The organism is Kitasatospora sp. MMS16-BH015 (assembly GCF_002943525.1).
Classification (GTDB): Bacteria; Actinomycetota; Actinomycetes; order Streptomycetales; family Streptomycetaceae; genus Kitasatospora.
Window position 1 is genome coordinate 8,654,851 of sequence record NZ_CP025394.1, and the last position, 115,343, is coordinate 8,770,193.

Annotated in this window: 86 protein-coding genes, 3 rRNA genes and 4 pseudogenes (2 of these 93 only partly in view); 52 read left to right on the top strand and 41 right to left on the bottom strand. The window is 72.4% G+C overall.

Annotated elements, in window-relative coordinates; genetic code table 11:
• A protein-coding gene (locus CFP65_RS37250; protein ID WP_104820311.1) for an extracellular solute-binding protein crosses the window boundary here: on the bottom strand, positions 1 to 161 show its 5' end (the start). 1,108 nt of this gene lie to the left of the window's left edge; 161 of the gene's 1,269 nt are visible here — the first part of the coding sequence; its start codon is at positions 159 to 161; its stop codon lies beyond the left edge, outside the window.
• A gap of 162 nt (positions 162 to 323) precedes the next feature.
• On the opposite strand from CFP65_RS37250, the gene CFP65_RS37255 reads away from it, so the two are divergent.
• On the top strand, positions 324 to 1,103 hold the full coding sequence (locus CFP65_RS37255; protein ID WP_371682506.1) for a DeoR/GlpR family DNA-binding transcription regulator: 780 nt from the start codon (positions 324 to 326) through the stop codon (positions 1,101 to 1,103).
• A 26-nt stretch (positions 1,104 to 1,129) separates the two neighbouring features.
• On the opposite strand, the gene CFP65_RS37260 is transcribed toward CFP65_RS37255, so the two are convergent.
• Positions 1,130 to 1,915, bottom strand: coding sequence for a DeoR/GlpR family DNA-binding transcription regulator (locus CFP65_RS37260; protein WP_104820313.1), 786 nt, complete (start codon positions 1,913 to 1,915; stop codon positions 1,130 to 1,132).
• Between the two features lie 291 nt (positions 1,916 to 2,206).
• On the opposite strand from CFP65_RS37260, the gene CFP65_RS37265 reads away from it, so the two are divergent.
• Positions 2,207 to 4,267, top strand: coding sequence for a phosphocholine-specific phospholipase C (locus tag CFP65_RS37265; RefSeq protein ID WP_104820314.1), 2,061 nt, complete (start codon positions 2,207 to 2,209; stop codon positions 4,265 to 4,267).
• 29 nt (positions 4,268 to 4,296) lie between these two features.
• Here the strand turns inward: CFP65_RS37265 and CFP65_RS37270 are convergent, their stop codons facing one another.
• The 8 genes from CFP65_RS37270 to CFP65_RS37305 all read right to left on the bottom strand — a co-directional run bounded on the left by CFP65_RS37270 (position 4,297) and on the right by CFP65_RS37305 (position 11,909).
• Entirely contained in the window at positions 4,297 to 5,004 is a 708-nt protein-coding gene (locus tag CFP65_RS37270) for a FadR/GntR family transcriptional regulator (RefSeq protein ID WP_104820315.1), read from the bottom strand.
• Between the two features lie 122 nt (positions 5,005 to 5,126).
• Positions 5,127 to 5,768, bottom strand: a complete 642-nt coding sequence (locus CFP65_RS37275; RefSeq protein ID WP_104820316.1) for a lactate utilization protein C — start codon at positions 5,766 to 5,768, stop codon at positions 5,127 to 5,129.
• Positions 5,765 to 7,210, bottom strand: a complete 1,446-nt coding sequence (locus tag CFP65_RS37280; protein WP_104820317.1) for a LutB/LldF family L-lactate oxidation iron-sulfur protein — start codon at positions 7,208 to 7,210, stop codon at positions 5,765 to 5,767. Before CFP65_RS37280 ends, CFP65_RS37275 begins: the two co-directional genes overlap by 4 nt.
• Positions 7,207 to 7,947 (bottom strand): (Fe-S)-binding protein, encoded by a 741-nt coding sequence (locus CFP65_RS37285; RefSeq protein ID WP_104820318.1) that lies wholly within the window; start codon positions 7,945 to 7,947, stop codon positions 7,207 to 7,209. Before CFP65_RS37285 ends, CFP65_RS37280 begins: the two co-directional genes overlap by 4 nt.
• The gene (locus CFP65_RS37290) at positions 7,947 to 8,939 is read right to left on the bottom strand and encodes an aldo/keto reductase (RefSeq protein WP_104820319.1); all 993 of its coding nucleotides are present in this window, start codon (positions 8,937 to 8,939) and stop codon (positions 7,947 to 7,949) included. Before CFP65_RS37290 ends, CFP65_RS37285 begins: the two co-directional genes overlap by 1 nt.
• The gene (locus CFP65_RS37295) at positions 8,936 to 9,715 is read right to left on the bottom strand and encodes an SDR family NAD(P)-dependent oxidoreductase (RefSeq protein ID WP_104820320.1); all 780 of its coding nucleotides are present in this window, start codon (positions 9,713 to 9,715) and stop codon (positions 8,936 to 8,938) included. The genes CFP65_RS37290 and CFP65_RS37295 overlap by 4 nt, the downstream gene beginning before the upstream one ends.
• Positions 9,712 to 11,046, bottom strand: a complete 1,335-nt coding sequence (locus CFP65_RS37300) for an L-fuconate dehydratase (RefSeq protein ID WP_104820321.1) — start codon at positions 11,044 to 11,046, stop codon at positions 9,712 to 9,714. The genes CFP65_RS37295 and CFP65_RS37300 overlap by 4 nt, the downstream gene beginning before the upstream one ends.
• A gap of 11 nt (positions 11,047 to 11,057) precedes the next feature.
• Complete coding sequence (locus tag CFP65_RS37305) at positions 11,058 to 11,909, bottom strand: fumarylacetoacetate hydrolase family protein (protein WP_104820322.1); 852 nt, start codon at positions 11,907 to 11,909, stop codon at positions 11,058 to 11,060.
• A 290-nt stretch (positions 11,910 to 12,199) separates the two neighbouring features.
• Between CFP65_RS37305 and CFP65_RS37310 the strand changes: the two genes are divergently transcribed.
• From CFP65_RS37310 to CFP65_RS37325, 4 genes are all read left to right on the top strand, one after another.
• Positions 12,200 to 13,243 (top strand): sugar ABC transporter substrate-binding protein, encoded by a 1,044-nt coding sequence (locus CFP65_RS37310; protein WP_104821404.1) that lies wholly within the window; start codon positions 12,200 to 12,202, stop codon positions 13,241 to 13,243.
• Positions 13,244 to 13,353: 110 nt separating this feature from the next.
• Positions 13,354 to 15,012 carry a sugar ABC transporter ATP-binding protein gene (locus CFP65_RS37315; RefSeq protein ID WP_104820323.1) on the top strand — a complete coding sequence of 553 codons (1,659 nt, stop codon included), beginning with the start codon at positions 13,354 to 13,356 and terminating at the stop codon, positions 15,010 to 15,012.
• Positions 14,996 to 16,024, top strand: a complete 1,029-nt coding sequence (locus tag CFP65_RS37320; protein ID WP_104820324.1) for an ABC transporter permease — start codon at positions 14,996 to 14,998, stop codon at positions 16,022 to 16,024. Before CFP65_RS37315 ends, CFP65_RS37320 begins: the two co-directional genes overlap by 17 nt.
• Before the next feature lie 87 nt (positions 16,025 to 16,111).
• The gene (locus tag CFP65_RS37325) at positions 16,112 to 18,943 is read left to right on the top strand and encodes a glycoside hydrolase N-terminal domain-containing protein (protein ID WP_217368228.1); all 2,832 of its coding nucleotides are present in this window, start codon (positions 16,112 to 16,114) and stop codon (positions 18,941 to 18,943) included.
• Positions 18,944 to 18,965: 22 nt separating this feature from the next.
• Here the strand turns inward: CFP65_RS37325 and CFP65_RS37330 are convergent, their stop codons facing one another.
• The 4 genes and pseudogenes from CFP65_RS37330 to CFP65_RS42700 form a co-directional block, all read right to left on the bottom strand.
• Complete coding sequence (locus CFP65_RS37330) at positions 18,966 to 19,865, bottom strand: NAD(+)/NADH kinase (protein WP_104820325.1); 900 nt, start codon at positions 19,863 to 19,865, stop codon at positions 18,966 to 18,968.
• Entirely contained in the window at positions 19,862 to 20,902 is a 1,041-nt protein-coding gene (locus CFP65_RS37335) for an SPFH domain-containing protein (protein WP_104820326.1), read from the bottom strand. Before CFP65_RS37335 ends, CFP65_RS37330 begins: the two co-directional genes overlap by 4 nt.
• 110 nt (positions 20,903 to 21,012) lie before the next feature.
• On the bottom strand, positions 21,013 to 23,070 hold the full coding sequence (locus CFP65_RS37340) for a phosphocholine-specific phospholipase C (RefSeq protein WP_104820327.1): 2,058 nt from the start codon (positions 23,068 to 23,070) through the stop codon (positions 21,013 to 21,015).
• Positions 23,071 to 23,702: 632 nt separating this feature from the next.
• Positions 23,703 to 24,755, bottom strand: a pseudogene (locus CFP65_RS42700) (peptidase S8); the annotation flags it as partial.
• A 918-nt stretch (positions 24,756 to 25,673) separates the two neighbouring features.
• Between CFP65_RS42700 and CFP65_RS37350 the strand changes: the two are divergent.
• The 5 genes and pseudogenes from CFP65_RS37350 to CFP65_RS41950 all read left to right on the top strand — a co-directional run bounded on the left by CFP65_RS37350 (position 25,674) and on the right by CFP65_RS41950 (position 32,751).
• Positions 25,674 to 27,518: a serine/threonine-protein kinase gene (locus CFP65_RS37350; RefSeq protein WP_254552768.1), complete on the top strand. Its 1,845-nt coding sequence runs from the start codon at positions 25,674 to 25,676 to the stop codon at positions 27,516 to 27,518.
• Between the two features lie 26 nt (positions 27,519 to 27,544).
• Positions 27,545 to 28,492 carry a hypothetical protein gene (locus CFP65_RS37355; protein WP_104820328.1) on the top strand — a complete coding sequence of 316 codons (948 nt, stop codon included), beginning with the start codon at positions 27,545 to 27,547 and terminating at the stop codon, positions 28,490 to 28,492.
• Between the two features lie 321 nt (positions 28,493 to 28,813).
• Complete coding sequence (locus CFP65_RS39515) at positions 28,814 to 29,620, top strand: hypothetical protein (protein WP_158702562.1); 807 nt, start codon at positions 28,814 to 28,816, stop codon at positions 29,618 to 29,620.
• 146 nt (positions 29,621 to 29,766) lie between these two features.
• Positions 29,767 to 30,219 (top strand): annotated as a pseudogene (locus CFP65_RS42705) (CHAP domain-containing protein); the annotation flags it as partial.
• Between the two features lie 1,206 nt (positions 30,220 to 31,425).
• Positions 31,426 to 32,751, top strand: a complete 1,326-nt coding sequence (locus CFP65_RS41950; RefSeq protein WP_104820331.1) for a transglycosylase family protein — start codon at positions 31,426 to 31,428, stop codon at positions 32,749 to 32,751.
• Between the two features lie 66 nt (positions 32,752 to 32,817).
• On the opposite strand, the gene CFP65_RS37375 is transcribed toward CFP65_RS41950, so the two are convergent.
• Positions 32,818 to 34,884 (bottom strand): phosphocholine-specific phospholipase C, encoded by a 2,067-nt coding sequence (locus CFP65_RS37375; protein WP_104820332.1) that lies wholly within the window; start codon positions 34,882 to 34,884, stop codon positions 32,818 to 32,820.
• Positions 34,885 to 35,025: 141 nt separating this feature from the next.
• Here CFP65_RS37375 and CFP65_RS37380 point away from each other — a divergent pair, with 141 nt between their 5' ends.
• The 5 genes from CFP65_RS37380 to CFP65_RS37400 all read left to right on the top strand — a co-directional run bounded on the left by CFP65_RS37380 (position 35,026) and on the right by CFP65_RS37400 (position 40,997).
• Positions 35,026 to 35,604 (top strand): TetR/AcrR family transcriptional regulator, encoded by a 579-nt coding sequence (locus CFP65_RS37380; protein ID WP_254552769.1) that lies wholly within the window; start codon positions 35,026 to 35,028, stop codon positions 35,602 to 35,604.
• Positions 35,605 to 35,786: 182 nt separating this feature from the next.
• Positions 35,787 to 36,692, top strand: coding sequence for an SDR family NAD(P)-dependent oxidoreductase (locus CFP65_RS37385; protein WP_104820334.1), 906 nt, complete (start codon positions 35,787 to 35,789; stop codon positions 36,690 to 36,692).
• A 90-nt stretch (positions 36,693 to 36,782) separates the two neighbouring features.
• The gene (locus CFP65_RS37390) at positions 36,783 to 38,201 is read left to right on the top strand and encodes an APC family permease (protein WP_104821407.1); all 1,419 of its coding nucleotides are present in this window, start codon (positions 36,783 to 36,785) and stop codon (positions 38,199 to 38,201) included.
• 120 nt (positions 38,202 to 38,321) lie between these two features.
• Positions 38,322 to 39,089, top strand: coding sequence for a thioesterase II family protein (locus CFP65_RS37395; RefSeq protein WP_104820335.1), 768 nt, complete (start codon positions 38,322 to 38,324; stop codon positions 39,087 to 39,089).
• Positions 39,090 to 39,164: 75 nt separating this feature from the next.
• Positions 39,165 to 40,997: an FAD-dependent oxidoreductase gene (locus CFP65_RS37400; protein ID WP_104820336.1), complete on the top strand. Its 1,833-nt coding sequence runs from the start codon at positions 39,165 to 39,167 to the stop codon at positions 40,995 to 40,997.
• A gap of 28 nt (positions 40,998 to 41,025) precedes the next feature.
• Here CFP65_RS37400 and CFP65_RS37405 read toward each other — a convergent pair whose 3' ends face one another.
• Positions 41,026 to 42,390: an aldehyde dehydrogenase family protein gene (locus CFP65_RS37405; protein ID WP_305778281.1), complete on the bottom strand. Its 1,365-nt coding sequence runs from the start codon at positions 42,388 to 42,390 to the stop codon at positions 41,026 to 41,028.
• A 78-nt stretch (positions 42,391 to 42,468) separates the two neighbouring features.
• On the opposite strand from CFP65_RS37405, the gene CFP65_RS37410 reads away from it, so the two are divergent.
• From CFP65_RS37410 to CFP65_RS37420, 3 genes are all read left to right on the top strand, one after another.
• The gene (locus tag CFP65_RS37410) at positions 42,469 to 42,915 is read left to right on the top strand and encodes a MarR family winged helix-turn-helix transcriptional regulator (RefSeq protein WP_104820338.1); all 447 of its coding nucleotides are present in this window, start codon (positions 42,469 to 42,471) and stop codon (positions 42,913 to 42,915) included.
• A gap of 474 nt (positions 42,916 to 43,389) precedes the next feature.
• Positions 43,390 to 44,079, top strand: a complete 690-nt coding sequence (locus CFP65_RS37415) for a hypothetical protein (protein ID WP_104820339.1) — start codon at positions 43,390 to 43,392, stop codon at positions 44,077 to 44,079.
• Between the two features lie 52 nt (positions 44,080 to 44,131).
• Positions 44,132 to 44,734, top strand: coding sequence for a class F sortase (locus tag CFP65_RS37420; RefSeq protein ID WP_254552770.1), 603 nt, complete (start codon positions 44,132 to 44,134; stop codon positions 44,732 to 44,734).
• Positions 44,735 to 44,810: 76 nt separating this feature from the next.
• On the opposite strand, the gene CFP65_RS37425 is transcribed toward CFP65_RS37420, so the two are convergent.
• The gene (locus CFP65_RS37425) at positions 44,811 to 47,015 is read right to left on the bottom strand and encodes an MMPL family transporter (protein WP_104820341.1); all 2,205 of its coding nucleotides are present in this window, start codon (positions 47,013 to 47,015) and stop codon (positions 44,811 to 44,813) included.
• A 173-nt stretch (positions 47,016 to 47,188) separates the two neighbouring features.
• Here CFP65_RS37425 and CFP65_RS37430 point away from each other — a divergent pair, with 173 nt between their 5' ends.
• A complete protein-coding gene (locus tag CFP65_RS37430; RefSeq protein WP_158702563.1) occupies positions 47,189 to 47,857 on the top strand; it encodes a TetR/AcrR family transcriptional regulator in 669 nt (222 codons plus the stop codon).
• 61 nt (positions 47,858 to 47,918) lie between these two features.
• On the opposite strand, the gene CFP65_RS37435 is transcribed toward CFP65_RS37430, so the two are convergent.
• Together CFP65_RS37435 and CFP65_RS39520 are read right to left on the bottom strand one after the other, a co-directional pair.
• The gene (locus CFP65_RS37435) at positions 47,919 to 49,010 is read right to left on the bottom strand and encodes a lipase (protein ID WP_254552771.1); all 1,092 of its coding nucleotides are present in this window, start codon (positions 49,008 to 49,010) and stop codon (positions 47,919 to 47,921) included.
• 283 nt (positions 49,011 to 49,293) lie between these two features.
• The gene (locus CFP65_RS39520; protein WP_254552772.1) at positions 49,294 to 49,869 is read right to left on the bottom strand and encodes a class F sortase; all 576 of its coding nucleotides are present in this window, start codon (positions 49,867 to 49,869) and stop codon (positions 49,294 to 49,296) included.
• Between the two features lie 1,392 nt (positions 49,870 to 51,261).
• On the opposite strand from CFP65_RS39520, the gene CFP65_RS37450 reads away from it, so the two are divergent.
• The 5 genes from CFP65_RS37450 to CFP65_RS37475 all read left to right on the top strand — a co-directional run bounded on the left by CFP65_RS37450 (position 51,262) and on the right by CFP65_RS37475 (position 58,055).
• Positions 51,262 to 52,783 (top strand): 16S ribosomal RNA (locus tag CFP65_RS37450).
• 281 nt (positions 52,784 to 53,064) lie between these two features.
• Positions 53,065 to 56,186, top strand: a 23S ribosomal RNA gene (locus CFP65_RS37455).
• A gap of 84 nt (positions 56,187 to 56,270) precedes the next feature.
• Positions 56,271 to 56,387 (top strand): 5S ribosomal RNA (gene rrf / locus CFP65_RS37460).
• Together the 16S, 23S and 5S rRNA genes form the textbook arrangement of a ribosomal RNA operon.
• 272 nt (positions 56,388 to 56,659) lie before the next feature.
• The gene (locus CFP65_RS37470; RefSeq protein WP_104820345.1) at positions 56,660 to 57,316 is read left to right on the top strand and encodes a TetR/AcrR family transcriptional regulator; all 657 of its coding nucleotides are present in this window, start codon (positions 56,660 to 56,662) and stop codon (positions 57,314 to 57,316) included.
• Between the two features lie 70 nt (positions 57,317 to 57,386).
• A complete protein-coding gene (locus CFP65_RS37475) occupies positions 57,387 to 58,055 on the top strand; it encodes a Type 1 glutamine amidotransferase-like domain-containing protein (protein ID WP_104821409.1) in 669 nt (222 codons plus the stop codon).
• A 13-nt stretch (positions 58,056 to 58,068) separates the two neighbouring features.
• On the opposite strand, the gene CFP65_RS37480 is transcribed toward CFP65_RS37475, so the two are convergent.
• A complete protein-coding gene (locus CFP65_RS37480; RefSeq protein ID WP_158702564.1) occupies positions 58,069 to 59,235 on the bottom strand; it encodes a tetratricopeptide repeat protein in 1,167 nt (388 codons plus the stop codon).
• A gap of 175 nt (positions 59,236 to 59,410) precedes the next feature.
• Between CFP65_RS37480 and CFP65_RS37485 the strand changes: the two genes are divergently transcribed.
• The 10 genes from CFP65_RS37485 to CFP65_RS37530 all read left to right on the top strand — a co-directional run bounded on the left by CFP65_RS37485 (position 59,411) and on the right by CFP65_RS37530 (position 70,111).
• Positions 59,411 to 60,640 (top strand): ROK family protein, encoded by a 1,230-nt coding sequence (locus CFP65_RS37485; protein WP_158702565.1) that lies wholly within the window; start codon positions 59,411 to 59,413, stop codon positions 60,638 to 60,640.
• Positions 60,641 to 60,920: 280 nt separating this feature from the next.
• Positions 60,921 to 61,943, top strand: a complete 1,023-nt coding sequence (locus CFP65_RS37490; protein ID WP_104820348.1) for an ABC transporter substrate-binding protein — start codon at positions 60,921 to 60,923, stop codon at positions 61,941 to 61,943.
• Between the two features lie 32 nt (positions 61,944 to 61,975).
• Entirely contained in the window at positions 61,976 to 62,938 is a 963-nt protein-coding gene (locus tag CFP65_RS37495) for a TauD/TfdA family dioxygenase (protein ID WP_104820349.1), read from the top strand.
• A gap of 47 nt (positions 62,939 to 62,985) precedes the next feature.
• Positions 62,986 to 63,870 (top strand): ABC transporter permease, encoded by an 885-nt coding sequence (locus CFP65_RS37500; RefSeq protein ID WP_104820350.1) that lies wholly within the window; start codon positions 62,986 to 62,988, stop codon positions 63,868 to 63,870.
• A 14-nt stretch (positions 63,871 to 63,884) separates the two neighbouring features.
• Entirely contained in the window at positions 63,885 to 64,622 is a 738-nt protein-coding gene (locus CFP65_RS37505) for an ABC transporter ATP-binding protein (protein WP_104820351.1), read from the top strand.
• A 45-nt stretch (positions 64,623 to 64,667) separates the two neighbouring features.
• Positions 64,668 to 66,014 carry an LLM class flavin-dependent oxidoreductase gene (locus CFP65_RS37510; protein ID WP_104820352.1) on the top strand — a complete coding sequence of 449 codons (1,347 nt, stop codon included), beginning with the start codon at positions 64,668 to 64,670 and terminating at the stop codon, positions 66,012 to 66,014.
• A gap of 98 nt (positions 66,015 to 66,112) precedes the next feature.
• Positions 66,113 to 67,051 (top strand): ABC transporter ATP-binding protein, encoded by a 939-nt coding sequence (locus CFP65_RS37515; RefSeq protein ID WP_104820353.1) that lies wholly within the window; start codon positions 66,113 to 66,115, stop codon positions 67,049 to 67,051.
• Positions 67,048 to 67,896, top strand: a complete 849-nt coding sequence (locus tag CFP65_RS37520) for a hypothetical protein (protein ID WP_104820354.1) — start codon at positions 67,048 to 67,050, stop codon at positions 67,894 to 67,896. The genes CFP65_RS37515 and CFP65_RS37520 overlap by 4 nt, the downstream gene beginning before the upstream one ends.
• 140 nt (positions 67,897 to 68,036) lie before the next feature.
• Positions 68,037 to 69,437: a sensor histidine kinase gene (locus CFP65_RS37525; protein ID WP_254552773.1), complete on the top strand. Its 1,401-nt coding sequence runs from the start codon at positions 68,037 to 68,039 to the stop codon at positions 69,435 to 69,437.
• Positions 69,434 to 70,111 (top strand): response regulator transcription factor, encoded by a 678-nt coding sequence (locus tag CFP65_RS37530; protein ID WP_104820355.1) that lies wholly within the window; start codon positions 69,434 to 69,436, stop codon positions 70,109 to 70,111. The genes CFP65_RS37525 and CFP65_RS37530 overlap by 4 nt, the downstream gene beginning before the upstream one ends.
• Positions 70,112 to 70,126: 15 nt before the next feature.
• Here the strand turns inward: CFP65_RS37530 and CFP65_RS37535 are convergent, their stop codons facing one another.
• The 5 genes from CFP65_RS37535 to CFP65_RS37555 all read right to left on the bottom strand — a co-directional run bounded on the left by CFP65_RS37535 (position 70,127) and on the right by CFP65_RS37555 (position 77,617).
• On the bottom strand, positions 70,127 to 72,517 hold the full coding sequence (locus CFP65_RS37535; protein WP_104820356.1) for a family 20 glycosylhydrolase: 2,391 nt from the start codon (positions 72,515 to 72,517) through the stop codon (positions 70,127 to 70,129).
• A gap of 81 nt (positions 72,518 to 72,598) precedes the next feature.
• A complete protein-coding gene (locus tag CFP65_RS37540; RefSeq protein WP_104820357.1) occupies positions 72,599 to 74,032 on the bottom strand; it encodes a cell wall metabolism sensor histidine kinase WalK in 1,434 nt (477 codons plus the stop codon).
• Positions 74,029 to 74,703 carry a response regulator transcription factor gene (locus CFP65_RS37545; RefSeq protein WP_104820358.1) on the bottom strand — a complete coding sequence of 225 codons (675 nt, stop codon included), beginning with the start codon at positions 74,701 to 74,703 and terminating at the stop codon, positions 74,029 to 74,031. The genes CFP65_RS37540 and CFP65_RS37545 overlap by 4 nt, the downstream gene beginning before the upstream one ends.
• 4 nt (positions 74,704 to 74,707) lie before the next feature.
• Positions 74,708 to 76,873: an MMPL family transporter gene (locus CFP65_RS37550; RefSeq protein ID WP_104820359.1), complete on the bottom strand. Its 2,166-nt coding sequence runs from the start codon at positions 76,871 to 76,873 to the stop codon at positions 74,708 to 74,710.
• 120 nt (positions 76,874 to 76,993) lie between these two features.
• Positions 76,994 to 77,617 (bottom strand): TetR/AcrR family transcriptional regulator, encoded by a 624-nt coding sequence (locus tag CFP65_RS37555; protein WP_104820360.1) that lies wholly within the window; start codon positions 77,615 to 77,617, stop codon positions 76,994 to 76,996.
• Between the two features lie 72 nt (positions 77,618 to 77,689).
• On the opposite strand from CFP65_RS37555, the pseudogene CFP65_RS41650 reads away from it, so the two are divergent.
• Positions 77,690 to 78,181, top strand: a pseudogene (locus CFP65_RS41650) (cupin domain-containing protein); the annotation flags it as partial.
• A gap of 18 nt (positions 78,182 to 78,199) precedes the next feature.
• Positions 78,200 to 79,021 carry an alpha/beta fold hydrolase gene (locus CFP65_RS37560; protein WP_256387316.1) on the top strand — a complete coding sequence of 274 codons (822 nt, stop codon included), beginning with the start codon at positions 78,200 to 78,202 and terminating at the stop codon, positions 79,019 to 79,021.
• 368 nt (positions 79,022 to 79,389) lie between these two features.
• On the opposite strand, the gene CFP65_RS37565 is transcribed toward CFP65_RS37560, so the two are convergent.
• On the bottom strand, positions 79,390 to 80,280 hold the full coding sequence (locus CFP65_RS37565) for a hypothetical protein (RefSeq protein WP_104820362.1): 891 nt from the start codon (positions 80,278 to 80,280) through the stop codon (positions 79,390 to 79,392).
• 264 nt (positions 80,281 to 80,544) lie between these two features.
• Between CFP65_RS37565 and CFP65_RS37570 the strand changes: the two genes are divergently transcribed.
• The gene (locus tag CFP65_RS37570; RefSeq protein ID WP_104820363.1) at positions 80,545 to 81,513 is read left to right on the top strand and encodes a helix-turn-helix transcriptional regulator; all 969 of its coding nucleotides are present in this window, start codon (positions 80,545 to 80,547) and stop codon (positions 81,511 to 81,513) included.
• A 37-nt stretch (positions 81,514 to 81,550) separates the two neighbouring features.
• On the opposite strand, the gene CFP65_RS40335 is transcribed toward CFP65_RS37570, so the two are convergent.
• Complete coding sequence (locus CFP65_RS40335; RefSeq protein WP_217368229.1) at positions 81,551 to 82,297, bottom strand: MarR family transcriptional regulator; 747 nt, start codon at positions 82,295 to 82,297, stop codon at positions 81,551 to 81,553.
• Between the two features lie 192 nt (positions 82,298 to 82,489).
• Here CFP65_RS40335 and CFP65_RS37580 point away from each other — a divergent pair.
• Positions 82,490 to 83,122 (top strand): annotated as a pseudogene (locus CFP65_RS37580) (type 1 glutamine amidotransferase domain-containing protein); the annotation flags it as partial.
• Between the two features lie 23 nt (positions 83,123 to 83,145).
• Positions 83,146 to 83,925: a group II truncated hemoglobin gene (locus CFP65_RS37585; protein WP_104820365.1), complete on the top strand. Its 780-nt coding sequence runs from the start codon at positions 83,146 to 83,148 to the stop codon at positions 83,923 to 83,925.
• A gap of 16 nt (positions 83,926 to 83,941) precedes the next feature.
• Here CFP65_RS37585 and CFP65_RS37590 read toward each other — a convergent pair whose 3' ends face one another.
• Both CFP65_RS37590 and CFP65_RS37595 read right to left on the bottom strand, forming a co-directional pair.
• Positions 83,942 to 84,856: a phosphotransferase family protein gene (locus CFP65_RS37590; RefSeq protein ID WP_104820366.1), complete on the bottom strand. Its 915-nt coding sequence runs from the start codon at positions 84,854 to 84,856 to the stop codon at positions 83,942 to 83,944.
• A complete protein-coding gene (locus CFP65_RS37595; protein ID WP_104820367.1) occupies positions 84,853 to 86,088 on the bottom strand; it encodes an MFS transporter in 1,236 nt (411 codons plus the stop codon). The genes CFP65_RS37590 and CFP65_RS37595 overlap by 4 nt, the downstream gene beginning before the upstream one ends.
• 75 nt (positions 86,089 to 86,163) lie before the next feature.
• Between CFP65_RS37595 and CFP65_RS37600 the strand changes: the two genes are divergently transcribed.
• Positions 86,164 to 86,733: a CGNR zinc finger domain-containing protein gene (locus tag CFP65_RS37600; protein WP_254552774.1), complete on the top strand. Its 570-nt coding sequence runs from the start codon at positions 86,164 to 86,166 to the stop codon at positions 86,731 to 86,733.
• Positions 86,734 to 86,894: 161 nt separating this feature from the next.
• Here the strand turns inward: CFP65_RS37600 and CFP65_RS37605 are convergent, their stop codons facing one another.
• Positions 86,895 to 87,683: a VOC family protein gene (locus CFP65_RS37605; RefSeq protein ID WP_104820369.1), complete on the bottom strand. Its 789-nt coding sequence runs from the start codon at positions 87,681 to 87,683 to the stop codon at positions 86,895 to 86,897.
• A gap of 374 nt (positions 87,684 to 88,057) precedes the next feature.
• Here CFP65_RS37605 and CFP65_RS37610 point away from each other — a divergent pair, with 374 nt between their 5' ends.
• The gene (locus CFP65_RS37610) at positions 88,058 to 90,001 is read left to right on the top strand and encodes a glycoside hydrolase family 5 protein (protein ID WP_104820370.1); all 1,944 of its coding nucleotides are present in this window, start codon (positions 88,058 to 88,060) and stop codon (positions 89,999 to 90,001) included.
• Positions 90,002 to 90,170: 169 nt separating this feature from the next.
• Positions 90,171 to 92,069, top strand: a complete 1,899-nt coding sequence (locus CFP65_RS37615; RefSeq protein WP_104820371.1) for a hypothetical protein — start codon at positions 90,171 to 90,173, stop codon at positions 92,067 to 92,069.
• Between the two features lie 24 nt (positions 92,070 to 92,093).
• Here the strand turns inward: CFP65_RS37615 and CFP65_RS37620 are convergent, their stop codons facing one another.
• Positions 92,094 to 93,173, bottom strand: coding sequence for a LacI family DNA-binding transcriptional regulator (locus CFP65_RS37620; RefSeq protein WP_104820372.1), 1,080 nt, complete (start codon positions 93,171 to 93,173; stop codon positions 92,094 to 92,096).
• Between the two features lie 173 nt (positions 93,174 to 93,346).
• On the opposite strand from CFP65_RS37620, the gene CFP65_RS37625 reads away from it, so the two are divergent.
• The 3 genes from CFP65_RS37625 to CFP65_RS37635 all read left to right on the top strand — a co-directional run bounded on the left by CFP65_RS37625 (position 93,347) and on the right by CFP65_RS37635 (position 96,505).
• On the top strand, positions 93,347 to 94,015 hold the full coding sequence (locus CFP65_RS37625) for a response regulator transcription factor (RefSeq protein WP_104820373.1): 669 nt from the start codon (positions 93,347 to 93,349) through the stop codon (positions 94,013 to 94,015).
• A 176-nt stretch (positions 94,016 to 94,191) separates the two neighbouring features.
• Complete coding sequence (locus CFP65_RS37630; protein WP_254552775.1) at positions 94,192 to 95,406, top strand: HAMP domain-containing sensor histidine kinase; 1,215 nt, start codon at positions 94,192 to 94,194, stop codon at positions 95,404 to 95,406.
• A gap of 49 nt (positions 95,407 to 95,455) precedes the next feature.
• The gene (locus CFP65_RS37635) at positions 95,456 to 96,505 is read left to right on the top strand and encodes a glycosyl hydrolase family 18 protein (protein WP_158702566.1); all 1,050 of its coding nucleotides are present in this window, start codon (positions 95,456 to 95,458) and stop codon (positions 96,503 to 96,505) included.
• 19 nt (positions 96,506 to 96,524) lie between these two features.
• On the opposite strand, the gene CFP65_RS37640 is transcribed toward CFP65_RS37635, so the two are convergent.
• Both CFP65_RS37640 and CFP65_RS37645 read right to left on the bottom strand, forming a co-directional pair.
• A complete protein-coding gene (locus tag CFP65_RS37640; protein WP_104820375.1) occupies positions 96,525 to 97,319 on the bottom strand; it encodes an aminotransferase class IV in 795 nt (264 codons plus the stop codon).
• A 23-nt stretch (positions 97,320 to 97,342) separates the two neighbouring features.
• Positions 97,343 to 98,308 carry an NADP-dependent oxidoreductase gene (locus CFP65_RS37645; RefSeq protein ID WP_104820376.1) on the bottom strand — a complete coding sequence of 322 codons (966 nt, stop codon included), beginning with the start codon at positions 98,306 to 98,308 and terminating at the stop codon, positions 97,343 to 97,345.
• A 141-nt stretch (positions 98,309 to 98,449) separates the two neighbouring features.
• Here CFP65_RS37645 and CFP65_RS37650 point away from each other — a divergent pair, with 141 nt between their 5' ends.
• On the top strand, positions 98,450 to 98,815 hold the full coding sequence (locus CFP65_RS37650; protein WP_104820377.1) for a helix-turn-helix domain-containing protein: 366 nt from the start codon (positions 98,450 to 98,452) through the stop codon (positions 98,813 to 98,815).
• Here CFP65_RS37650 and CFP65_RS42295 read toward each other — a convergent pair.
• A complete protein-coding gene (locus CFP65_RS42295) occupies positions 98,784 to 100,970 on the bottom strand; it encodes an MMPL family transporter (protein WP_104820378.1) in 2,187 nt (728 codons plus the stop codon). The genes CFP65_RS37650 and CFP65_RS42295 overlap by 32 nt on opposite strands.
• Positions 100,971 to 101,058: 88 nt before the next feature.
• Here CFP65_RS42295 and CFP65_RS37660 point away from each other — a divergent pair, with 88 nt between their 5' ends.
• Positions 101,059 to 101,697: a TetR/AcrR family transcriptional regulator gene (locus CFP65_RS37660; protein WP_254552776.1), complete on the top strand. Its 639-nt coding sequence runs from the start codon at positions 101,059 to 101,061 to the stop codon at positions 101,695 to 101,697.
• A 4-nt stretch (positions 101,698 to 101,701) separates the two neighbouring features.
• On the opposite strand, the gene CFP65_RS37665 is transcribed toward CFP65_RS37660, so the two are convergent.
• Positions 101,702 to 102,616 (bottom strand): LysR family transcriptional regulator, encoded by a 915-nt coding sequence (locus CFP65_RS37665; RefSeq protein ID WP_217368230.1) that lies wholly within the window; start codon positions 102,614 to 102,616, stop codon positions 101,702 to 101,704.
• A 132-nt stretch (positions 102,617 to 102,748) separates the two neighbouring features.
• Between CFP65_RS37665 and CFP65_RS37670 the strand changes: the two genes are divergently transcribed.
• The 3 genes from CFP65_RS37670 (at position 102,749) to CFP65_RS37680 (ending at position 107,846) form a co-directional block, all read left to right on the top strand.
• Positions 102,749 to 104,167: an MFS transporter gene (locus CFP65_RS37670; protein ID WP_158702567.1), complete on the top strand. Its 1,419-nt coding sequence runs from the start codon at positions 102,749 to 102,751 to the stop codon at positions 104,165 to 104,167.
• Positions 104,168 to 104,293: 126 nt separating this feature from the next.
• Positions 104,294 to 106,402 (top strand): DUF4132 domain-containing protein, encoded by a 2,109-nt coding sequence (locus CFP65_RS42300; protein WP_104820382.1) that lies wholly within the window; start codon positions 104,294 to 104,296, stop codon positions 106,400 to 106,402.
• A gap of 94 nt (positions 106,403 to 106,496) precedes the next feature.
• Complete coding sequence (locus tag CFP65_RS37680) at positions 106,497 to 107,846, top strand: sialidase family protein (RefSeq protein WP_158702568.1); 1,350 nt, start codon at positions 106,497 to 106,499, stop codon at positions 107,844 to 107,846.
• Between the two features lie 37 nt (positions 107,847 to 107,883).
• Here the strand turns inward: CFP65_RS37680 and CFP65_RS37685 are convergent, their stop codons facing one another.
• The 4 genes from CFP65_RS37685 to CFP65_RS37700 form a co-directional block, all read right to left on the bottom strand.
• On the bottom strand, positions 107,884 to 108,909 hold the full coding sequence (locus CFP65_RS37685; protein ID WP_158702569.1) for a hypothetical protein: 1,026 nt from the start codon (positions 108,907 to 108,909) through the stop codon (positions 107,884 to 107,886).
• A 102-nt stretch (positions 108,910 to 109,011) separates the two neighbouring features.
• A complete protein-coding gene (locus CFP65_RS41670) occupies positions 109,012 to 110,610 on the bottom strand; it encodes a ricin-type beta-trefoil lectin domain protein (RefSeq protein ID WP_104820385.1) in 1,599 nt (532 codons plus the stop codon).
• 99 nt (positions 110,611 to 110,709) lie between these two features.
• Positions 110,710 to 112,359 carry an NAD(P)/FAD-dependent oxidoreductase gene (locus CFP65_RS37695; protein WP_104820386.1) on the bottom strand — a complete coding sequence of 550 codons (1,650 nt, stop codon included), beginning with the start codon at positions 112,357 to 112,359 and terminating at the stop codon, positions 110,710 to 110,712.
• A gap of 63 nt (positions 112,360 to 112,422) precedes the next feature.
• Entirely contained in the window at positions 112,423 to 113,013 is a 591-nt protein-coding gene (locus CFP65_RS37700) for a cysteine hydrolase family protein (RefSeq protein ID WP_104820387.1), read from the bottom strand.
• A 126-nt stretch (positions 113,014 to 113,139) separates the two neighbouring features.
• Between CFP65_RS37700 and CFP65_RS37705 the strand changes: the two genes are divergently transcribed.
• Entirely contained in the window at positions 113,140 to 114,129 is a 990-nt protein-coding gene (locus CFP65_RS37705; RefSeq protein WP_104820388.1) for a GlxA family transcriptional regulator, read from the top strand.
• Positions 114,130 to 114,159: 30 nt separating this feature from the next.
• Here the strand turns inward: CFP65_RS37705 and CFP65_RS37710 are convergent, their stop codons facing one another.
• Together CFP65_RS37710 and CFP65_RS37715 are read right to left on the bottom strand one after the other, a co-directional pair.
• Positions 114,160 to 115,113, bottom strand: a complete 954-nt coding sequence (locus CFP65_RS37710; protein WP_104820389.1) for a hypothetical protein — start codon at positions 115,111 to 115,113, stop codon at positions 114,160 to 114,162.
• Between the two features lie 177 nt (positions 115,114 to 115,290).
• Positions 115,291 to 115,343 carry the 3' portion of a DUF4132 domain-containing protein gene (locus CFP65_RS37715; protein ID WP_158702570.1) on the bottom strand. The gene runs 3,193 nt beyond the window's last position, so only the last 53 of its 3,246 coding nucleotides appear in the window; its start codon lies off the right edge, out of view — the gene reads right to left on this strand; its stop codon occupies positions 115,291 to 115,293.

Consider the following 115,343-nt stretch of genomic DNA (forward strand, 5'->3'; position numbering starts at 1 on the left):
GCCTGGCTCGGGTTGGTGCCGCCGCTGCCGTAGTCGGCGGCGACCAGGGTGAGGGTGGCGTCCGGCAGCGGGTCGGCCTGCTGCTCGTGGTAGGCCCAGCCGGCCGCCACGAGCGCTGCGGCGACGGCCGCCGCCAGGGTGGTCAGCACACGTCTGTTCATGGGGATCCTCCTGACTCGGAGGCGCAGGGGTGAGTGAAGATGACTGATAGTGGCCACCTGCGCGCATGAAGGCGCATGCTGGTGCTGCACATATGGCACTGTCAAGCTGTTCCGTACGGCCGGAATGATGCAGAATCGGGCAGGCCGAGGAGAGGAGGACCGGTGAAGACCCAGGACCGATGGCTCAGGCTGATGGATCTGCTCGGTGACCGGGGCCGGATCGAAGTGGTCGAGGCGGCCCGGCTGTTGGGGGTCTCCGCGGCGACGGTGCGGCGGGACCTGGAGGAGCTGGCCGGGCAGCGGCTGCTCACCCGGACGCACGGCGGCGCGGTCCGGGCCGGGGTCAGCTACGACCTGCCGCTGCGGTACAAGGCGACCCGGCGGGCGGCGGAGAAGCTGCGGATCGCCAAGGCCGCCGCAGCGCTGGTGCTGCCGGGCTCGGTGGTGGGGCTCACCGGCGGGACGACCACCTCCGAGGTGGCGCGCGAGCTGGCCACCCGCCCTGACCTCGCCGAGGCGGACGGGGCGCTGACGGTGGTGACCAACGCGATCGACATCGCCGGCGAGCTGGCGGTGCGCACCCACATCAGGACGGTGATGACCGGCGGCGTCGCGCGGCCGGCCTCCTACGAGCTGACCGGCCCGCTGGCGGCGGCCGTGCTGGAGGGGCTCTGCCTGGACTACGCCGTGCTCGGGGTGAACGGGCTCGACCCGGTGGTCGGCGCCTCGGCCGTCTCCGAGGGCGAGGCCGGGATCAACCGGGCGATGGCGGTGCGGGCCGAGAAGGTGATCGTGGTGGCCGACTCGACCAAGCTCGGCCGCCGGGCCTTCGTCACGGTGAGCTTCCCGCGCGAGATCGACGTGCTGGTCACCGACACCGAGGCACCGCCGGAGCTGGTGGCGGCCCTGACCGAGCAGGGGGTCGAGGTGCTCTGCGTCTGAGGCCGCTCACCCGGGGGCGGTCCGGCTCAGGCGCAGATCACGTCCACGCCGCGGGCGGTGAACTGCTCCACGATCTCGTCCGGTGCGTTCTTGTCGGTGATCAGGGTGGAGATCGACTCGGTGGGGCAGACCTGGGCGAAGGCCCGCCGTCCCAGCTTGGTGGAGTCGGCCACCACGATCACCTGCTCGGCCCGCTCGGCGAGCGCGCGGTTGACCCCGGCCTCGCCCTCGTCGTGGGCGGCGGCGCCGTTCTTCGGCTCCACCGCGTTGACGCCCAGCACGGCGTAGTCGAGCGAGATCTCGTGCAGGATGGCGGTGGCCATCGGGCCGGTCAGCTCGAAGGAGTTGGGCCGCACCACGCCGCCGGTGACCACCGTCTTGATGTAGGAGCGGACGGCCAGCTCGTTGGCGATGTTGACGGCGTTGGTCACCACGGTCAGGGCCACCCCGTCGCCGTGCTCGGCCAGGTCGGGGCGGACGGCCAGCTCGTGCGCCACGGCCGTGGTGGTGGTGCCGCCGTTGAGGCCGACCACCGAGCCGGGCGGCAGCAGGCGGGCCGCGGCCTGCGCGATGTGGTGCTTCTCGTCCGTCTGGCGCGCGGTCTTGTAACGCAGCGGCAGGTCGTAGGAGACGCCGCTCAGCACGGCGCCGCCGCGGGTGCGGGTGAGCAGCTGCTGACGGGCGAGCTCGTCGAGGTCGCGGCGGACGGTCGCCGTGGACACCCCGAGCTGCTGGGCGGCCTCGGCCACGTCCAGGGCGCCCTGCTCGCCCAGGATCGCGAGCAGGCGGGTCCACCGATCGTGCATGCTCATGACTACTCCTTCGTCTCCGTCGCTGGTCAAACCTAGCGAATGCGGCACGGGCGGTGCTCGCCGACCCCGTGTTCCGCGCGCTTCGGCGCGCCTTCCGCGCAGCTTCCGCGCAGCTTTCGGGCAGCCTCCGAGCTGTCTCCGGCAGCCAGGTCCATGGCATTCCCACCGCGTCACGACCCTTGACTCCCGTCGCAACGGGCTGGCAGCTTTGCTTCAAGCTGCTCCAAAAGCGTCGAAGTGAGCAGCATGGATCAGACACTGCTCACCTTTTGGCAGACAAGGTCATCCCCCATGACAGAGCTGAACCGGCGTCGCTTCCTCCAACTGGCCGGCGCCACGGCCGCGTTCTCCACCCTCTCCACCAGCATCGCGCGCGCCGCCGCGATCGCCCCGCAGGGCACCACCGGCACCATCCAGGACGTCCAGCACATCGTGGTCCTGATGCAGGAGAACCGCTCCTTCGACCACTACTTCGGCTCCATGCGGGGGGTGCGCGGCTTCGGCGACCCCCGGCCGGTCACGCTGCCCAGCGGGAAGTCGGTCTGGCACCAGGTCGACAGCGGGAAGAAGGAGGTGCTGCCGTTCCGCCCGCAGGTCAACGACCTGGGCCTGCAGTTCATCCAGGACCTCAACCACGACTGGGGTGGCACCCACAAGGCCTTCGCCAACGGCAAGTACGACCAGTGGATACCGGCCAAGACCGCCACCTCGATGGCCTACCTGACCCGGGACGACATCCCGTTCCACTACGCGCTGGCCGACGCCTTCACCATCTGCGACGCCTACCACTGCTCGCTGCTCGGCCCGACCGACCCGAACCGCTACTACATGTGGACCGGCTACGTCGGCAACGACGGCACCGGCGGCGGCCCGGTGATCGACAACGCCGAGGCCGGCTACTCCTGGACCACCTACCCGGAGCGGCTGCAGGCCGCCGGCGTCTCCTGGAAGGTCTACCAGGACATCGGGGACGGGCTCGACGCGGCGCACGGCTGGGGCTGGATCAGCGACGCCTACCGCGGCACCTACGGCGACAACTCGCTGCTGTACTTCGACAACTACCGCAACGCCAAGCCCGGCGACCCGCTCTACGACCGGGCCCGCACCGGCACCGACGCGGCGGCCGGCCAGGGCTACTTCGACGTGCTGAAGGCGGACGTGGCGGCCGGCACGCTGCCGCAGGTCTCCTGGATCGTCGCCCCCGAGGCCTTCAGCGAGCACCCCAACTGGCCCGCCAACTACGGCGCTTGGTATGTCTCCCAGGTGCTGGACGCACTGACCGCCAACCCCGACGTGTGGGCGAAGACGGCGCTGTTCATCACCTACGACGAGAACGACGGCTTCTTCGACCACGTCGTCCCGCCGTTCCCGCCGTCCGGCGCCGCGCAGGGCAAGTCGACACTGCCGACCACCGCCGACTACTACCCGGGCAGCACCAGCTACGCCGCCGGGCCGTACGGCCTCGGGCCGCGGGTGCCGATGATCGTGGTCTCGCCGTGGAGCACCGGCGGCTTCACCTGCTCGGAGACCTTCGACCACACCTCGATCATCCGCTTCATGGAGCGCCGCTTCGGCGTGGGCGAGCCGAACATCTCGCCCTGGCGGCGGGCGGTCTGCGGCGACCTCACCTCGGCCTTCGACTTCACCAGCTCCGACGCCGGCAGCGTGACCCTGCCCGCCACTGCCGGGTACGCGCCCCCGGACCGGGGTCGGCACCCGGACTACGTGCCCGTGCCGCCCGCCACCGGCACGATGCCCAGGCAGGAGGCGGGCTGGAAGTACACCCGCCCGCTCAAGTACGCGCCGTACGTGGACGGTTCGGCGAACACCGGCACCGGCAGGTACACCCTCGCCTTCAGCGCGGGTGCGGCGGCCGGCGGCCAGTTCCTGGTCACCGCGCCCAACCGGACCGACGGGCCGTGGACGTACACCGCCGAGGCGGGCAAGAGCATCTCGGACTCCTGGAACTCCGGCTACTCCGCCCACGTCACCGACCTCACGGTGTACGGCCCCAACGGCTTCCTGCGCCGGTTCCGCAACCCCGGTACGACGGCCGGGCCCGAGCTGACCGCCCGGCACAACGCGGGGACGGGCGGCCTGGACCTGACCTTCACCAACCCGGCCGGGGCCACCGCCGTGCTCACCGTCACCGACTCCTACACCGGCACCTCGCAGAAGGTCACCGTCGGCCGGGGTGCCACCGTGCTCCGCAGTCTCGACCTGAGCGGCAGCGACAACTGGTACGACGTCACGGTCACCTCGAACCTGACCACCGACTTCGTCCGCCGGCTGGCCGGCCACGTCGAGACCGGCGCCACCGGTTACAGCGACCCGGGGATCGCCACCGCCTGACGCCGGGCCGATGCCGGGCTGACGCTCCGTCAGGACGCGGGCTCTGGGTCGGCGGTGAGGCCGGTGCCGAGGGTGGTGCGCAGCCACTGCTCGACGCCGGCCACGTGGACGGTGGCCCAGGACTGGGCGAGGTCGGGTCGGCGGGCCGCGATCGCGTCCAGGATGGCGCGGTGCTGCTCGCGGGTGCGCTCCACCGCGCCCTCCTCGGTGGCGCCGCGCCAGATCCGGGCCCGGGTGGTGGGGCCGGAGAGGCCGTCGATCAGGGAGCAGAGCACGGTGTTGCCGGAGCCGGCGGCGATCGCGCGGTGGAAGCGCAGGTCGTTGTCGATCAGCTCCGCCAGCGTGGCCTCGGCCGGCAGGCCGTCCAGCACCTCGCGCAGCTCCGCGATGGCCTCGTCGGTCATGGCGGTGGCCGCCATGGCGGCGGCGGCCGGCTCCAGGATGCGGCGGACCTCCAGGAACTCCAGGACGGTGTCGTCCCGGTGGAAGTCGATCACGAAGCCGAGGGTGTCAAGGAGCATGTCCGGACCCAGGCTGGTCACGTAGGTGCCGTCCCCCTGCCGCACGTCCAGCACCCGGATCAGCGAGAGCGCCTTGACCGCCTCGCGCAGCGAGTTGCGGGAGAGCCCGAGCCGCTCGGCGAGGTCGGCCTCCTTGGGCAGCCGGGCGCCCGGGGTGAGCTCGCCGCTGACGATCATGGCCTTGATCTTCTCGATCGCCTCGTCGGTGACCGGCACGCTGCGCCTCCAGGTTCGTGATCCGTGCAGCATAGCCCGGTGGGGGAGAGGGGATCCTCGAGGCCGTAGGCCCTGGTGGCGGTGGTGCGCGTCGGCGATCGGGCGGGGAGGGGGCGGAGCGGTCACGGCTGCTCCGGGGTGACGAGGACGACGTCCAGGGTGCGCGGGCCGTGGACGCCCTCGACGCGGTCGAGCTCGATGTCGCTGGTGGCGGAGGGGCCGGAGACGAAGGTGAGCGGGCGGGCGGGGTCGAGGCGGGCGAGGGCGTCGGGGAGGTCTTCGGCGATCTGCTCGGACCGGATCACGCACAGGTGGTAGTCCGGGACGAGGGTCAGCGCGCGGCGGCCCTGACCCGGGCCGGTGTCCAGGACAATGGTGCCGGTGACGGCGATGCCGACGGCCGCGAGGGTGATCGTGCCGTCCAGGCCGTCCAGGGCGGCGGTGTCCAGCGGTTCGGGGTGCCACTCCCAGGGGCCGGCCGGGAGGAGTTCGAGGGGGAAGCCGGCGGGCAGCGCGAGCCGCTCGGCGCCGCGGGCGGTGAGGCGGGCGGCGATCGTGGCGGGCAGGCCGGCGGGGTCGGTGCGGGTGACGGTGGCGCGGTAGTCGGCGACCCGTTCGGAGAAGACGGCGGTCCGGTCCTCGGCGGGGGCCAGGTGCGAGCGGCGGTACGCGCGGGGGACCGGTACGTCCTCGGGGGTCTCGTCGGCGGGCACGTCGGCCAGGGCCGAGCGGATGCGGGCCAGGATCGCCTCGCGGCTGCTCATCGGTCGTCCTCCTTGTTCTTGCGCCACCAGCTGCGGAAGGACTCGGCGGGCGGCGCGGGGGTGTCGCGGGTGTCGGACCAGCCGGCCGCCGGGCCCGGGAGCCGGCCGATCCTGCCCTTGCGGGCCAGGGCCTTGCCGCCGAGCGCGGCGGCCTTCTGGGCGGCGGCGAACAGGTGCGGGGAGTCGAGCACCTTGCCGGCGGCCTTCAACGCCAGGGCCTCGGCCGTCCGGCCGCCCTGGGCCTCGACCACCTCGGCCCGCAGGTGGGTTAGCACCCGGGGGATGTCGATCTTCACCGGGCAGGCCTCGTAACAGGCGCCGCAGAGGGTGGAGGCGAAGGGCAGCGAGGCGGCGTGCTCGGGGCCGACCAGCTGCGGGGTGAGGACGGCGCCGATCGGGCCCGGGTAGACCGAGCCGTACGCGTGGCCACCGGTGCGCTCGTACACCGGGCAGACGTTCAGGCAGGCCGAGCAGCGGATGCAGGCCAGCACCTGGCGGCCGACCCGGTCGGCCAGGGTGTCGGTGCGGCCGTTGTCGAGCAGCACGAGGTGGAAGGCGGACGGGCCGTCGCCCTCGGTGGTGCCGGTGAAGGTGGAGGTGTAGGGGTTCATCCGCTCGCCGGTGGAGGAGCGGGGGAGGAGTTGGAGGAAGACCTCCAGCTCGGACCAGCTGGGCAGCACCTTCTCGATGCCCATCACGGTGATCAGGGTCTCGGGCAGCGTCAGGCACATCCGGCCGTTGCCCTCGGATTCGACGATCACCACCGTGCCGGTGTCGGCGCAGGCGAAGTTGGCGCCCGAGACGGCCACCTTGGCGGTGAGGAACTTCTCCCGAAGGTGTCGCCGGGCAGCCTCGGCGAGTTCGCGCGGCGCGTCGGTCAGGCCCTCCGGGGCCGGGCGGCCCCAGTGGGCCATCTCGGCGGCGAAGAGGTCGCGGATCTCGGTGCGGTTCTTGTGGATGGCCGGCACCAGGATGTGCGAGGGGCGGTCGTCACCGAGCTGGACGATCAGCTCGGCCAGGTCGGTCTCGTAGGCGGTGATGCCGTGTACGGCGAGGTGCTCGTTGAGGCCGATCTCCTGGGTGGCCATGGACTTGATCTTCACCACCTCGGTCTCGCCGGTGGCGCGGACCAGCTCCGTGACGATCCGGTTGGCCTCGCCGGCGTCGGCGGCCCAGTGCACCGTGCCGCCCGCCGCCGTGACCGACTCCTCCAACTGGAGCAGGTAGCGGTCGAGATGGCGGGCGGTGCGCTTCTTGATCGCGGCGGCGGCGTCCCGGAGCGCCTCCCAGTCGTCGAGCTCGGCGGCCACCGCCAGCCGCTTGTCGCGGATCGTGGTGGTGGCGCGCTTGAGGTTGGCGCGCAGCTGGGGGTCGGCCAGCGCCTGCTTCGCCGCCACCGGGAAGGACGGGGCACCGAGCCAGACCACGCCGCGCCCGTTCATCGGGCACCTCCCTCGGTGGCGGCGAGGATCTCGGCCAGGTGCATGGTCCGCACCGGGCTGCCCTGGCGGGAGAGGCCGCCGCCGATGTGCAGCAGGCAGGAGTTGTCGGCGGCGCAGAGCACCTCGGCGCCGCTCGCCCGGACGGCGGCGGCCTTGTCGGCCAGCATGGCGGCGGAGGTGTCGGCGTTCTTGACCGCGAAGGTGCCGCCGAAGCCGCAGCAGGAGTCGGCGGCGGGCATGTCGACCAGCTCCAGGCCGGCCACCGCGCGCAGCAGCCGTTCGGGCCGGTCGCCCAGGTGCAGGCCGCGGAGCGAGTGGCAGGTGGGGTGGTAGGCCACGGTGTGCGGGAAGGAGGCGCCGACCTTGGTGACGCCCAGCACCTCGGTCAGGAATTCGGTGAACTCGTGCACCCGGGGCACGAGTTCGGCGACCCGGCGCTGGAGGTCGGCCGTGCCGTGGTCGGCGGCGAGCAGCGGGTGGCCCTCCCGCACCATCCCGGCGCAGGAGGCGGAGGGGGTGACCACGGCCTCGTAGCCGGCGAAGGCCCGGGTGAACCGGTCGACCAGCGGGAGGGCCTCGGGCCGGTAGCCGGTGTTGAAGTGCAGTTGCCCGCAGCAGGTCTGCTCCATCGGGAAGTCGACGGTGTGGCCGAGGCGTTCGAGGACCTCGACCACGGCCTTGCCGGTACCGGGGAACATCGTGTCATTGAAACAGGTGATGAACAGGGCGACCCGCATCAGTCGGCCTCCTTCGGAGTGGGGACCTGATCGGGGAGCAACTTACGCTCCTTCAGGTCGGCCCACAGTGCGTCGGGGACGGGTAGGTCGATCATGTCACCCGCGTCGGCGGCCTCCGCCGGGCTGCGGGCGCCGACCAGCACGGCGGCCACCGCCGGGTGGCCGAACGGGAAGCGGAGCGCGGCCGCGCGCAGCGGCACGCCGTGCGCTGCGCAGACCCGCTGCAACTCCCGTGCACGAGCGAGGAGTTCGGCGGGAGCGGTGGTGTAGTCGAAGGTGGCCTCGGGGCGGGGGTCGGCGAGCAGGCCGGAGTTGAAGACCCCGCCGATCACCACGGAGACACCCCGCTCGGCCGCCAGTGGCAGCAGTTCGGCCAGCCCGCGCTGGTCGAGCAGGCTGTAGCGGCCGGCCAGCAGGACCACGTCCAGGTCGGTCTCCCGGACGAACCGGGCCGGCAGTTCGGCCTGGTTCATGCCGATCCCGATCGCCCCGAGCACGCCCTCCGCCCGCAGCCGCTCCAGTGCGGGGTAGGCGGCGGTGAGGGCCTGCTCGGCGTGGTCGTCCGGGTCGTGCAGGTAGGCGAGGTCGATCCGGTCCAGGCCGAGCCGCTCCAGGCTGGCCTCGATCGAGCGGAGCACGCCGTCGGCGGAGAAGTCCCAGCGCCGCCGGTGGGTGGCCGGGACGGCGAAGCCGTCGGCCAGGTCGTCGCCCCGCACCCGGGGGAGCGGTTCGAGCAGGCGGCCGACCTTGGTGGAGAGCACGTACTCCGCCCGGGGCAGCTCGCGGAGGGCGGCCCCGAGCCGCCGCTCGGAGAGGCCCAGGCCGTAGTGCGGGGCGGTGTCGAAGTGCCGGACGCCCGCCGCCCAGGCGGCGTGCACCGTCTGGGCGGCCCGGGTGTCGTCGACCGGGGTGAAGAGGTTGCCGAGCGGGGCGGCGCCGAGGGCGAGCGGACCGACCCGTACCGTGCTGCGCCCCAGCCGGCGGGTGGTCACGAGGCGCCGGCCGGACGGAGACGGAGGCCGGCCATGCCGCCGTCCACGGCGAGGGCGGTGCCGGTGACGCTCGCGGCGGCGGGGGAGGCGAGGTAGGCGATCGCGGCGGCCACCTCCTCGGCGGTGACCAGCCGGCCGGTGGGCTGGCGGGCGTTCAACGCGGCGCGCTCGGCCGCCGGGTCCTCGGCCGCGTCGAGCAGTCGGCCGACCCACGGGGTGTCCACCGTACCGGGGTTGACGCAGTTGACCCGGATGCCCTCGCGGACGTGGTCGGCGGCCATGGCCAGGGTGAGGGCGAGCAGCGCGCCCTTGCTCGCCGAGTAGAGGGCGCGCTGGGGCAGGCCGGTGGTGGCGGCGATCGAGCAGGTGTTGACGATCGCCGCGGTTCGCCCCGGACGGGACAGCACGGAGCGCCGCAGGTGGGGCAGGGCGGCGCGGGTGGCGCGGACGGTGCCCAGGAGGTTGACGTCCAGCACGGCGTGCCACTGGGCGTCGGGGTTGTCCTCGACCGTGCCGGTGGCGCCGATGCCGGCGTTGTTGACCAGGATGTCAAGGCCGCCGAGGGCCTCGGCGGCGGCCGTCACGGCCGCGCGGACGGCGGCGTCATCGGTGAGGTCGACGGTGAACCCCCTGATGGGGGCGGGCACTTGGGGAGCGAGGTCGAGCACGGCGACCCGGGCGCCGCGCTCGGCGAGCAGCAGGGCGGTGGCCAGGCCGATGCCGGAGGCGCCGCCGGTGACCAGGGCGGTGCGGCCGTCGAACTCCCTGCCGGTCATGCGGGCTGCTCCGTCCTGGCCAGGTCGGCTGCCCAGAAGGAGCCGTCGGGGTAACGGTACGTGTCGATGGTGGACCGGTGGATCTCGGCGGAGAAGCCGGGCCGGGTGGGCGCCCGGTAGTGGCCGGCCTCGACCACCACGGGGTCGAGGAAGTGCTCGTGCAGGTGGTCGACGTACTCGATCATCCGGTCCTCGGTGGAGCCGGAGAGCGCGAGGAAGTCGAACATCGAGAGGTGCTGGACGAGTTCGCAGAGACCGACCCCGCCGGCGTGCGGGCAGACGGGCACGCCGAACTTGGCGGCCAGCAGCAGGACGGCGAGGTTCTCGTTGACCCCGCCGACCCGGGCGGCGTCCAGCTGGAGGATGTCGATGGCCCCGGCCTGGAGCAGCTGCTTGAAGACGATGCGGTTCTGCACGTGCTCGCCGGTGGCCACCTTGACCGGGCCCACGCCGGCCCGGATGGCGGCGTGGCCAAGGACGTCGTCCGGGCTGGTGGGCTCCTCGATCCAGTACGGGTCGAACTCGGCCAGCGCGTTGGTCCACTCGATCGCCTGGGCCACGTCCCAGCGCTGGTTGGCGTCCACCGCCAGCCGGATGCCCGGCCCGACGGCCGCCCGGGCGGCCCGGCAGCGGCGGAGGTCGTCCGCCAGGTCGGCGCCGACCTTGAGCTTGATCTGGGTGAAGCCGTCGGCCACGGCCTGCACGGCCAGGCGGGTGAGCTTCTCGTCCGAGTAGCCGAGCCAGCCGGGGGAGGTGGTGTACGCGGGGTAGCCCCGGCGCAGCAGCTCGGCCGTGCGCTGCTCGGCCCCCCGTCTGCCCCGGGTGAGCAGGGCCAGCGCCTCCTCCGGGGTGAGCGCGTCGCTGAGGTAGCGGAAGTCGATCTGGGAGACCAGCCAGGCCGGATCGGCCTCGGCGAGCAGCTGCCAGAGCGGCCGGCCCGCGCGCTTGGCGGCCAGGTCCCAGACGGCGTTGACCACGGCGCCGACGGCCATGTGCAGCACGCCCTTCTCCGGGCCCAGCCAGCGCAGTTGGCTGTCGCCGATCAGGTCGCGGTAGAGCGAGCCCGGGTCGGCGCAGAGCCCGGCGACGGAGCGGCCGACCACGTGGGCGCGCAGGGTGTCGATCGCGGCGACCTGCACCTCGTTGCCACGACCGATGGTGAAGGTGAAGCCGTGGCCCTCGGGCCCGTCGTCCGAGGTGCGGAGCACCAGGTAGGCGGCGGAGTAGTCGGGGGAGGGGTTCATCGCGTCGGACCCGTCCAGCTCCCGCGAGGTGGGGAAGCGAAGGTCGTGGGTCTCGACGGCGGTGATCCGCGCGGTGGTTGCGGACAACTCGATGCCTTTCACGCGTCGACGAAGGTCTGGCGCTGGGTGCCGAGGCCGTCGACGGACAGCTCCACGGTGTCGCCCGCGCGCAGGTACGGGGTGCCGGGCAGGCCGAGGGCCACCCCGGCCGGGGTGCCGGTGTTGATCACGTCGCCGGGGTTGAGCACCATGTACGCGCTCAGGTAGCGGACGAGGTGGGTGACCTCGAAGAGCATGTTCGAGGTGGTGCCGTCCTGGCGCTTCTCGCCGTTGACGGACAGGCGCAGGCCGAGCCGCTGCGGGTCGCCGGCCTCCTCGGGGGTGACCAGCCAGGGGCCGAGCGGGTTGAAGGTCTCGCAGGACTTGCCGAGGTCCCACTGCGCCGAGTACTCCAGCTGGAACTCGCGCTCGGAGACGTCGTGGCTGATCGTGTAGCCGGCGATGCAGGCCAGCGCCTCCGCCTCCGTCTCCAGGTAGCGGGCCCGACGGCCGATCACCACGGCGAGTTCGACCTCCCAGTCGGTCTTCACCGAGCCCCGGGGGATCAGCACCTGGTCGTACGGGCCGACCACGGTGGCGGGGTCCTTGAGGAACACCACCGGCCGCTCCGGCACGGCGGCGCCGGTCTCGGCGGCGTGGTCGCGGTAGTTGAGGCCGATGCAGACGATCTTGCCCGGCCGGGCGATCGGCGGGCCGATCCGGTCCTGCGCCGCTTCCAGGCGAGGGAGGCGGCCCTCGGCGAGGGCGCGGCGGACGCGGTCGAGCCCGCCGGAGGCCAGGAACGGGCCGTCGATGTCGGGGGTGAGGGCGGTGAGGTCGTAGCTGGTCCCGTCCGCCGCGAGGAGGGCTGGTGTCTCCGCTCCGGGGGCTCCGATGCGCAGCAGCTTCACGTCTGGACTCCAGGTGCTCCGGGGCCGGACAGCTCACGGCCCTGCCTACTCATCGGATGAATCCGCGGTGGGCCGACCATACGAGCGGGGGTGGGCGGTCCGCAAGTATTCATCGGATGTCTGCGGCGATCGGATGCGTGATGGTGCGCGGAGATGGTGATCAGGGATCATCTCTGCGCGCATATGACGAGTGATCGAATGAAGTCATCCGAGGTTTCCTCTTGTGGGTGGGCCAGCCGACTCGTATGGTCCTGCCGGGCACCCCCAACCCACTCGAGGAGAGCCGCACCATGACGTCCCGCACCCCGAGAATCCTGGCCGCAGCCCTGGTGGTCGTCCTGGCGGGCGCCGCCACGGCCTGCAACCGCGGCAGCGGTGCGAGCGCCGCCGCCGGCGGCAAGCCCGCGATCGGCATCGACCTGCCCCGGGCGGACTCCGACTTCTGGAACTCCTACGCCCAGTACGTGAAGCAGCAGACGGCCACCCAGGGCCTGCACACCCTCCCGGTGAGCAACTCGCAGAACGACGTGACCAAGCTGGTGGCCAACGTCCAGGTCTTCCAGAACACCGGGGCCAAGGCCGTGGTGATAGCCCCGCAGGACACCGGCGCCATCGCCTCCACCCTCGACCAGCTCGCCGCCAAGAAGATCCCGGTGGTCACCGTGGACACCCGCCCCGACAAGGGCAGCGTCTTCATGGTGGTACGCGCCGACAACAAGGCGTACGGCACCAAGGCCTGCGAGTTCCTCGGCAGGCGGCTGGGCGGCAAGGGCAAGGTGGCCGAGCTGCAGGGCGCGCTGAGCTCGATCAACGGCCGCGACCGCTCCGAGGCCTTCGCCGCCTGCATGAAGGCGGAGTACCCCGGCATCGAGGTGATCGAGCTGGCCACGGACTGGAAGGGCGACGTGGCCTCCGCCAAGCTCCAGTCCACGCTGGCCGCCGCCCCCGACCTCGGCGGCGTCTACCTGCAGGCCGGCGGGGTCTTCCTCCAGCCCACCCTGGCCCTGCTCCAGCAGAAGGGCCTGCTCAAGCCGGCCGGGCAGCCCGGGCACATCGCGATCGTCTCCAACGACGGCATCCCGCAGGAGTTCGACGCGATCCGCAAGGGCGAGATCGACGCCACCGTCTCCCAGCCCGCCGACCTCTACGCCAAGTACGCCCTCTTCTACGCCGAGGCCGCCGCCGAGGGCAGGACCTTCCAGCCCGGCCCCACCGACCACGGTTCGACCGTCATCCAGCTCCCCAACGGCCTGGAGGACCAGCTCCCCGCGCCCCTGGTCACCAGGGAGAACGTGGACGACACGACCCTCTGGGGCAACAGCGTCGGCCACTAGGGCCCGTCTTCAAACCCCCGCCTGCGGGGCGCCGCCTCCGGGCGGACGACGGGGGCTTGAAGACGGGCCCTATGGCCCCTCGACCATCCAGCCGAAACGGAGGACCCGCCATGGCGGACCCCAGCCCCCTCGTCGAGGCCGAGGGGATCAGCAAGCGCTTCGGCGCCACCGTCGCCCTCAACGACGCCCGCATCTCGGTGGCCCCGGGCGAGTCGCACGCCCTGGTGGGGCGCAACGGCGCGGGCAAGTCCACCCTCGTCTCGATCCTCACCGGGCTGCAGCAGCCCGACACCGGCACCCTGCGCTTCGGCGGCGAGCCGGCCCCCGCCCCCGGCGACACCGCGGCCTGGCGAGCCCGGGTCGCCTGCGTCTACCAGCGCTCCACCGTCATCCCCGCCCTCAGCGTCGCCGAGAACCTGTTTTTGAACAGGCACAGCCTCGACCGCCAGAGCACCGGCCCGCTGCGCCCGATCGGCTGGAAGCAGCTGCGCCGCCGGGCCGGCGAGCTGCTCGCCGAGTACGGGGTGGAGGTCGACCCGGGGGCCCGGGCGGAGCGCCTGACGGTCGAACAGCGCCAGTTCGTGGAGATCGCCCGGGCGCTCTCCTTCGGGGCCCGGTTCATCATCCTGGACGAGCCCACCGCCAAGCTGGACGCCCGGGGCATCGGGCGGCTCTTCGACCGGCTGCGCGAGCTCCAACGGCAAGGCGTGGCCTTCCTCTTCATCTCGCACCACCTCCAGGAGGTCTACGAGCTCTGCGCCACCGTGACGGTCTACCGGGACGCCCGGCACGTGGTCACCGCACCGGTCGCCGAGCTCGACCAGCAGGCCCTGGTGGAGGCGATGACCGGGGAGGGCTCGGCCGGGCCCGCCCGGGCCGTGGCCGGCCGGGCCCCCGCCCGGGGCGCCGAGCTGCTGGCGGTGAGTGGGCTCGGCCTCGCCGGGGCCTTCACCGACTGCTCGCTCACCGCCCGGGCCGGCGAGGTGGTGGGCCTCGCCGGTTCGGCGGCCAGCGGCAACGTCCGGCTCGGCGAGACCCTGGCCGGGCTGCACCGGCCGCAGACCGGCACGGTCACCGTCGCCGGGCAGCCCGTCCGCACCGGCCGGGTGCCCGCGGCGCTGGCCGCCGGGATCGGGTTCGTGCCCGAGGACCGGCACCTCCAGGGCCTGGTCCCGCAGCGCAGCGTGGCCGAGAACGCCACCCTGACCGCCACCGACCAGCTCGGCCCGCTCGGGGTCGTGCTGCCCGCACGCACCAGGGCCTTCGCCCAGCGGATGATCACCGGGCTGGACATCAAGACCCCCGCGCCGAGCACCCCGGTCTCCGCGCTCTCCGGCGGCAACCAGCAGAAGGTGGTCATCGCCCGCGCACTGGCCACCGAGCCGCACGTGCTGGTCGCCATCCGTCCCACCAACGGCGTGGACGTCAAGTCCAAGGAGGCCCTGCTCGGCACCGTCCGCCAGGTCGCGGACGCCGGGCGTAGCGCGCTGATCGTCTCCGACGAGCTGGACGACCTGCGGGTCTGCGACCGGGTGCTGGCGATGTGCCACGGCCGGGTGGTCGCCGAGTTCGAAGCCGGCTGGAGCGACGAACAGCTGGTCGCGGCCATGGAGGGCATGGCCACCGGTACGCAGGGCCAGGCCGCCGTCATGGAGGGCAAGGCCACCGGTACGCAGGGCAAGGCCACCGGCACACACGGCCCGGTCTCGGCGGTTGCGGGCCCGACCGGCTCCACCGACACGAAGGAATCCGATGTCTCCCACCACTGAGCTGCGCGCCCCCGCGCCGCCGGCCCTCGCCGTGCCCGGCCGCCGCTTCGACCCGGCCCGCTACCGGGACCTGTCGCTGCTGCCCGTCCTGCTCGTCCTCGGGGTGATCGGCTTCGCCGTCTCGCCCGCCTTCCTCACCGCCGACAACCTGCTCGGCGTCGCCCAACAGGCCACCGAGCTCAGCCTGTTGGTGCTGGCGGAGGCGCTGATCCTGATCGCCGGCCGGATGGACCTCTCGCTGGAGTCCACCATCGGCGTCGCCCCCGTGCTCGCCGTCTGGCTGGTGCTGCCCGAGCACGGCGCCCGCTTCAACGGCCTCGGCCTGCTGCCCGGTTGGACGGCCGTGCCGCTCTGCCTGGCGATCGGCGCGCTGATCGGCGCCGTGAACGGCTTCCTGATCCTCAAGCTGCGCCTCAACGGCTTCATCGTCACCCTCGGCGCGCTGACCCTGCTGCGCGGGCTCCAAGTCGCCGTCTCCCAGGGGCAGTCGATCGTCAACCTGCCCACCTCCTTCACCTACCTCGGCCGCAGCAGCTGGCTCGGCGCACCGGCGGCGATCTGGATCTGCGCCCTGCTCTTCCTGGCCGGCGGCTCGGCGCTCGCCTGGCTGCGCCACGGCCGGGCGCTGTACGCGATCGGCGGCAACGCCGAGGCGGCCCGGGCAGCCGGGATCCGGGTGGACCGGATCACCTGGGCGGTGCTGGTGCTCGGCGGCCTGCTCGCCGCCTTCGCCGGGGTGCTCTACACCGGCCACTACGGCTCCATCTCGGCCGACCAGGGCAACGGCTGGATCTTCCAGGTGTTCGCCGCCACCGTGATCGGCGGCGTCAGCCTGAACGGTGGCCGGGGCACCCTGTTCGGCGCGCTGACCGGGGTGCTGACCCTCCAACTGGTGGTCAACGTGATGACCCTGGCCGGAGTGCCGCCGCTCTGGAACCAGTTCCTCAACGGCGCGATCATCATCCTCGCGCTGATCGTCTCCCGCTTCGCCTCCGGCGAGAAGCAGGAGTAGTACCCGGCCGTCCCGTACCCGCCCCGGCCATCCCGTACCCGCCCCGGCCGTCGAACCGGTCGGGGTGCCCCCCACGAAGGGACCCCCGTGAGCCACCTCCCCACCCCCGCCGGAGACGGCGCCTCGCGCCGCAGCGTCCTGGGCGCCGCGCTGTCGTTCGGCGCCGCGCTGGCCGCCTCCAGCCTCCCCGAGTTCACCCCGCGCGCCGAGGCCGTCGCCCGGCCGGCGCTCGCGTTGGTGCCCGAGGCCCAGGCGGTGGCGCTCTGGTACACCGCCCCCGGCACCGAGCCGGTCATCCTGCAGCAGGGCCTGCCGGTCGGCAACGGCCGCCTCGGCGCCCTGACCACCGGCGACCCGTCCCACGAGGCCCTCTACCTGGCCGACGCCACCCTGTGGACCGGCGGGCCGAACACCACCCTGGACTCCGGCGGCCAATTCCCCTACACCAGCAACGACTTCGGCACCTTCGGGCTGCTCGCCAAGGTCTACCTCGACCTGCCCGCCCACACCGCCGCGGCGATCAGCGGCTACCGGCGCAGCCTCGACCTGTCCAACGGCCTGGCCGTCACCAGCTACCAGGCGGGCGGGGCGAGTTACCGGCGCGAGGTGTTCGCCAGCCACCCGGACGACCTGCTGGTGATCAGGCTCAGCCAGACCGGCGGCGGCACCTTCACCGGCAGCCTCACCCTGACCGGCACCCGGGGCGAGACCGTCACGGCGGACGCGGCAAGTGCCTCGGTCTCCTTCTCTGCGGCCCTGGCCAACGGGCTGGCGTACGCCACCGTGCTCAAGGCCGTCGGCACCGGCGGCTCGGTCTCCGCCTCCTCCGCCGCCGGCGGCAAGGTGACCTTCAGCGGCTGCACCGAGGTGCTGCTGCTGATCAGCGGCGGCACCACGTACTCGGCCACGGCCACCGGGTACCAGGACCGCACCCGCGACCCGTTGGCCGTCGCGCGGGCCAGGGCCGGCTCGGCCGCCGCCGTGGCCGGCACCGCGCTGCTGGCCACCCACACCGCCGACCACCAGCGCCTCCAGCAGGCCATGACCGTCAACCTGGGTACCTCCACCGCCGCGCAGCGGGCGATGGACACCGCCTCCCGGCTGGCCGCCCGGGCCGTGGCCGGCGCCGCGCCCGACCCCGAACTGGAGGCCTGCTACCTGCAGTTCGGCCGGTACCTGACCATCGCCGGGTCACGCGGCAGCCTGCCCACCAACCTCCAGGGGCTCTGGCTCGACACCAACTCCCCCGACTGGATGGGCGATTACCACACCGACATCAACCTCCAGATGAACTACTGGCTGCCCGACCGGGCCGGCCTCGGCGAGTGCTTCACCGCCTTCGCCGACTACTGCGTCAGCCAGTACCCGGGCTGGCGGGACGCCACCCAGCGGCTCTTCCAGGACCCCCGCAACGGCTACCGCAACACATCCGGCACGGTGGCGGGTTGGACGGTGGGCATCTCCACCAACGTCTGGGGCGGCAGCGGTTGGGACTGGCACCCGGCCGGCAGCGCCTGGCTCTGCCGCTCCCTCTACGAGCACTACGAGTTCACCCAGGACGCGGCCTACCTGGCCCGGATCTACCCACTGCTCAAGGGGGCCTGCGAGTTCTGGCAGGCCCGGCTGGTCACCGTCACCGACCCCGCCACCGGCAGCCAGGTGCTGGTGGACGACCACGACTGGTCGCCCGAGCAGGGGCCGGGCGACGCCCGGGGCATCACCTACGCGCAGGAGCTGGTCCGGCAGCTCTTCCAGGACTACCGGGCCGCCGCGAGCACCCTCGGGCTCGACGCCGCCTTCGCCGCCACCGTGGCCGACCTGCAGGGCCGGCTCTACCTGCCGCGGGTCAGCGCCACCACCGGCTGGCTGGAGGAGTGGATGACGGACGCCAACCTCGGCGACACCACCCACCGCCACCTCTCCCCGCTGATCGGCCTCTTCCCCGGCGACCGCCTCGACCCCGACACCACGCCCACCGACCTGCTGGTCGGCGCCACCAAGCTGCTGACCGCGCGCGGGATGCAGAGCTTCGGCTGGGCCTGCGCCTGGCGGGCGCTCTGCTGGGCCCGGCTGCACAACGCCGACAAGGCGTACCAGCTGGTCACCACCGTGATGAAGCCCTCGGTCGACTTCAGTAACGGCACCGGGATCAACATGTTCGACATGTACGGCTTCGGCTCCCGGTCGACCTTCCAGATCGACGCCAACTACGGCACGCCGGCGGCGATGATCGAGATGCTGGTGCACTCCCGGCCCGGGCTGGTCGAGCTGCTGCCCGCCCTGCCCACCGCCTGGGCGGCGAGCGGCTCGGTCACGGGGGCCGGCGTGCGGGGCGGCTTCACCGTGGACTTCGCCTGGAGCGGCGGCCAGGTGACCAGCCTGACCCTGCACAGCATCGGCGGCACCGCCACCACCGTCCGGGTGGGCGCCTGGAGCCAGGGCGTCACGCTGGCCGCCGGCGGGTCCGTCACCCTCACCCCCGACCCGGTGGCCCTGCCCTCGGTGGTCCAGTTCGTCAACCGGCGCAGCGGCAAGGCGATCGACGACCCCGGCGCCTCGGCCGCCACCGGCACCGCCATGATCCAGTGGACGCCCTCGCAGGCGGCCAACCAGACGTGGCTGGCAGCGCCGATCGGCGGCGGTGCCTGGCAGTTCACCAACGGCTCCTCCCACTTGGCGCTGGACGTCCAGGGCGGCGGCACGGCGGGCGGCACCCCGATCATCCAGTGGACCCCGACCCAGGGCACCAACCAGCAGTGGCGCCTGGCCGACGCCGGGGGCGGCTACGTGACGATCGTCAGCGTCCGCAGCGGGCTGGTGCTCGGCGTCACCGGCGACTCCACCGCCGACGCGGCCGGGATCGAGCAGCAGGCCGACACCGGGAGCAGCAGCCAGCAGTGGCAGCTCCGCCGGGCCTGACGGTTCATCGCGGGCCGACCGTTCAGGCCAGCAGGCGCAGGCGGGTCGCGGCGACGCCGATCCGGATGCTCTGGCCCCAGGTGAGATTCAGGGCGTCCGTCTCGATGCCGTCGCCGAAGGCGACCAAGTGGTCGGACTCGACGGTCAGTCGGAGGGAGCCGGCGCTGTCGAGCAGGCCGTGCACCCGGGTGGTGGCGGTGGTGGGGGAGGGCCAGGCCTCGCGGACGAACCAGGCCAGGGCCGGGGCGCCCGGGGCCGGCAGGGTGAGCGGGCCGCCGCGCTCCAGCCAGGCGGACCGGCCCCAGCCGGTGGCGCCGGTGCCGGTGCTGACCAGGACGCCCGAGGAGGCCTGCGGTTCCGCCTCCGCGCTGTCCGCCGTGAGGCGGTAGCGGGCGGTCTGGTGGCCGGGCTGGCCGACGTACACCTCGTTGAGGGCCAGCAGGCGCTGGGTGTCGTCGGCGACGGCCTCGACCATGGTGCGCTCCTCGATCCGCCGGTCCGCGCCGCGCCCGACGGCGGCCGGCAGCAGGGCGGGGAGCGCGGTGGCGCCGTGGCGGACCAGGACGCCCAGGCCCCGGCCCGGGTCGGCGTCCACGCCGATCACCGGCTGGCCGGCCAGGTACTTGGCGACGTTGGCGACCAAGCCGTCCTGGCCGATCACCACCACCACGTCCTCCGGTTCGAAGAGGAACCGGGCGAGGTCGGCGCGCTCGACCCGGGTGCGCCGCCAGTCCAGCGGGACGGCCGCCGCGGCCCGGGTGAGGGCCTCGGCCTGGCGGTGGTGGCGCTGCTCGACCTCCTCGGCCGAGCGGCCCCGGGAGGAGAGGAAGAACGCGGCCTGGGCCGGCGTGCCGTGGTGGGCGATCAGGTCCTCGTACTCGGTGCGGCGGTGGACCAGCACGGCGCGCGGGGCCAGGGTCATGCGTCGGCCCCGCCGGCACCGAGCTTGGTGAGCAGGCCGCTGAGCAGGTCCGGGGTGAGGGTGACGCTGTCGATCCGGGGCAGGTGCTCGGCGAGCCGCATCAGGGCCAGCGCCCGCAGCACGGCGGGGTCGGCCTGCTGGTGGGCGGTGAGCCAGGCGGCCTCGGCGGCGGCCCGGGCCGTGCCGAGGCCGTGGGCGGCCTCCGCATCGGCGGCGGCCAGCCGGGTGCGGCGCTCGGCCTCGGCGGTGGCGCGCACCCGGTCGGCCTCCGCCTCGGCCTCGGTGCGGACGCGGTCGGCGGCCGCCTCCTCCTCGGCCCGGAGCCGGGCGTTGGCGCCCTGCTGGGCGAGCAACTGCTCCTCGCGGCGGGCGAGTTCGATCCGGTTGGTGAGCTCGTTCTCGGCGATGCCCCGCTCGTGCTCCACGGCCACGGCGCGCCGCTCGAAGGTGGCCCGGTCGGCCTCCTGCTGGACGAGTTCGCGGGCCGGCGTGCGCAGCGCCCGCTCCACCTCCGGTTCGGGGCGCAGCGCGACCACCCGGACCGCGATCACCTCGACCCCGGTCTCGGCGATCCGCGCCTCGCCGGCCAACCCGGCGGCCATCCGCTCGCGGACGGCGCTGACCCCGTCGGCCAGGGCGGTGGCGAGCGGGGTGCGGGCCAGCAGGCCGAGGGCGTGCTGCTGGGCGGTCTCGGTCAGCAGGGTGGCGAGCTGGTCGAGCGGGGCGGCGCGCCAGGCGCCGCTGTCCGGGTCGATCCCGAAGTCCACCCGGGTCGCGGCCAGCGCCGGGTCGGTGATCCGGTAGGTGAGGGTGGCCTGGACGGTGACGTCCTGGAAGTCCGAGGTGCGGGAGTGGAAGAGCATCGCGAGCTCGCGGTCGTCCACCGGCACCTCGGAGAGGGCGGCGCTGAGCGGACGGAACCAGAAGGCCAGACCGGTGCCCTCGTGGGCCAGTTGGCCCCGGTTCAGGTGGCGGATGTGGGAGGTGGGGGTCGCGCGCAGGTGGCGGAAGCCGAGGCGTGCGGTGATGTCGGCCATGGGGAGGCACCTCTTTTCGTCATGATGACGATATTGGCCTCCGGTGACTATCGTCAAGATGATGAAAAGGGGGAGGGCCGGGCTGGGTGAGCCCGACCCTCCAGGGCCGGTCAGTAGGTGAGGAGGCCCGGGTCGGAGAGTCCGGGGGCGCCCGTCTCCACGTGGCCGGCCAGGCGGCGGACGAAGTCGGTGGTCGCGCTGGAGGTGATGGTGAGGTCGTACCAGTGGCGGCAGGCGCTCAGGTCGACGGTGTGGGCGAGGGTGGTGCCCGGCTTGGCGGTGAGGGACTGCGGGGCGCCGCTGTAGGCGTTGGTCAGGGTGAGCACGACGGCGGTGCTGCCGGTGTTGGTGACGGTCAGGTCGAGGTTGCCGGTGCTCGCGTTGTGGCGGGCGGTGACCTCGGGGCCGGCGGTGGTGCCGGGGTTGCGAAAGCGGCGCAGGAAGCCGTTCGGGCCGTGCACGGTGAGGTCCGTGACGCCCTTGGAGTACTTGGTGTTCCAGCTGTCCGCGATGGTCTTGCCCGCCTCGGCGGTGTACGTCCACGGGCCGTCGGTGCGGTTGGCCGCGACCACCAGGAACTGGGCGCCGGCCGAGGCGCCGCCGCTGAAGGTGAGCTGGTAGGAGCTGCTGGTGAGGGCCGAACCGTCCACGTACGGCGCGTACTTGAGCGGACGGGTGGGCTTGGCGCCGGCCTCCTGCTTGGGCAGGGTGGCGGTGGCCGGCGGAGTGGGCACGTAGTCCGGGTGCCGGCCCCGGTCCGGCGGCAGGTAGGCGGCAGTGGAGGGCAGGGCGGCCGGCACCGCGTTCGAGGCGGTGAAGTCGAAGGCCGAGGTCAGGTCGCCGCAGATGGCCCGGCGCCAGGGCGAGATGTTGGGCTCCTTGACCCCGAAGCGGGTCTCCATGAACCGGATGATCGAGGTGTGGTCGAAGGTCTCCGAGCAGGTGTAGCCACCGGTGCTCCAGGGCGAGACGACCAGCATCGGCACCCGCTGGCCGAGGCCGTACGGCCCGGCGGCGTAGCTGGTGTTGCCCGCGAAGTAGTCGGCCGTGGTCGGCACCGTCGACTTGCCCTGCGCGGCGCCGGAGGGCGGGAACGGCGGGACGACGTGGTCGAAGAAGCCGTCGTTCTCGTCGTAGGTGATGAACAGCGCGGTCTTCGCCCAGACGGCCGGATTGGAGGTGAGCGCGTCGAGCACCTGGGAGACGTACCAAGCGCCGTAGTTGGCAGGCCAGTTCGGGTGCTCGGTGAAGGCCTCGGGGGCGGCGATCCAGGAGATCTGCGGCAGTGTGCCGGCCGCTACGTCGGCCTTGAGGATGTCGAACAGGCCCTGGCCGGCCGCCGCGTCGGTGCCGGTGCGGGCCCGGTCGTAGAGCGGGTCGCCGGGCTTGGCGTTGCGGTAGTTGTCGAAGTACAGCAGGGAGTTGTCGCCGTAGTTGCCCCGGTAGGCGTCGTTGATCCAGCCCCAGGAGCCGGCCGCGTTCAGGCCGTCGCCGATGTCCTGGTAGATCTTCCAGGAGACGCCGGCCTGCTGCAGCCGCTCGGGGTAGGTGGTCCAGCTGTACCCGGCCTCCTGGTTGCCCAGCACCGGGCCGCCGCCGGTGCCGTCGTTGCCCGTGTGGCCCGTCCACATGTAGTAGCGGTTCGGGTCGGTGGAGCCGATGAACGAGCAGTGGTAGGCGTCGCAGATGGTGAAGGCGTCGGCCAGGGCGTAGTGGAACGGGATGTCCTGGCGGGTCAGGTACGCCATCGTGGTGGCCGTCTTGGCCGGGATCCACTGGTCGTACTTGCCGTTGTTGAAGGCCTTGTGGCTGCCCGTCCAGTCGTGGTTGAGGTCTTGGACGAACTGCATGCCCAGGTCGCTGACCTGGGGGCGGAACGGCAGCACCACCTTCTTGGTGCTGTCCGTCTGGTACCAGACCGGCTTCCCGCTGGGCAGGGTCACCGGGCGGGGGTCGCCGAAGCCGCGCACGCCCTTCATCGAGCCGAAGTAGTGGTCGAACGAACGGTTCTCCTGCATCAGCACGACGATGTGCTCGACGTCCTGGACGGTGCCGGTGGTGCCGGCCGGTGCGATCGCGGCGGCTCGGGCGATGCTCTCGGACAGCGCCGAGAACGCGACGGTGGCGCCGGTCAGTTGCAGGAAACGGCGGCGGTTCAGTTCAGCCATGGGTGGACGACCTCGGGGTGTCGCGGGGCGGAGGGGTGGTCGCCCCCAGGACAGCGCCTGCGGGGTACCTCCCGGCGGACCGCTCATGACTGCCCGTTGGCCGTCAGGCGAACGCATCGAGTTGTACGAACACGTCGGCGGGTCGGGCGGCGGTCCGGGCATGCCGGGGGAAGCCGGGAACGGCCCGGGGGGAGGAGGGCCCCCGGGCCGTGGACTGTGGGTGCGGGGTGTCAGCCGATCAGGTCGAACTCCTCCCACGGGCCGATCGCGGTGCGGTTGGCGATCAGCGCGGAGGCACCCGCGTTCTCCGCGGTCACGTACTGGTTGTCGGCGGCGGCGAGGAGGCTGACGCTGCCGTCGGCGTTGGTGACCAGCTGGAAGGTCTCCCACTGGGCGATGGCGGTGCGGTTGGCGATCAGGGCGGCGGCACCGGCGTTCTCGGCCGTCACGTAGCGGTTGTCGGCGTGGGCGCGCAGGGCGACGTTCGTGCCGCCGAGCGGGATGAGGTCGAACTGCTCCCACTGGCCGATCGCGGTGCGGTTGGCGATCAGCGGCGAGGCGCCCGCGTTCTCGGCGGTGACGTAGTCGTTGTTCGCGTGGGCGCGCAGGCTGACCACCCGCTGGGCGGCGTTGGTGAAGCCGTTGGTCATGTCGGGGCTGCCCAGGCCGGTCGGGCCGTCGTAGCCGCTGCCGCCGCCGCACAGGTAGGCCGGCGAGCAGGAGCCGTTGCTGCCGCCCGACACGTCGTACAGCGCGTAGGTGCGGGCGTACGGGTAGGAGGACGGGTAGCTGCCGATGCCGGGGGTGCCGGCGTCCGCGTAGACGGCCGCGATCACCGGGGCGGCGACGCTGGTGCCGCCGAAGACCTGCCAGCCGGGGCTGCCGTAGGTGTCGTAGACCGCCACGCCGGTGGCCGGGTCGGCCACGGCCGAGACATCCGCGACGGTGCGGCGGGGGCAGCCGCCGTCGGTCTGCCAGCCGGGCTTGCCCTCGTAGGCCGAGCAGCCGGAGCCGGCGCCGCTCCAGGCGGATTCGGTCCAGCCCCGCGCGTTGGAGGCCCGGCTGAGCGAGGTGCCGCCGACCGCCGTCACGAACGGCGAGGCGGCCGGGTACTGCACGCCGTAGCCGGAGTCGCCGGAGGAGACCGTGACCACCACTCCAGGGTGGTTGAAGTAGGCGACGTCCCAGGCGGTCTGGGTGGCCGACTCGCCACCGCCGTAGCTGTTGGAGACGTACTTGGCGCCCTGGGCGACGGCCTGGTTGACCGAGGTGCCCAGGTCACCGATGGTCGCGGAGCCGGCCTCGACCAGCAGGATGTGGGCGTTGGGCGCGATCGCCGAGACCATGTCCAGGTCGAGCGAGATCTCGCTGCCCCAGCCGGTGTTGCCCGCCGGGTAGCTGGTGCCGCCGTTCTGGTTGATCTTCCGGAAGCAGCCGTTGGCCGTGGTGCAGGCCGGCAGGCCGTACTGCGCGCGGTAGACCGCGAGGTCGGCCTCGGCGTTCGGGTCGTCGTAGGCGTCGACGATGGCCACCGTGGTGCCCGCCCCGCCGCCGCCCGGCAGGGTGTAGGCGCTGAGCAGGTCGGCGGGCCCGTACCCCGCCGGGGTGGCCGTCGGGGAGACGGCGTGCAGCCGGAACTCCTGCGGCTGGGTCACGTCGGTGCGCCGCAGCGCGTGGCAGGCCATCACCCCCGGCGCGGTGGGCGCGGCGCAGGAGCGCTCGCTGGTGCGGCCGCCGCCGGTGGCGTGCGGGTCGGCGGCGCCGGCGGGGGCGGCCAGCGAGAGGCCGCCGGCCAGCAGGGCCGCGGCGCCGTAGGCGGCGACGGAGGTGCGGGGGCGGGTCCGGCCGGAGCGGCGCTCCGGGTGGTTCCCGGTGCGGTTACCGGCGCTGTTCTCAGTGCTGTTCTCGGGGCTGTTCTCGGGGCGGTGGACGACCAAGGCACTGCCTTTCCATCGGGGCGCACCGACGGACCCGAGCGGGGTCGGGGGTGCCGTGCGGGTGCGCGGGCATGGCGAAGGAGCTGTGCGGGGATGTGTCGGGGCAGGTCGTTCGCCACAGCTGACGGACCGTCACTTCACGTCCTCGTCAGTTGGCATGAGTACGATAGGCGCACCGGCGTGGCCACGACAATATGCCTGCGACATAACCGAGTTGGCGCCGAAAGGGGCTTGCTGCGCCGGCTGGTGCGGGGGTCGGTGCGCGGGTCGGGTGGTGCGGCTGAGGGGCCGGGGCGTCGCCCGGACGGTGCGCGTACCTCCGTCGCACACTGACGATGCCGACGGTGGAACGGCAGCGCCGAGGTGCGGGGCGGCCGTGGGCGGGGGAGGGTCCGAGGCTCGTCATACAATTCGCCGCCGGGTGGCTGCGAGGTCGGATGAGCGGCTCGGCGACGGGGCCGGTGCCGGGTGGCGGCGGGTCGGTCGTGGGAGTCGAATCGCCTGCGTGCGAAGGGTTTTGCGGGTGCGTGCGAAGCATCCGAATCGTGACCTGCGATCCGCTCCGGACGGGAACCCGGCGGCCCGGTGGGTACGTCGCCGACTACGCGGTGGCAGGTCGCGGCAGCGGCCCCCCGGGGCCAGGAGCGAGCAGGAGAGAGACCGAGGATGAACGGCCAGACCGAGGACGAGCCGGTGGCGCAGGACGGTTCGTGGACGCTGCCCGGCTACACCCACGAGCGCGAGCTCGGCGCCGGGGCGAGCGGGCGGGTTGTGCTGGCCCGGCACGAGGCCACCGGCACCCGGGTGGCCGTCAAGTACCTGAGCGCGGCCGTCGCCGACACCACGCCTTTCCGCAACGAGGCCGTGCTGCTCGGCGGCCTGCGCTCGCCGCAGGTGGCCGCGCTGTACGAGTACGTGGAGAGCGCCGAGGGCGCCGCGATCGTGATGGAGCTGGTGGACGGCGTCGCGCTGCGCCGGCTGCTGAGCCAGGAGGGCGCCACCTCGCCGGAGGCGGCGCTGGCCGTGCTCAAGGGCTCGCTGCTCGGCCTGGCCGCCGCGCACGCGGCCGGGGTGGTGCACCGGGACTACAAGCCGGAGAACGTGCTGGTCGCGGCCGACGGGTCCTCCAAGCTGGTGGACTTCGGGATCGCGGTGCGCAGCGGCGAACGGCCGGGCATCGCCGGCACCCCCGTCTACATGGCCCCCGAGCAGTGGGCGGGCGAGCCCGCCTCCCCCTCGGGCGACGTCTACGCGGCCACGGCCACCTTCTTCGAGTGCCTGACCGGGGCCAAGCCCTACAGCGGCATCACGCTGGCCGAACTGGCGGTCAAGCACACCGAGGCCCCGATACCCGACGGCCTGGCCCCCGAGGCGATCCGGCCGCTGATCCGTGCCGGGCTGGCCAAGACGCCCGAGGAGCGCCCGCAGAGCGCCGCCGCCCTGGTCGAGGAGCTCGAACGGGTGGCCTGCGCCGCGTACGGCGAGGACTGGGAGGAGCGCGGGCGCCGGGCGCTCGCCGCCCTGGTCGCGCTGCTGCCCCTGCTGCTGCCCTCCGGCGGCGGCGCGGCCGCAGGCACCACCTCGCTGGCCACCACCGTGCTGGGCGCCGGCGCGGACGCCGCCTCGCTCGGCGCTTCACTCGGCGTTCCGCTCGCCGCGGAGGCCGAGCCAGCGCGCCGTCCCCGGCTGAGCCGGAAGGCCCGCCTCACGGCGGGAGCGGCGGGTGTCACGCTCATCGCCGGGACGATGGCCGGCATCGCCGCCGCCAACAGCGTGGACGACCCTCACCTGACGACGGTGGCCGCACCGGCGCCCGAACTGACCACCTCGCTGGGGCCGTTGGCGCCGGGGGCGGGCACACCGTCCGCCGGCTCGTCCGGTTCGTCCGGCTCGTCGGCGAGCCCTTCCCCCTCCGCGGCCGCGCCTTCCTCGCCCTCCTCCTCGCCGTCGAGCGGCGCCACACCGGGCGGAACGGCCACGCCCACGGGCTCCACCACCCCGAGCCCGGCGGGCCCGCCCACGGCAGGCGCACCCGCCCCGGGCCACGGCCCGGTGACCGACCCGACGGCCACCGCCGCCGCGCCGACGACGCCGACCGCTCCCGCGAGCCCGTCCACCCCGGTCTCGACGCCCACCGCGGACCCCGCCCCGTCCACCTCCTCGCCCGCGCCGCCGCCCCCGGCGCCGCTGCGAGTCATCTCGCTCGCCATCTCCTCGTACGACTGCTACGGCAACTACGGCACCAAGGCCGAGGTCGACGTCACCACCGACGGCGCCAACTCGGGCACTCTGACGCTCAGTTGGATCGACAGTGACACCACCCGCAAGGTGGTCGCGACGCAGCGCATCACGCTCGCCCAGGGGCAGACCAAGGCGTCGTTCCCGGTCAACCACACCTTCGCGGACAGCGCGACCGCCTGGGGCCTCCAGGTCGACACCGACCCCGCCGCACTCCGGGGCCAGGGCAGCTACCGGCAGCTCTACGCCTTCCAGTGCAACCCGCCCCGCTGACCGCACCACCCGCCAGGAAGAGACGCATGAACGCACCCCAGGACCCCGACCGCACCCTGCACCTCGACGGCCGAACGCCGCCGCCCGACCCCGCCGCCGTCTCCACCGTCTCCACCGTGAAGCTGGGGCCGCCGGCCGGCACCGAGGCCGGGGCCATGGACGAGACGGTCCGCCTCGCGCCGGCCGAGGAGCGGGCGCTCGGGGAGACGGTGCGGCTGACGCCCGCAGAGGCACGGGCCCTCGGCGAGGCGGTACGGCTCGCCTCCGGCGGACAGCGGGCCGGCGGGCAGCGGGTCGGCGGAGACGAGGCCGAGAGCGCGACCCTGCTCGACGAGGAGGTCTGGGGTACCCCCGTCGTCCCGGTCGCCCCCGCTGCCACGGTCGAGCTGTCGGAGGCCACCGAGGCGACCAAGGCGCTCGTGACGCCGTCCACGGGTGATGCCCCGACCGACGGGCTGCGCCGGTTCGGCCCGGGGGTGCCGAGTGCTCCGGCGGAGGTGCCGGCGCTCGCCGCAGCCGTCTGGCACGGCACGGTCCGGCCGGGCGGGGAGGCGGGCGCGGTGGAGGCCGCCCGGCCGCGTCGGCGGCGGGCGGGGTGGCTGCTGCCGGTACTGGTGCTGCTCGTGGTGCTGGGCTACCTGTTCTGGCGGGGCTCGGCGCAGCCGCTCGCGGTGACCGGGGTCTCGGTGAGCACGGCGGACCCGGCCGGGCCGGGCTGCGACGGAACGGCGACGGTGACCGGCACGCTGCGCACCGAGGGCCGGGCCGGCACGGTCTCCTACCGCTGGCGGCGCAGCGACGGCACGGTCTCCGGCCAGCTCGCCCAGCCGGTGCCCGAGGGCAGCCACCAGACGGACGTGGTGCTCCGCTGGACCTTCGAGGGCAAGGGCACGATGACCGCCACCGCGACCCTGGAGGTGCTCTCCCCGGGCTCCCGGACCGCCGCCACCTCGTTCACCTACACCTGCCACTGAGCCGGGCCCCGGGCGGGTCTTGACCAAGGCGCGGGCACCGTCTCCGGACGGCGCCCGCGCCTTTCGGCGTTCCGGGGCGTGGGCCGCCCCGGGCTGGCTCTCTTGGCATGGGCATGACTTTACGTCGGAAGGGCACCAGGCGAGTTGGTGCCACTGGAACGATCTTCCGGGGAGCCGGTCCGACGGGGGAAGCTATTCATCGCCAGCAGGGAACGCCCAGCTGGAAGCGCCTGAGAGGGCCTCAATGCTTGGTCTTACCAAGTGAATTGACACCTCGCAGTGCTGCAGCCAACATCCAGCCCGCCGAGGAGTCGGTTCGTCATGCCCGCAGTCAAGTTGTTCGTACGAGGTACCCGTGGTGCCCGCCTGGCGACGGTGCTGGCGGCGGGCACCACCCTCGGGGCCGTCGCGCTGGGCGTGGCCGCCCTGGGCGACGGGGCCCACGCTTCGGCGACCGACCGGGCCGAGGCGGCCTCGGTCGCGGCCTCGGCCGCCATCGCACCGAGGACCGTTCCGGCTCCTTCCGCCTCGACCGTGACGGTGGCCCCGGCCACCCCGACTGCGGCTGCCGCGCCGCTCCCGGCCGGCGCTCCGGCCGCTCGCCCCACCCCGACCGCCACTGCGTCCACCACCCCCTCGGGAGTGCCGTCCGCCGAGGCGAAGGTCGTCAGCGGCCCGCTGGTCGCCCCCTCGGCCAGTGCCCCGGTCGGCCTGCCGGTCGGCATCCAACTCCAACTGCCGGCAGCGGGGTTGACGATCGGCGGCAGCCCGGTCGAGTTCTCGGTGCTGCTCACCAACCACACGGGTAAGGCGTACTCCTCGCTCAACCCGATGTTCCAGCTCGTCCCCGCCTCCGGGGTCGATCTCAAGGGCACCCTCCAGGAGTTCGACCCGGCGGCCCGGGCCTGGCGGACGGTCCCGCTCCCGGACATCGGCACCGCGCCGGTCGGGGCGGCCGGTGACACTCCGTTCACCCTCCCCGCCAACGGGTCCCTGACCATTCGCTACCGGCTCGGTCTCGCACCGAACCAGCAGGTCCAGCCGACCGACGCCCTGTTCTACGCGATCGGTGCCGACGGCCACCAACTCGGCTTCACCTCCGCTGCGGCCCGGCTCACGGCCGGCTGACCGCCGCACCCCACCGTACTTCGGGCCGCACCGCCTCCGGTCCAAGGCCCTTATCTCGCTTCGCAGTTCACCGAATCGCACTGCCGTCACCGCACTGCCGCAGAGCACTGCCGAAACAGCACTGCCGAAAACAGAAGGACACCTCCATGTTCGCTTCCCGTCAGCGCGCCACCGCCACCGGTGTCGCCGCCCTGCTGCTCAGCTCCGCCCTCGGCCTGCTGGCCACCCCGTCGGCCCAGGCCGCCACGCTGGGCGACTCGATCGTGAGCACCGCCACCGGCCAGCTCTCCAGCAACTACTGCGGCAACGGCGGTTCCGGCTACTACGCCCCGGGGACGGGCCAGTCCTCGAGTTGCTCCGGTGGCGGGCGGACCCACGCCTGGTGCGCGGACTTCGCGGGCTGGGTCTGGGCCCAGAACGGGGTGAAGAACCTCGACCCGCTCGACGACCTGGCCAACAGCTTCACCTCGTACGGCAACCTCTCCTCGACCCCGCACGTCGGTGACGCGGTCTTCTTCCACCCGAACAGCTACTCCGGCACCACCTGGGACCACGTCGCGATCGTGACGGCGGTGCACTCCGACGGCACCATCGACTGGATCGGTGGCAACCAGGACGGCACCACCCACGACGGCGGCATTGTCTCTCGCGACACCAACATGCCCGGCGCCGTCGGGGCGTACGAGTGGACCGCCGGCGGCTACAGCGTCAACCTCCAGGGCTTCGTCAGCCCGGTCGGTGGCGGTACGGTGACCCCGCCGCCGCCCGGCAACCCGCCGGCCAAGGTTTCGCCGGTGTCGATGAGTGCGGATGGTGCTCATGTGGCGTTCGTGGACGGGAACGGGAACCTGGCGAACGACTGGGTGTCGGGTGGGACGTGGCATGGTCCGTCGGGTCTGGGTGGCCAGGCGCGGGCTGATTCGCCGGTGGTCTTGGACGCTGCCGCGGACCACGCCTTCTTCATCGATGCGAACGGGAACGTGGCCAACGACTGGGTCTCGAACGGTGTTTGGCAGGGACCCTCGGGGACCGGTGGGCAGGCCCGGGCGGGCTCGCCGATCGTGACGAACACGGCGGGGACGATGGTGGCGTTCATCGACACCAGCGGCAATGTGGTGAACGACTGGGTCTCGGGCGGCACGTGGCACGGTCCGGCGGCTATGGGCGGTCAGGCGCGGACGGACTCCGGGCTGGCGCTGAACGCCAACGGTGACCACGTCTTCTTCGTCGACACCTACGGCAACATGGCCAACGACTGGGTCTCCAACGGCGTGTGGCAGGGCCCGTCGGGCACCGGTGGCCAGGCCCGGGCGGGCTCGGCGGTGGCGACCAACTCGGCGGGCAGCCTGGTGGCCTTCGTGGACAACAACGGGAACCTGGCCAACGACTGGGTGTCGAACGGTACTTGGCAGGGCCCGTCGGGTCTCGGCGGCCAGCCGCGCTCCGACTCGGGCCTGGCGTTCAACGCCAACGGCGACCACGTCTTCTTCGTGGACAAGAACGGAAACGTCGCCAACGACTGGGTGTCGGGCGGCGTGTGGCAGGGCCCGTCGGGGACCGGTGGTCAGGCCAGGGCCGGTTCCGGGATCAGCACCAACGGCAGCGGCTCCCTGGTCGCCTTCGTCGACAACAACGGCAACATGGCCAACGACTGGGTGTCGAACGGTGCTTGGCAGGGCCCGTCCGGTCTCGGTGGCTCCAGCCGCTGACGCCCCGCACCGATGAGCGACCCCGTGCCGGCCGCCCCTCACGGCGGCCGGCACGGCCTCCCCAACCCTCCCCGCACACCAGTCAAGGACCCCACGATGCCCAAGAAGACCTCCACCAAGCTGCTCGCCCTGGTCACCTCCGCCTCCGCCGTGCTCGCCTGCTCCCTCACCGCCGCCGGTACGGCGCATGCCGCCTCGGTCGCGGAGTGGGAGCGGGTCGCCCAGTGCGAGAGCAGCGGCAACTGGAGCATCAACACCGGCAACACCTACTACGGCGGCCTGCAGTTCGCCCAGAGCACCTGGGTAGCCTACGGCGGTACCGCGTACGCCCCTCGGGCCGACCTCGCCACCGAACAGCAGCAGATCCTGATCGCCGAGAAGGTGCTCCGCGCCGCCGGCCCGGGCCAGTGGGGCTGCGCGGCCACCGCCGGCCTGACCGACGACGGCGTGGACCCGTACCCTTCGACCCCCGTCACCCCGCCGCCCGCTGCGACTCGGGTGTCCCCGGTGTCGATGAGTGCGGATGGTGCTCATGTGGCGTTCGTGGACGGGAACGGGAACCTGGCGAACGACTGGGTGTCGGGTGGGACGTGGCATGGTCCGTCGGGTCTGGGTGGCCAGGCGCGGGCTGATTCGCCGGTGGTCTTGGACGCTGCCGCGGATCGCGCGTTCTTCATCGACGGCAATGGCAATGTCGCGAACGACTGGGTGTCGAACGGTGTTTGGCAGGGTCCGTCGGGGATCGGTGGGCAGGCTCGGGCGGGTTCGCCGATCGTGACGAACGCGGCGGGGACGATGGTGGCGTTCATCGACACCAGCGGCAATGTGGTGAACGACTGGGTGTCGGGCGGTACCTGGCACGGTCCGGCGGCTATGGGCGGTCAGGCGCGGACGGACTCCGGGCTGGCGCTGAACGCCAACGGTGACCACGTCTTCTTCGTCGACACCAATGGCAACGTGGCCAACGACTGGGTGTCGGGCGGCGTGTGGCAGGGTCCGTCGGGCACTGGCGGTCAGGCGCGGGCCGGTTCGGCGATCAGCACCAACGGCAGTGGCTCCCTGGTGGCGTTCGTGGACAACAACGGGAACCTGGCCAACGACTGGGTGTCGAACGGTGCTTGGCAGGGCCCGGCCGGCCTGGGTGGTCAGCCGCGCTCCGACTCGCCGCTGGCCCTCAACACCAACGGTGACCACGTCTTCTTCGTGGACAAGAACGGCAACGTGGCCAACGACTGGGTGTCGGGCGGCGTGTGGCAGGGTCCGTCGGGGACCGGTGGTCAGGCGCGGGCCGGCTCGGGGATCAGCACCAACGGCAGTGGCTCCCTGGTGGCGTTCGTGGACAACAACGGGAACCTGGCCAACGACTGGGTGTCGAACGGTGCTTGGCAGGGCCCGTCCGGTCTCGGTGGCTCCAGCCGCTGACACCTCGCACTGATGAACGGCCTGTGCCGACCGCGGTGAGCGGTCGGCACAGGCCGTTCGCGTTGCTCAGCCGCTGATGCTGGGGGCGCCGGTCTCCAGGTGGCCGATGGCGTGGCGGGACCAGGCGGGGTCGGTGTTGACGGTGACGGTGAAGTCGTACCAGCCGTTGGTGTAGGCGACGGCGTTGAAGTAGTCGGTGACGGTGGTGCCGGGGGCGACCTGGTAGGTCCAGGGGCCGTCGGTGCGGTAGGCGTTGGGGGTGATGGTGAAGGTGGCGGCGGTGGTGCCGGTGTTGGTCAGCTTGAACCAGACGGCGGGCTTGCCGGTGTCGGGGGCCGGGGCGTAGGAGGTGCTTGCCTCGACGGACTTGCCGGCCGTGGTGGCGTTGCCGGCGAAGCGGCGCAGGAAGCGGTTCGGGCCGAGGACGGTCAGGTCGTACTGGCCGTTGCCGAAGTTGGCGCCGATGTTGAAGAAATCGCTCGCGGTGCCGTCCGCGCCGGTCGCGGCGTTGTGGGGCGCGACGGTGTACTGCCAGGGCCCGCCGCTGCGGTAGGCGTTGGCGTAGATCGAGTAGTGGGCGTGGGCGGTGGCCTGCGGGCCCTGGTTGGCCAGGTCCACCCAGAGAAAGATCTGGTTGTTGGCGTCGTACTCGATCCGGTCCACCCAGGCGTTGGGCTGGTAGGGGAGGGCGCGGGCCGGCTTGGTGCCGCTCTCCTGGCCGGGCATGGAGTTGGTGGCGGGGGCCGGGTTGATCTGGGTGTTGGCGGTGGCCTGGCTGATGGTGGCGCTGGTGTCGGGCAGGCCGGGCAGGCCGTAGACCGGGTTGGCGAAGTCGAAGGCGCCGGTGAGGTCGCCGCAGACCTGGCGGCGCCAGGCGCTGATGTTCGGGCAGACCGCCGGGGTGCCGAGGGCGGCCGTCCAGGTCTCCAGGAAGCGGATCACGCTGGTGTGGTCGTAGACCCGGGAGTCCACGTAGCCGCCGCGGGTCCAGGGCGAGGCGATGATCATCGGCACCCGGAAGCCCAGGCCGATGTTGGTGCCGGAGTAGAACTCCCCGGCCGTCCCGGAGGGGGCCACCGGCGGCGGGACGTGGTCGAAGAAGCCGTCGTTCTCGTCGTAGTTGAGGAAGAGGACGGTCGAGTCGAAGGTCGCGGGGTCGGCCGCGAGCGCCTGCAGCACCAGGTTGACGAAGTGCGCGCCGTTCTCCGGCGGGCCGTCCGGGTGCTCGGAGAAGAGCTGGTTGGCGACCACCCAGGAGACCTGCGGCAGCCTGCCCGCCTTCGCGTCGGCCCTGATGGCGCCCGCGATGTCGTCCGGGGTCGAGCCGGTGCTCGGCACCGAGCCCATGCCGCGCTGGGCGAGCGGGCTCGAACTCGGGGCGCCGGTGAACTGGTTGAAGTACGCGAGGCCGTTGTCGCCGAAGTTGTCGGAGGCGTTCTGGTAGACCTTCCAGCTCACCCCGGCGTTCTGCAGCGCCTCGGCGTAGGTCTGCCAGTGCAGGCCGCTTTCGCTGCCGCCGTCGTAGGCCGCGCCGCCCGCCGTGGCGCCCGGGTCGATCATGCCGGACCAGAGGTAGGTGCGGTTGGGGCCGGTGGCCGAGAGGATCGAGCAGTGGTACGCGTCGCAGATGGTGTACGCGTCGGCCAGCGCGTAGTGGAACGGTATGTCCGAGCGGACCATGTACCCCATCGTCCGGTTGGAGCCCTTGGCGCTGATCCAGGAGTCCATCTTGCCGTTGTTCCAGGCCTGGTGCTGGGTCGACCACCCGTGGTCGAGCGAGCCGTCGCACTGGGCGAGCAGCTCGGGGCTGCTGCCCCACCACCAGGTCTTGGTGGCGCTCAGCTGCCACGGGTACTGCCGCCCGCTGCCGTCGGGCTGGTTGAAGACGCTGTTGCCGCCCGCGATCTGGACCGCCGACCGGTCGGCGAACCCGCGCACGCCCTTCAGCGCGCCGAAGTAGTGGTCGAAGCTGCGGTTCTCCTGCATCAGCACGACGACGTGCTTGACGTCGGCGATGGTCCCCGTGGTCGCGGCGGACGCGCGGGGCGCGACGCCGGGCAGGGAGTCCAGGCCGACGGCCGCCCCGAGGGCGGCGGCGGAGCCGAGGAACGTGCGACGAGTCACTGGCGACACGGGGAGCCTCCGAAAGGAATCTGTACAACTTCAGCGGAGAGACTCTGAGGCCGAAAGGGTTCAGAAGCAAGGTGTGTACATGGCGAAGAGATGAAACGCAGTGAACCATTGCACCCGCGGGCGGCACCTATGCTGGGGCGGGTGACGAGCAAGGGTGGTCAGGGAGGCGTGCTGCGGGCGGATGCCGCGCGGAACCGGGCGCTGCTGCTGCGGGCCGCGCGGGACCAACTGGCCGCCGGTGACGACTCGTTGCAGCTGAACGCGATCGCCCGGCTGGCCGGGGTGGGCGTGGGGACGGCCTACCGGCACTTCCCCACTCCGCACGCGCTGCGGGAGGCGCTGTCGGCGGACCGCTTCCGTGAGTTGGTGGCGGAGGCCGAGGCGGCGGCGGGCGAGGAAGACCCGGTCGCGGGCCTGCGGCGGGTGCTGCGCTTCGTGCTGGCGAGCACCCTGGCGGACGGCGGCTTCGCGGCGGTGCTGGTGGCTGCCGAGGACGCGGAGGCGGCGACCTCGGCGCTGAAGAAGGACCTGGACCTGGCCGTCGCCCACCTGCTGGACCGGGCCCGGGCGGCCGGCGCCGTCCGGCGGGACGTGGAGGCCGGAGACCTCCGCCGACTGCTCTGCGGGGTCGAGCACGCGCTGCGGGCGGGCGAGGCCGGTCCGGCGCGGACCGAGCTCTACCTGGCGGTACTGGTCGAGGGGTTGCGGCCGCCGCGCTGAACGCGGCGGGGACGCGGTAATCGGATAGCTATCCGTTTGTGCTACCGTGCGCCCATCAAACGGATAGCTATCCGTTTGATGGAGCGTTCGGACGAAAGGGCGGGGAAGTGGACCAAGGGGCAGTGGACCAAGGGGCAGCGGGTCGGGGAGCAGCGGGTCGGGGAGCAGCGGACCGACGGGCGGTGGTGACGGCGGGGACGGGCGGCATCGGGCTGGAGACCGCGAAGGGCCTGGCGGCGCGCGGTTATGCGGTGACCGTGGTGGGGCGGGATCCCGGGCGGGGCGCGCGGACGGTGGAGCAGCTGGCGGCGGTGGCGACGGCGGGCCGGCCCGGCTTCCTCGCGGCGGACCTCGCCTCGCTGGGCGAGGTGCGGGCGCTCGCGGCCCGGCTGGCGGCCGAGGGGCCGCTCGCGCTGCTGGTCAACAACGTGGGCGCGATGTTCGCGCGCCGCACCAGCACGGTGGACGGGATCGAGGCCTCATTCGCCGTCAACCACCTGTCCCCGTACCTGCTCACCGAGCTGCTGCTCGACCGGCTGCGGGCGGGCGGCCCGAGCCGGGTGGTGAACGTGACCTCCGGCGCGGTCGGGCTGGCCCGGCGGACCTTCCGGGAGGTCGAACCGCCGGGCGGGTACTACGGCTTCCACTGGTACGGGCGGGCCAAGCTGGCCAACCTCGCCTACACCCTGGACCTGGCCGAGCGGCTGCGCGGCAGCGGGGTGTCGGTGTTCGCGGCCGATCCGGGCGGCGCCGCCACGGAGATGACGAACGGCACCCTGGCCTCGCCCGCGATCGTCTCCCCGCCGCTGCGGCTGCTCTGGCCGCTGGTGCGCCGCAAGTTCGAACGCTCCACCGCCGGCCCGGCCTCCTCGGCCGCCCGGCCCTCCCTGGCCGCCGCGACCGACCCCGCGCTGGACGGGCGGACCGGCCTGCTGATCGGCCCGCAGGCGGGCGTCGTCCCGCCGTACCGGGGCAGCACCGATCCGCAGACGGTGGCCGACGTCCTGCGGCTCAGCCGCCGCCTGGCGCCGCTGGAGGCCGCAGCGGAGGCCGCGCGAGGCCTTGACGGCATAAGTAACGCTCCTTAACTTGGTCGCACATCCCCCGGTCGACTGGAGTGGCCCGTGTCCTCGGACTTCGCTCGGAGAATCGGCCTGTTCCAGGCCACCGCGATCAACATGAGTCAGATGTGCGGGATCGGACCGTTCGTCACCATCCCGCTGATGGTGGCCGCGTTCGGCGGGCCGCAGGCCGTGATCGGGTGGATCGCCGGGGCGGTGCTCGCGCTGGTGGACGGGCTGGTCTGGGCCGAGCTCGGGGCGGCGCTGCCCGGGGCCGGCGGCAGTTACGTGTACCTGCGGGAGGCGTTCCAGTACCGGACGGGGCGGTTGATGCCGTTCCTGTTCGTCTGGACGGCGATGCTCTTCATCCCGCTGATCATGTCGACCGGGGTGCAGGGGCTGGTGCAGTACCTCGCCTACCTGTGGCCGGACCTGACCACCGGCCAGGGCGACGCGGTGGGGGTCGCCGTGCTCGCGCTGGTGGTGCTGCTGCTCTGGCGGAAGGTGGAGAACGTCGGGCGGATCACCGTGGCGATGTGGGCGGTGATGATCCTCTCGGTCGGTCTGGTGATCCTGGCCTGCTGCACCGACTTCCACCCCGCCCGGGCCTTCGGCTGGCCCGCGCACGCCGTGGAGCTGACCCACGGGCAGTTCTGGACCGGCTTCGCGGCCGGGCTGACCATCGGCATCTACGACTACCTCGGCTACAACACCACCGCCTACCTGGGCGCCGAGGTCAAGGACCCGGGGCGGGTGCTGCCGCGCTCCATCCTGCTGTCGATCGTCGCGATCATGGGCATCTACCTGCTGATGCAGGTCGGCGTGCTGGGCGTGGTGCCCTGGCAGGACATGCTCGACCCGGGCAACGTGGCCTCGAAGTCGGTGGCCTCGGCCGTGCTGGAGCGGACCTGGGGCAAGGGGGCCGCCGACGTGGTCACCGGGCTGATCCTGATCACCGCCTTCGCCTCGGTCTACACCGGGCTGCTCGGCGGCTCCCGCGTCCCGCAGGACGCCGCCCGCGACGGCATGTTCTTCCGCTCCTTCGGCAGGCTGCACCCGAAGCACGGCTTCCCCGTGCTCGGGCTGGTCGCGATGGGGGTGATCACGGCCGGCGGCTTCCTGTTCGCCCGGCACATCGGCAGCTCCGCCGCGCACCCGCCGCTGACCGTCCTGATCACCCTGCTCACCAGCGTGATGGTGATCGTCCAGGCGCTGGCCCAGATCGCCGCCCTCACCGTGCTGCGCCGGCGCCAGCCCGGGCTGGCCCGCCCGTACCGGATGTGGCTCTACCCGCTGCCCAGCCTGCTGGCGGCGGTCGGCTGGCTGGTCATCTACGGCTACGGGGACCGGGCCAATCCCGGCGTGCACCCGATCGAGTGGTCGCTGGCCTGGGTCGGGCTCGGCTGCGCCGCGTACCTGGTCTGGTCGAAGAAGGAGGCGGCCTGGCCGTTCGGGCCGAGGGAGATCCGGGAGGAGTACCTGACGGCCCAGCAGGCCGCGCGGCAGCCCGCCCGGCCGGGCGGAGCGGGGGCCTGAGATCCTGGAGCGGTGGCGGACCGGGGCCCCCGGGGCCGACGTCCGCCAATCGCCACCCGCCGTCCGCATCCGCATCCGCTCCAGTTCCGCTCCCGGGAGGAACAGCAAGGACCAGTGCCCATGACCACCGCGCCCGTCACCCCCTGGCTGCAGATCCCCGTGCCCCGGCCCGGGGCGGGGCTGCGGCTGTACTGCCTGCCGCCGGCCGGGGCCGGCCCGTACTTCTACCGGAGCTGGGCCGCCGGGCTGCCGGCGGAGATCGAGCTGCGGGCCGTCCACCTGCCGGGCCGGGAGAACCGCTACGGCGAGCCGCGCCTGACGGACTACCAGGCGGCGCTGGCCGCGCTGTACGCGGCGATCCGGCCCGGGCTCGACGGGCCGTACGCGCTGTTCGGCCACAGCATGGGCGCGCTGTTCGCCCACGGCCTGGCCGTCACGGCCGCCCGGCTGGGCGACCCCGGCCCGGAGCACCTGCTGCTGAGCGGCTGCGGCGGCCCCGGCACCGTACCGGTGAAGCCGGGCCGGGCCGAGTGGAGCGACGAGGACTTCGTGGCGGACCTGCGGCGGATGGGCGGCACCTCCGAGGAGGTGCTGGCCGAGCCCGAGCTGCTCCAACTCGTGCTGCCGGTGCTGCGTGCCGACTACACCCTCTGCGACTCCTACCACCAGGACCCGCCCAGCGGCCCGCCGCTGACCTGCCCGCTCACCATCCTCGGCGGCGAGGATGACCACTACACCGCCGCCGACCTGGCCCGCTGGCGCGCCGTCACCACCGGCCCCGCCACCCAGCACGCCTTCCCCGGCGGGCACTTCTACCTCACCGGCGAATCCGCCGCGGCCACCCTGGCCACCGTCACCGCCGCCCTGGAGACCGCCGGCCCACGGTGACCGCGCCGGGCCCGGGTCGTTTGCAGACCGGGGCCGCCCCGCCCGGGGAGGGCGGCCGAACGGGCGGAGGTTCGGATGACGGCTGGAGAGACGCTGGGCAGGCGGACGCGGCGGCAGTTCCTCGCCCGGGCCGCCGCGCTGGGCGGGACTGCGCTGGGCGGGACTGCGCTCGGCGGCGCCGTGGTGGCCGCCGGACCAGCCGGGCGGGCCGGCGCGGCGGGACGGGGTGCGGCCGGGCGGACGGTGGCGGTGCTCGGCGGCGGGGTCTCCGGGCTGAGCGCGGCGCAGGAACTGGCCGAGCGCGGCTACCGGGTGACGGTGTACGAGTACTACCCCGTCCTGGGCGGCAAGGCCCGCAGCATGGACGTGCCCGGCAGCGCCACCGGCGGGCGCCGGGCCCTGCCGGGCGAGCACGGCTTCCGGTTCTTCCCCGGCTTCTACCGGAACCTGCCCGACACGCTGCGCCGGATCCCGTACCCCGGCAACCCCGGCGGCGTGCACGACAACCTGCGCGACTCCACCCAGGCGCTGCTCGCCTTCGACGCCCCGCGCCCCGGGCTGCTGGTCCCCTTCCAGACCCTCACCCGCCCGCTCGACCCGGGCGACCTCGCGCCGGAGGCGCTGCGCCGCACCCTGGCCGGGGCGCTGGACGAGGCGTTCCACCTGCCCGCCGAGGAGCTGGCCTACTTCGTGGAGCGGGTGCTGGTGCACCTGACCAGCTGCGACCTGCGCCGCGAGCAGCAGTGGGAGCGGGTGCCCTGGTGGGAGTTCATCCGGGCCGAGCGGATGTCGCACGACTACCAGCGCCTGCTCGGCGTGGGCCTGACCCGGGACATCGTGGCCACCAAGGCCGAGCAGGCCAGCACCCGCACGGTGGCCCGCACCATCGTCGAGGCCTTCCTGCTGAACGGCCTGCTCGGCCGCGGCGTGGACGGCGAGCCCGACCGGGTGCTGAACGGCCCCACCAGCGAGGCGTGGATCGACCCCTGGGTGGCCCATCTCACCGCGCTGGGCGTGGAGTTCAGGATCGGGACGGAGGTCAAGGAGGTCCGGTACGGCGGCGGCCTGGTCACCGGGGTCGAGGTGGCCCCGGCCGGCGGCGGCACCCCCGAGGCGGTGCGGGCCGACCACTACCTCAGCGCCCTGCCGGTGGAGCACGCCCGGGCCACCTGGGGCCCGGAGCTGCGCGCCGCCGACCCGCAGCTGGCGCGCTGCGACGCGATCGGCACCGACTGGATGACCGGCATCCAGTACTACCTGCGCCGCCCGGTGCGGCTGGTGCACGGCCACGCGGCCTGCCTGGACTCCCCGTGGTCGGTCACCACCGTCAACCAGGCGCAGTTCTGGAGCCGGGACTTCGCGGCCACCTACGGGGACGGGACGGTGCGGGACTGCCTCTCGGTCTGCATCTCGGAGTGGGACCGGCCCGGGATCCTGTACGGGAAGACGGCCAAGGAGTGCACCCGGGAGGAGGTGGCCCGGGAGGTCTGGGCCCAGTGCAAGCGCGGCTACAACCGCCCGGGCGCCCAGTGGCTGCGGGACGAGGACCTGCACTCCTGGTTCCTCGACCAGGCCGTCACCGGCCTGGGCGGCCCGACGCCCGCCAACCGCGAGCAGCTGCTGGTCCACCCGGCCGGCACCCTCCACCACCGCCCCTCGGCCGCCACGGCGGTGCCCAACTTCTTCCTGGCCGGCGACTACGTCCGCACCGAGGTCGACCTGGCCACCATGGAGGGCGCCAACGAATCCGCCCGCCGAGCCGTCAACGCCCTGCTGGACGCCGACGGCTCGACGGCCGAGCGCTGCCGGGTCTGGCCGCTCTTCCGCCCGCCCGAGCTGGAGCCGCTCAAGCTGGTCGACGAGGCCCGCTACGCGCTCGGCTTGCCCAACACCTTCGACCTGGGGTGAGGCGACCTGCCGGGCTCCGCTCAGCCGATCAGCCGAGCGGCTTGTCGAGCACCGCCTTGAGGTGGCTGAAGGTGTCGATCGAGTACTCGCCGTGGTAGCGGCCCATGCCGCTCTCGCCGACCCCGCCGAAGGGCAGCTCGGGCACGGCCAGGTGGGAGACCGGCAGGCCGAAGACCAGGGCGCCGGAGGAGGTCTCCTCGGCGAGCCGCTGCTTGGTCTGCTCGGACTCGGTGAAGGCGTAGAGCGCGAGGGGCTTCTCGCGCTCGTTGACGAAGGCGATCGCCGCGTCCAGGTCGGGCACGGCGAGGACGGGCAGGATCGGCCCGAAGATCTCCTCCTGCATCACGGGCGCCTCCGGCGACACGTCGGCCAGCACGGTGGGCGCCAGGTAGCGGCCGGCCCGGTCCTGCTCGCCGCCGGTGACCAGGCGCCCCTCGCCGAGCAGGCCGGTGAGCCGGTCGAAGTGGCGCTCGTTGACGATCCGCCCGTACTCCGGGTCGGCGGCCGGGTCCTCGCCGTGGGCCGCGCGGACGGCGGCGGCCAGCTCGGCCTCCAGCGCGGCGGCGGTGTCACCGACGGCCAGCACGTAGTCGGGGGCCACGCAGGTCTGGCCGGCGTTGAGGAACTTGCCCCGGACGATCCGCTGCGCGGTGACGGCCAGGTCAGCCCCGGGATCGACCAGCACTGGGCTCTTGCCGCCGAGCTCGAGGGTGACGGGGGTGAGGTGCTTGGCGGCGGCGGCCATCACGATCCGGCCGACCGCACCGTTGCCGGTGTAGAAGACGTGGTCGAAGCGCTGCGCCAGCAGCGCCGTGGTCTCCGGGACGGCGCCCTCGACCACCGCGACGGCCGCCGGGTCGAGGTAGCGGGGCAGCAGGCGGGCGATGGCCGCCGAGGTGGCGGGGGCGAGCTCGCTGGGCTTGACCACGGCCGCGTTGCCGGCGGCCAGGGCGCCCACCAGCGGGGCGAGGGCCAGCTGGAGCGGGTAGTTCCAGGGGGCGATGACCAGCACCACGCCGAGCGGGTCGCGGACCACCCGGGCCTCGGCGGGCCGGAAGGCCTCGGGCACCCCGGCCGGCTTCGGGCGCAACCACTCCTCGAGGTGCGCCAGGGTGTGGTCGATCTCGTTGACGGTGAAGGCCACCTCGGTGCGGTACGCCTCGGTGGGGCCCTTGCCCAGGTCGCTGTGGAGCGCGGCCAGGAACTCCTCGGACTGCTCGGTGAGCAGCGCGCGCAGCGCCCGCAGCTGGTCGAGCCGCCAGGCGAGCGGCTTGGTGCGGCCGGACCGGAAGGTGGTGCGCAGCCGGGCCACGAGGGCGGCGGCGTCGAGGGCGGCTTCGGCGACAGGGGCGGTGGTCATGGTGGTGCTCCAGAACGGGTTGAGAGCTTCGATGATTGATGACCTCAAGTAATTCTCGACGGTAGGCCGAGATCCTTGAGGTTGTCAACCAATGCTGCCTACACTCGACCCATGACCGGCCTCGCCCCGCCCACCGCACCCACCTCCGTCGACCTGATGGACCAACTCGCCCGGGCCGCCGCCGGGTACTACCGCAGCTTCGCCACCGTGGCGGCGGCGCGCGGCCTCACCCTGATGCAGGGCAAGGTGCTCAGCCTGCTCCGCACCCCCGTACCGATGCGCACCCTCGCCGAGCTGCTGGCCTGCGACGCGTCCAACGTCACCGGCATCGTCGACCGGCTGGAGGCGCACGGCCTGGCCCGCCGCGAGCCCGACCCCGCCGACCGGCGGGTCAAGCGGGTCGGCCTGACCGAGCAGGGCGAGCGGACCGTCCGGGAGATCCGGGCCGAGCTGCGCACCACCCTCAGCGGGCTGGACGGGCTGGCCGAGCCGGACCGGCAGACCCTGCACCAGTTGCTGAGCCGACTCTTCCCACCCGAGGCCGGTACCGGGCCCTGACCCCGGCGGCGGATGCGGCGAACTGATGCCGGCGCCCGGTCGACGGGAGCTGACGGAGCGCGGAGCTCGAGGCGGGCGCCGGGCTCCCGACCGCCCGCGCCCGGGCCGGCCGGACCACCGAGGCGTGGATCGCCGGCCCCGCGAGATGCCCTAGCCGGAGCTGTTCGCCCGCCTGCCGGCCCCGGCCTTCGCCCGCACGGCCGAGCACGTCCGCCTGGTGAGCCGCGTCTTCGCCGGGCACCCCTCGGAGGCCGGTGCCAGGCCGGCCGCCGCAGCCCGGGGCGTGCGGAGCCGCTGCGCGATACGCGACGTGAGCGACCCCGGACGGTCACGGAGTGTCAGGATGACTGGGCCGTCCGGGGGGTGTGCGGGCGCCCGCCAGGCGTGGCGCCCGGGCCCTGCGTGGGGCCGGTCTGACGGTGGCGGGACGGCCGCCCGGCTCGGCGGCGGCCCCGGAGACCGGAGCGGCCTGCTGTGCGTACCCCTTTCCTCGCGTCCTCCCCGGCCCGCCGCCGGGCGGTGACGGCGGCCGCAGCGGGCCTCGCGCTCGCGCTGGCCACCGGCCCGGTGGCCAGCGCCGCGCCCGGCGACAACGGCGACGTCAAGGTGCACGACAGCACCACGGCCTCGACCAGCCGGAACGACGACCCCAAGGCCTGCACGTTCTACCTGGACGCCTTCGCCTTCGACACCGTGCAGCTGGTCAGCTGGACGATCTCCCAGCAGCCGCCCACCGGCACCGCCCAGGTGCTGGCCGGGTCGATCGTGCTGACCACCGGCGCCGGTGCGACTCCGACGTACACCCTCCCGGACGGCCACTACAAGCTGGCGTGGACCTTCGTCGGGGAGAGCGGCGAGGCCAAGCAGAAGACCTTCCAGGTCGACTGCGCCGCAGGCAAGCCGACACCGACCCCCTCGGGCCCGCCCAAGCCCTCCGGCCCGCCCGCGCCTTCGCCCTCGCCCTCCTCGGGCGGGTCCACGGCGGCCGCGCCCGGCGGCTCGGCCCCCTCCGCCGGCCCGCACGGCGGCGTCGGCACCGGCGGCGGCGGTACCTCAGGGCCGGACACGGGTGAAGTGCTGGGCGGGGTCGGCCTGTTGGCGGGTGCGGTGGCCCTCGGGGTGCGGGCGCTGCGCCGCCGTCCCGGGCGCAGTGCCGCTTCCTGATCGCCGGGCCCGGGCTCGCCGCCGGGCGTTGCGCCGGTGGCGGGCCGGGGCCGTGGCACTCGCATTGGCGGCCGGCGGTGGCTGGCTGGTGCACGACGGGGTGGCCGGGCCCGGTGGCCCGCCGGCGGCCGCCGCGCCGCCCGCGCAGCAGGGCGACGGCCCCTCGGCCGCGTCGCCGGCGCCCACCGTGCCGCCGCTGCCGGCTGCTGCGCCGACCCGGATCCGGATCCCCGCGATCAGGGTGGACGCCCCGGTGAGCGCCCTCGGGCTCGGCGCCGCACGGCAGTTGGAAACCCCGCCGATGGAGCAGCGCAATCTGGCCGGCTGGTACCGGGAGGGCCCGGCACCCGGCGCGGCCGGCAACGCGATCCTGGTCGGCCACGCCGACAACCGCAGCGGCCCGGCCGTGTTCTACCGGCTCGGGCTGCTCCGGCCCGGCGACGCCGTGCAGGTGGCGCGCACCGACGGCCGTACGGCGGTGTTCACCGTGGACTCCGTCCGGGTGCTCCCGAAGAAGGACTTCCCGGACGGGCTGGTCTACGGCGCCACCGAGCGGGCCGAGCTGCGGATCATCACCTGCGGCGGCCGGTTCGACCGCCGCACGGGGTACGAGGCGAACACCGTGGTGTTCGCGCACCTGAGCTCGGCCCGTTGAGCGGGCGGGCCTTCGGGCTGCCGGGCGTTCGGGCTGCCGAGCGCTGGGGCCGTCGGGCTTCCCATCTGGGCGGGCCTCAGCCCACCGCGGCGGGGGAGCGGGGCTGCTCGGCGGCCGGGGGCCGGTAGTGCTCGGTGTGGCCCTCGACGTGGAGTTGGGGCAGGCGGCGGTCGAGCCAGGCCGGGAGCCACCAGTTGCCGTTGCCGAGCAGGTGCATCACGGCCGGCACCAGGAGCAGCCGGACGAGCGTGGCGTCGATCAGGATGGCCGAGCCCATGCCGACCCCGATCACCTTGATCGGGAGGTCGGGGGAGGGCACGAAGGCCGCGAAGACCGCGACCATGATGGCCGCCGCCGCCGTGATCACCCGGGCGGTGCCGGCCAGGCCGGTGACGATCGACTCGGCGTTGTCGCCCGAGCGCAGCCAGGCCTCGCGCATCCGGCTGACCAGGAACACCTCGTAGTCCATCGAGAGCCCGAAGAGCACCGCGAAGGTGAGCACCGGCACGAAGGCCGGCAGCGGGGTGGGGTTGTCGATCCCGATCAGCCGGCCCGCCGTACCGCCCTGGAGCACGAGGGCGACCACGCCGTAGGCGGCGCCGACCGAGAGCAGGTTCATCACGGCGGCCTTGAGCGCCACGGCCAGGCTGCGGAAGGCCACGATCAGCAGCAGCATCGAGACGGTGACCACGCCGCCGACCAGCAGCGGGATCCGGCGGGCGATGTTCTCGGTGGAGTCGATCGCGGCGGCCGTCGCCCCGCCGACGTGGACCCGCGCTCCGGGCCCGGCGGCGGTGGGCAGCACCTGCTCGCGCAGGGTGCGGACCAGCGTCTTGGTGGCGGTGTCCTGCGGCCCGGTGGCCGGGACGACGGTCAGCAGCTGCGACCGGCCGTCGGCGCTCGGCACCGGCGGGGTCACGGCCACCACCCCGGGCACGGCGCGCAGCGCGGCGGGCAGACCGGCCACCGAGCCCTTTCCGTTGGTGAGTTCGGCGACCAGCAGCAGCGGACCGTTGCTGCCGGGCCCGAAGCCGGCCGCCACGGTGTCGTACGCCTGCCGGTTGGAGCGCCCGGCCGGGTCGTTGCCCGCGTCGGGGAAGCCGAAGCGCACGCCGAGGAAGGGCGCGGCCAGGGCGAGCAGCAAGGCGGTGCCGATCAGGGCGCCGAGCAGGCGGTGGCGCTCGACCAGCCGGCTCCAGCGCAGCCAGCCCGCGCCCACGGTGTGTTCGGCGCCACGACGCCGGGGCAGTGGCAGCCGCAGGCGCTCGATGTGCCGGCCGAGGTAGCCGAGCAGGGCGGGGAAGAGCGTCGCGGAGGCGGCCAGCACCACCAGGACGGAGAGGATCGCGGCCACGGCCGCACCGCGCATGAAGGAGAGCCCCATCGCGAAGAGCCCCAGCATGCTGACCACCACGGTCAGCCCGGCCACCACCACGGCCCGCCCGGCGGTGTCCAGCGCGGCCACGGTGGCCCGCTCGGAGTCCAGCCCCTCGGCCCGCCACTCGCGGTAGCGGGTGACCAGCAGCAGCGCGTAGTCGATCCCGACGCCGATGCCCAGCATCGCGGCCAGCGAGGTCGACCAGTCGGGCACCGGCATGACCGCCGCCAGCACCGGCAGCAGCGTGCTGCTGACGGCCAGCCCGCCGAGCGCGGTGAGCAGCGGCAGCCCGGCCGCCACCACCGAGCCGAAGGTCAGCACCAGGATCAGCGCGGCCGCCGCCATCCCGATCCCCTCCGAGCCGATCGACCCCTGCTCGGCCTGCTGGACGGCCATCCCGCCGAGCCGCACCTGCACCCCGCCGCCGGTCGCCGCGGCGAGGTCGAGCAGCCGGTGGGTGTCCTCCTTCGGCATGTCGGGCGCGTTGGCCACGTCGAGGTGGATCTGCCCGAGGGCGGTGCGCCCGTCCGGCGAGACCCGGCCGCGCGGGCCGTACGGGTCGTCGATGCCGCCGACGTGCGGCACGGCGGCCAACTGCTTCAGCAGCGCCGCGACTTCGGACCGGACGGCCGGGGCGGTCACGGCGCCGTCGGCGTGCAGCACCAGGCTGATCTGGTCGCCGCCGAGACCCGGGAAGTCCCGGGCGAGCAACTGCTGGGCCTGCTTGGAGTCCGAGCCGGGCGCGCTGTAGTCGGCGCTGTACTTCGCGCCGAGCCCGACGGAGAGGCCGAAGGCCGCGCCGACGGCGAGCAGCCAGAGCAGCACCGTCCGCCCCCGGTGCCGGAAGCTCCACCCGGCTATACGGCCGAGCGGGCCGGGTCGAGCCTGTTGTCCCTCGGACATGGGGGCCTCCGTGCGTCGTGCGGGGCCTCCGCCCCGGGAAAGCGGCTCCGGGACGTGTCCCCGCGTCACCGGAAAGCGTTACGACTCGTAACGCAGTTATGAGGCGTAACGTATCCCTCGACGCGTACGGACTGTCAACGTCGTGCGCGCCACACCGAACCGATGGAGGCGCGATGACGGGTGGGACGACGGAGGCGGGCGCCGGCCCGACCCGGCGGGAGCGGCTGCGGGCCGGCACCCTCGAGGAGATCAAGCAGGCGGCCCTCGGCCTGATCGCCGAACACGGCAGCGCGAACCTGCGCTTCACCGACATCGCCCGCAGCCTCGGGATGACCCCGCCCGCGCTCTACCGCTACTACGCCGACCGCGACGAACTCCTCACCGCCCTGGTCGCCGACTCCTACGACAGCCTCTCGGACGCCCTCACCGCGACCCGCGACACCGTCGCCCCCGAGGACCTGGACGCCCGCTTCCTGGCCGCCTGCACCACCTACCGCAGCTGGGCCCAGCAGTACCCCGAGCGCTTCGCCCTCATCTTCGGCTCCCCGGTGCCCGGCTACGCCGCTCCCGAGGACGGCCCCACCGTGGTCGCCGCCCGCCGCGCCATGGAGCACATGGTTGAACTGGTCACCGCCACCGCCGAGTTCGGCCGCCTCGGCCGCCCCCTGGTGCCCGACGTCACCGAGGCCACCATGCTCGCCTGGGCCACCGTCCACGGCTTCGTCACCCTGGAGTCCTACGGCCACCTCGCCGCCCTCGACCAGCCCACCCGCGACCGCCTCTTCACCGCCCAGGCCGGCCTCGCCGCCCGCACCGCCGGCCTGGCCCCGCCCGAGACCTGAGCACACGGAGAGGGCCGGGCCCGTCTGCGACGGACCCGGCCCTCCGGTGTGCGCTCCCGCCTCAGCCGGCGATGTACCCGATCTCCGGGAAGCGCGGGGAAGCGCCCCAGAGCAGCTGCCCGGCCTCGCTGCGCCCGCGCAGCTGGAGGTCGAAGAAGGCCCGCACGGTCGCCCGGACGGCGGCCACCGCCCGGTCCGCCGGGATGGAGCCGGCCTGAAGCATCGGGCCGAGCGGAGCGGGCAGCTGCGGGGCGAGCGCCACGAGGTCGGTGAAGCTGTTGTGCGCGGCGTCGGCCAGCCGCAGGCAGCGGCGCCAGTCGGTCAGCTGCGCCCAGAAGGGCGGCCAGGTCGGATCCTGCTTCAGCCCGTCGTGGACGGCAGTGTCCATCAGCAGGAACGGCCGGTCGAGCCCGCTCCGCGCCACCGGCCCGAACACCGCGCCGTCCAGGTTGACCCCGGCCAGCACCCGCTCGTCCGCGTGCATCACCGCGGCCGCCGCGGCACCACCCCGCGAGTGCCCGAATACACCGACCCGCTCCAGGTCGAGCGCCCCGCACAGCCCGCGCGGGAGCCGGCGCCCGGCCGCATCGGGGTTGCCCCCGCGCGCCAGCACGCCCAACTGGTCCAGCACGAAACGCAGATCGGCCTCGCGCACCGCGACCCCGGCGGCCGAAGCCGCGTCACTCGCACCGTCCGGCCCGGTGACGACCACCCGGCCGTCCGGGAACTCCACCTCGCCCGAGTCATAGGGATGGTCGACCGCCACCACCACGTAACCCCAGGAGGCGAGGTCCTCGATCAGTAGGGTGTTGAAGGTACGGTCCGCCTGGTACCCCGGCGAGTGCAGCAGTACCGGCCGCCGCCCCGGCCGGACGGGCGCGCCGGCGGCACTGTGGGTCTGCGGCAGCGCATAGCCGTCCACCATCCCGCCGAAGCGGGCCTTGAGCGCCTGCCCGGCCCCGGCCGGCAGCCAGGGCAGGACGGCGCGGTCACGCGTCTCGGCGGCCGGGTACGTCACGGTCACCATCACCTCACGCGCCCGCCCCGACCAGGGGTCGGTCCGCGCGGCGTCGACGAGGTGCAGCTCCACCGCACCCACGGGCAGCGGCCCGCTCGGCCCGGCCAGCGTGATCGGCATTAGGTCGGCAGCCACCGCAGCGGGAGCGGACACCGCTATGGGGACAGCAGCCGCGGCGGCCACGGCCAGGCCACCGGCTATCAGGGAACGGCGATTCGGGCGTACGGGAGACAAAGCGCTCCTTCCGTGGCCGGAGCCGCGGCCGGAGCCGTTGGATGCGGCAGCGATCGCTGAAAGAACGCCAGATCCGGCCTGGTCGTCGTCAAGTCCCATGATCGTAATGGGCCATCAGTCGGGAGTCAGCCCATTTATCGGTACCCGCTGTCCCCTCTCCGCCGACCGGTGCTCGCCCACGGGCTCAGCCTGCGTGGATGAGGTGGGCGTACACGACGGTGTTGTCCTGGTAGCCACCGGCGGCGGGGTCGTAGCGGCCGCCGCAGGTGATGAGGCGGAGTTCGGGCCGGGCGGCGGAGGCGTAGACGCGGGTGCTGGGAAAGCCGGCCTTGGGAAGGCCCTCGACCGTGTCGACGGCGAAGACTGCGTCGTGGCCGTCGCGACGGGAGACCGCGATCAGCTGACCCGCAGTCAGCTCGGCCAGCCGGAAGAACACGGCGGGGCCCTGCTCGGTGTCCACGTGCCCGGTGACGACGGCCGTACCGCGCTCGCCCGGCGAGACGCCGGCCCCGTACCAGCCGGCCAGGTTGCGCTCCCGGGATGACGGCACCTGGAGGGCGCCGGTGGCGTCCAGACCGAGGGCGGTGAGGGGCGCGTCCACCTCGATCGCGGGGATGCGGATCCGCAGAGGCTCCGAGCGGGCCGCCGCGTCGCCCGCGCCGGCCACCGGCGCAGGCACCGGGGCATGACCGGCGGAGGCGACGGTCTGACCGGCCGTGAGCCGGTGGGGGAGCGGCGCCTCCGCCGTGGCCGTACTCACCGCTCCCGCCGCCAGCACCACTCCGACCACCACCAGTGCGGCGACAGTCCAACGCCGCTCGCGCCGGTCCGGCCCGTGGCTCAGCCGATGGGCGCCGGTGGAGACGTCAGTGGAGACGTCAGTGGGGGCGACGGTCGGTGCAGGCGGAGAGGCGCAGGGCCGGCGGTCCGCCGTTCCCTGCGCCTCCGGAGCCGATTCGGGCGTCAGCTGGAAGCCCGGTTCTTGCGCCGCAGCACGACCACCGCTGCGCCACCCGCCACCACGGCCCCACCGGCCAGGCCGGCCGCCGCACGGTGATCGACGATATGAGTGGCCGAGCCGGCTGCCACCGCGCCGGTGGGCTGAGCACCGGTGGCTGCGGTTCCACCAGTGGTGGAGGGGGTGGTCGTCGTGGCGGAGCCGCCACCCGCTGCGGTCGAGCCGCCTGCAGAGGGAGCGGTCGGCGTGACGGTGTTGCCGCTGGGCAGGCTCTCGCAGGCGATGCCGTTGCCGTTCTCGTCCAGCTTGTTCGGGTCGCTGGGGGGTCTGCGTCCAGGACGGCCTGGGCCTGCTGCTGAGTCGCGAAGTCCGAGCAGTTGTACACGTCGGCTCGAGGGTGGGCCTGGGCGGCCGAGGCGAACGGAAGGACGGTGGCAGCCGCGACCAAGGTGGCCGCTGCGGCAGCACTACGAACACGCATGGAGCTCTCCGGTAGCTAGGAGTGATCGAACTGTCACTCAATCTACGGAGGTCGACGGCGGGTGCCATCGGAGTGCGCCACCCGGGGATGGCGCCCTGAGCCTTTCCCACCAAGGGCCGATCGTATGGAGAGGAGCGTGAGCGGCGGCCGTTTGGTGCTGGGGGCGGAGGAGGGGTAGTGTTCTCTAGTCGCTCGGCAGGGAGCACCGGACACGCGGTCAGTGTGGACGGTCCCGGAGCGGCCAATCCTCCTGAACCACCACTTCTGCTCGGCGGAGTCGTGTCTTCTGACACGCCTCGGCTTGAATTGTCGTGTGCGTTTATCGGATTGCGGTCGGATTCGCTTTTCGGAGCGGGGATCGGCTAAGGTTTGAAACCTCGGACGGGCCGTCAGGTCGCAGACCGGCTGGGAAAATCGAGTGGAAAGCGAAGCGGAAATCATCTGCTAAGCTGGAAACACGAAAGAACGAAACGAACGAAGCCCGGAGAGCTTGCGAGAGCGGCTTGAAGGAAGCGTCCGTTCCTTGAGAACTCAACAGCGTGCCAAAAGTCAACGCCAGATATGTTGACATCCCCGGCCTTGGTCCTTCGGGATCGGGGTTGGAGATTCCTTTAGTAACAAAACACAGCGAGGACGCAGTGCGCGGGGCCACCCTATTCCGGTGGTTGCCGTGCCGCTCAACGCGAGTGTCACCCGGCTTGGTCCGGAAAACATTCACGGAGAGTTTGATCCTGGCTCAGGACGAACGCTGGCGGCGTGCTTAACACATGCAAGTCGAACGATGAAGCTCTTCGGAGTGGATTAGTGGCGAACGGGTGAGTAACACGTGGGAAATCTGCCCTGCACTCTGGGACAAGCCTTGGAAACGAGGTCTAATACCGGATATGACCTTCCTCCGCATGGGGGTTGGTGGAAAGCTCCGGCGGTGCAGGATGATCCCGCGGCCTATCAGCTTGTTGGTGGGGTAACGGCCCACCAAGGCGACGACGGGTAGCCGGCCTGAGAGGGCGACCGGCCACACTGGGACTGAGACACGGCCCAGACTCCTACGGGAGGCAGCAGTGGGGAATATTGCACAATGGGCGAAAGCCTGATGCAGCGACGCCGCGTGAGGGATGACGGCCTTCGGGTTGTAAACCTCTTTCAGCAGGGAAGAAGCGCAAGTGACGGTACCTGCAGAAGAAGCACCGGCTAACTACGTGCCAGCAGCCGCGGTAATACGTAGGGTGCGAGCGTTGTCCGGAATTATTGGGCGTAAAGAGCTCGTAGGCGGCCTGTCGCGTCGGATGTGAAAGCCCGGGGCTTAACCCCGGGTCTGCATTCGATACGGGCAGGCTAGAGTGTGGTAGGGGAGATCGGAATTCCTGGTGTAGCGGTGAAATGCGCAGATATCAGGAGGAACACCGGTGGCGAAGGCGGATCTCTGGGCCATTACTGACGCTGAGGAGCGAAAGCGTGGGGAGCGAACAGGATTAGATACCCTGGTAGTCCACGCCGTAAACGTTGGGAACTAGGTGTTGGCGACATTCCACGTCGTCGGTGCCGCAGCTAACGCATTAAGTTCCCCGCCTGGGGAGTACGGCCGCAAGGCTAAAACTCAAAGGAATTGACGGGGGCCCGCACAAGCAGCGGAGCATGTGGCTTAATTCGACGCAACGCGAAGAACCTTACCAAGGCTTGACATATACCGGAAACGGCTAGAGATAGTCGCCCCCTTGTGGTCGGTATACAGGTGGTGCATGGTTGTCGTCAGCTCGTGTCGTGAGATGTTGGGTTAAGTCCCGCAACGAGCGCAACCCTTGTTCTGTGTTGCCAGCATGCCTTTCGGGGTGATGGGGACTCACAGGAGACTGCCGGGGTCAACTCGGAGGAAGGTGGGGACGACGTCAAATCATCATGCCCCTTATGTCTTGGGCTGCACACGTGCTACAATGGTCGGTACAAAGGGCTGCGATGCCGCGAGGCGGAGCGAATCCCAAAAAGCCGGCCTCAGTTCGGATTGGGGTCTGCAACTCGACCCCATGAAGTTGGAGTTGCTAGTAATCGCAGATCAGCATGCTGCGGTGAATACGTTCCCGGGCCTTGTACACACCGCCCGTCACGTCACGAAAGTCGGTAACACCCGAAGCCGGTGGCCTAACCCTTGGGAGGGAGCCGTCGAAGGTGGGACCAGCGATTGGGACGAAGTCGTAACAAGGTAGCCGTACCGGAAGGTGCGGCTGGATCACCTCCTTTCTAAGGAGCACATAGCCGGTTGCGAGCGAATGTCTCGCACGGTTGCTCATGGGTGGAACGTTGACTATTCGGCACGATGAGGGTCACCTCTCCAAGTACTGCTTCGGCGTGGAACGGGTTGGTTGGTCTTGATCGTGTCGGGCACGTTGTTGGGTCCTGAGGGAACGGCTTGATGTCGTTGCTTCAGTGATCGCCGGTCTCACTTGAGAGCCGCCTTGTGCGGGTCGAGGGTGGGGGACTGGTCGTTGTTTGAGAACTGCACAGTGGACGCGAGCATCTGTGGCCAAGTTTTTAAGGGCGCACGGTGGATGCCTTGGCACCAGGAACCGATGAAGGACGTGGGAGGCCGCGATAGTCCCCGGGGAGTCGTCAACCAGGCTTTGATCCGGGGGTTTCCGAATGGGGGAACCCGGCAGTCGTCATGGGCTGTCACCCGCACCTGAACACATAGGGTGTGTGGAGGGAACGAGGGGAAGTGAAACATCTCAGTACCCTCAGGAAGAGAAAACAACCGTGATTCCGGGAGTAGTGGCGAGCGAAACCGGATGAGGCTAAACCTTGAGCGTGTGAGACCCGGCAGGGGTTGCGCTCAAGGGGTCGTGGGAAAGTTCTTCAGCTGTCTGCCGGCAGTTGGGCGAGTCAGAAACCGTATGGATAGTCGAAGGACATGCGAAAGGTCCGGCGTAGAGGGTAAGACCCCCGTAGACGAAATCTGTACGGCTCGCTTGAGCTTCTCCCAAGTAGCACGGGGCCCGAGAAATCCCGTGTGAATCTGGCGGGACCACCCGCTAAGCCTAAATATTCCCTGGTGACCGATAGCGGATAGTACCGTGAGGGAATGGTGAAAAGTACCGCGGGAGCGGAGTGAAATAGTACCTGAAACCGTGTGCCTACAAGCCGTGGGAGCGTCGGACATGCAGCTTGCTGTGTGTCTCGTGACTGCGTGCCTTTTGAAGAATGAGCCTGCGAGTTTGCGGTGTGTAGCGAGGTTAACCCGTGTGGGGTAGCCGTAGCGAAAGCGAGTCCGAATAGGGCGATTGAGTTGCACGCCCAAGACCCGAAGCGGAGTGATCTAGCCATGGGCAGGTTGAAGCGCGGGTAAGACCGTGTGGAGGACCGAACCCACCAGGGTTGAAAACCTGGGGGATGACCTGTGGTTAGGGGTGAAAGGCCAATCAAACTCCGTGATAGCTGGTTCTCCCCGAAATGCATTTAGGTGCAGCGTCACGTGTTTCTTGCCGGAGGTAGAGCACTGGATAGGCGATGGGCCTCACCGGGTTACTGACCTTAGCCAAACTCCGAATGCCGGTAAGTGAGAGCGTGGCAGTGAGACTGTGGGGGATAAGCTCCATGGTCGAGAGGGAAACAGCCCAGAACACCGACTAAGGTCCCTAAGCGTGTGCTAAGTGGGAAAGGATGTGGAGTCGCAGAGACAACCAGGAGGTTGGCTTAGAAGCAGCCACCCTTGAAAGAGTGCGTAATAGCTCACTGGTCAAGTGATTCCGCGCCGACAATGTAGCGGGGCTCAAGCACACCACCGAAGTCGTGTCATTGCAGCAATACCCCCAACGGGGGCTGTGATGGGTAGGGGAGCGTCGTGTGCCGGGTGAAGCAGCGGAGGAATCCAGTTGTGGACGGTTCACGAGTGAGAATGCAGGCATGAGTAGCGATACAAGAGTGGGAAACTCTTGCGCCGATTGACCAAGGGTTCCTGGGTCAAGCTGATCTGCCCAGGGTAAGTCGGGACCTAAGGCGAGGCCGACAGGCGTAGTCGATGGACAACGGGTTGATATTCCCGTACCCGCTTTGAAGCGCCAACGGCGAACCTCTGAATGCTAAAGCCGTGAAGCCGGCCCGGAGTCTTCGGACGAAGGGACGTGGTGGAGCCGCTGACCCAACAGGGTAGTAGCTGAGCGATGGGGTGACGCAGGAAGGTAGTCCAGCCCGGGCGGTGGTTGTCCCGGGGTAAGGGTGTAGGACGCAAGGTAGGCAAATCCGCCTTGCACATAGTCTGAGACCTGATGCCGAGCCGATTGTGGTGAAGTGGATGATCCTATGCTGTCGAGAAAAGCCTCTAGCGAGTTTCATGGCGGCCCGTACCCCAAACCGACTCAGGTGGTCAGGTAGAGAATACCGAGGCGTTCGGGTGAACTATGGTTAAGGAACTCGGCAAAATGCCCCCGTAACTTCGGGAGAAGGGGGGCCGGAGCTGGTGATCGGATTTACTCCGTGAGCTGGGGCCGGCCGCAGAGACCAGCGAGAAGCGACTGTTTACTAAAAACACAGGTCCGTGCGAAGCCGTAAGGCGATGTATACGGACTGACGCCTGCCCGGTGCTGGAACGTTAAGGGGACCGGTTAGTCAACTTTCGGGTTGGCGAAGCTGAGAACTTAAGCGCCAGTAAACGGCGGTGGTAACTATAACCATCCTAAGGTAGCGAAATTCCTTGTCGGGTAAGTTCCGACCTGCACGAATGGCGTAACGACTTCTCGACTGTCTCAACCATAGGCCCGGTGAAATTGCATTACGAGTAAAGATGCTCGTTTCGCGCAGCAGGACGGAAAGACCCCGGGACCTTTACTATAGCTTGATATTGGTGTTCGGTTCGGCTTGTGTAGGATAGGTGGGAGACTGTGAAGCCGTGACGCCAGTCATGGTGGAGTCATCGTTGAAATACCACTCTGGTCGTGCTGGATGTCTAACCTGGGTCCGTGATCCGGATCAGGGACAGTGTCTGGTGGGTAGTTTAACTGGGGCGGTTGCCTCCTAAAGAGTAACGGAGGCGCCCAAAGGTTCCCTCAGCCTGGTTGGCAATCAGGTGTTGAGTGTAAGTGCACAAGGGAGCTTGACTGTGAGACCGACGGGTCGAGCAGGTGCGAAAGCAGGGACTAGTGATCCGGCGGTGGCTTGTGGAAGCGCCGTCGCTCAACGGATAAAAGGTACCCCGGGGATAACAGGCTGATCTTCCCCAAGAGTCCATATCGACGGGATGGTTTGGCACCTCGATGTCGGCTCGTCGCATCCTGGGGCTGGAGTAGGTCCCAAGGGTTGGGCTGTTCGCCCATTAAAGCGGTACGCGAGCTGGGTTTAGAACGTCGTGAGACAGTTCGGTCCCTATCCGCTGTGCGCGTAGGAATATTGAGAAGGGCTGTCCCTAGTACGAGAGGACCGGGACGGACGAACCTCTGGTGTGCCAGTTGTCCTGCCAAGGGCATGGCTGGTTGGCTACGTTCGGGAGGGATAACCGCTGAAAGCATCTAAGCGGGAAGCCTGCTTCAAGATGAATGTTCCCACCTCCTTGAGAGGGTAAGGCTCCCAGTAGACGACTGGGTTGATAGGCCGGATGTGGAAGCCCAGTAATGGGTGGAGCTGACCGGTACTAATAGGCCGAGGGCTTGTCCTCAGTTGCTCGCGTCCACTGTGTTGTTCTGAAACAACGACCCCATGCTCATGGAGAGTGTGGTGCGGTCGGATAGTTTCATAGTGTTTCGGTGGTCATAGCGTGAGGGAAACGCCCGGTTACATTCCGAACCCGGAAGCTAAGCCTCACAGCGCCGATGGTACTGCAGGGGGGACCCTGTGGGAGAGTAGGACGCCGCCGAACAATCATTGTGGAGAAGCCCCATCCGGGAGACCGGATGGGGCTTCTCTGCGTTTCCGGAGTCAGCTCCGGTATTGCCGAGCCACTGCTGCGAAGGCGGACTGGGGTTCCCATTCCATGTCGGGGTAGGTCAGGCCCCGGCGTCCTTCGAGGAGCTTGACGATGCCCAGGCCGGCTCGGTCCAGACCGTCCCCGGTCTCTGGGGTCGAGGCTGGCAGAAATTTTGCGAGCCCGCAAATTTTCGCGCGCGCAGAAATCTGTGGCATGCTGAGGCCGTGACGACACCACCACCTGGGCTGCGGGAGCGGAAGAAGCAGGCCACGCGCGAGGCGCTGCGCGAGGCCGCGCTGCGGTTGGCCGTGGAGCGCGGACCGGAGAACGTGCGGGTCGAGGAGATCGCCGAGGCGGCCGGCGTCTCGCCGCGGACCTACAACAACTACTTCGCCAGCCGGGAGCAGGCGATCGTGGCCGCCGTCACCGCGGACCGGGAGACGCGGATTGCGGCGGCGGTCGCGGCCCGGCCCGCAGGCGTGCGGCTGGCTGACGCCGTCACCGAGGCGGTGGTGGAGCAGTACACGGACACTGGTGGGCGCGAACGCGAAGTACTGCTGCTGATCGCCGCCCGGGCCCCACTGCTGGATGCGTTCCTCGGCAGCACCGCCGACATCGAGCCCCCGCTCACGGCGGTGATCGCCGAGCGCCTCGGTGCGGCCGAAGCCCTCACGGCTCGGGTGCTCGCGGCGAGCACGGCCGTGGCGGTTCGCATCGCCCTGGAAGACTGGCTCCGGCCCGTCGGCCACTCGGCGCTCCCCGAGCGCCTCGGCACCGCAGGGCTGGTCGTGCCCTCCGGTTCACTGTCGGACCGCCTCCGGGAGGCACTGGCCCCGCTCGCGCCCGCGTTCGACGCGGCCGAGGGCCGCGCTCGGCAGTAGAGCCGACCGCGCCCCTGCGGATGACGCCGGGTCAGGTCGTGCATCACGATTCGAGTTCCAGGAAGGCATGATGAAGCTTCTCCTCACGTCCGGCGGTGTCAGCAATCCGAGCATCCGGGAGGCCCTCGTGGGCCTGCTGGGCAAACCGATCGAGGAGTCCACCGCCCTCTGCATCCCCACCGCGATGTACGGGATGCTGCCCGGGACGGCGGTCATGACCTGGCGGCAGATCGCCGGCCAGTCGCCCACGCCGCTGGTCGAGTTGGGGTGGAAGTCGGTCGGGATGCTGGAGTTGACGGCGCTGCCCAGCATCGAGGCGGCGAACTGGGTGCCGCTGGTGCGGGAGACCGATGCCCTGCTGGTGTGCGGTGGTGACGTGCTCTATCTGCACCACTGGATGCGGGAGTCGGGGCTGGCGGAGTTGTTCCCTTCGCTCGAGGAGACGGTCTACGTGGGGCTGAGCGCCGGCAGCATGGTGCTGGCCCCGCAGGTCGGGGAGGAGTTCGTGGGGTGGCGGCCGGCGGGTGGTGGGGACCGGGGGCTGGGTCTGGTCGGGTTCGGGGTGTTCCCGCATCTGGACAACGCCATGTGCCCGGAGAACACCATGGCCGATGCGGTCAGGTGGGCCGGGCGGGTGGCGGTGCCGGGGTACGCGATCGATGACGAGACGGCGATCACGGTGGTGGACGGTGTCGTTGAGGTGGTCTCGGAGGGGCACTGGAGGCTGTTCGAGCGTTAGGAAACAGGAAGGGTCAGAGGCCGCCGGGGCCGAGCAACTGCCGCAGGGCGGCGAGGCCGCGGCTGTCGTACGGGTCGCCGGGGTCGACGTGGAGCACGTGGTGCTCGCCGTCCCGGGTGTAGAGGTCGAGGTAGCCGCTGCCGTAGCGCGGGGGTCGGCCGTTCGCCCACTCGGCGTCCTCGATCTCGGCGGTGGTGAACCTGCGGCGGCCGATCTCGATGACACGGTCCGGCTGCTGGTATGAGGGGTCGAGGTCGAAGAGCAGGTCGCGGGCCCGGGTGGCCGTGCCGGTGTCGCCGGCGGCGGTGGCATCGGTGACGGCGCGGAGGTAGACCTCGCGGGCCTCGGCCAGGCGGCCGGAGTCGATCTCCAGGAGACGGCGGTGGGCCCGGGAGGCGGTGTCGCCGAGGAACGGCGGCTCCATGGCGCGGAGGAAGTGGCCGCAGGCCTCCGTGACCCGGCCCTGGTCGAGTGAGAGGTTGGCCAGGTTGAAGAGGGCCTTGCGGCTGTGCTCGGGGTGGCCGCCGGCGACGGCCAGTTCGTAGTAGTGGCGGGCCCTGGCCAGGTCTCCCAGGCGTTGCAGGAAGATGGCGAAGTTGAACATCGACTGGGGCGCGTGGTCCGGGTGCCCGGTGGCGATGGCCTCCTGGAACATCACGATGGCGGGCGCGATCCGCCCGGTCGAGGCTTCCAGGACGGCCAGGTTGGCCAGGGCCTTGGCGCTGATGTCCGGGCCGCCGGACACGGAGGCGCGGTAGAAGGCGCGTCGGGCCTTCTCGGCGTTGCCGGCGGCCCGCTCCCGGACTCCCCGGTCGAAGTCCTCCTCGGCGGTCACGTCCGGCCCCCGCTCCTCGATGAGGTTCCCCTCGTGGTCCCACGAGGTCTGGTGCAGGATCACGCCCTCCCCGGAGTGGACGGCGAGGTAGGAGAGTTGGCCGTTGGGGTACCAGCGGCGGAGTTCGCCCACGGTGATGCCCAGGTCGGCCGTCTCCTCCTGCTGCAGGACCCCGCCCGGGTACCAGTACCGCTGGAGGCCGTCCTTGACGCCCCGCACGTACGTGTTGACCGCGAGTACCTCGCCGTCGGCGTCGGTCCGCTCCACCTCCCCCGTGAACGGCTGCCCCTGGTGGAGCACACGGTCCTCGTCCCCCTGCTGCGTGTCCCGCTGGTTGATCCGCATCCTTACAGTCTCGGCCCGGCGCGCTGATCGGACAAGATCCGGACGGTCGGGGAGCACGCAACTGCCATCCAGCCGTAACGCGGGTCCATTGACCCGGTCCCAAGGGCCTTGCCACGATCGGGCGATGAGCCCCGCGCGCTGTCCGTGCCGCCGGGGCGGTACCCGAGGACTGCCGATGCCGCTCGCGCTTGTCGCCGATCCCGCCGCCACCCCGAGCGCCGAGCGGCCCGAGGGGGCCGCCGCGGTGCTGCGGGCCGCGCTGGAGCACGGGCCGGTGGGGCGGGGGGAGATCAGCCGGGCGACCAGGCTCAGTCCGGCCGCGGTCTCCCGGTACGCGGCCGAGCTGTTGGCGCTGGGGCTGGTGCGCGAGCCGGTGGTGGCCAACTCGGCACCGCGGCCGGGGCGGCCGAGCATTCCCTTGGAGATCGACACCGAGCGGCACCTGGTGGCGGGGGTGCACGTCGCGGTGCCGCAGATCACCCTGGCGCTGGCGGATCTGCGGGGCCGGGTGGTCGCGCGCCGGCAGGTGGCCCGGGAGCCGGGCGGGTTGGGCGCCGAGCGTGATCTGCGGGTGATCGCGGCCGAGTTGCCGGGATTCCTGCGGCGGGAGGCGGCCGGGCGGTCGGTGCTGGGGGTCGGGGCGGTGACCGGGGGCTGGGTGGATCCCGAGCTGGGCATGGTGGTGGAGAACAGTGCGCTCGGCTGGCAACAGGTGCCACTGGGGCGGGAGTTGGCCTCGGTGCTGGGCTTGCCGGTGCATGTGGAGGGGCACGCACGGGCGCTGGCCCGGGCGGAGATGCTGTTCGGGGCCAAGCACAGCGGCGAGTTGGTGCACCTCTTCGTCGGGAACGTGGTGGACGCCGCGATCGTCGCGGGCGGCGTTCCGGTGCGGGGGCGGCAGGGCGGGGCCGGGGGTGTGGCGCATCTGCCCGTGCCCGGTTCGGAGTTGCGCTGCCCGTGCGGGCGGGTCGGGTGCCTGCAGGTGACGGTCTCGGACCGGGCCGTGGCGGAACGGGCGGTGGCGGCGGGGATCGTCGAACGGCCTGACCTCAGGCTGGTGTTGGGCGCGGCCCGGGCCGGTGACCGGCGGGCTTTGGAGCTGTGCCGGGCCCGGTTGCGGACGGTGGGGTACGCCGCGCGGCTGCTGCTGGACATGCTCGGCCCGGAGGAGCTGGTGGTCACGGAGGCGGTGACGGTGTACCTGCCGGAGTTGCTGCCCGTGCTGCGGGAGGCGGCGGCCGACCGGGCGGGGGTGGTGCGGGCGAGCTCGTTCGGCCTGGACGCCTTGGCGGTGGCCGCGACGGCGCCGGTGCTGGCCGCGATCCACCAGGACCCGCTGGGGTTGCGGACGGTGGCGACGGCGCGGGTGGCGGGCTCGGGCGGTGCGGTCGGGGGCAGGAGGTGACGGGCATTTCTTCCATACCATCACAAACCGTTGCCGCCGGGCGGCGGAGTCGGCAGACTCGTCCCATGACCGCACCGCGCAGGAAGACCACGATCCGGGAAGCCGCCCACCGGCCGCTGACCCGTTCGTGTTGGCGTCGCGCAGTCTGAGTGCGCCGGCCCGGACGAGCCCGTGAGCTCGCCGGGTGACGCCGGGCCGTTCAAGGTCCGTCGTTCCCTTTTCCGACGTTCCGTCGTGTCGCGTCGTGTCCGTCGTTCCGTCGTTCATCCGGAGATCGAGCATGAAGCCGTTCCGTCGTACCCTCCTTCCGTTCGCGTTGCTCGCGCTGCTGCCGCTGGTCGGGGCCTGTGGGGCCGGGGCCAGGGCCGACACCGGGCCGGCCGCCGCCGGGGCCGGGACGGTCACGCTGCACATCGGTGACCAGGGCAAGTACCTGCAGACCCTGCTGCAGACCTCGGAGCAGCTGCAGGGGCTCGGCTACCAGGTGGTCTTCGACCAGTTCAACAGCGGGCCGCTGGTCAACCAGGCGTTCGTGGCCGGGGCGATCGACTTCGGGGTGATGGGGGACACGCCGGCCATCTACGCGGCGGCGGCCGACATCCCGGTGGACGTGGTGGCGGCCAGTCACACCGTCGGGCCGGGGTACACGCTGGTGGCACGGGCCGGGTCGGGGATCACCGGCCTGGCGGGGCTCAAGGGCCACAAGGTCGGGTACTCCAAGGGGACGGCCAACCAGGGGTTCCTGATCCAGGCGCTGGACACGGTCGGGCTCAAGCAGCAGGACGTCACGCCGGTGGACGTGCCGCTGCAGAACATCGGGCAGGTGCTCGAGTCCGGCACGGTGGACGCCGCGACGGCCTCGCCGCAGGACCTGATCAACTACGCCCAGGCGCACCCGGGTGCGGTGAAGCTGATCAACGGGCAGCAGGTCTCCTCCGGGTACAGCTTCTGGCTGGCCACCCGGAAGGCGCTGGCCGACCAGCCGCGCCGGGCCGCGCTGCTCGATCTGGTCGGACGGCTCGTCAAGGCGAACAGCTGGAACCGGGCCCATCCGGACGCCTGGATCGACGCCTACTACGTGAAGGTCAACAAGCAGAAGCCCGAGGTGGCCAAGCTCATCTGGCAGGCGGCCGGGGAGACCAGGTTCGCCCAGCTGGACGGCGCGGTCACCGGGGCCCAGCAGCGGCAGGCGGACCTGTTCCTGGCCAACGGCCAGCTGCCGCGGAAGGTCGACGTGTCGGGGGAGTTCCCCGCCGAGGTGGTGACCGCGTTCAACGCCCAGGTCACCGCGAACCAGCACTGAATCCGGGAAAGACAGCAGAGGGGAAGACCGTTATGAGCAGCAGTGTGGCCACCATCAGCGTGCGGCCGGTCGCCGGGCACATCGGGGCCGACATCGAGGGGGTGGACCTCGCCCGGCCGCTGGGCGAGCAGACGGTGCGGGAGATCAAGGAGGCGCTGCACCGGTACAAGGTGGTGTTCTTCCGGGGGCAGGAGCTTGACCACGCGGCGCAGATCGCGTTCGGCCGGCAGTTCGGCGAGCTGACCTACGCCCACCCGCACGACGACACCCCGCCGGAGGGGCACCCGGAGATCTTCACCATCGACCCGCGGCGGTTCGAGGAGCGGTACGGGGCCGGGTTCGTGGAGGAGTACCGCAAGCGGCAGTACAGCTACTTCGACGGGTGGCACACCGACGTGACCGCCGCCGTCAACCCGCCGGCCGGGTCGATCCTGCGGGCCGAGGCGGTGCCGGAGTACGGCGGGGACACCCAGTGGACCAACCTGGTGGCCGCGTACCAGGGGCTCTCCGCGCCGGTGCGGGCGTTCGTGGACACGCTGCGGGCCGAGCACCGGTACGGCGGCAGCCGGAAGGTGGAGGGGGAGAGCGCGTACGCCAAGCGGGTCAACGACAACCTGCTGGTGGCGGTGCACCCGGTGGTGCGGGTGCACCCGGAGACCGGGGAGCGGGCGCTGTTCGTCAACCCGGGCTTCACCAGTCACCTGGTGGACGTCACGGCGAGCGAGAGCCGCCGGATCCTGGACCTGCTGTACGCGGAGATCACCCGGCCCGAGTACACCGTGCGGTTCCGCTGGGAGCCCGGGCACGTGGCGTTCTGGGACAACCGGGCCACCGCGCACCTCGCGCCGCGCGACCTGGAGCACCTGGAGGTGGAGCGGCGGCTGCACCGGGTCACGCTGATCGGCGAGGTGCCGGTCGGGCCCGACGGCCGCGAGTCCGAGCTGGTCGCCGGGAGGCCGTTCACGGCCGACCACCGGGTCGGCACCTCCGTCTGAGAGCAGCGGGGAGAAGCGGGAAGCGACGGGCAGGGGAGGGAAGAGGCATGGCGAGTACGGAGACGCTGGTGGCCGTCGGTGGCACGCAGCGGGAGCTCTCGCGGGAAGGGCCGGTGGCGCTGCCGCTGGTGGACGCGGCCGGGTTGAGCCGGCGGGCCAGGGCGCGGGTGCCGCTGCCGCGGGCGGTGCGCCGGCTGGCCGGGCCGGCGGTGGTGCTGCTGGTCTGGCAGCTGCTCGGGAGTCTGGGGGAGATCGACTCGCGGGTGCTGGCCACGCCCAGCCAAGTGTTCGCCGCAGCCGTGGAGTTGGGGCGGACCGGGGAGCTGGCGGACAACCTGCTGGCCTCGCTGCAGCGGGTGGTCGAGGGCCTGGCGGTGGGGGTGAGCCTGGGGGTGGCGCTGGCCGTGGTGGCCGGACTGTTCCGGCTCGGGGAGGAGCTGGTGGACTCCACCATGCAGATCCTCCGGGCGCTGCCCGCACTCGGGCTGCTGCCGCTGGTGATCATCTGGTTCGGGGTGGGGGAGGAGCCCAAGGTCGTGCTGGTGGCCTTCGCCAGTGCCTTCCCGGTCTACGTGAACACCTACGCCGGAATCCGGGGCGTGGAGCAGAAGTTGGTGGAGTCGGCCCGGGTGCTCGGGCTCGGGCGGGCCGCGCTGGTGCGGCACGTGGTGCTGCCGGGGGCGGTGCCCGGCTTCCTGGTGGGGCTGCGGTTCGCGCTGACCAGTGCCTGGCTGGTGATGATCATCGCGGAGCAGCTGAACGCCACCAGTGGGATCGGCTACCTGATGAACCAGGCCCAGGCCTGGTACCGCACCGACATCATCGTGCTCGGCCTGCTGATCTACGGCCTGCTGGGCCTGACCGCCGACGCGATCGTCCGACTGCTCGAACGCCGGCTGCTCGGCTGGCGCCGCGGCTTCGACGGCGCCTGAAGGGAGTGAGACCGATGACCGCGACCACGGTCGAGGACGAGATCGCCGTCCTGGGTGAGGGGGTGGGCCGCTCCTTCGAGGGGCGGGAGGTGCTGGCCGGGGTCGAACTCCGGCTCAGGAGAGGGGAGTTCCTGGCGCTGCTCGGGCGCAGCGGCTCCGGCAAGAGCACCCTGCTGCGGGCGCTGGCCGGGCTGGATCCGGAGTACACCGGGCGGTTGCTGGTGCCGCAGCGGCGCTCGATGGTGTTCCAGGATCCGCGCCTGCAGCCGTGGAAGCGGGTGCTGGACAACGTGGTGCTCGGCCTGCCCGGCCCGCGGGCCGGGGCCCGGGCGCGGGGGCTGGCGGCGCTGGCAGAGGTGGGCCTGGCCGACCACGCCAAGGACTGGCCGATCACCCTCTCCGGTGGCGAGGCGCAGCGGGTGGCGCTGGCCCGGGCGCTGGTGCGGGAGCCCGAACTCCTGCTGCTGGACGAGCCGTTCGGCGCGCTGGACGCGCTGACCCGGATCCGGATGCACGCCCTGCTGCGCGAGCTCTGCCGCAAGCACCGGCCGGCCGTGCTGCTGGTCACCCATGACGTGGACGAGGCCCTGCTGCTGGCCGACCGCGTCCTGGTGCTCACCGACGGCCGGCTCGGGCCGGACCACCCGGTGGAGCTGGCCGGCCAACGGCACCGCACCGACCCGGAGTTCGCCGCCCTGCGGACCACCCTGCTGGCCGAACTCGGCGTGGCAGAGGACACCCCGCACGCCTGAACCCGATACCGACCGATACCGACCGAAGACCGGAGCACACCGCCGATGAGCGCATCCCGACGCCGCCTGCACTTCAACCTGTTCATCCACGACACCGGCCACCACGAGGCCTCCTGGCGGCTGCCGGAGTCCGATCCGCTGGCCAACCTCGACCTCGGCCACTACCAGCGGCTGGCCCGGCGGGCCGAACAGGCCCGGTTCGACTCGGTCTTCCTGGCCGACAGCCCCTCGCTCTGGGGCGATCCGGGACGGCGGCCGAGCGGCAGCCTGGAGCCGACGGTGCTGCTGACGGCGCTGATCGGGGTGACCAGCCGGATCGGGCTGATCGCCACCGCCTCGACCAGCTACAACGAGCCGTACAACCTGGCCCGGCGGTTCGCCTCGCTGGACCACCTCTCGGGCGGGCGGGCCGGGTGGAACATCGTGACCACGGCCGGGGACGCCGCCGCGCGCAACTTCGGCCTGGACGCGCAGCCCGCGCACGCCGAACGGTACGAGCGGGCGGCGGAGTTCCTGGACGTCTCGGCGCTGCTCTGGGACAGCTGGGCGGACGACGCGATCGTGGCCGACAAGGCGCGCGGGGTGCACGCCGAGGCCGACCGGGTGCGTCCGATCGCGTACCTCGGCAAGCACTTCCGGGTGGCCGGGCCGCTGAACGTGCCGCGCTCCCCGCAGGGCCACCCGCTGCTGGTGCAGGCCGGATCGAGCGAGGACGGCAAGGAGTTCGCGGCCCGGTACGCGGAGGCGGTGTTCACCGCGCAGCCGACGCTGGAGGAGGGGCTTGCCTTCTACGCCGACGTGAAGCGGCGGGCCGCGCTGGCCGGTCGGGACCCGGAGCTGCTGAAGGTGCTGCCGGGCATCGTGCCGGTGATCGGGGATACCGAGGCCGAGGCAAGGGAGTTGGAGGCCGAGCTCGACCGGCTGATCCAACCCGAGTACGCCCGGGTGCAGTTGGCCGCCGTGCTCGGGGTCGAGCCGGAGAGCCTGCCGCTGGACCGGGAGTTGCCCGCCGACCTGCCGGAGGAGGAGCAGATCGAGGGTGCCAAGAGCCGGTACACGCTGATCGTCGAGCTGGCCCGCCGCGAGAAACTGACGGTGCGTCAGTTGATCGGACGCCTCGGCGGCGGTCGCGGGCACCGGACCTTCGCCGGCACCGCCGAGCAGGTGGCCGACACGATCGAGCACTGGTTCCGGGCCGGGGCGGCCGACGGGTTCAACGTGATGCCCGCCGTGCTGCCCTCCGGGTTCGAGACCTTCGCCGACCGGGTGGTGCCGATCCTCCAGGAGCGCGGCCTGTTCCGCACCGAGTACGAGGGCGCGACCCTGCGCGAGCACTACGGCCTGCCGCGCCCGGCCGGGGCGCGTGGTACCCGGGTACTACAGGCCCGGTGATGATCAGCCCCCGGTACCACGGATCGCGCCGCTCCCGCTCCTAGCCTGGGCGGGAGCGGCGGCCGGAGCGACCGGCCCGTGGAGCGTGAGGGCGAGCGATGATCGAGGCGCACCAGTTGACCAAGCGGTACGGGGAGAAGACGGCCGTGGACCGGCTGGACTTCACCGTCAAGCCGGGGACGGTCACCGGCTTCCTCGGGCCCAACGGGGCCGGCAAGTCGACCACGATGCGGATGATCGTCGGCCTGGACGCGCCGACCGCCGGCTCGGTGCGGGTCAACGGCAAGCGGTACGCCGAGCACGCCGCCCCGCTCCAGGAGGTCGGCGCGCTGCTCGAGGCCAAGTCGATCCACCCCGGGCGCACCGCGTACAACCACCTGCTGGCCCAGGCGCACACGCACGGCATCCCGCGCGGCCGGGTGGACGAGGTGATCGAGCTGACCGGCCTGCAGTCGGTGGCGAAGAAGCGGGCCGGGGCGTTCTCGCTCGGGATGGGCCAGCGCCTCGGCATCGCCGCCGCGCTGCTCGGCGACCCGGCCACCGTGATGCTGGACGAGCCGGTCAACGGGCTCGACCCCGAGGGCGTGCTCTGGATCCGCAACCTGCTCACCTCGCTGGCGGCGGAGGGACGGACGGTCTTCGTCTCCTCGCACCTGATGAGCGAGGTCGCGCTGGTGGCCGACCACCTGATCATCGTCGGCCGCGGCCGGCTGCTGGCCGACACCACCGTGCAGGAGCTGGTCCGCCAGGCGGGCGGCGACGTGGTCAAGGTGGCCAGCGCCGACCCGGCCAAGCTGCGCGGGGCGCTGGCCGGCGCCGGGGTGGAGATCACCGGCGAATCCGGCTCGGAGGAGCTGCTGGTCACCGGCCGCACCGCCCGCGAGATCGGCACCGCCGCCGCCGAGCACGGCATCGCGCTGTACGAACTCGCCACCCGCACGGTCTCCCTGGAGGAGGCGTTCATGGAGCTGACCCGGGACGCCGTCGAGTACCACGGCACCACCACGACCACCGAGACCCTGAGGAGCGCGGCATGAGCACCCTCGCACCGAGCCCGACCGCCCCCGCCGCCGAGACCCGCCCGGCCCGCCCGGTGTACAAGGTCACCGCCGCGCGCGTGGTCCGTTCCGAGTGGGCCAAGCTCTGGTCGCTGCGGTCCACCTGGATCACCCTGGGCCTCGCGCTGGTCTTCCTGATCGCCTTCGGCCTGATCGCCGCCGCCCAGTTCAAGTCCCGGCTGGATTCGGGCCGGCACATGGACCGCGACTTCGCCGACGCCACCACCCTCAGCCTCTCGCTGTTCGGCACCAACTTCGCCCAGCTCGCGCTCGGCGTGCTGGGCGTGCTGATCTCGGCCGGCGAGTACTCGACCGGCATGATCCGCTCCACCCTGGCCGCCGTGCCGCGCCGGCTGCCGGTCCTCTGGGCCAAGGCGGGCGTGTTCGGCGTGATCGCCCTGGTGCTCGCCACCGTCGGCGTGTTCGTCGCCTTCCTCACCGACACCGGCATCCTGGACGGCACCCGGGCCGCGATGACCCTCTCCAGCGCGGGGGCGGTGCGCGGCCTGTTCGGCGCGAGCGTCTACCTGGCCCTGGTCGGGGTGATCGGGGTCGCGCTGGGCGCGCTGCTGCGCTCGGTGGCCGGCGGCATCTCGGTGCTGGTGGCCTCGCTGATGCTGGTGCCCGGGCTGGTCTCGCTGCTGCCGACCGACTGGCAGAGCCACATCGCGCCCTACCTGCCCAGCCACGCGGGGGAGGCGATGTTCGCGCTCACCCACGACGCGAGCACGCTCTCGCCGGCGGCCGGGCTGGGCGTCTTCCTGCTCTGGACGGTGGCGGCGCTGGCCGGTGCGGCGGTCCGCCTGGTGCGGACGGACGTCTGAGCGCCGTCTCGCTGACGTCTGACCGAGGTCTGACGGGTTGCTCAGGAAGGTCTGAGAGACTCCGGTGCGGTGCCCGGGCGGTCCGGGTGCCGCACCGTTCCCTTTTCCGACGCTCCCCTTTCGAACGGCAGGTGAGGACCGTGCGCCACCCCGAGCCCCTGGCCGATCCGCTGCCCGGGCACCCGGTCTTCGCGCGGCTGGCCCAGCTCGGCCAGCGCGTCCGGCAGGCCGACCGGGCCCGGCCCTGGGCGCTGGACGCTGCCGTGGTCGGCCTGGTGGTCCTGCTGTTCTGCCTGCCGGACCTCTTCCACGGCGGGGTGGAGGGCCCGCGCGAGCACCGGTTGCACTTCGCCAGGCTGCCGCTCGGCGCGATGCTCGCGCTCCAGGCGGGGCTGGTGCTGCCGCTGCTCTGGCGGCGGCGCCGGCCCACGGCGGCGTTCGCGGCCGTGATGGCCGTCTTCCTGCTGCAGTGGTCGCTGGGCGCCGCGCTGCGGGCGGACGTGGCCCTGCTGTTCGCGCTCTACAGCCTGGCCCTGCACGGGCGGTTGCGGCACCTGGCCTGGGCCTGCGCGGCGATGGTCGCGGCCGCCGGGCTGGTCGCCGTGGAGGTGTCCTCCGGGCTGCCCGTCGGCGACGCGCTGTTCTTCCTGGGCAGCGCCGCCACGGCGGCCGTGGCGCTCGGCATCGCGGTGCGGATCCGGCGGGCCCAGCTGGCCGGCCTGCGCGAACGGGCGGCCCGGCTGGAGATCGAGCGGGACCAGCGCAGCCGGCTGGCCGCCGTCACCGAGCGGACCCGGATCGCCCGCGAGATGCACGACATCCTCGGCCACAACCTCTCGGTGATCGTCACCCTCGCCGACGGCGGCGCGTACGCGGCCCAGGCCGCACCCGAACGCGGCCGGGAGGCGCTGCTGCTGATCGGCGACACCAGCCGCCAGGCGCTCGGCGAGCTGCGGCGGGTGCTCGGCGTGCTGCGGGACCAGGGCGAGGAGAACGCCGAGTTCACCCCGCAGCCGGGCCTGGCCGAGCTCGACGGGCTCTGCGCGCGGATCCGCGCGGCCGGCCCGCAGGTGGTCTACTCGGTGACCGGCGGGCTGGCCGGCCTGGACCGGGGCGTGGAGCTGATGGCGTACCGGATCGTGCAGGAGTCGCTGACCAACACCCTCAAGCACGCCGGCCCCGAGACCCGCGCGCAGGTCTCCCTCACCGTGGAGGGCAGCCGACTGCGGGTGCGGGTCCGCGACAGCGGCCCGGCGGCTGCCTCCGTTCCGGCTCCGGCGGAGTGGGAGCCGGAGCCGGCACCCGCACGGGAGGTGCACGAGGGGCATGGGCTGGCCGGGATCCGCGAGCGGGCGGCCCTGTACGGCGGCACCGTCGTGGCGGGCCCGGCACCCGGCGGCGGCTGGGCGGTGGAGGCCGTGCTCGCCCTCGCATCCGGCACGCGCGAGGCCGCTGACGCTTCCCAGGCCGTTGACGGCACCGACACCCCCGACACCCCCAATGTCTCCGGCACCTCCGTACCGATGGGCAGCCTCACGTGACCACCCTGCTGATCGTCGACGACCAGCCGCTGCAGCGGTACGGCTTCCGGATGCTGCTGGAGAGCCAGCCCGACACCGAGGTGGTCGGCGAGGCCGCGCACGGGGCCGAGGCGGTGCGGCTCGCGGCGGAGCTGCGGCCGGACGTGGTGCTGATGGACATCCGGATGCCCGGGATGGACGGCATCGAGGCCACCCGCAGGATCGTGGCCACCGGCGGGCGGTCGCGGATCCTGGTGCTGACCACCTTCGACCTTGACGAGTACGCGCACGCCGCGCTGCGCGCCGGGGCCAGCGGCTTCCTGCTCAAGGACGCCCGCCCGGAGGAGCTGCTGGCCGGGATCCGCGCGGTGGCCGGCGGGGACGCCGTGGTCGCTCCCGCCGTCACCCGGCGGCTGCTCGACGCCTACGCCCACCACCTGCCGGTCCGCGCCCCGGGCGCCGAGCCGGTGGCCGACGGTCGGCTGGCCGCCCTGACCGACCGCGAGCACGAGATCCTGGTCGCGGTCGGCCGGGGCTGGAGCAACACCGAGATCGCCGAGCGGCTGGTCCTCGCCGAGTCGACCGTCAAGACGCACGTCGGCCGGGTGATGGCCAAGCTCGGCGCCCGGGACAGGGTGCAGGCCGTCATCTTCGCCTACGACTGTGGCCTGGCCCGGCCCAATCCACCGCTGTGACCGGCGGGGTGGCGGTCAGCTCAACTGCCAGTGCTGGAGGGCGGATCCGGTGTCGGGCTGCTGGGTGACGAGGGCGCCGTCGGTGGTGGCGGCGGTGGTGAGGAGCAGGCCGCTCTTCTTGGAGGTGATGGTGTAGCCGCCGCCGGTCAGTGGGGTGAGGGTCCAGTGCTGGTTGTCGGCGTTCGTGCAGGTCCACTGGATGACGGCGGCGCCGGCGGTGGTGGAGCCGCCGTTGACGTCGACGCAGAGGTGGGAGGCCCCGTTGGTCAGGGTGTAGCTGCCGTCGGGGTTGGGGGTGAACTGCCACTGCTGGTTGGGGCCGCCGTGGGTGGTCCAGGTGATGAGCTGGGTGCCGGTGGTGGTGGAGGAGGCCGGGTCGTCGAGGGCGGTGGCGCCGGTGGTGAGGACGTGGGTGCCGGCCAGGCCGCCGGGGGCGTAGGCCTCGAACTCGTAGAGCGAGTAGCCGTAGCTGGTGCCGCGTTGGGTGGCGTAGAGGCGGAGGTAGCGGCCGGAGCCGGAGAGGCCGCTCAGGTCCTGGGTGCCGCCGGTGCCGGTGGTGGTGGAGTAGATGGTGGTCCAGGAGGTGCCGTCGGCTGAGGTCTGGAGCTGGAAGGCCTTGCCGTAGGCGGCCTCCCAGCGGAGGACGACGCGGCCGATCGCCTGGGTGGAGCCGAGGTCGACCTGGAGCCACTGCGGGTCGCTGTACGCGCTGGACCAGCGGGTGGTGCCGTCGCCGTCGGTGGCTGCGCTGGGCGGGAAGTTGGGGGTCTCGGTGCTGGAAGCCGTGGTCGGGTGGTTGCGGGCCAGGTTGCCGGGCTGGGTGAGGCCGGGCCAGGCCGGGTTGTGGCCGACGGCGGTGACGATCGGGGTGAAACCCGCGTACGTGGCAGCGGGCTTGGGGGAGCCCCAGGTCTGCTGGGCGAGGCCGCGGAGCGGGTACATCAAGCCGGCCGCGATCTGGTCCTCGGTCTCGGCGGTGGGGTTGTCGCACCAGACGTGGATCAGTGAACCCGGGTTCTTGGACGGGTCGTTGAGGGTGTTGGAGCCCTGGAAGAGATCGGGCGTCCAGGTCTCGTACATCCACTGGGTGTCGGGCTTGGCGCCGCCGAGCACGTAGTAGGTCGGCGTCCAGGACTCGTTGGCGACGATGTGCCCGGCATTCACCAACTGCTGGGGCGTGAGGCCGTAGTTGTACCAGTACTCGACGGTGATGTCGGCGTTGGGGGCGATGGTGCCGTCGCCGGCCTTGATGCCGTCGTTCCACATCCGGGTGGTCTTGCCGCCGGCGCGGACGAGGGCGTCGGACCAGTTGACGAAGCCGTAGTAGGTGTCCTTGGCGGTGGCGTTGGCGCCGTAGTGGGCCCGGGCGTAGCTGAGCAGTTGGGGGTACTGGGTGTAGTCGGTGACGTACTCGTCGGCGCCGATGTGCCAGTAGGAGGCGGGGAAGAGGGGGAGGTACTCGGTGATCAGGTCCTTGATGAGGGTGTAGGAGCCGGGGAGGGAGAGGTCGATGAACTCGTCGCTGACGGTGCCGGAGCTGTTCTTGAGCTTGAGCTCGGGGTGGGCGGCGAGGATGGCGTTCATGTGCCCGGGGGTGTCGATCTCGGGGACGATGGTGACGTGGTACTTCTGGCCGAGCGCCACCAGCTCGGCGATGTCCTGCTTGGAGTAGTGGTCGGTGGAGACGATCTCCGGGTGGGTGGAGCTCTCCAGGCGGAAGCCGAAGGTGTCGGAGAGGTGGAAGTGGAAGTAGTTGAGCTTGAGGTAGGCGAGCTCCTTGATGTGCTGCTTGATCCACGGCACGGTGAAGAACTTCCGCCCCTGGTCGATCATCAGCCCGCGCTCGGCCTTGGCCGGCCAGTCGACGGCCGTTCCGGCGGCTATCGAGCTTGACTGGTGCAGCAGTTGGAGGATGGTCCGGGTGCCGTTGAAGGCACCGGTGTCGGTTGCGGCCTGCACGGTGATGGAGGGGCCGACCGTCATGCGGTAGCCCTCGGCGGGCAGTGAGCCGTCGTTGAGGGTGAGGGCGATGTCGCCGGGGGAGGCGGTGCCGGTGACGACCTGGACGGTGCGGCCTTCGAGGGTGCTCAGGTCGTCGGCGAACGTGGCGGCGTCGGTGGCGAGTTGGGTGCTGTACGCGGGGTCGACGGCTATGCGAGTGGTGCTGGTGAAGGTGAACGTGCCGGTGGCGGCGGTCCATTGGCGCAGGGCGGGGACGGTCTGGGGCGGCGCGGTGGCGGCGGTGGCCGGGGTGGACACGGTGGGCAGGGCGAGGGTGGCGGCGGCGCAGGCCGCGGCGAAGATGAGCCGGAACAGGCGCAAGAGGTCTCCCTGGGACGCTCGGAGCGGCTGAACGATCGGGTGCGGGATCAGCGGGCAGTGGTCAGCGGTACGTGTGCTGCTCATGACACTGGTGTGGACCAGTGGGCGCTCTGCTCGATGATGACTGGTGTCTGCGCGGTGATGCAAGATGTCGAAGGGTTTCGATCAGAAACGTGAACGGTGAGTGTGAGGCGGTTGCTTGCCGGACGCCTTACCGCCGCCGCCGCCGTTGCGCGGCAGTACGACGGCCAACCGCGCGCCGCCCGTCGGGCTCTCGGCGACGGTGATCCGCCCGTGGTGCGCGTGGACGATCTCGCGGGCGATGGCCAGGCCCAGACCGGAGTTCCCGGTGCCGCGGCCGCGGCTTTCGTCCAGCCGTACGAACCGGTTGAAGACCCGTTCCCGGTCCTCGGCCGGGATGCCGGGCCCGTCGTCGTCCACATCGATCGTGACGGCGTCGGTGGTGGCCGCCGCTGTCACCACGACCCTGGTCCGGGCATGGCGGACGGAGTTGTCGACGATGTTCCGGAACAATCGCTCCAGGTGGCCCGGATCGCCGACGACGGCGGTGTCCGGGGCGATGTCGAGATCGATGCGCACGGGATGCGCCGGATGCGTCGAGGACCGGATCTCCTCGAGGAGCCCGCCCAGATCGACGGAGCGCTGCTGCGTCGCGAGCCGACGGTCATCTGCCTTGGCGAGCACCAGGAGTTGCTGGATGAGTGCCTCCAGACGCTGCGACTGCTCGACGGCACGTTCGGCGATCTTCGGCCAGGGGGCCCGGTCGGGGTGGGCCAGACCGACCTCCAAGGTGGTGCGGATGGCGGCCAGCGGGCTGCGCAGCTCGTGCGAGGCGTCGGCGGTGAAGCGGCGTTGCTGCTTCGCGGCGGCATCCAGGCGGGAGAGCATGTCGTTCATCGTCCGGGCCAGGTTGCCGATCTCGTCGTCGGTGCCCGGTTCCGGGACGCGGCGGGTCAGGTCGGCTGAGGTGATGTCGGTGACGGTGTGCCTGATCTGCTCGACCGGGCGCAGTGCCCTGCCGACGACCAGCCAGACCGTGCCGGCAGACAGCAGGAGGATGACGGGTACGCCGAACAGCAGTTGGTGGACGAAGCCTTCGTTGACCTCGCTCAGCAGTCCGCTGGGGCTGCCGGTGACGATCGTGACCGGTTGGCCGGCCACGGTGGCCTGGAGGCCGACGACGCGGACTTCGTCGGGGACCACGCCGTCCGCCGCCTTCTGTCGGACCGGCGTGCCGGTGCCCGGCGGGAGCGTGTACACGGCCGGGACGCCCGCGAGGGTGCGGGTCGCCGCCAGGACGCGGCCGTCGGCGGCGATCGCCTGCGCCTGGGCGTTCGGGTCGAGGCCGGACGGCGGCAGTGGGCTCGGCCAGGTCCCGCTCTGGCCGGATTGCGCGATCTGCTCGGCATAGGTGAGTAGTTGGCTGTCGATCGTGCGCCGGACCGAGTTCATCTGCAGCAGGTACATCAGCATGACGCCGAGCACGACGCCGGCGGTGATGGCGAGCCCGGCGATGATCGTGACGCGGGAGCGCAGCCGACGCGGTCGGGCCCGCCGGCCGGGACGCGGCGTCTTCACGCGTTGTCCTGGATGAGGTAGCCCTCGCCGCGCAGCGTGGTGATGACCGGCCGTCCGCCCGGCGGGTCGATCTTCTTCCGCAGCCGGTGGACGAGCACCTCGACCACGCCCGGTCCGCCGTCGTACGCGGCGTCCCAGCAGTGGTCGAGCAGTTCGGACTTGGAGACCGCGCGTCCGGTGTTCCGCAGCAGGTACTCCAGGACGGCGATCTCCCGGGCGGTCAGCTCCAGCAGCGCGTCGTCCCGGGTCACCGAGCGGCGGCCCGGGTCCAGGGAGAGGCCGGCGGCGGTGAGCACCGCCGGCCGCTCGCGCAGTCCGCGCCTGGTCAGCGCCCGCAAGTGCGCGAGCAGCACCGGGTAGGAGAACGGCTTGGTGAGATAGTCGTCCGCGCCGACGTCGAGCCCTTCGGCGTGGTCGAGGTCCTCGTCCATCGCGGTGAGCATCAGGATCGGGGTCCAGATCCCGTCCTTGCGCAGCTGTTCGCAGACCTGGTAGCCGTTGAGGCCGGGCAGCATCACGTCGAGGACGATGACGTCCCAGGACGCCTCCCGGGCCAGCCACAGCCCGGTCTCCCCGGTCTCCGCCGGCACCACGACGTAGCCCTCCTGCTCGAGTCCCCAGGTGAGGGATTCGGCCATGGCCGGCTCGTCTTCGACCACCAGGATCCGCATGGGTTCAGTCCTTCCCGATCGATACCGTAGCCCACTCGGGGCGCGGCGCTTCGGCTTCGTCGGTCCCGGTCGGCTTGATGCGCAGCAGGCGGGTGGCTCGGTTCGGCAGCCACCAGTTGGCCGTGCCGAACAGGGAGACCAGGGCCGGCAGCAGGAGCATCCGGACCACGACCGCGTCCAGGACGACACCCGCGGCCAGTCCGGCGGCGATCTGGCGCACGGTGATGTCGTTCGCCGTCGACAGCGCGGCCAGGGCGAAGAACAGGATCAGCGCCGCGCTGGTGACCAGCCGTCCGGTCCGGGACACCCCCTCGACGATGCCCTGGTGCGTCGATCGGGCCCGGTCGTAGCCCTCCCGGACGCGGGCGAGGATGAAGACCTCGTAGTCCATCGACACGCCGAACAGGAAGCCGAAGATCAGCACTGGGGCCAGGCGGTCGATCGCGCCGTAGGAGTTGGTGCCCCACAGCGCATGCATCCCGAGGCCGTGCTGGAATACCAGGACCAGGAGGCCGTAGGAGGCGGCGACCGACAGCATGTTCAGCAGCACGGCCTTGGCCGGCAGCAGGATCGACCTCATCCCGCGAGCCAGCAGCAGGAACGTCACCACGGCCACGATGCCGAACAGCAGCGGGAACGATCCGTACGTGGTCTGCACCAGGTCGACGTTCAACGCGCCGTCGCCGCCGACCAGCGCGCCGGGCGGCACGGTGGCACGGATGTCGGTCAGCGAGGTGCCGCCGCTGTCCGTCCCGATCTCGTGCCGCGGGATCGCGATCACCATGCCGGTGCCGGTGCCGTTCCAGCCTGGGCCGGTCGGGGCGACCGCTCCGTACAGGCTCGACACACGGTCCAGGGAGTCGACCGTGGCAGCGGCCTGCGACGCGTCGGGGACCCGGATCGGCACCGCCGTCAGAGTGCCGCTCGGGAAACCGTCAGCCGTCAGCGCGTGCAGTCCGTCGGTGTAGGAGCCGGCGGAGGCCAGCGCGGCGGTCGTCGGCTGCGCGATGTTGATCGTCGCGGCGGTCCCGGCCAGGCCGATGAGGATCCCCAGGCCGAGCACGGCGGCGGCGACCCGGTGCCGGATGACCTGCCCCGACCACCACGTCCAGAACCGGCCGGGGCTCCCGGACCTGCGGCGGCGCGGCCAGTCGGCCTTCGCGCCGATCTTCGACAGGACCACCGGCAGCAAGGTCAGGGCGACGAGCGTCGCGGTCGACGGGATGAACAGCCCTGAGACGCCGATCCCGCGCACCAGCGAGTTCGGGACGACGACCAGCGCGCACAGGCCGAGGGAGGCCACGATCCCGCTGAACCACACCGAGTGCCCGGCGCGCTTCATCGCCACGCGCACCGCCTCGTCGTTGCCACGTCCCGCCGCGCGCTCCTCCCGCCACCGGGTGACGACCAGCAGCGAGTAGTCGATCGACAACCCGAGACCGAGCAACGCGACGATGTACTGGACCGACGGGCCGATCGGAGAGGACGCCGGCATCACATACGTCAGGGCGTAGATCAGCAGTTGCATCGTCAGCACCGAGACAAGCGCCATGATCAGCGGCAGGAACGCCAGGAACGATCCGAACACCCAGGCCAGCACGGCCAGCGCGCCGAGCGCGCCGATGATCAGCTCGTTGAGGACGCTGGAGTTGGCCTGCTGGCTCTGGTTCCCGGCCTCCAACGCCTTCTGGCTGGTGCCGTGGACGGCCAGTCGCGGCGCGGCCGTCCTCGCCGCCGCCGTCAGCTCGTCGACCGTCTCCGGGCTCATGTCATCGCCCTGATGCGGCGGATAGGCCAGGACGATCGTGCTGGTCCCGTTCGTCCCGACCAGATTCCTGCTGCCGGTCGAGGCGTAGGAGACGACGCGCAGCGTCGGAGCGGCCTTGGCGAGCGCCGCGTCCACGGCCTTCAGCTGCGCCTGGACACCTGGCGAGGCGACCCGCTGCCCGGCCGGTGCATCGAGCACCAGCACGCCCGGGTCCTCGGTCGCCCCGCCGTACTCCTTCGCTATTCGCACGTTCGCGTGGTACGCGGCCGTGTTCAGGTGCGTCCCGGGCTGCAGGCGGCTCGACACCGACGGCGCCACCACGACACCGACGACTGTGATCACCAGCCAGGCCAGTCCCACCAGCCCACGGTGTCTCAGCAGAAACCCGCTGATCCTGTCCATGGTTCCCTCCGAGGTAGAAGTTCGGACTTCGCTCGAAAGGTAGGGAGCAGCGGCTTACCGGACGCTTTCAGAGAGCGCGGTCCGGACCGGCGACGGCCGCTCGCGGGCCCCGCCCGGTGGTCAGGCTCGGGTGGCGTCGAGGGCCGCGCGGGTCAGTGTGGTGGCGGTGTGGACGGCGCTGGCGATCGCGTCCTCGGGCGGGAGCCCGAGCAGGTCGGTGAGGGTGAACAGGGCCTCGGCACTGATCACGACGGTGAGGTCCCGTTTGAGCTGGGCCAGGGCGGCGGGGTCGGTGCCGGGGGAGTCCGCGACCGGAGCGAGGGCGTGGTCGATGAGCCCGAGCCGGAGTGCGGGGCGGGTGACGGTGCCGTCGGGTCTGGTGATGGTGGCCGCGATCATGGCCCGGACGGCGCCCTGGTAGGTCAGTACCTGCCGCAGCAGGTGCTCGGTGGCGGCGGCGACGCGCTCCACCGGATCGGTGGAGCCGGCCACCGCGCGCAGCGCTTGCTCCGGCGTGGGCCACTCGCCGGCCATCGACTCCTGGAGCAGGCTGGCCAGGTCGGGAAAGTACCGGTAGGCCGTGGCCTCGGAGACCAGGGCCGCCTTGGCGACCTCCGGCATCGTCACCTCGCGCCCACTACGCATCAGTTCGACCGCGGCGGCCACGATCGCGGCGCGGGTGCGCAGCTTCTGGTTGACGCGCCCGCCCGCGCGCTGGGGTGTCACCGGTTCGCTCCTCTGCATGCCGTCATGGTAGCAAGCGGACTCCAATGATGAGAGTGCACTTGCACGAGTAGATGTGAGCGCTCTATATTCATGAAAGTCAGCTCTCACGAAGTGGTGGAGGATTTGGCCATGGAAGCAGTCGTCTCCGTCGTTCCTCCTGGTGGCGGTGAGGTCATCGACCTGGACCGGGCTCGGATCCGAATCCTGGAGGACGGCCGCACCACAGGGCACAGGCTCGGCATCGCCGAGATCACTATCCCGCCCCACACTGAGGGGCCGCCCCAGCACCGGCACGCCCGGCACGACGAGGGCTTCTACGTGCTCTCCGGCACCGCCAGGTTCACCGTCGGCCGGGACGTGCACGAGGCGCCCGCCGGGACGCTGGTCATGGTCCCGCCCGGCGCCCCGCACACCTTCGCCAACCCCGGCGACCAGCCCCTGGTCATGGTCAACACGTTCACCCCTGACCTGTACGTCCAGTACTTCCGGGACCTTCGCGACATGGTCGCCGCCGGCCGCCCCATGACCCCGCAGAACATCGCGCAGGTCATGGAGCGCTACGCCACCACCCCGCACACCGAGCAGAAGGAAGCCGTCCCCATGACCGTCTCCGCCCCCGCCACCACGACCCGCACCATCGACCTGCCCCACGGACCGGCCGTCACCGTCCAGGAGTTCGGCGAGAACCGCGACGGCACCGCCGTGCTGGTGCTGCACGGCGGCGCCGGACCGGGCTCCATGGCCGGCTTCGCGGCGGAGCTGGCCCGGCACGCCCACGTGGTCGTGCCGACCCACCCCGGCTTCGACGGCACCTCCCGCCCCGAGGGCGTCGACACGATCGCCGACCTCGCCTCCGTCTACCTCGACCTCATCGACGAACTCGGGCTCGACGGCGTGCTGGTGATCGGCAGTTCGGTCGGCGGCTGGATCGCCGCCGAGATGGGACTGCGCGACACCCGCCGCCGGATCAGCGCCCTGGCCCTGCTCGGCGCCACCGGCATCACCCCCGAGCCTCCGCTGGCCATCGCCAACCCCGCCGAGCTGGGCCCGGCCCGTACCCTCGAGCTCTCCTTCCACAACCCCGCCCTGCGGCCCGACCCCGCCTCGTTCAGCGAGGAGCAGAGGTCCGCCGTCGCCGCCAACCAGCGCACCCTGGCCGTGTACGCGGGCGACCCGTTCTGCCACGACCCCAAGCTCCGCTCCCGCCTGCACCGCGTCACCGTCCCGGTCCTGGTGCTCGCGGGCGAGCAGGACGGCATCGTCCCGCTGGAGTACGGGCGCGCCCTGGCCGACTCCTTCCCTCACGCCGTCTTCCACCCGGTGCCCGAGGCCGGTCACTTCCCGCACATCGAGCAGCCCGGTGTCGTCCTCGCCGCCCTCGCCGACTTCGTCGCCACCGACGTCAAGCCCGACGGCGAGTGACCTGGCAGTAGTCGGCAACGGGCCGACCGTGGACGCCTGCTCGCTGCGCGGTTGGCCTCAGCCGGCCCAGGTCTGTTGTCCCTGCGGCGTTGTAGAGGCGGAGGGAACCGTCAGCGACGAGGCGGTCCTTGCCGCAGGTGGCCCACCCGTTGGCGTGGCCGGGGAGCCTGTCGAGGGCCGTGCGACAAGCCCGGGATCGACGACAGGATCACCGGGAAGCGCGCTCCGAAGCTCGTGGTGCAGCCGGTGCACGCCCGGGTGGTTGCCTCGGCCGTCGTCGCCCCGCCGAACTCCAGTCCCGTCGAGATCAGACCGACGGCCAGGCCGGCGGCCCCGATGCCGATACCGAGGCCGCCGGCCCGGGGGCGTCAGTGCTGCAGGATCTCGGCCTGGTAGCCGCCGCAGCCGTTGGTGGAGTACATCGAGGAGATCCACCACCCGGCCGGGACGGTCGAGTTGGCGCAGACGTTGATGCCGTTGAACAGGCTGTTGGTGATGACCTCGATCAGGTGGCCGCCGCAGCCGCTCGCTGACCGGGCGGAGGTGATCACGTAGCCGGGCGGGATCGGCGAGTCGCCGCAGACGTTGACACCCGGGAAGGGCGTGGCCAGGTTCTCGGACAGAGTGCCGCCGCAGCCGTTGGTCTGCTGTTCGGCCGTGATCACCCAGCCGGCCGGGACGGTGGAGTTCGCGCACACGTTGATGCCGTTGAAGAGCTGGTTGGTGATCGTCTCGCCGAGGTGGCCGCCGCAGCCGTTGCCGGCCGACTTCGCGATGATCACCCAGCCCGCAGGGAGGGTGGAGTCGGCGCACACGCCTATCCCGTTGAAGAGCTGGTTGGTGATGGTCCCGCCGAGGTGGCCGCCGCAACTGTTGGTCTGCTGTTCGGCCGTGATCACCCAGCCGGTCGGGACGGGGGAGTCCATGCAGATGCCGACGCCAGGGTAGGCGATGCGGAGCGTGGCGCCCAGGTGGCCGCCGCAGCCGGCGCCGGCCTGCTCGGAGACGATCACGTAGCCGTCCGGGATCGGGGAGTCGGCGCAGATGCCGATGCCGTCGAACGGCGGCTGGACGGTCAGCTCCAGGTAGCCGCCACAGCTGTTGCCGGCGTACTCGGAGACGATCACCTGGCCGGGCGGGACGGGCGAGTTGCCGCAGATCGTGACGGCCGAGGCGGGAGCGGCGAACGCCACCACCCCGCCCGCGAGGACGGCCAGGACGGCGACGAGGCGTCCGAGCCAGTGTGCGATGGGTTTCATGTGGTCTCCCGGAGGGGTGGACGGGCGGCGCGGCCGCGGTTCGGGCGGACGGGACGGGCGGACGGGACCGGTGGTGCGCCTGTGGGTCCGGCGGTCCCGGTGCGCCCACCACAGTGGCGGTCCTGCCGACCGCGGCCAACACCGTCGCGACTCGGACAAACAATTGCGGAAAAAGATCACCCTCTGGTCATCGGCCGGGTTGCTGCGGAGAATCGCGTCCGGACAATCAATCGACGGGAAGCCGCAGCACGGGGGAGGGCGCCGGTGGGCCGCAGGCAACGGAGTCTGGACCCGGAGGCGGGGCCGGTCGCGGAGTTCGCCCTGCGGCTGCGCGCCCTGCGGGAGCAGGCCGGCACCCCGACCTTCGCCGCGATGAGCCGCCGGGTGCACCACTCGACCACGGTCCTCTCGGAGGCGGCGGGCGGATCGGACCTGCCGACCTGGGCGACCGTCGAGGCCTTCCTGGAGGCGTGCGGCGAGTCCGACCCCGGCCCGTGGCGTGACCACTGGGAGCGGGCCCGCGACGCCTTGGGCGAGCCCGTGCCCCCGGCGGACAGGCCCACGGAGGAGCCGGCCACCGCCGGGCCGCCCGGCCCGGTCACCGCTCTGCCATCCGGCTCGGCCGGCTCGGTGGCGACCGCCCCTCGGTGGTGGGCCACCCGCGCCGCTGCCGCCGCGGCGGCGCTGGTCGTCGGCCTCACCGCAGGCCTGCTGGCGGGGCGTCAGTTACCGCGCGACAGCGGGGCGCCGACCGCCCTGCGGCCGGGGCCGTCGCGGGCGCTGCCGACCGTCGTGGTCGTCCCGGCGCCCGTACCGCCGCCCTGGCCGGCGGCCGGCTCCGGCTGTGACGCCCGCACCCACTGGGTGTACCAGTACGACCACGCGTACCAGGGGCAGGTCTACACCCTGCTCGCCCGCCCCGACGGCACGCCCGCCGCCACCGCCGTCACGCTGACCTGGGGCGCCTGGCGCTGGCAGCAACCGGTGACGGTGCAGCCCGGTGTCCCGGCCCGCACCACCGGCGGCACCCTGCTGCTCTACACCAAGCTCGACACCAGCCTGCGCGACCCCCTGGTCACCGTCGACACCACCGACCCGGTCTGCGCCGCCTTCGGCACGGCCGGCCCCACCTCGGTGGCCCCCCTCTCCACCGTCGACGCCAACCAGGGCTGGACCGGCGCCGAACCCACCGCTGACACTCCGGACGCCACATCGGGTTCGGCCGGCACGTGACCGGTGATGGGGGATCGGTGGATCGGCCTCGGTGGGCTCAGGGAGCGGAGGGAGAGTCGGAGGGAGGGTCGAAGGGGTCGAGGGTGGTCTCGTACGGCTCCTCGGCACGGAGCAGGCGCAGGGTGACAGGGGTGCCGGGGGTGTCGCCGGGGGTGGTGAGGTCTTCGGGGGTGCGGACCTGGGTGGTGCCGCGGTGGGTGAGCAGGTCGCCGGTGCGCAGGCCGGCCCGGGCGGCGGGGCCGGTGGGGTCGACCCGGGTGACCAGGAGGCCGGTGCGGTCGGTCAGGCCGACGGCGGCGCGGGTGCGGCGGGCGATCCGGGCGGGTTCGAGGGTGGCGCCCCAGAGCTGGGTGGCGGTCGGGCCGGTCTGTTCGAATGAGACGAGCAACTTGCGGAGCAGGGCGGCCAGTTGATCCTGCTCCTCGGGGGTGAGGGCGGAGAGGTGGCGGTCCTCGCTGGCCAGGTGCTCGGGCGCGATCCGGTCGAACAGCTCCAGGCCGCTCTCGGTCAGCCGGACGGTGAAGCTGCGCCTGTCGGCCGGGTCGGGTTCGCGCACCACGACCCCGCGCTGTTCGAGCCGGGCCAGCCGGACGCTCACCGTGCCGGAGGTCAGCCCGAGCGAATCCATCAGCCGGGCCTGGCCGAGCTGGTAGGGCGCACCGGCCCGGCGGAGGTTGACCAGCACCTGGAAGTCGGCGGGGGTGAGGTCGAAGCCGGCGAAGACCTCGGCGAGCGCCTCGTCGAGGTGGCCGCGGACCCGGGCCAGGCGGGTGATCACGCCCACGGGCGCCACCGCGAGGTCGGGACGCTCGTGCTGCCACTGCGCCAGGATCGCGTCGACGCTGTCACGCCGCGCACTCGTCCGACCACCACCAGCGGGTCGACACCCGCACCGACCGCCCCCGCGAGATCCTGATCGTGGTCGCCAACCCGGACCGTCAGCAGCAACAACGGCTGGCCGGTCGGCTTCTGGGGCGCCGAACTCACCCACCCCTACTACGAACTGACCGAGGCCGGCTTCCAGGTCACGATCGCCTCCCCGGCGGGCGGGAGAGTGGAGCTGGACGCCCTCTCCGACCCGCGCGACCCCTCGAAGTGGTCCGCCGAGGACCTGATCACGATGGGCTTCGTCCACACCCCCGAGCTCCGCGCGCTGCTCGACCAGACCCCGGCGCTCGACCAGCTCGACCTGGGCCGGTACGAGGCGCTGCTGATCGCCGGCGGGCAGTCCCCGATGTTCACCTTCCGGGACAACAAGCCGCTCCACCAGGCCATCCGCACGTTCTGGGAGGCCGAGAGGATCGTCGCCGCCTACTGCCACGGCGTGGCCGCCCTGGTCGACTGCGAGCTCGCCGACGGCAGCGCGCTGGTCGCCGGGCGCACCGTCACCGGCTTCTCCAACACCGAGGAGGAGTACAGCGACCGCGCGGCCGGGGTGCAGATCATGCCCTGGCGCGCCGAGGACGCGCTGCGCGAGCGCGGGGCCAACTACATCAGCGCCGGCCTGTTCAAGCCCTTCGCCGTCCGCGACGGGCGCCTGATCACCGGCCAGCAGCAGTACTCCGGCCGCAAGGTCGCCCAGGCCGTCATCGCCGCCCTCGGCGTCTGACCCCAGCGAGGAGAGACACCCGCATGACCGTCGAATACATCCGCTACCGCATCGGCCCGGACCGGCGCGCCGAGTTCGAGGCGGCCTACCGCGCCGCCGCGCCGGCCCTGGCCGCCTCCGAGCACTGCCTCGACTACGAGCTGACGGAGTGCGAGGAGGAGCCCGGCAGCTACGTGCTGCGGATCCGCTGGACCTCGACCCAGGCCCACCTGGAGGGCTTCCGGCGCTCGCCGGAGTTCACCGAGTTCCTGGCCGCCGTCAAGCCCTACCTGGGCGACATCGAGGAGATGCGCCACTACCGCCCCACCGGGGTCACCGGCACCGGCCGAGGCGCCGAGCGCAGCGACCCGACGCTGTACGAGTACCTCGGCGGGGCGCCCGCGCTGGCCCGGCTGGCCGAGGTGTTCTACGCCAAGGTCGCCGAGGACGAGCTGCTCGCCCCCGTCTTCGCCGGGATGGACCCGGGCCACCCGCAGCACGTCGCGCTCTTCCTCGGCGAGGTCTTCGGCGGCCCGCCGACCTACAGCGCCGAGCGCGGCGGCCACCCGCACATGGTCTCCCGCCACCTCGGCCGGGCCCTGACCGAGCCGATGCGCCGCCGCTGGATCGGGCTCCTGGAGGACGCCGCGGACGAGGTCGGCCTGCCCGCCGACCCCGAGTTCCGGGCGGCCTTCCGCGGCTACCTGGAGTGGGGCACCCGGATGGCCCTGATGTTCTCCGCCCCCGGCGCCGACCGCGTGGTGCACACCCCGATGCCGCGCTGGGGCTGGGGGCTGCCCCCGCCGTACCGCCCCGAGGGGTGACCCCAGGGTGGTGGAGTCAGCGGCGCGCTTCGCGGCTCCACCAGCCGGTGGTCCGGTCCAGCCACTTGACCGTCTCGCTGAGCTGGTACGGCACCTCGTCCCAGTCGTACGGGTCCTCCCCGGCCGCTCGGGCGAGGACCGCTCGGGCCAGGGGCTCGAACCCGAGGGTCAGCGCCCAGATCCTGGTGCGGCGCAGCTGCTCCGGGGTCAGCTCGCCCTTGCGGGGTTCCCAGTGCTGGGAGTACAGCCAGCCGGCGTCCAGGGCGGGGTCGAAGCGCTGCGCCCGGTCCCAGCCCAGCACGCCGACCAGCCGGGTCCCGTTCCACAGCAGATTGGTGGCGTCCAACCGGCCGTGGACCAGGGTGGGTTCGGCCGGGGGCAGGTCGCGTGCGACGGTGATGCGGCGGCGGGCCTCGCGGCGCTTGGTCCAGGGCAGACGCGGCACCACCTCGCCGAGCAGCAACTCGGCCCAGGCCTCGCCGCCGACGCCCTCGTGCGGTGCGCCGAGCAGGTCGGCCAGCGGAGCGGTGTCCACCTCGCGGAGGGTGGCGAGGAGTTCGCAGAGGTGCGGCGGAGGGACGGACCTCAGCCGGTGGGGGAAGTCCCGGAAACGGTGCTGGGTCTTCTCCCCGTACAGCCAGCGCAGGGCCACTGCGGTGCGCCCGTGGGCCGTCACCACCTCGGCCAGCGGCTCCGGCACCGAGAACGGCAGGCCGAGCCGGGCCAGGCGCCGCAACAGTTCGGCCCGGCGCGGCAGTTCGGCGGCGACGGCGGGGGTCCGCGCCACCAGGACCGTGGCGGTCCCCGGCAGGAGGAGCACGTGGTAGGAGGTGCCGCGCAGCCACTCCGCCCCGAGCCAGCGGTGGCCGGGCAGCGCCGCCTCGGCGACGGCCGCCAACTCCTCGTCCGCGTACTTCTGCCAGCTGCTCATCCCAGCAGGGTAGTTCGGATCGCTGAACGGGGGGTGGAGGAGGGGGCGGGGGAGAGCGTGCGGAGGCCCGGGGTGAGACGGAGGTGGAGGGCGGCGAGCAGCAGGCAGAGGCTGGCCGTGGTGAGCCAGAGTGCGGTGGGGCCCGCGTGGGCCAGGAGTTGGGTGCCGAGGACGGGGGCGAGGGTGGCCGCGACGCCCCAGCTGGTGCCGAAGACGGCGAGGTAGCGGCCGGTGCCGCCGGGCGGGGCGAGATCGGTGACCAGGGCGTAGACCCGGCCCAGGACGAGGAGGTCGCCGAGGCTCGACACGGCGGAGGCGGCGAGCATGCCGGGGAGTGAGGGCACCGCCGCGTAGCCGAATTGGCCTGCGGCGAGCAGGAGATGGGCCAGAGCGAGGGCGGCCGGGGTGCCGAGGCGGGTGAACCGGGGGAGCCGGAGCAGGGGTTGGGCGAGCACGGTGGTGACCGCAGCGGCGGTGAACAGCAGACCGGCGTCGGCGGCGGGCAGCCCCTGGCGGGCGAGCGCGAGCGGGAGGGACACGGCGGTCTGCTGGTTGATCAGGGCGTAGGCGGTACCGGTGGCCAGCACGGTGAGCAGGGCACGGTCGCGCAAGGGTCTGATGGTGGTGGGGAGTTGGGAGTGGGTATGGCGCGGGCGGTCGCGGGGGAGGGCGAGCCGGAGCAGCAGGGCGCAGGCCAGGCAGCTGACGGCGTCGGCGGCGAAGAGCCAGCGCAGGTCCGCGCCGCCGAGCAGGGCGGCGAGCAGCCCGGCGCCCATGCCGCCCGCCGCGAGCGCCGCGCCGAGCAGGCCGAAGGTGCGGACCCGCTGCTGCTCCGGCACCGATTCGCCGATGATCGCCTGGCTCGGCGGCTCGTACAGCTCGAAGGCCAGCCCGAGCAGCACCGCTGCGGTGGCCGTCCAGAGGAGGGAGGTGGCGGCGGCGATCGCCAGCTGGGCGAGGGCGCAGCCGCCGAGGCCCAGCAGGATGGTGGTGCGGCGGCCGATCCGGTCGGCCAGGTGCCCGCCGGCGAGCCGGGACGGGATGGTGGCCAGCCCGAAGGCGGCGCTGACCAGGCCTGCGGTGGTCAGGTTCGCGCCGTGGCCGGTGCTGATCAGGGCGGTGAGGAAGGGGAGGGAGAAGGCGCCGAGGCGGTTGACCAGGCGGGCGAGGAGCAGGACGCGGACGGTGCGGGGGAGGGGTGTGGTGCGGCTGGACCGTTCGCGGCGTGCCAACGGTGGCTCCCGTCACTGGTGAATCGGATATGGTCAGTGATGAGAACGGTAGGCGCACGAAAGGTAACCGGTCAAGTGTTGTTCGACAGTCACATGCGGACCCTGCTGGACGCCTCGGTCGCGCTGGTCAACGCGCTGACCGACGGCGAGGCGCGCGGGCGCGGCTACCTCGCCCCGACGGGCGCCGAACGCGTCGAGGCCGTCCGCACCGCCCTCGCCGTCGGTCCGGACCTCGGGCCGGAGGCGGCCGACCACCTGGCCGGGACGGCCCGCGCCCTGCGCACCGTCTTCGAGGCCGTCGCCGCCGACCGCCTCGACGAGGCGGCACCCGCGCTCAACGCGCTGCTCCGCGAGACCGGTGCCCGCCCCCAACTCGACCGCACCCCCGGCGAACCCTGGCAGGTGCACTTCCACGGCGCCGACGACTCCTACGCCGTCGGCTGGAGCGCCGGCTGCGCCACCGGCCTCGCGATGGCCATCGGCGGCGACTACGCGGGCCGGCTCGGCCTCTGCGCGGCCCCGCGCTGCGATCGGGTCTACGTGGACACCTCGCGCAACGCGGGCCGTCAGTTCTGCTCGACGGCCTGCCAGAGCCGGGTCAAGGCCGCAGCGTTCCGCGCCCGGCGGGCCCCGGGCGAGGCCTGATGCGCATGTCAAGGCGCCGCCGGCCGCGGACCTCGACACCGCGGCGCACCTGCTGAAGGCGTCCGAGCAGGCGCTGGCGGCGCAGGCCGAGGCAGACAAGGTCGGCGACGCGTAGGGCGCGGAGGGGGCCGGTGGGGGCCGGTGGGCCGGCGGCCGGGAGGTCAGGTGGTGGGGCTGGTGACCACCGCGAACGGGGCGCCGAAGGGGTCGAGGAGCATGCCGATCCGGCCGACGGCGCCGGCGTCCATCGCTGGGATGATGACGGTGGCGCCGAGCTCGGTGGCGCGGGCGAGGGCGGCGTCGCAGTCCGTGACCTCGAAGTAGGGGTGCCACTCGGAGGTGGAGCCGGCGTCGAGGTTCGCCTGGGGGAGCTGCATCAGGCCGCCGTGCCTGGTCTCCGGGCCGCCGCCGGCCGGACCGGCGATGGTGTAGACGAGGCCGTTGCCGAGCGGGTTGTCGCGGGTCTCCCAGCCGAGGACGGCGGAGTAGAACGCCTTCGCGGCCGGGCCGTCGGTGGTGTAGAGCTCGATCCAGCTGACGCTGCCGGGGGCGTTCACGAGCTCCAGGCCGTCGGTCTCCCCGGGCTGCCAGACGGCGAACTCGGCGCCCGTCGGGTCGGTGAAGCCGGCCATCCGTCCGGCCGTGAAGACGTCCGCCGGCGGGAAGCGGACCGTGCCGCCCGCCTGCTCGACGGCCTTGGCGGTGGCCTCGGCGTCCAGGGTGCGGAAGTACACCGTCCAGGCCGAGCGCGCACCCTCCTCGGTCAGCGGGCCGAGGGCGGCCACCGTCCGGCCGTCGTGGCGGAAGTAGCCGTAGCCCCCGGCCTCCGGGCCGGCGGAGGTGAACTCCCAGCCGAACAGGCCCTGGTAGAAGGCCACGGCGGCGTCGAGGTCGGGGGTGCCGAGGTCGAGCCAGTTCAGCCCGCCGGGGACCTGGGTGGAGGTCAGCATGGGTGCTCCTGTCGCGTGTGTGCTCTCTCCCGGGGAACGCCCCCAGGGCTTGCCCTCAGCCTGGCAGCGGGCACCGTCAGGAGCGGCGCAGCGGGCCCTCCGGGTCAGCCATTCGGCCGGTGCGGCGGGGTGTCAGGCGTCCGGTGCGGCCGGTGGTGGGCGGGGCTGACGGATGGGGAAATGGGCGGTGTCGCGATCATGAAATGCTCGGCGGATCGGGCCCGGGTGGTGTCGGAGGACAGGGCCGGGGGCTAGATCTCCAGCGGCTGGAAAACGCTTTCCTGGTGTCCGCCCTCCTGACAGGTACTCACCAGTAGCCGTAGCATGCTCGCCAATCACGCGTGCACCCCCACCCTCTTCACGTCTGGAACGACATGAGAAGACTCGTGACCCGTGCCCTGGCGGCCGGCACCGCCCTGTTCGCGTTCGCGGCCACCGCCGCCGGGGGCGCCGCGACCGCCTCGGCCACCGCGCCGAACGCCGCTCCGGCCGCTGCGCCCGTGGTGCTGAGCGGCCCAGAGCTGGCGGCCTCCTGGAGCGGTCCGCTGAGCACCCGGGGGCGGTACATCGTCGACGCCGCCGGCAACCGGTTCAAGCTCAAGTCCGGCAACTGGGCTGGTGCACAGGGGACTTGGGAGGGCAGCGGCTCCACCACCGACCCGGCGAACAACCAGGCCGGGCAGGTCTCGTACAACCTCCCGCTGGGCCTCGACCGGGCGCCGATCGCCCAGATCCTCGCCGGCTTCCACCAGGTGGGGATCAACAGCATCCGGCTGCCGTTCGCCAACGCGCTGATCCACGACACCGCGCCGGTGCCGGACGCGGCGGTGGCGGCCAACCCGCAGCTCAAGGGCGAGACCCCGCTGCAGGTGTTCGACGCGGTGATCGCGGCGCTCACCGCGGACGGCTTCGCGGTGATCCTCAACAACCACACCACCAGCTACCGGTTCTGCTGCGGGCTGGACGGCAACGAGCGGTGGAACAGCGGGCAGAGCACCCAGCAGTGGGAGGACGACTGGGTGTTCATGGCCAACCGGTACAAGGCGAACAAGCGGGTGGTCGGCGCCGACCTGCGCAACGAGGTGCGGCGGGACACCTGGGACGACCCCAACTGGGGCTGGGGCGACGGCCATGACGAGAACGCGGCCTTCGAGGAGGCCGGCAACAGGATCCTGCAGGCCGACCCGGACCTGCTGATCGTGATGGAGGGCATCAACTGGTACGGCATCCCGGCCGCGCTGTTCAGCCACGGTCGGCCGATGCTCACCCCGGTGGCGAACCTCTCCAACACCCTTATCCAGTCGGGCAAGTTGGTGTACTCCGCACACTTCTACGCCTACACCGGCCCGGCCAACACGGGGGCCGGCAGCGGCCCGGGCGCCACCAGTGACCCGCGCTACGAGGACTTCACCCCGGACCAGTTGGCCTCGGTGGTCAACCAGGAGGCGCTGTTCGTCACGCAGGCCGGACAGCACTTCACCGCGCCGGTCTGGGTGAGCGAGTTCGGCGCGGGCGGGCGCGGTTCGACGGATGCCAAGGAGCAGGCCTGGTTCCGCGCCTTCACCGACATCCTGGTGGCCAACGACACCGACTTCGCCGTCTGGCCGCTGGTCGGCTGGCAGAACGGTGGTGTGCCACAAGACAGTTGGGCGATGCTCTCGTACGATCCGGCCGGCCGTCAGCTCTCGGTCGAGGACCCGGGCGACTGGCGGGCCACCGACTGGAACAAGCTGGTGAACGCGGCCTCGGCCAGCGGCCCGATGGCTCGGCCGGCCCGGTGGAACCAGCTGAACCTGGACCACGCCGACTACGACGTGTCCGCGCGGATGTCGGCGCTGCCCGACTGGAGCGCGGGCAACCGGAAGGGCAACTGCCCGGACGGGGAGCGGCTGACCGGCCTCGGCCGGAGCGACAGTCGGGGGCTCTGCACGGACGCGGGCGAACCGGCGCCGGGTGCGGGCGGCTGGGTGACGGTGACGGACGAGCGGTACGTCACCCACGGCGACTGGGCCTCCGGCTACAACAAGTTGCAGTGCCCGGACAACACCTTCGCGGTCGGGTACAGCGTGCACGGCAACGCGATGGCGGCGCTGCTCTGCGCCCCGGCCACCGCTGCGCTGCCGCTGAACGGCCGGAACGTCTGGTTCGACCACGGCGACAACCGGCCGGCCACCGGCGGGTCGAACGCCAGTGACTGGGCGCCCGGGTACTACAAGGGCCAGTGCGGCGACAACGAGTACCTGGCGGGGGTCGCCTACACCTGGCAGTGGAACCACGGCGGGGTGCCGGATGCCCTGCTCTGCCGTCCGCTCGGCTGACGGCCCGTGAAGTGAAGTAGCCGGGCGCCGGGCAGACACACGAAGTTCATGACAAGTCTGCTCGGTGCCCGGAGTCTGGTAAGCGCTTTCCAAGACGCTCGAACGCAAGACGCTCGCCCGCACCATGCCCGGACCACCTGTCGTGCTCCCTGACCCGAGAGGTCCCCACGTGGCCCCACGCAAGCTCCTGCTGCTTCCCGCCGTCGCCACCTCCACGCTGCTGATCCTCGGCGGCGGAGCCCTGAACCTGGTGGCGGCGCTGCCCGCGCAGGCCGACACCCCCGTCGCGACGGCGCCGACACTCCCCACCACGCTGGCGCCCACGGCGAGCGGCACCCAGACCGCCACCGTCGCCGCGCCCGCCGCCTCGGCCGGCGCCGCCGCGCCGGCCACCCCGGCCGCGGCCGGGCTCGCGCTCTCCTCCTACGACCCGAACAGTGGCCAGGCGGTGCTCAAGCCGACCGCCAACTCGCCTGCCGGACCGGCTGGTTCCGCCGCTGCCGTGCAGCCCGGCCAGCTGATCGACAGTCCGCCGACCCCGGCCGCCCCGCAGGGCGCCCTGGTGGCCGTCACCGGTGTGCAGCAGGCCGCCGACGGCACGGTGGCGGTCACCACCCGGCCCGCCGCGCTGCCCGAACTGCTCGGGGCCACCAAGGCGAGCCTGCAGGCTCCGCTCGACCCGGCCTCGCTCCAAGTGCAGCCGCAGGTCAAGGACTTGCAGGTGTCAATCAACCTGACGCCGACCAGCGGTCAGGGCACGATCGCCGGCGGGCTCGGGCTCAGCGCCGACACCACGGTGCCGCTGCCGAACGGGTCCACCGCGCACCTGGCCGGATCGGTGGAGATCGACCCGACGGTGAGCTTCTCCTACCAGGGCGGGGTGCTCACGCCCCAGCAGGCCCGGATCGGCTTCGACCTCGGCGCGCACGCCGACTGGCACATCAGCGGGGCCAACCTCGGGGCCGGCGTCGCCTTCAAGATCCCGCTGGCCAAGCTCAGTTCGAGCCCGGTGGTGATGGTCGGCCCGCTGCCGGTGGTGATCAACCTGGACTTCGTCCTCTCGCTGGACGTGAGCGCCGACGGCACCGTCACGGTGGACGCCGAGCAGAGCTACGACGGCCACTGGGGCGTGCACTCCGACTACACCAGCGCCCAGGGCTGGACCACCACCACCGACCCCGGCACCTCCACCGTCTCCCCGCTGAAGCTCAACCTCAGCGGCTCGGCCTCACTCAAGACCGGTCTGCTGGCGGAGGGTACGATCGCGCTCTACGACTCGCTCGGGGTGAAGGCCTCGATCGAGCCGTACCTGCGGACGGCCGTCAACGGCACGGTGGTGCTCGGCTCCGGCGCGCCGAGCGGCGGCGGCACCGTCGACCTGTACGGCGGGCTCGACATCAACGGCGCGCTGATGGCCCGGCTGGCCATCCTCGGCACCCCGATCCTGGAGAAGGACCTGCCCTTCCTGGCGTACCACCAGGAGTGGCCGATCACCTCGCAGAGCCTCGGCCAGGCCCCGACCCCCTCGGTGACCTGGACCTCGCTCAACTCCGCCAACGCGGACGACAACCGCTCCGCCACCCTGAAGGCGGACTGGGACCCGTACGCCCGCAAGGCCACCTGCCCGGACGGCAGCCGGCTGGCCGGGCTCAGCTACGGCGGTGACCAGGGCCTCTGCACCAGCGTCACCCGCCCCGACCTGTGGGCCGCCGACCACGCGACCGAGGTCGACCACGGCGGTACGTACGTGAGCACCGACTGGGCCTCGGGCTACAACAAGGCGCAGTGCCCGGCCGGTTACGCCGTGACCGGCTACAGCCGCAACGGCACCACGATGGGCGTGCTCTGCGCCAAGTCGGCCGCGCCGCTGGGCACCGCGAGCCGGACGGTCTGGTTCGACAGCGCCGACAACCGGCCGGCCGCGGCCGGTGGCGGTGACTTCGCCTTCGGCTCGTACAAGGGCCAGTGCGCCGACGACGAGTACGTCGCGGGTGTCGCCTACCGCACGCCGTGGTGGCAGCTCTGGGCCGCGCGGCCGTACGCGCTGCTCTGCCAGAAGCTCGGCTGATGGCTCGCCCTGCCTGACGCTCCGTCAATCCGACGGCGCGGGCCCGGTGCTGGAACGGACGGTCAACTCCACGTCCAGTTCCACGGTGCGCCGGGGCCCGCGCCGTTCCGGTGCCTCCAGGAGCAGTTCGAGGGCCCGGGCGCCGAGCCGCTCCAGGGGGAACCGGACGGTGGTGAGGCTCGGGTGGAGATCGGCGGTGAAGGGCAGCCCGCCGAGGCCGACCACCGAGACCTCGGCCGGGACGGCGCGGTGGAGGTCATCGCGGAGGGTCGTGAGGGCGCCGGCCGCCAGGGTGTCGTCCACGGCCAGGACGGCGGTCAAGTCCGTTTGCTTGGTGAGCAGTTGTGTGGCCGCGGAGCGGCCGTCGGCACGGGTGAGCTCGGTGCGGGTGAGGTGCTCGGGCGGTAGCGGAGCGCCCCGGGCGGCGAGGGCGCGGCGGATCCCGTCGAGCTGCCGGTCGGCGCCGACCAGGCCGGCCGGGCCAGCGAGCACGCCGATCCGGCGGTGGCCGAGCTCCCAGAGGTGCGCGACCGCCAGCTCGGCGGCGCGGCGGTGGTCGACGGTGACCAGGTCGGCGTCCAGGCCGTGGTCGCCGATGCAGACCACCCGGCCGCCGTCCTCGGTGAAGCCGGTCAGGGTGTCGGCCAGCCGCGCGGCGAAGGCCGGCTCGGTGCAGCCGCTGCCGGCGAGCAGCACGCCGTCGGCCCGCTGGGTGCGCACCCGGCGCAGGTAGTCCAGTTCGAGCAGCGGTTCGCGGAAGGTGGCGGCCAGCATCACCATCAGCTCGTGTTCGCGGGCCGCCCGGGAGACCCCGGCCACGATGGCGGCGAAGTACGGGTCGGCGATGTCGTGGATGACCAGCCCGATCGTCGAACTGCGCGACCGGGCGAGCGCCTGGGCGGGCGCGTTGGAGACGTAGTCGAGCTCGGTGGCCGCGGCCAGCACCCGTCGGCGCAGCTCCTCGCCGACCGAGCGGCCGGTGGCGCCGTGCAGCGCCCGGGAGGCGGTGGCGATCGAGACGCCCGCGTGCTCGGCCACCTGCTGCAGCGTCACGGCAGCGGAGGACCGCTCCGTGCTGCTGCGTGCCCTCGGGGTCCTCGCCATGCCGGTACGGTACCCGACCCGATCGGCGCCCCGGTGACGGCCGAGCGGCGCGGCGGCCTGGCGGGTTCGTCCGCCGCGGGTGGGGCAAGGGAAGCCGGGCCGGTCACGGTGGGTGAGCGCGGGCCGGTCCGGAGCGGTCGGGAGTGGTCGGGTGGCGGGTAAGGTCGGGCGGTATGCGAGTACTGGTGATCGAGGACGATCCGGAGCTGGCGCCCGTGCTGGTCCGGGGCCTGCGGGAGGCGGGGTTCGCCGTCGATCTGGCGGATGACCTGGCGGCGGCCGACCTCAAGCTGGCCGTCAACGTCTACGACTGCGTGGTGGCCGACCGGATGCTGCCCGACGGCGACGCCCTGACCCTGCTGGCCGCCCAGCGGAAGGCGGGCTCCACCCTGCCCGTCCTGCTGCTGACCGCGCTGGACGCCGTCACCGACCGGGTGGCCGGCTTCGAGCACGGCGCCGACGACTACCTGGTCAAACCGTTCGCCTTCGCCGAACTCGCCGCCCGGGTCAGGGCGTTGTGCCGACGTGAGCAGCCCGCGCGGCCCTCCGAACTGCGGGTCGGGGAGCTGGAGTTGGACTTCCCCCGGCGGCGGGTGCGGCGGGCCGGGGTGCTGCTGACGCTCACCGCGAAGGAGTTCGCCGTGCTGGAGGTGCTGATGCTGCGGGCGGGCGAGGTGGTCACCCGCAGTGAGCTGATCGAGCGGTGCTGGGACGAGCAGACCGAGCCGTCCTCGAACGTGGTGGACGTGTGCATCGGCCAGCTGCGGCGACGGCTGGGCCCGCCCGAGCTGATCGAGACCGTCCGGGGTGCCGGGTACCGGCTGACCGACGAGGGCCGGTGAGGCGGGTCGGGGGGCGGTTCGGGAGCCGGCTCGGGCGTATTCGGAGGCGCGGCGGTGGCGGCGGTGTTGGCGGTGCCGCTGCCGGTGGCGCTGTCGGTGTCGGTGCCGGCCTCGGCTCGGTGAAGCGGGCCGGGCGGCCGCCCGCCGTGGCGCGGCTGTACCGGGTGCGGTGGGCGATGACACTGCTGTTCGCGGTGACCACGGCCGGGTGCCTGGTGGTGTTGGCCACCATCGCGGTGCGGATCGACGGGCAGTCGCGCGAGCACGTGCTGGACGAGGCCGTCACCCACCGGGCGGACGGGCTGGCCCGGGTGGTCTACTACGAGGACGCGGGCGGGCTGCGGTTGGACGGCCTGCGGGACGACACGCTGGCCGACAGTGCGGAGGCGCTCGGCGTGGTGCAGGCGGCGACCGGGGCGGCGCCGCAGCTGCGCGAGGCGAAGCCCGGGCCGGGCGGGCTGCCCGATCAGGCCGGTCTCGACGAGATCTGGGCCACCGTGCAGCACGAGCAGGAGACCGTGACAGTCGAGGCCACCACCGCCGACGGCCATCCGTTCCGGTGGGCGGTGGCCCCGGTCTGGGAGGGTGACCGGATCGACGCCGCCGTCCTGGTCGGTGCCGATCCGGCCCGTAGCGAGGCCGACCACACCCGGCTGATCAGCTGGCTGACGGCCGGTTGCGCGGCGCTGGTGCTGGTCGCGGCGGCCGTGGGGCACCTGCTCTCCGGCCGGTCGATGCGGCCCGCGCTGCGCGGGCTCGAGCAGCAGGAGCAGTTCCTGGCCGAGGCCGCGCACGAGTTGCGGACCCCGCTGGCCACCCTGCGGCTGGTGGTCGAGAGTGGCCGGTCCGGGCGGCGGCCCGGTGCGCTGGACGAGGCCGTCGGCCTGGTCGACCGGCTGGGTCGGTTGGTCACCGGTCTGCTCGCGCGGGCCCGGGTCGAGGCGGGCACCCAGGAGCTGGAACGCACCCCGCTGCGGCTGGACCAGCTGGTCGAGCAGACGGTCGAGGAGTTGGACCGGGCGGAGCTGGTGACGGTCACCGCCGAGGCGGTGGTGGTCGAGGGCGACCCCGAGCTGCTGGCGCAGGCTGTCCGGAACCTGGTGGAGAACGCGCTCCGGCACGGCGGCGGCACTCCGGTGGAGGTGACGGTCGACCCCGGTCGGGTGGCGGTGCGGGACCACGGGCCCGGGGTGCCGGCGGCGGACCGGGAGCGGGTCTTCGAGCGGAGGGTGACGGGCGCGGGGAGCGGCGGGACGGGCACCGGCTTGGCGATCGTCCGCTGGGTGGCCGAACTGCACGGTGGCAGCGCCGAGTTGTCGGCGGCGCCCGGGGGCGGGGCGGTGGTGGAGCTGCTGCTGCCGGAGCGCGGGGAGCCGGGACGGGCCGGCTGACCCGGTCGACTTCATCCTCCGCCCATCCGGGCTGGGGGAGGGTGGGGTGGTGAGGATCGTGGAGAAGCGGGCCGGGTCGGCGGCGATGGTGTTGGTGGTGGTGGCCACGCTGGCCGGGTGTGTGCCGGGGGCGGCGGCCGGGCCGGGGCGGCAGGAGCATCCCCGGGCAGTGGCGGTGAGTTCGGCGCGGTCCGGGCTGCCGGTGCTGGGGTACCAGGAGGCGGGCGACCCGACCACGCTGATCGATGCGGCGGCATCCGGGCTGGGATCGGTCGGGGTGGACGGGGTCAACGTCTCCGCCGACGGCCGGACGGTCGGCACGCCGGACGGCACGGCACTGGCCCAGCTCGCGACGGCGCACGCGCACGGGTTGCGGGCGGAGCTGCTGTTCGGCAACTTCGCGGCGGAGCAAGGGGATTTCGACGAGGAGGTGGCCCACCGTCTGCTCGCCGACCCGGCGAACCTCGCCCGGGTCGCCAAGCGGCTCGGCGCGGTGGTGGCCGAACAGGGCTGGGACGGTGTCCAGGTCGACCTGGAGTCGCTCGTGGCACGGGACACCGCCGGGGTGACGGAGTTCGTCCGCGCGCTGCGGCGGGCCCTCCCACCGGGGCGGAGCCTCGGCATCGCGGTCACCACCTACTCGGATGCCGCCGCTTATCCGGCCAACGGCTGGGACCTGGCAGCGCTCGGTGCGGTGGTGGACCGGGTCGTGCTGATGGCCTACGACGAGCACGGCAGCCCCGGCAGCCAGCCCGGCCCGGTAGGTGAACTGGCCTGGCAGGAGGCGGGGTTGACCGCGCTGCTCGGGCAGCTGCGGCCGGAGCAGGTGGACTTGGGCGTGGCCGGGTACGGGTACCGGTGGTCGCCGACGGGTGCCGTCACCCAGGTCGGCGTCCGGGAGGCCCGCGCGGTGGTGGCGGCCGAGGGCGCCACGGCCGCGTACGACGGCACGGCAGGCGAGTGGCACGCCACCCTCGCGGACGGCGGCGTGCTCTGGTGGTCCGATGCCCGATCCCTGGCCGACCGCCGGGAGTTGGCGGCCCGGCACGGGGTGCACGGGCTGGCGCTCTGGGACCTCGGGCTGGCCGCCTCGGCCTGAGGAGCGGAGGGCGGCGGCGTCAGACGGAGTCCCACGGGACGGTGGCCCAGGCGGCGTCGAGGACCTCGGTGAGCTCTTGGCCGCCGGTGAAGGCGAACTCGTCGATGCCGGCGAGTGGTTGGCTGGGGCAGTGGGAGTTGGTGGCCGCAGCGGCGCGCAGGGCGGAGAGGGAGTCCGTGGTCAGGCGGCGGGCGGACCACGGCACGCCGATGCGGGACAGGCCGGCCTGGAGCAGCTGCATCGTGATGCCGGGCAGCACGGGGGCCTCGGGCCAGAGGACCTGGTGTCCGTCCCAGAGCGCGAGGTTCCAGACCGACCCCTCACGGAGGAGCCCGTCCCGGCCGAGGAACAGAACGTCGTCGAAGCCGGCGTTCCTGGCCTGGAGGAACTGGTGGGTGAGACCCAGGGTGGCCGCGTGCTTGAGGTGCGGCAGCTCGCGCTCATACGTCACCGTGCGGACCCGCAGGGGTGGCTTCGGAGTGTCGGCGACGGGGTCGGAGACCGACACCATGACGTCGGTCCGGGCGAGGGAGGTGGCGGTCGGGACGATGCTCACTCGGACGGACGCGTCCGACTGGTCCCCGAGTCCGTGGCGGATGAGCTCGGGGATTCGTTCGTCCTGCGCCTCGACGGCCGAGCCGAAGAGTTCGCGGGAGGCACCGGCCAACCGCCGGAGGTGGAGTTCCAGGCCGCGTACCGCCCCGCCCCGGACCTGCATCGAGGTGAAGTGTCCGTAGTTCCAGGTCGCCACCCGGTGCAGGTCGTCGGTGGTCGCCGGTCGGCCGTTGATCTCCATGGTCAGCACAGCGACCATGCTGTCACGACGGCCGTACCGGCTCAGTCGCAGGTGAGGACCAGCTTGCCGCGGGTACGGCCGGTCTCGCCTTGGGCGTGGGCCCGGGCGGCCTGGTCGAGCGGGAAGGTGCGTTCGACCTCGACGGTGACTCGGCCGGTGTCGATCAGCTCGGCGATCCGGGTCAGGGCCACGCCCTCGGGCTCGACCAGGAAGGGGGTGACCCGGACGGCGGCCTGTTCGGCGGCCAGGGCGAGCTCGGGGGAGACGCCGGCCGGGACGGCGATCAACAGGCCGCCGGGGTAAAGGGCTTGGAGGGCGCGGGTGCTGGTGCGGTCGTACTCGTCGCCGAGCAGGTCGAGCACGGTGTCGACCGGGGCGGTGGCCTGCTCGAAGCGGGTGGTGGTGTAGTCGATGGTCTCCTCGGCGCCGAGTTCCTTGAGCCAGCTGTGGTGGCGGGCACTGGCGACCGCGACCACGTGGGCACCGAGCTCGCGGGCGAACTGGACGGCGAAGTGGCCGACTCCGCCCGCCGCCGCGTTGACCAGCACCCGCTGTCCGGGCCGGAGCCGGGCGGTGTCGACCAGGGCCTGCCAGGCGGTCAGCGCCGCGAGCGGGACGGCGGCGGCGTGCACGTGGTCCAGGGTGGCGGGCTTGCGGGCGAACTGGCGGGCCGGAGCGGTGACGTACTCGGCGTAGGCGTTCGCCGGGCGCGGGAACCAGGGCATGCCGTAGACCTCGTCGCCGGGCCGCAGGGTGGTCACGCCGAAGCCGACCGCCTCCACCACGCCGGAGACGTCCCAGCCGAGGGTGAACGGCGGTTCGCCCATCATCCCGGCCATGCCGGAGCCGGCCCGGGTCTTCCAGTCCACCGGGTTGACCCCGGCCGCGTGCACCCGGACCAGCACCTCGGTGGGCAGGGGCTCCGGCTTGGCCACCCGGGCCGTCCGGAGCTGCTCGGGGCCGCCGAAGGCGTCCTGGACCACCGCGCGCATCGTCTCTGCCGACATCGTGTCGTCTCCTCACAGAAGGGTACCGGCGGGGCCGTCGGGCGGCCCCGGTCACGTCGAGGACGCTACGCGCGGGGGTATGGTTACCCGCAAGGGACATTACTTCCCATTGGGAAGTGACTAGGTGAGGAGTGGTGAGGGATGCCGACCGGCTGCCTGAACGGAGAGCACGAGCACCACGACGTCTACGCGGCGCTCTGCCCGTGCCGACCACTGCTCGACCTGCTGGCGAACAAGTGGTCGGCGCTGGCGATCGGGGCGCTGGAGGAGGGGCCGCAGCGGTTCGGCGAGCTCCAGCGCCGCCTGCAGGGGGTCAGTCCGAAGGTGCTCACCCAGACGCTGCGACGGCTGGAGGAGGCCGGGCTGCTGGACCGGACGGTCTACCCGGCGGTGCCGCTGCACGTCGAGTATGCGCTGACCCCGCTGGGGGAGAGTGCCGCCGTGCCGCTGAACGCGCTGCGCAGCTGGGTGGAGCTCAATCTCGACGGGGCGGTGCGGGCGGGGTGAGGTCCGGGGCTGCTTCCGGCGTGGGGGTGTCGCCCTCGATGTCCAGGTGGGGGAGGAGGCGGTCGAGCCAGGCGGGGAGCCACCAGTTGGCCCGGCCGAGCAGGGCCATCGAGGCCGGGACGAGGATGCCGCGCACCACGGTGGCGTCCAGCAGGACGGCGCAAGCCAGGCCGATGCCGAACATCTTGACCACCGGATCGGTGTTCAGCAGGTAGCTGAGGAAGACGCTCACCATGATGAGGGCGGCCGAGGTGATGATCCGTCCGGTGGAGCCGAGGCCGGTGACCACGGCGGCGCGGTTGTCGCGGTGGCGCAGGTAGTGCTCGCGGATCGCGCTGAGCAGGAAGACCTCGTAGTCCATCGAGAGGCCGAACAGCACCGCGAACATCAGCAGCGGGACGTAGCCGGGCACCGGTACGGCGCCGTGCAGGCCGATCAGCCGGGCGCCGTGGCCGAGTTGGAAGACGGCGGTGAGGACGCCGTAGGAGGCGCCGACCGCGAGGAGGTTGAGCAGGGCGGCCTTGGCCGCGACCAGCGGGGCGCGGAAGGCGAGCAGCAGGAGCAGGGCCGCCACGGCCAGTACGGCGGCGACGATCAGCGGCATCCGGGCCGCGATCCGGTCGTTGAGGTCGGTCTGCGCGGCGGTGACCCCGCCCACGTGGGCCTGGCCGGTGGCGGCGGTGGGCAGGGTGGTGCTGCGCAGCCGGTGGACCAGGTCGGCGGTGGCCGGATCGGCCGGAGCCGTGGCGGGGATCACCTGCCAGCGCACCTGCCGTGCGTCGGTGGCGAGTTGGGCCGGGCCGACGGAGGTGACGCCGGTGGTCTGGCGTAGCGCGGTGGCGAGGGCGGTCAGCCGTGGGTCGGTGGGGCTGGTGGCCGGGGTGGGGAGGGTGTCGGTGACCAGGAGCGGGCCGTTGACGCCCGGGCCGAAGGCCTCGGCCAGCTGGGTGTAGGCGGTGTGGCCGGCGGTGCCGGTGGCGTTCGAGCTGGCGTCGAGTTGGCCGAAGGTGAGCCGGGTGGCGGGGAGGGCGAGCACCCCGAGCAGGAGGAAGGCGGCGAGCAGGGCGCGCCAGGGGCGGGCCACCACGGCGCGGGCGACGGCGGCCCAGCCGCCGGTGGCGGTCTCGACGGAGCCGGGCGGGTGGCCGGTGCCGAGGCGGTCGCCGAGCAGGACGAACGCGGCAGGCAGCAGGGTGAGGTTGAGCGCGACGGCGACCAGGACGGCAATGGCCGGGGCCAGCGCGAGCGCGTACAGCAGCGGGAGCCGGCCCAGGCAGAGCCCTGCCAGGGCCGCGACGATCGAGCTGCCCGCGAAGGCGACGGCCTTGCCGGAGCCGGCGGTGGTGCGGACGGCGGCCTCCTCGACCGGGACACCAGCCGCGCGCAGGTCGCGGAAGCGGGTCAGGCAGAAGAGCGTGTAGTCGATGCCGACGCCGAGCCCGATCATCGCGGCCAGGGTGGCCCCGGCGGAGGGCATGTCCATCCGGTGGCCGAGCAGGCCGATCACCGGGAGCGTGATGCCGAGGCCCATGCCGCCGGTGAGCAGCGGCAGCAGGGCCGCGCTGAAGCGGCGGAAGGCCACGGTCAGCACCACCAACGCGGCGGCCAGGCCGACCAGTTCGCTGTACTCGGTGGGCTTGCGGTCGGCTGCCGTGGCGAGGGCGCCGCCGGGAGTGACCTCGATCCCGGCGGCGGTGGCCGGGGCGGCGGCGGAGCGCAGGGCGGAGGTGGTGGCCGAGGTCAGGTCGCGGGCCGAGACGTCGAGGTCGAGCGAGAGGTAGCCGGTGTGGCCGTCGGCGCTGAGGGTCGAACTGCCCGGTGCGTAGAGGGAGTCAGTGACCTTGGTGACGTGCGGCACCTTCGCCAGGGCCTGGGCGCTCTGCTCGACCGCCGTCCGCTGTGCGGCGGCATCCAGGCGCGGTGCGGTGGGCGGGGTGTGCAGGACGAACGGCTGGCGGCCGGAGGCGGAGTCGGCGAAGGCGGCGTCGCCGATCGCCTTGGCGGCCTGGCTGTCGCTGCCGGGCAGGGAGACCTGCTCGCTGGTGACCCGGCCGTAGCTCACCACGGCGGTCAGGGCGAGGGCGAGCAGGAAGAGCCAGGCCACGAGGGTGCGCCTGGGTCTGTCGGCGCACCAGCGCCCCAGGGTGGTGAACATCGGCTTGCGGCCCCCTTGGTCGGGACGGAGAAGTATTTGCACTGTGAGTGCAGCGATAGAGTTGCACTAGTAGTGCAACAATGTCAACGTGAGAGTCGAGGAGGATGCGATGGGCGGCGGCGAGGAGCGGGAGCGCATGGTGGACGGCCGGGCGGCGCGCGGGCAGCAGACCAGGGAGCGGATCACGGACGCGGTGCTCGCGCTGCTGGAGGAGGGGGAGACCAAGTTCGCGGCGGAACGGATCGCCGAGCGGGCCGGGGTGTCCCGGCGGTCGGTGTTCCACCACTTCGAGGACCTGGCCCAGTTGGCGGACGCGGCCATCGCCCGGCGGTTCGAGCAACTCAGCGCTCAGGTAAGGCCGTTGCCGACCGAGGGTCCGCGTGAGGAGCGGGTGGCGGCGCTGTGCGAGCAGCGGGCGCGGGTGCTGGAGTGGATCACCCCGACCCGGCTGGCCGTCGCCCATCTGGACGACCCCTCCGAGCGGATCCGGCAACTCGTGGACGAGATGCTGGTGTTCGCCAAGCAGCGGGTGGCCGAGGTGCTCGCGATCGAGCTCGACCGGCTGCCAGGGCAGCGCCGCACCGATCTGCTCAACGGTCTCGACGCGGTGACGACGTGGAGCACCTGGCAGCACTGGCGGACCACCGGGCTCGACCCCGAGCAGGCCCGGCAGACCATGGCCGTCACGGTGCACGCGCTGTTGAGTGCGGCGGACCGGTCGTACTGAGGGCTTAGGTGTGGTCCCGCAGGGCCGTGCGGACCTGCTCGCGGAACCAGAGCTGGGCCGGGTCGCTGTCGTGCCGGGGGTGCCAGCCCATCGAGATCTCGATCGGCGGCAGCGGCAGTGGTGACGGCAGGGCAGCCAGGCCGAGGGTGGTGATCAGCGGCAGGCCGGTGTGGGCCGGGGCCAGCCCGACCAGGTCCGAGTCGGCCACCAGGTGGAGCGCCGAGCCGAAGGTGGGCAGGGCCGTGACCACCCGGCGGTGCAGACCGACGGCGGCCAGCGCGTCGTCCAGCGGGCCGCGCAGCCGGCCGCGCCGGGAGGTGGTCACGTGCAGGGCACCGGCCAGCGCGGCCGGGGTGAGCGGGCCGGCGGTCAGCGGGTGGCCGGACCGGACCACGATCACCATCTCGTCCACCAGGAGCAGCTCGACCCGGGTCTCCGGCGCGGGGTCGGCGATCACCCGGACCTCCAGATCGGCCCGCCCCTCGCGCAGCACCCGGTCGTCCTGGTGGCGCCCCTCGGAGAGCAGCACCACGGTCACCCCGGGCGCCGACTCGCGGAGCCGAGGCAGCAGCCGGGTGGCCAGGGTGAGCGAGAGCAGGTCGCTGGCGACCACGGTGAAGGTCTGGGTCAGCCGCGCGGTGTCCACCGCCCCGCCCTCGGCGAAGAGCGCGCGCGAGCGGTCGAGCAGGGCCTTGACCTCGGCGTGCACGGCCAGCGCGCGCGGGGTCGGCACCATCGCCCGGCCGGAGCGGACCAGGATCGGGTCACAGAAGGCGGTGCGGATCCGGGCCAGCGTGCGGCTCATCGCCGGGGCGGAGAGCTCGAGCCGGTCGGCGGCGGCCGTGACCGAGCATTCGTCGAGCAGCACGTCGAGCGCGTGCAACAGATTCAGATCGGTGTTCCGGGCCGTCGTGCCCACCGGTACCACTCCTCACCTGCGCCATTGCGTTGAGCGCAAGATATGCTTGTGAGACATGCATTTGCCGTCATGGTAATCCGTTTCTAGCGTCGTCCTGGTTCTGATTCGAAGGCCGAACTCCCGGGAGACGCAGTGGAAGCCAAGCAGTTGTCGGATCGAAGCACCCGTACCGAGACCACGTCGGCGCCACCGGGCCACCCGCGCGGCCGGGAGACCCTGGTCCTGATGTCGCTCTGCGCGGGCACCCTCCAGGCGATGGCGGCGGCGATGAACCTCGCCGTCCCCTCGATCGCCCGCAGTTCCCTGCACCCGAGCCCGACCGCGCTGGTCTGGATCGTGGACGCCTACCTGATCGCCTTCGCCTGCCTGCTGATCCCGGGCGGTGCCTTGGCCGACCGGTTCGGCCGCAAGGGCCTGCTGCTGGCAGGGCTCGGCCTCTTCACCGGCGGCAGCCTGCTGGCCGCCTCGGCGCACACCGTGCCGCTACTGATCGCCGGCCGGCTGGTGGCCGGGGCCGGCGCCGCCTTCGCGCTGCCGGTCACCCTCGGCCTGCCGATGCTGCTGCTGGCCCCCGCCCGCCGCCCGCAGGCGGTCGCCACCTGGACGGCCTCGCTCGCGGTGGGCGGCATCCTGGGCAACGTGGTCGGCGGCCTCGTCCTCGAACTCCTGCCCTGGCAGGGCCTGTTCCTGGTCTTCGGCGCGGCTGGAGCCGTGCTGCTGCTGGTCGCGGCGGCCCGTGCGCCACGGACGCCCAGGCGCGCGGTGCCGCTGGACGCCCCCGGCTCCATCCTGCTGGCCGCCGTGATCGTCGCGCTGCTCAACGGACTGATCGAGGGCCGCGAGCGCGGCTGGACCTCCGGCTGGGTGCTCGGCTCCTTCGGCGCGGCCGTGGCCATCGCGGTGGTGTACGTGCTGGTGGCGCTGCGCCGCCGCCACCCGCTGCTCGACCCGCGGGTCTTCATGCTGCGCGCCGTCCGGGCCGGCACGGTCGGCGTCACGGTGGCCTTCGCCGGAGCGTTCGCCATGTTCTACGTCAACGCGCAGTACCTGACCGTGGCCCACGGCTTCTCGTTGGCACAGGCCGGCAGCGCGATCGCGCCGATCGCCGTCGCGATGACGCTGGCCTCCCGCTCCTCCACCGCGCTGGTGCGCCGCTGGGGCGCCAAGCGGGTGGTGGCCCTCGGCTTCGGCGCGCAGACCGCCGGGCTCGCGGCCTTCTCGCTGGTCGGCGCGGACACCCCGTACCCGCTCTACATCCTCTGCCCCGCCCTGGCCCTCGCCGGTGTCGGCCTCGCGCTGCCCTCGCTCTCCGGCGGCATCATGACCGCACTGCCGGCCGACCGGGCCGGCATGGGCTCCGGCCTCAACGGTGCGGCCCGCGAGGTGGGCAGCGCGCTCGGTGTCGCGGCCATGGGGACGGCGCTGGGCGCGAAGGCGGCGGGCAGCGGGGCCTCGGCGGTCGCGCTGAGCTCGGCGATGGACTCCGGGTTCCGGGCGGTGGCGGTGGTGGTGGCGCTGGCGGCGGTGCTGGTGGTGCGCTGGATCGACTGAGGCGGCCGTGGGGGCCCGGGTGGGGCTGTCCGTGCCGGGGGCTAGGGTCGGCGGCATGGTGAGAATGATCTACGTGGGTGGGGCGGCAGTGCGGATGGGGCAGAGCCGTGGGGCGGTGAGCGGCCGATGACGGCGGAGGGCGGTTCGGCGGGCACCGTGGCGGCGGAAGTCGTGTCGGCGGTCGCCGGGTTGGCCGAGGTGCTGGACGCCGGGCGGCTGCATGAGGTCTGCTGGTGGCTCTGCCGGGTGGACGAGGCCATCGCGGGTGACTGGTCTGTCCCGAGTGTGGTGGCCGTGCGGGAGCGGGTGGTCGGCCTGGACCCGCGGGCGCGGGCCGAGGTGGTTGGCTCCTGTGTGGGCGGGATCCTGATGGTCTGGCGGCCCGGGTTGGAGACCGACAAGGCCCAGCGGGAGCGGGTGATGCTGACCCGGTTGGCCTCGATGGTCTCGCAGGGCTACCCGAACGGCGCCACCCGGGAGTTTCACGAGGACTGGCTGCACCTGGTCGGGCGGCAGTGGGGCCTGATGGAGCTGGAGCGGACCGAGGAACTGCTCCGGGCCGAGCTGGCGGCCGGGCGCCCGCTGGACGGTGCCGTGATCGCCGCGCTGCGGCGGACGGTCTTCGCGATCCGGCCGCACCACCACCCGGTGATCGAGTTCGCCGCGCAGTTCGCCGAACCGCTGCTCAGCCCGGGCGAGGCCTGGGCGGACCAGGCGCTGGGCGACCTCGCGGCCGACACCGACGGCTCGTGGGCGGAGCTAGTGCGGCACGCCTTCGAGGCCAAGTCGGCCAAGCCCACGGCTCGTTGGGAGAAGACCGGGCTGGCGCTGCTCGACGCGGTCGGCCCCGACCAGGCGCGGGAGCGGATCACCGGCTGGCTGGCCCTGGTCGGACGGCCGCGCACGCTCGACCTGGTGGCCGAGCCGTCCGAGGACGGGTTGCTCCAGTTCGACCCGTACAACCTGGACGCGTTGCGCGGGCTCGCCCTGCTGCTCGGGCTGCTCCCAGCCCACCCGGAGAGCGCCCGGGTGCTCGGCCGGCTGGTGGTCAGCGCCCTGCGCAAGGCGCCCGGCCTGGGCCCCCGGGCGCCCAAGGTCGCCAACGCCGCGGTGTACGCGCTCGCCCGGCTCGACGGCACGGCGGGCCTCGCCCAACTCGCCCTGCTCAGCAGCCGGGTCCGGTACAAGGGCACCCTCAAGGAGTTGGAGAAGGCGCTCCAGGCGCGGGCCGCCGCACTCGGGGTCGGCCCGGAGGAGCTCGAGGAACTCGCGGTGCCCGACTACGGGTTGACCGAGGTCGGCGCCTGCGTCCGGGAGTTCGGCGCGGCCCGGGTGGAGCTGCTGGTCGAGGGCCTGCGGGTGCGGCAGGGCTGGCAGAACGAGGCCGGGCGGGCAGTGAAGGCGGTGCCCGCCTCGGTACGGCGCGAACACGCCGTCGAGCTCAAGGAGTTCAAGGAGGCGGTGGGCGACATCGAGCGGATGCTTGCCGCCTGCGCCGAGCGGCTGGAGCGGGCCTACCTCGCCCGGCGCGGCTGGCGCTACGCCGCCTGGCGGGAGCGGTACCTGGACCACCCGCTGGTCGGCACGCTGGCCCGGCGGCTGATCTGGACCGTGGGCGGTGTCGACTGCCGCTGGTCCGAGGGCGCGCTGCGGACGGCGGACGGCACCGAACTCGCCCCGGCGGACGGTGACTCGGTGGAGCTCTGGCACCCGGTGGGCGCTGCGGAGACCGCAGTGGCCGGCTGGCGGGAGGCGCTGGCGCGGGAGCAGATCGAGCAGCCGTTCCCGCAGGCCCATCGCCACGTCTTCCAGGTCGCCGCCGAGGACGTGGCGGGCTGCGACCGGTTCGCCGGTCGAGTGCTCAGCCAGCGCCGGTTCCGCGCGGTGGCGGAGGGGCGGGGCTGGCAGAGTCCGCTCCAACTGCTGGTCGACAACTCCTTCGGCGCCCCACGACGCGCCCTGCCCGCGTGGGGCCTGCGCGCCGAGTACTGGGTGATCGGCACCGACGCCGACTGGGGCGAGCCCTTCGAGCGCCTGACCACCGGCGAGGTCCGGTTCTACCCCCTGGACGCCCCGGAGAACCTCAGCCAGGCACCCGGCGGCGCGTACGGCCCGATCCACCGACCCGGCCTGACCCTCGTCGACCCGGTGCCGCCGGCGGAGGTGCCACCGCTGGTACTGAGCGAAATCCTGCGCGACGTTTCCCTGTTCGTCAGCCGGGCCGAGAGCGACTGAGCGGTGGCGGTGGGGCAGTAGCCGCTTCAGGTAGGGGAGTTGGGGGAATCCGTACGGGGTTGGGTTCCCCCTGCTGCCCTGAGGAGATCCGCTCGTGCTCGCATCCCGTGTCAGAATCCGGTCCCTGTCGGTGGTGTTCGGTGCGGCCTGTGCCGCGCTCGGCCTGTGGGTCGGGGCGGCGCAGGCCGCACCGGGGGCGGGGTACGTGGTGAGTACGCCGACGGAGTTGTCGGCGGCCTGTGCCGGGCAGAACGCCGAGACCATCCAGGCGGTGGATCCGGCGGTGAACGGCGTGTACGAGGCGTGGATCGGGTGCAAGGGCATCGGGTTCGCGCGGTCGCTGGACGGCGGGGGGAGCTTCGGGGCGCCGGTGACGCTGCCGGGGAGCGTGGGGCAGAAGGGGGCGCGGTCCTGGGATCCGGCGGTCACGGTGGCACCGGACGGGAAGGTGTACGCGGCGTTCATGGTCAGCCGGGCCGGTCAGACGTACCCGGTGGTCGATGTCAGCACCGATCACGGTGCGACGTTCGGTGTGGCCGGGTCGATCACGCCGCCGGACGGGAACAACTGGGGCGACCGGGACTTCATCGCGGTGGGGCCGGACGGCACGCTCTACCTCACCTGGGACTACGGCCCGAGCGCGGCGGCGGTCACCTTCCTCTGTGCGCCGAACGGGAGTTGTGCCTTCGCCACCGGCGATGTCAACGCGGTGCTGCAGAAGTCCACCGACGGGGGCCGGACTTGGAGCGCGATGTCGCACGTCAGCCCCGGGTACCCGGACAGCGGCGGGGACAGTGCGCCAGTGCTGGTCGAGCCGGACGGCTCGATCGACGTGCTGTACCAGGGGCACACCGTCACCGACGTGCCGACCGACAACCTGACCGTGGCGCGGACCTACGCGACCCGTTCCACGGACGGCGGGGCGAGTTGGTCGCCGCCGGTGGCGGTCGGGGCCGGGGCCGGGACGATGGACAACGGCGAGTGGTGGATCGACGGCAGCGAGGCGCTCGGCCCGGACGGGACGCTGTACGCGACCTGGGACACCCAGGGGGCGAGCAGCGACACCGGCTGGCTCTCCTACTCCCGTGACCACGGGGCGAGTTGGTCCGCTCCGGCTCAGGTCACGCCGGACAGCTCGAACGCGCCGCACATCATGCAGGTGGTGGCCGGCCCGGCCGGGTTGGCCTACGTGGGCTGGCTCTCGGGAGCCGATCCGCGCGGCTACGCGCAGGAGTTGCGCACCTTCTCCACCACCCGCGGCTGGCTCTCGGGCCCGGTGCAGGTCTCACAGGCCTTCGGCGCGAGCTCGGTCTGGCCGGGCGACACCTTCGGCCTGTCCGCCCTCTCGCCGACCCGGCTGGTGCTGGCCTGGGGCAGCGCGGTGGCGCCGACGGCCGCGACCGACGAGATCTGGGCCGCGACCGTGGGCGTGACGCTCCCGTAGGGCCGGTCCCGTAGGGCCGGTCCCGTAGGAACGGCCCCTAGCCCGAGCTCCCGAAGGTGGGACGGGACTGGCGGGGGAGCGGGCGCAGGCGCATGAAGACCGTGTGGCCCTCGGTGCCGTACTTCTCCAGTTGGGCGGCGGCGAGTTGGCGCAGGAGGTCGGTCTCGTGGTCGTCGACCAGGCCGAGTTCGAAGACCTCGCTGGGATGGCCGCCCAGGAGGACGCGGACGGGCTGGTCCTGGCTCCTGGCGAGGGCGACCAGGAGCCGGTGGTCGCTGACGTGGATCTCGCCCTGGTGGCGGACGTAGTCGAGCCAGAGCGGCTTGCCGATGGCCCCGCTGTCGTCGAGCAACTGGGCTTTCTTCTTGAGGAGTTCGTTGACCGATCGGCCGCTGGTCCAGAGCTCGGCGAAGCGCTCCGCGACGAAGGAGCCGAGCGGGGTGGTGACCCGGACCTCGAGCTGCTGGGTGTCACCGGAGTGGCGGTCGACCGGGAAGAAGCTGACCATCATCCGCTCGCCGCAGCGGTAGAGCTGGATGGAGGGCGCGGCGTCGTAGAGCCGCATCTGGAGCCGGCCGCGCTGCTCGTTCGGGAGCAGGTTCTGCACCCGGCGGAACTCGCGGATGTTGCGCAGCACGCCGCCCCGCACGTCGGTGCTGAGCTCGTGGGAGCGCTGCTGGGCGGCCAGCGAATCCGGATCGAGCAGCATGATCTGCATGGTGGCGCCGTTGGCGATCGCCGCGCGGGTGGCTTCGGCGAAGCGCTGCGAGGTGCCGGCGAAGAGGGGTGAGTAGGTGTCGAGGATGCAGACCAGGTCGTGGGTCTGGGTCAGCAGGTCGCAGAAGGAGCCGTAGTCCAGGCGCAGGTGCTCGCGGACGCGGTCCTCCTCGAGCCGGGTGACGATGGGTTGGATCACGAGCAAGGTCGCGATCGTGGTCAGGAGTTCAGGGGCCAGGTTGAGTAGGAGGTTCTCCCGGTACTCGTGGATCCCGCGGGCGAACCAGAGACAGAGGACGACACCGAGGCCGAGTGTCGCGCAGATCAGCAGCACTCCCCGCTGCACACGCCAATCTCCGAACATGTGACCGTGGTACCCACCGCCGGGCTCCGCCATGCGTGTACTGACGGAGGCCCCGAACCAAGGGTCGGGGCCTCCGGATCGGGGTCAGGCGGCGGAGTAGAAGACCTGGGCCGAGGTGGCGTTGCAGCTCCAGAGATCGAGCGGAACGCCCGGCGTGCCGGTGGACTTGGGGTCGTCCAGGCAGAGACCGGTGGCGGGGTTGAGCAGGTAGCCGGTCGGGGAGAGCAGCCACTGCTGGGCGGGGGTGCCGGCGCAGGCGGCGAGCTGGACCGGGCTGCCGGGAGTGGCGGCGGCGCCCGCGTCGAGGCAGCCGCCGGTGGAGACGCGCAGGGTGCCGTCCTTGACGAGCTGCCAGTTCTGCGGCGGGGTGGGCACGGAGTTGCAGCCGTGCAGGGTGATCGAGGTGGTGGACTCGACGCCGCCGCTGAGGCAGAGGTTGGCGGCCTTGTTGGTGAACGCGGTGAAGAGCGGCTGGCCGTCGTAGGGCAGGCGCCAGTCCTGGCCGCCGGCCCCGCAGGTCCAGAGGATCAGCTGGGTGCCGTTGGCGAGCGAGGCGGCCGGGTCGGCCAGGCAGAGGCCGGACTGCGGGTTGACCAGGCCCTTGCCGTTCTGGGTCCAGACCTGGGCGCCGGAGCCGTTGCACGGGTAGAGCTGCACCGCAGTCCCGTTGGTGGTGCCGCCGCCGTACACGTCCAAGCACTTGCCGAGGGCCTGTACGGTGCCGTCGTTGCCCACCGTCCAGGTCTGGCCCGGGGTGCCGGCGCAGTCCCAGACCTCCACCGGCATCGAGTAATCCCCGGTGTTCGCACCGTTGTTGCCCGCGTCCAGGCACTTGCCGGGCAGGCCGGAGGTGAGGTTGCCGGTGGGCAGGCCGGTGGCGGGGAGATAGGAGAAGGAGTTGGTGGCGAGCCCGGCGCCGCCGTTCCAGATCTCGAACCCGGCCTGAACGGAGCAGAGTTGGCCGCCGGCCGGAACGTAGCCGCGGACCACCGCGTCGGCGGTGACGGTGCGCAGGTTGAGCGCGTAGACGGAGTTGGTCGGGGTGGTGGCCAGGTAGCTGATCACCTGCTTGCCACTGGTGGTGTCCTGGTGGAGGTAGACCTGGTAGGTCCGGCCGCCGAGGGTGACCTGCTGGGTGGAGGTGCCGAGCGGCACCGGGCCGCCCTGGCGGTTGAGCCAGATCATCAGCTCGTGGGAGGTGGTGGTGCCCGCGCAGCCGGTGGCGTCGTCCGCGTACCAGATGTCGTACGCGGTGTCGTACTGGCCGGGCACGCCGGTGGTGGTGCGCCAGCTGGTCAGTACGTCGCCCATGGTGGCCACCGGGGTGGGGAGTTCACCGGGCCGGGGGAGGTACTGGATCCGGGCGTAGGCGCCGGGGGCACCGGGGCGAGCGTTGGTGGCGCTGCTGAGCGCGCTGCTGCTGACGGTGAAGTCGGCGCCGCCGGTGCTGGTCAGGCAGACCTCGGCCGAGGAGTTCCACTCGTCGGGCATGATCAGGTAGCGGCCGCCGCCGACCGCGGCGGAGCCGTAGGGGCCGTTGGCCGAGGTGCAGAGCGAGGCCGGGGTGTCGGCCTGCGCCGGGGCGGCGAGCCCGCCGAGGCTGCCGGCGGAGCCGAGCAGGGCGAGGGCCAGCAGAGCGGCCCGGGCGCGGTGGCGGTAGCGGTGGTACTGACGGTGCTTCAAGTCTGGTTCCCCCTGGTTGAGACGGGTGTGTCCCGTGGGAACAGACTGTAGCGGGCGTGGTGGAGTGACTCGAAAGCCCGTGCGGGAGCAAAAGGGTGGTCAGAGCAGTTCGAGGGCGGCCCGGGCCGCGTTGTGACCGGGGATGCCGCTGACCCCGCCGCCCCGGACGGCGCCGGCGCCGCAGAGCAGCACGTTCGGGTGGGCGGTGGCCACGCCCCAGCGGGCGGCCGGGTCGGTGGCCGGGGTGGTGGCCGGGGTGGTGGCCGACCCGGTGGTCGGCTCGGTGGTGGGCTCGGTGAGGAAGGGGAAGGCGAGGTCGCGGTGGAAGATGTGGCCGCCGGGCAGGCCGAGTTCGCGTTCCAGGTCGAGCGGGGTCTTGGCCTCGAGGCAGGGCCTCCCCTCGGCGTTTAGGGCCAGGCAGTCGGCGATCGGCTCGGCGAGCAGCTCGTCCAGCTGGGCCAGACTCGCCCGCAGGGCACGCTCCTTGGCGGCCGGATCGGCGAAGAGCCGGGCCGGCAGGTGGAGGCCGAACAGGGTCAGGGTGTGCAGGCCGGCGGCGCCGGGGCCCAGGATCGAGGGGTCGGTCAGGGTGTGGCAGTAGATCTCCGAGGGCGGCGCGGCCGGGATCCGGCCCGCCTCGGCCTCGGCGTACGCGGTGGCCAACTGCCGGTAGCCCTCGGCGATGTGGAAGGTACCCGCGAAGGCCTCGGCCGGGGCCACGGCGGTGTCGCGGAGCCGGGGCAGCCGGCGCAGCACCATGTTGACCTTGAGCTGGGCGCCCTCGGGGGCCGGGCCGGGCGCGGTGCCGAGGAGCCGCTCGAGGGTGGCCGGAGCGGCGTTGACCAGGGCCAGTCGGGCCACCGCGGTCTTCTCCTGGCCATTCTGACGGTACGTCAGCTCGACCGGGCCCGTCCCGTCGGTGGCGAGGGCGGTCACCTCGCAGTCGGTGCGCAGCTCGGCGCCGGCCGCTCGCGCGGCCTCGGCTAGGGCGCCGGTCACCGCGCCCATGCCGCCGACCGGCACGTCCCAGTCGCCGGTGCCGTTGCCGATCACGTGGTAGAGGAAGCAGCGGTTCTGGCGCAGCGCGGGGTCGTGGGCGTGGGTGAAGGTGCCGATCAGCGCGTCGGTGAGCACCACCCCGCGCACCAGGTCGTCGGCGAAGCGCCCCTCGAGGGCCTCGCCGAGCGGCCGCTCGAAGAGCTCGGCCCAGGCCCGGTCGTCGCCGATGGCGGTGCGCAACTCCCGCCGGGTGGGCAGCGGTTCGGTGAGGGTGGGGAAGACCTTCCGGGCGACCCGGCCGGTCATGTCGTAGAACTCCTGCCAGGCCGCCCACTCCCGGTCGCCACCGGTGAGCGTCCGGAAGGAGGCCCGGGTGCGGCCCGGGTCTGCCGCGTCCACCAGCAGCCCGGTGGACCGGCCGTCGCGAACGGCGGGCGTGTAGGAGGAGATCCGGCGCCGGCGCAGGTCGAGGCGGAGCCCGAGTTCCTTGACGATGGCGTGCGGCAGCAGGCTGACCAGGTAGGAGTACCGGGAGAGCCGGGCGTCGACGCCGACGAAGGCCTGTGCCGAGACCGCCGCGCCGCCGAGCTGCGGCAGCCGCTCCAGGAGCAGCACCCGGCGGCCCGCCCGGGCCAGGTAGGCCGCCGCCACCAGCCCGTTGTGCCCGCCGCCGACGATCACCGCGTCGTACCGGTCCGACGTGCCCGCCCGACCCGGGATGTCGGTTCGACCTGACGTGTCCGCGCTCATCCGGCCACGCTACGACACCCCGGCGCGCCGGGGAAGACGGCCGCGCCGGGCTGTGGTGGCGCCTCAGCCGAGGTCGTGCGCGGACTCGACCACGATGCCGTAGAGGTCGGTGATGGTGGCGAGCGCGCCGTGGTGGATCTCGTGCGCGGTGAGCACGGTGGAGGGCGAGCGGAGCGAGCGGGTGGCGCAGGCCTCGGCGACCACGGTGGGGTGGTGGCCCCGGAGGAAGGCGCCCTCGCTGGTGAAGAGCACGCACATGTGGGTCATGAAGCCCGCGATCACCAGGTGCCCCCGCCCGGCCGCCTCGATCTGCTCGGCCAGGTCGGTGCCGTGGAAGGAGTTCGGCGCCTGCTTCACGATCACCGACTCGCCGTCGGCGGGGGCCACGGCCGGGTGGATCTCGCCGATCTCGGCGCGGATGTCGTACGGGGTGCCCTCGCCGCCGTCGTGCTGCACGTGGATGACGTGCGCCCCGGCCGCGCGGGCCCGGCCGAGCAGCGTGGCGGCGGAGTCGAGGGCCGGCCGCCAGCCCTCCAGCTCCATCACGCCGGTGGTGTAGGTCCGCTGGTAGTCGATCAGCACGAGGGTGGAGTCGGCGAGGGTGGCCGGGGTCTGGTCGAAGCCGTTGAGGGCGCGGAGGGTGGTCGAAGGCATGGTGAGGCCGCTCTCTGCTCGGTGGGTGGCTGCTGGTTCCAGCTGCGAGAACAACGCTAGGCGGGGGCTCGGATGTCGGCAATGTCGTCTAACATGCAGAAACCGACATCGGGAGCGAGGGGTGTGATGGCTGCGGTCGAGCGGTACATCGTGATCGTCCTGTTCGAGGGGGTCGATCTCCTCGACGTGACCGGGCCGCCGGAGGTGTTCTCGCTGGTCGGGCGGGAGATCCAGGGGGAGACCGGGTACCGGGTGGTGCTGGCCGCCGAGAGCCTCGCGCCGGTCACCACCTCGGCCGGGGTGCGGCTGCTGCCGGACGTCACCTTCGCCGAGGCGGCCGGGCGGAGCATCGACACCCTGCTGGTGCCCGGCTCGGTGGAGACCGACGGTGACCAGCGGGTCCGGGCCGTGACCGACCCGGCCGTGGTGGCCTGGGTCCGTCGGCTCGCCGAGCGGTCGCGGCGGGTCACCTCGGTCTGCGTGGGCGCGCACCTGCTGGCCGCCGCCGGGCTGCTCGACGGCAAGCGGGCCACCACCCACTGGTCCACCGCCCGGCAGCTGGCCGCCGAGTACCCGGCCGTCCGGGTGGACGCCGACCCGATCTTCATCCGGGAGGGCGAGGTCTGGACCGGCGCGGGCATCAGCGCCTGCCTCGACCTCTCCCTCGCCCTGGTGGCCGACGACTTCGGCGAGGCCGTCGCGCTGCGAGTGGCGCGCCAACTGGTGATGTACCTCAAACGCCCCAGCGGCCAGAGCCAGTTCAGCGTCCCGCTCGAACCGGTCTCCACCACGCGCCGGGTGGAGGAGCTGCGCCTGTACATCGCCCAGCACCTCGACCACCCGCTCTCCGTCGCCGAGCTGGCCGAGCGCGCCTGCGTCAGCGACCGCCAGCTCACCCGGATCTTCAAGACCGAGCTCGGCACCACCCCGAGCGCCTACGTCGAGTCGGCCCGGGTCGAACGGGCCCGCAACCAGCTGGAATCCACCGACGCCACCCTCGAACGGATCGCCACCGACTGCGGATTCGGCACCACCGACACCCTGGTCCGGGCCTTCCGCCGGCGCCTGGACACCACGCCGACGGAGTACCGGATCCGGTTCCGTACCAGGGGCTAGGCCGGGCTGCGCCCCGCGCCATCGACGGGACTACCTCTCCTCCGCGTTCGCGATCAGCTGCTCGGCGACACCGTGCGGTACTTCGGCGTAGGAGTCGAACCGCATCGTCCAGCTCGCCCGCCCCGAGGTCCTGCCCGCGAGGTCGTCGGAGTAGCCGAGCAACTCGGACACGGGCACCAGGGCCTGCACGACCCGGCCGCCGGCATGCCTCTCCCACGCCCGGACCTCGCCGCGGCGGGAGCCGAGGTCGGCGATGACGCCCCCCACACAGTCCTCGGGCGTGCTGACCTCCACGGCCATCACCGGCTCGACCAGCACGGGGTCGGCCTGGCGCAGGGCCTCCGTGAGGGCCCTCGCACCGGCGGTCCGGAAGGCGACGTCGGAGGAGTGGGCCTCGCGGACGAGGCCGCCGAGCAGCGTGACGCGCACGCCGATCACCTCGCAGCCGGCCAGGACGCCGGACTGCATCGTGCTCCGGCAGCCGGCGTCGACCGAAGGGACGTATGCCACCGGAATCCCGCCACCGGTGAGGCTCGTGAACTCGTACCCGGCGCCGCCGAGGGCGATCGGCTCGACGCCGATCCGCACCCGGGCGTACTGATCGGCGCAGCCGGTCTGCTTGCGATGGGTGTACTCGACACATTCGACGGCTCTGCGGATGGTCTCCCGGTAGACGACCTGCGGCCTGCTGACGTTGACCCCGACCCGGAACTCGCGTTCCAGGCGGCCGACCAGGATCTCGAGCTGCTGCTCACTCATGGCGCCGACGAGGGTCTGGCCCGTCTCCTCGTCCGGGTGGACCCGGAAGGAGGCTTCCTCCTCGGCCAGCTGCGCGAGCGCGACGCCGAGCCGCTGCTGGTCGGCGTTCGACCGGGGTTCGAGCGCGACCCGGAGGACCGGAGCGAAGCGGCCCACGGGCTCCAGGACCGCCCGCTCCACGCGGTCGGACAGCGTCTCACCGTTGAGCATGTCGTTCGGATCCATGACGGCGACGATAGCGCCGGGGCCCGCCGGGAGCGGACGGCCGGGCCCGCAGGTCCGGCCGCGCGGACGACCGAACTCCGGCTCTCGCGGAGGGCGGGCTCGACGACGTGCCGCCCGGTCGTAACAGCCCGACACGGGAGTGACCCGCCGGGAGTATGTCGCGCGGTGCGGGGTTCGCTACGACGGCAGAGCCGACTCGCTGGTCAACTCGGTGAGGTCGGCGAGGAGTT

What these genes read in the sequence shown, in the direction of transcription:
- CFP65_RS37260 (WP_104820313.1), bottom strand. Translation starts at nt 1,915, where the DNA reads ATGAGCATGCACGATCGGTGGACCCGCCTGCTCGCGATCCTGGGCGAG.
- CFP65_RS37265 (WP_104820314.1), top strand. Translation starts at nt 2,207, where the DNA reads ATGACAGAGCTGAACCGGCGTCGCTTCCTCCAACTGGCCGGCGCCACG.
- CFP65_RS37275 (WP_104820316.1), bottom strand. Translation starts at nt 5,768, where the DNA reads ATGAGCAGCCGCGAGGCGATCCTGGCCCGCATCCGCTCGGCCCTGGCC.
- CFP65_RS37280 (WP_104820317.1), bottom strand. Translation starts at nt 7,210, where the DNA reads ATGAACGGGCGCGGCGTGGTCTGGCTCGGTGCCCCGTCCTTCCCGGTG.
- CFP65_RS37285 (WP_104820318.1), bottom strand. Translation starts at nt 7,947, where the DNA reads ATGCGGGTCGCCCTGTTCATCACCTGTTTCAATGACACGATGTTCCCC.
- CFP65_RS37295 (WP_104820320.1), bottom strand. Translation starts at nt 9,715, where the DNA reads ATGACCGGCAGGGAGTTCGACGGCCGCACCGCCCTGGTCACCGGCGGC.
- CFP65_RS37310 (WP_104821404.1), top strand. Translation starts at nt 12,200, where the DNA reads ATGACGTCCCGCACCCCGAGAATCCTGGCCGCAGCCCTGGTGGTCGTC.
- CFP65_RS37315 (WP_104820323.1), top strand. Translation starts at nt 13,354, where the DNA reads ATGGCGGACCCCAGCCCCCTCGTCGAGGCCGAGGGGATCAGCAAGCGC.
- CFP65_RS37320 (WP_104820324.1), top strand. Translation starts at nt 14,996, where the DNA reads ATGTCTCCCACCACTGAGCTGCGCGCCCCCGCGCCGCCGGCCCTCGCC.
- CFP65_RS37330 (WP_104820325.1), bottom strand. Translation starts at nt 19,865, where the DNA reads ATGACCCTGGCCCCGCGCGCCGTGCTGGTCCACCGCCGCACCGAGTAC.
- CFP65_RS37335 (WP_104820326.1), bottom strand. Translation starts at nt 20,902, where the DNA reads ATGGCCGACATCACCGCACGCCTCGGCTTCCGCCACCTGCGCGCGACC.
- CFP65_RS37340 (WP_104820327.1), bottom strand. Translation starts at nt 23,070, where the DNA reads ATGGCTGAACTGAACCGCCGCCGTTTCCTGCAACTGACCGGCGCCACC.
- CFP65_RS37350 (WP_254552768.1), top strand. Translation starts at nt 25,674, where the DNA reads ATGAACGGCCAGACCGAGGACGAGCCGGTGGCGCAGGACGGTTCGTGG.
- CFP65_RS37355 (WP_104820328.1), top strand. Translation starts at nt 27,545, where the DNA reads ATGAACGCACCCCAGGACCCCGACCGCACCCTGCACCTCGACGGCCGA.
- CFP65_RS39515 (WP_158702562.1), top strand. Translation starts at nt 28,814, where the DNA reads ATGCCCGCAGTCAAGTTGTTCGTACGAGGTACCCGTGGTGCCCGCCTG.
- CFP65_RS41950 (WP_104820331.1), top strand. Translation starts at nt 31,426, where the DNA reads ATGCCCAAGAAGACCTCCACCAAGCTGCTCGCCCTGGTCACCTCCGCC.
- CFP65_RS37390 (WP_104821407.1), top strand. Translation starts at nt 36,783, where the DNA reads ATGAGTCAGATGTGCGGGATCGGACCGTTCGTCACCATCCCGCTGATG.
- CFP65_RS37395 (WP_104820335.1), top strand. Translation starts at nt 38,322, where the DNA reads ATGACCACCGCGCCCGTCACCCCCTGGCTGCAGATCCCCGTGCCCCGG.
- CFP65_RS37400 (WP_104820336.1), top strand. Translation starts at nt 39,165, where the DNA reads ATGACGGCTGGAGAGACGCTGGGCAGGCGGACGCGGCGGCAGTTCCTC.
- CFP65_RS37410 (WP_104820338.1), top strand. Translation starts at nt 42,469, where the DNA reads ATGACCGGCCTCGCCCCGCCCACCGCACCCACCTCCGTCGACCTGATG.
- CFP65_RS37425 (WP_104820341.1), bottom strand. Translation starts at nt 47,015, where the DNA reads ATGTCCGAGGGACAACAGGCTCGACCCGGCCCGCTCGGCCGTATAGCC.
- CFP65_RS37430 (WP_158702563.1), top strand. Translation starts at nt 47,189, where the DNA reads ATGACGGGTGGGACGACGGAGGCGGGCGCCGGCCCGACCCGGCGGGAG.
- CFP65_RS37475 (WP_104821409.1), top strand. Translation starts at nt 57,387, where the DNA reads ATGAAGCTTCTCCTCACGTCCGGCGGTGTCAGCAATCCGAGCATCCGG.
- CFP65_RS37480 (WP_158702564.1), bottom strand. Translation starts at nt 59,235, where the DNA reads ATGCGGATCAACCAGCGGGACACGCAGCAGGGGGACGAGGACCGTGTG.
- CFP65_RS37485 (WP_158702565.1), top strand. Translation starts at nt 59,411, where the DNA reads ATGCCGCTCGCGCTTGTCGCCGATCCCGCCGCCACCCCGAGCGCCGAG.
- CFP65_RS37490 (WP_104820348.1), top strand. Translation starts at nt 60,921, where the DNA reads ATGAAGCCGTTCCGTCGTACCCTCCTTCCGTTCGCGTTGCTCGCGCTG.
- CFP65_RS37495 (WP_104820349.1), top strand. Translation starts at nt 61,976, where the DNA reads ATGAGCAGCAGTGTGGCCACCATCAGCGTGCGGCCGGTCGCCGGGCAC.
- CFP65_RS37500 (WP_104820350.1), top strand. Translation starts at nt 62,986, where the DNA reads ATGGCGAGTACGGAGACGCTGGTGGCCGTCGGTGGCACGCAGCGGGAG.
- CFP65_RS37505 (WP_104820351.1), top strand. Translation starts at nt 63,885, where the DNA reads ATGACCGCGACCACGGTCGAGGACGAGATCGCCGTCCTGGGTGAGGGG.
- CFP65_RS37510 (WP_104820352.1), top strand. Translation starts at nt 64,668, where the DNA reads ATGAGCGCATCCCGACGCCGCCTGCACTTCAACCTGTTCATCCACGAC.
- CFP65_RS37515 (WP_104820353.1), top strand. Translation starts at nt 66,113, where the DNA reads ATGATCGAGGCGCACCAGTTGACCAAGCGGTACGGGGAGAAGACGGCC.
- CFP65_RS37520 (WP_104820354.1), top strand. Translation starts at nt 67,048, where the DNA reads ATGAGCACCCTCGCACCGAGCCCGACCGCCCCCGCCGCCGAGACCCGC.
- CFP65_RS37535 (WP_104820356.1), bottom strand. Translation starts at nt 72,517, where the DNA reads ATGAGCAGCACACGTACCGCTGACCACTGCCCGCTGATCCCGCACCCG.
- CFP65_RS37545 (WP_104820358.1), bottom strand. Translation starts at nt 74,703, where the DNA reads ATGCGGATCCTGGTGGTCGAAGACGAGCCGGCCATGGCCGAATCCCTC.
- CFP65_RS37550 (WP_104820359.1), bottom strand. Translation starts at nt 76,873, where the DNA reads ATGGACAGGATCAGCGGGTTTCTGCTGAGACACCGTGGGCTGGTGGGA.
- CFP65_RS37555 (WP_104820360.1), bottom strand. Translation starts at nt 77,617, where the DNA reads ATGCAGAGGAGCGAACCGGTGACACCCCAGCGCGCGGGCGGGCGCGTC.
- CFP65_RS37560 (WP_256387316.1), top strand. Translation starts at nt 78,200, where the DNA reads ATGACCGTCTCCGCCCCCGCCACCACGACCCGCACCATCGACCTGCCC.
- CFP65_RS37565 (WP_104820362.1), bottom strand. Translation starts at nt 80,280, where the DNA reads ATGAAACCCATCGCACACTGGCTCGGACGCCTCGTCGCCGTCCTGGCC.
- CFP65_RS37585 (WP_104820365.1), top strand. Translation starts at nt 83,146, where the DNA reads ATGACCGTCGAATACATCCGCTACCGCATCGGCCCGGACCGGCGCGCC.
- CFP65_RS37590 (WP_104820366.1), bottom strand. Translation starts at nt 84,856, where the DNA reads ATGAGCAGCTGGCAGAAGTACGCGGACGAGGAGTTGGCGGCCGTCGCC.
- CFP65_RS37605 (WP_104820369.1), bottom strand. Translation starts at nt 87,683, where the DNA reads ATGCTGACCTCCACCCAGGTCCCCGGCGGGCTGAACTGGCTCGACCTC.
- CFP65_RS37610 (WP_104820370.1), top strand. Translation starts at nt 88,058, where the DNA reads ATGAGAAGACTCGTGACCCGTGCCCTGGCGGCCGGCACCGCCCTGTTC.
- CFP65_RS37620 (WP_104820372.1), bottom strand. Translation starts at nt 93,173, where the DNA reads ATGGCGAGGACCCCGAGGGCACGCAGCAGCACGGAGCGGTCCTCCGCT.
- CFP65_RS37625 (WP_104820373.1), top strand. Translation starts at nt 93,347, where the DNA reads ATGCGAGTACTGGTGATCGAGGACGATCCGGAGCTGGCGCCCGTGCTG.
- CFP65_RS37630 (WP_254552775.1), top strand. Translation starts at nt 94,192, where the DNA reads ATGACACTGCTGTTCGCGGTGACCACGGCCGGGTGCCTGGTGGTGTTG.
- CFP65_RS37640 (WP_104820375.1), bottom strand. Translation starts at nt 97,319, where the DNA reads ATGGTCGCTGTGCTGACCATGGAGATCAACGGCCGACCGGCGACCACC.
- CFP65_RS37645 (WP_104820376.1), bottom strand. Translation starts at nt 98,308, where the DNA reads ATGTCGGCAGAGACGATGCGCGCGGTGGTCCAGGACGCCTTCGGCGGC.
- CFP65_RS37650 (WP_104820377.1), top strand. Translation starts at nt 98,450, where the DNA reads ATGCCGACCGGCTGCCTGAACGGAGAGCACGAGCACCACGACGTCTAC.
- CFP65_RS42295 (WP_104820378.1), bottom strand. Translation starts at nt 100,970, where the DNA reads ATGTTCACCACCCTGGGGCGCTGGTGCGCCGACAGACCCAGGCGCACC.
- CFP65_RS42300 (WP_104820382.1), top strand. Translation starts at nt 104,294, where the DNA reads ATGACGGCGGAGGGCGGTTCGGCGGGCACCGTGGCGGCGGAAGTCGTG.
- CFP65_RS37695 (WP_104820386.1), bottom strand. Translation starts at nt 112,359, where the DNA reads ATGAGCGCGGACACGTCAGGTCGAACCGACATCCCGGGTCGGGCGGGC.
- CFP65_RS37700 (WP_104820387.1), bottom strand. Translation starts at nt 113,013, where the DNA reads ATGCCTTCGACCACCCTCCGCGCCCTCAACGGCTTCGACCAGACCCCG.
- CFP65_RS37705 (WP_104820388.1), top strand. Translation starts at nt 113,140, where the DNA reads ATGGCTGCGGTCGAGCGGTACATCGTGATCGTCCTGTTCGAGGGGGTC.
- CFP65_RS37710 (WP_104820389.1), bottom strand. Translation starts at nt 115,113, where the DNA reads ATGGATCCGAACGACATGCTCAACGGTGAGACGCTGTCCGACCGCGTG.